General features: G+C 68.6%; 112 protein-coding genes, 2 tRNA genes and 2 pseudogenes (2 of these 116 running past the window's edge). 66 read left to right on the forward strand and 50 right to left on the reverse strand.

Annotated features, from left to right (window positions below):
- The 3 genes from H6900_15400 to glmU form a co-directional block, all read right to left on the reverse strand.
- On the reverse strand, positions 1-99 hold the 5' portion of the coding sequence (locus H6900_15400) for a DNA alkylation repair protein (GenBank protein ID MCC0074668.1). 585 nt of this gene lie to the left of the window's left edge; the window shows 99 of its 684 coding nt (coding positions 1-99); the start codon lies at positions 97-99; its stop codon lies off the left edge, out of view.
- Positions 100-204: 105 nt separating this feature from the next.
- The gene (gene glmS, locus H6900_15405) at positions 205-2022 is read right to left on the reverse strand and encodes a glutamine--fructose-6-phosphate transaminase (isomerizing) (GenBank protein MCC0074669.1); all 1818 of its coding nucleotides are present in this window, start codon (positions 2020-2022) and stop codon (positions 205-207) included.
- A 3-nt stretch (positions 2023-2025) separates the two neighbouring features.
- A complete protein-coding gene (gene glmU / locus H6900_15410) occupies positions 2026-3375 on the reverse strand; it encodes a bifunctional UDP-N-acetylglucosamine diphosphorylase/glucosamine-1-phosphate N-acetyltransferase GlmU (protein MCC0074670.1) in 1350 nt (449 codons plus the stop codon).
- 166 nt (positions 3376-3541) lie between these two features.
- Here glmU and speB point away from each other — a divergent pair, with 166 nt between their 5' ends.
- Positions 3542-4507 carry an agmatinase gene (speB, locus tag H6900_15415; GenBank protein MCC0074671.1) on the forward strand — a complete coding sequence of 322 codons (966 nt, stop codon included), beginning with the start codon at positions 3542-3544 and terminating at the stop codon, positions 4505-4507.
- A gap of 42 nt (positions 4508-4549) precedes the next feature.
- Complete coding sequence (locus H6900_15420; GenBank protein MCC0074672.1) at positions 4550-4978, forward strand: DUF1499 domain-containing protein; 429 nt, start codon at positions 4550-4552, stop codon at positions 4976-4978.
- Between the two features lie 19 nt (positions 4979-4997).
- Here the strand turns inward: H6900_15420 and H6900_15425 are convergent, their stop codons facing one another.
- The 4 genes and pseudogenes from H6900_15425 to H6900_15440 all read right to left on the reverse strand — a co-directional run bounded on the left by H6900_15425 (position 4998) and on the right by H6900_15440 (position 7645).
- Complete coding sequence (locus H6900_15425; protein MCC0074673.1) at positions 4998-5840, reverse strand: ATP-binding protein; 843 nt, start codon at positions 5838-5840, stop codon at positions 4998-5000.
- The gene (gene tatC / locus H6900_15430) at positions 5837-6721 is read right to left on the reverse strand and encodes a twin-arginine translocase subunit TatC (protein MCC0074674.1); all 885 of its coding nucleotides are present in this window, start codon (positions 6719-6721) and stop codon (positions 5837-5839) included. Before tatC ends, H6900_15425 begins: the two co-directional genes overlap by 4 nt.
- A gap of 432 nt (positions 6722-7153) precedes the next feature.
- Positions 7154-7378 (reverse strand): annotated as a pseudogene (gene tatB / locus H6900_15435) (twin-arginine translocase subunit TatB).
- A gap of 36 nt (positions 7379-7414) precedes the next feature.
- The gene (locus H6900_15440) at positions 7415-7645 is read right to left on the reverse strand and encodes a twin-arginine translocase TatA/TatE family subunit (protein ID MCC0074675.1); all 231 of its coding nucleotides are present in this window, start codon (positions 7643-7645) and stop codon (positions 7415-7417) included.
- 163 nt (positions 7646-7808) lie between these two features.
- On the opposite strand from H6900_15440, the gene H6900_15445 reads away from it, so the two are divergent.
- Together H6900_15445 and H6900_15450 are read left to right on the forward strand one after the other, a co-directional pair.
- A complete protein-coding gene (locus tag H6900_15445; GenBank protein ID MCC0074676.1) occupies positions 7809-8162 on the forward strand; it encodes an HTH domain-containing protein in 354 nt (117 codons plus the stop codon).
- A 77-nt stretch (positions 8163-8239) separates the two neighbouring features.
- The gene (locus tag H6900_15450; protein ID MCC0074677.1) at positions 8240-8608 is read left to right on the forward strand and encodes a hypothetical protein; all 369 of its coding nucleotides are present in this window, start codon (positions 8240-8242) and stop codon (positions 8606-8608) included.
- A gap of 78 nt (positions 8609-8686) precedes the next feature.
- On the opposite strand, the gene H6900_15455 is transcribed toward H6900_15450, so the two are convergent.
- Positions 8687-10276 (reverse strand): acyl-CoA dehydrogenase family protein, encoded by a 1590-nt coding sequence (locus H6900_15455; protein ID MCC0074678.1) that lies wholly within the window; start codon positions 10274-10276, stop codon positions 8687-8689.
- Between the two features lie 146 nt (positions 10277-10422).
- Here H6900_15455 and H6900_15460 point away from each other — a divergent pair, with 146 nt between their 5' ends.
- The 5 genes from H6900_15460 (at position 10423) to H6900_15480 (ending at position 14913) form a co-directional block, all read left to right on the forward strand.
- Positions 10423-10719, forward strand: coding sequence for a septum formation initiator family protein (locus tag H6900_15460; protein MCC0074679.1), 297 nt, complete (start codon positions 10423-10425; stop codon positions 10717-10719).
- Positions 10720-10869: 150 nt separating this feature from the next.
- Positions 10870-11859 carry a pyruvate dehydrogenase (acetyl-transferring) E1 component subunit alpha gene (gene pdhA, locus H6900_15465; protein ID MCC0074680.1) on the forward strand — a complete coding sequence of 330 codons (990 nt, stop codon included), beginning with the start codon at positions 10870-10872 and terminating at the stop codon, positions 11857-11859.
- Between the two features lie 12 nt (positions 11860-11871).
- On the forward strand, positions 11872-13236 hold the full coding sequence (locus H6900_15470; protein MCC0074681.1) for a pyruvate dehydrogenase complex E1 component subunit beta: 1365 nt from the start codon (positions 11872-11874) through the stop codon (positions 13234-13236).
- 10 nt (positions 13237-13246) lie between these two features.
- Complete coding sequence (locus H6900_15475; GenBank protein ID MCC0074682.1) at positions 13247-14575, forward strand: pyruvate dehydrogenase complex dihydrolipoamide acetyltransferase; 1329 nt, start codon at positions 13247-13249, stop codon at positions 14573-14575.
- A gap of 86 nt (positions 14576-14661) precedes the next feature.
- Positions 14662-14913, forward strand: coding sequence for a hypothetical protein (locus H6900_15480; protein MCC0074683.1), 252 nt, complete (start codon positions 14662-14664; stop codon positions 14911-14913).
- On the opposite strand, the gene H6900_15485 is transcribed toward H6900_15480, so the two are convergent.
- From H6900_15485 to H6900_15515, 7 genes are all read right to left on the reverse strand, one after another.
- Positions 14901-15152, reverse strand: a complete 252-nt coding sequence (locus tag H6900_15485) for a DUF167 domain-containing protein (protein MCC0074684.1) — start codon at positions 15150-15152, stop codon at positions 14901-14903. The two genes, H6900_15480 and H6900_15485, sit on opposite strands and share 13 nt — an antisense overlap.
- Positions 15149-16099, reverse strand: a complete 951-nt coding sequence (locus tag H6900_15490; protein MCC0074685.1) for a threonine/serine dehydratase — start codon at positions 16097-16099, stop codon at positions 15149-15151. Before H6900_15490 ends, H6900_15485 begins: the two co-directional genes overlap by 4 nt.
- Positions 16096-16914, reverse strand: coding sequence for an alpha/beta hydrolase (locus H6900_15495; GenBank protein MCC0074686.1), 819 nt, complete (start codon positions 16912-16914; stop codon positions 16096-16098). The genes H6900_15490 and H6900_15495 overlap by 4 nt, the downstream gene beginning before the upstream one ends.
- Before the next feature lie 56 nt (positions 16915-16970).
- Complete coding sequence (locus tag H6900_15500; GenBank protein ID MCC0074687.1) at positions 16971-17570, reverse strand: HAD family phosphatase; 600 nt, start codon at positions 17568-17570, stop codon at positions 16971-16973.
- A gap of 54 nt (positions 17571-17624) precedes the next feature.
- Positions 17625-18923: a DUF3422 domain-containing protein gene (locus H6900_15505; protein MCC0074688.1), complete on the reverse strand. Its 1299-nt coding sequence runs from the start codon at positions 18921-18923 to the stop codon at positions 17625-17627.
- Between the two features lie 129 nt (positions 18924-19052).
- Positions 19053-20006, reverse strand: coding sequence for a DUF697 domain-containing protein (locus H6900_15510; protein MCC0074689.1), 954 nt, complete (start codon positions 20004-20006; stop codon positions 19053-19055).
- A 22-nt stretch (positions 20007-20028) separates the two neighbouring features.
- Positions 20029-21444, reverse strand: a complete 1416-nt coding sequence (locus H6900_15515; GenBank protein ID MCC0074690.1) for a YcjX family protein — start codon at positions 21442-21444, stop codon at positions 20029-20031.
- A gap of 119 nt (positions 21445-21563) precedes the next feature.
- Between H6900_15515 and H6900_15520 the strand changes: the two genes are divergently transcribed.
- On the forward strand, positions 21564-22388 hold the full coding sequence (locus H6900_15520; GenBank protein MCC0074691.1) for an SDR family NAD(P)-dependent oxidoreductase: 825 nt from the start codon (positions 21564-21566) through the stop codon (positions 22386-22388).
- 40 nt (positions 22389-22428) lie between these two features.
- Entirely contained in the window at positions 22429-23199 is a 771-nt protein-coding gene (truA, locus tag H6900_15525; protein ID MCC0074692.1) for a tRNA pseudouridine(38-40) synthase TruA, read from the forward strand.
- Between the two features lie 72 nt (positions 23200-23271).
- On the opposite strand, the gene H6900_15530 is transcribed toward truA, so the two are convergent.
- Complete coding sequence (locus H6900_15530) at positions 23272-23982, reverse strand: glutathione S-transferase family protein (protein MCC0074693.1); 711 nt, start codon at positions 23980-23982, stop codon at positions 23272-23274.
- A gap of 242 nt (positions 23983-24224) precedes the next feature.
- Here H6900_15530 and rpiA point away from each other — a divergent pair, with 242 nt between their 5' ends.
- The 3 genes from rpiA (at position 24225) to H6900_15545 (ending at position 26153) form a co-directional block, all read left to right on the forward strand.
- Complete coding sequence (gene rpiA, locus H6900_15535) at positions 24225-25007, forward strand: ribose-5-phosphate isomerase RpiA (GenBank protein ID MCC0074694.1); 783 nt, start codon at positions 24225-24227, stop codon at positions 25005-25007.
- Between the two features lie 107 nt (positions 25008-25114).
- Complete coding sequence (locus H6900_15540) at positions 25115-25420, forward strand: hypothetical protein (protein ID MCC0074695.1); 306 nt, start codon at positions 25115-25117, stop codon at positions 25418-25420.
- A 295-nt stretch (positions 25421-25715) separates the two neighbouring features.
- Positions 25716-26153 (forward strand): MmcB family DNA repair protein, encoded by a 438-nt coding sequence (locus H6900_15545; GenBank protein MCC0074696.1) that lies wholly within the window; start codon positions 25716-25718, stop codon positions 26151-26153.
- 1 nt (position 26154) lies between these two features.
- On the opposite strand, the gene H6900_15550 is transcribed toward H6900_15545, so the two are convergent.
- Entirely contained in the window at positions 26155-26829 is a 675-nt protein-coding gene (locus H6900_15550) for a GntR family transcriptional regulator (protein ID MCC0074697.1), read from the reverse strand.
- Positions 26830-26979: 150 nt separating this feature from the next.
- On the opposite strand from H6900_15550, the gene H6900_15555 reads away from it, so the two are divergent.
- Entirely contained in the window at positions 26980-28431 is a 1452-nt protein-coding gene (locus H6900_15555) for an NCS1 family nucleobase:cation symporter-1 (protein ID MCC0074698.1), read from the forward strand.
- Between the two features lie 179 nt (positions 28432-28610).
- Here H6900_15555 and H6900_15560 read toward each other — a convergent pair whose 3' ends face one another.
- Together H6900_15560 and H6900_15565 are read right to left on the reverse strand one after the other, a co-directional pair.
- Positions 28611-29033: a cytochrome C gene (locus H6900_15560; GenBank protein MCC0074699.1), complete on the reverse strand. Its 423-nt coding sequence runs from the start codon at positions 29031-29033 to the stop codon at positions 28611-28613.
- A gap of 117 nt (positions 29034-29150) precedes the next feature.
- Entirely contained in the window at positions 29151-29936 is a 786-nt protein-coding gene (locus tag H6900_15565; protein ID MCC0074700.1) for an ABC transporter permease, read from the reverse strand.
- 226 nt (positions 29937-30162) lie between these two features.
- Here H6900_15565 and H6900_15570 point away from each other — a divergent pair.
- Positions 30163-30784 (forward strand): annotated as a pseudogene (locus H6900_15570) (GcrA cell cycle regulator).
- A gap of 138 nt (positions 30785-30922) precedes the next feature.
- Here the strand turns inward: H6900_15570 and H6900_15575 are convergent.
- The 4 genes from H6900_15575 to H6900_15590 form a co-directional block, all read right to left on the reverse strand.
- Entirely contained in the window at positions 30923-31867 is a 945-nt protein-coding gene (locus H6900_15575) for a D-glycerate dehydrogenase (GenBank protein MCC0074701.1), read from the reverse strand.
- Positions 31867-32199 (reverse strand): tRNA-binding protein, encoded by a 333-nt coding sequence (locus H6900_15580; protein MCC0074702.1) that lies wholly within the window; start codon positions 32197-32199, stop codon positions 31867-31869. The genes H6900_15575 and H6900_15580 overlap by 1 nt, the downstream gene beginning before the upstream one ends.
- Positions 32196-33008 carry a pyrroline-5-carboxylate reductase gene (locus tag H6900_15585; GenBank protein ID MCC0074703.1) on the reverse strand — a complete coding sequence of 271 codons (813 nt, stop codon included), beginning with the start codon at positions 33006-33008 and terminating at the stop codon, positions 32196-32198. The genes H6900_15580 and H6900_15585 overlap by 4 nt, the downstream gene beginning before the upstream one ends.
- A gap of 132 nt (positions 33009-33140) precedes the next feature.
- A complete protein-coding gene (locus H6900_15590; GenBank protein MCC0074704.1) occupies positions 33141-33644 on the reverse strand; it encodes a YbjN domain-containing protein in 504 nt (167 codons plus the stop codon).
- 345 nt (positions 33645-33989) lie between these two features.
- Here H6900_15590 and H6900_15595 point away from each other — a divergent pair, with 345 nt between their 5' ends.
- Together H6900_15595 and cadA are read left to right on the forward strand one after the other, a co-directional pair.
- Entirely contained in the window at positions 33990-34328 is a 339-nt protein-coding gene (locus H6900_15595) for a hypothetical protein (protein ID MCC0074705.1), read from the forward strand.
- 56 nt (positions 34329-34384) lie between these two features.
- Positions 34385-36280 carry a cadmium-translocating P-type ATPase gene (cadA, locus tag H6900_15600; protein ID MCC0074706.1) on the forward strand — a complete coding sequence of 632 codons (1896 nt, stop codon included), beginning with the start codon at positions 34385-34387 and terminating at the stop codon, positions 36278-36280.
- On the opposite strand, the gene H6900_15605 is transcribed toward cadA, so the two are convergent.
- Positions 36258-36974, reverse strand: a complete 717-nt coding sequence (locus tag H6900_15605) for a hypothetical protein (protein MCC0074707.1) — start codon at positions 36972-36974, stop codon at positions 36258-36260. The genes cadA and H6900_15605 overlap by 23 nt on opposite strands.
- A 194-nt stretch (positions 36975-37168) precedes the next feature.
- Between H6900_15605 and ribB the strand changes: the two genes are divergently transcribed.
- The 3 genes from ribB to nusB are packed head-to-tail and all read left to right on the forward strand — an operon-like array spanning position 37169 to position 39298.
- On the forward strand, positions 37169-38287 hold the full coding sequence (ribB, locus tag H6900_15610) for a 3,4-dihydroxy-2-butanone-4-phosphate synthase (protein MCC0074708.1): 1119 nt from the start codon (positions 37169-37171) through the stop codon (positions 38285-38287).
- A gap of 4 nt (positions 38288-38291) precedes the next feature.
- Positions 38292-38834: a 6,7-dimethyl-8-ribityllumazine synthase gene (locus tag H6900_15615; GenBank protein MCC0074709.1), complete on the forward strand. Its 543-nt coding sequence runs from the start codon at positions 38292-38294 to the stop codon at positions 38832-38834.
- Complete coding sequence (nusB, locus tag H6900_15620; GenBank protein MCC0074710.1) at positions 38831-39298, forward strand: transcription antitermination factor NusB; 468 nt, start codon at positions 38831-38833, stop codon at positions 39296-39298. Before H6900_15615 ends, nusB begins: the two co-directional genes overlap by 4 nt.
- A 134-nt stretch (positions 39299-39432) precedes the next feature.
- On the opposite strand, the gene H6900_15625 is transcribed toward nusB, so the two are convergent.
- The 3 genes from H6900_15625 to H6900_15635 all read right to left on the reverse strand — a co-directional run bounded on the left by H6900_15625 (position 39433) and on the right by H6900_15635 (position 43694).
- Positions 39433-41883, reverse strand: a complete 2451-nt coding sequence (locus H6900_15625; GenBank protein ID MCC0074711.1) for a peptidoglycan -binding protein — start codon at positions 41881-41883, stop codon at positions 39433-39435.
- A complete protein-coding gene (locus tag H6900_15630; protein ID MCC0074712.1) occupies positions 41883-43094 on the reverse strand; it encodes a biopolymer transporter ExbB in 1212 nt (403 codons plus the stop codon). The genes H6900_15625 and H6900_15630 overlap by 1 nt, the downstream gene beginning before the upstream one ends.
- Before the next feature lie 63 nt (positions 43095-43157).
- Positions 43158-43694: a gamma-glutamylcyclotransferase gene (locus tag H6900_15635; GenBank protein MCC0074713.1), complete on the reverse strand. Its 537-nt coding sequence runs from the start codon at positions 43692-43694 to the stop codon at positions 43158-43160.
- A gap of 92 nt (positions 43695-43786) precedes the next feature.
- On the opposite strand from H6900_15635, the gene H6900_15640 reads away from it, so the two are divergent.
- From H6900_15640 to H6900_15675, 8 genes are all read left to right on the forward strand, one after another.
- The gene (locus H6900_15640) at positions 43787-44761 is read left to right on the forward strand and encodes a DUF2125 domain-containing protein (GenBank protein MCC0074714.1); all 975 of its coding nucleotides are present in this window, start codon (positions 43787-43789) and stop codon (positions 44759-44761) included.
- A gap of 99 nt (positions 44762-44860) precedes the next feature.
- On the forward strand, positions 44861-47146 hold the full coding sequence (locus tag H6900_15645; protein ID MCC0074715.1) for a bifunctional salicylyl-CoA 5-hydroxylase/oxidoreductase: 2286 nt from the start codon (positions 44861-44863) through the stop codon (positions 47144-47146).
- Entirely contained in the window at positions 47143-47886 is a 744-nt protein-coding gene (locus H6900_15650; GenBank protein MCC0074716.1) for an SDR family oxidoreductase, read from the forward strand. The genes H6900_15645 and H6900_15650 overlap by 4 nt, the downstream gene beginning before the upstream one ends.
- Before the next feature lie 2 nt (positions 47887-47888).
- Positions 47889-48383, forward strand: a complete 495-nt coding sequence (locus H6900_15655; GenBank protein ID MCC0074717.1) for a MarR family transcriptional regulator — start codon at positions 47889-47891, stop codon at positions 48381-48383.
- A gap of 11 nt (positions 48384-48394) precedes the next feature.
- Positions 48395-49207 carry an enoyl-CoA hydratase family protein gene (locus H6900_15660; protein ID MCC0074718.1) on the forward strand — a complete coding sequence of 271 codons (813 nt, stop codon included), beginning with the start codon at positions 48395-48397 and terminating at the stop codon, positions 49205-49207.
- A 95-nt stretch (positions 49208-49302) separates the two neighbouring features.
- On the forward strand, positions 49303-50448 hold the full coding sequence (locus H6900_15665; protein ID MCC0074719.1) for an acyl-CoA dehydrogenase family protein: 1146 nt from the start codon (positions 49303-49305) through the stop codon (positions 50446-50448).
- Positions 50445-50846: a RidA family protein gene (locus tag H6900_15670; protein ID MCC0074720.1), complete on the forward strand. Its 402-nt coding sequence runs from the start codon at positions 50445-50447 to the stop codon at positions 50844-50846. Before H6900_15665 ends, H6900_15670 begins: the two co-directional genes overlap by 4 nt.
- A 62-nt stretch (positions 50847-50908) precedes the next feature.
- The gene (locus H6900_15675; GenBank protein ID MCC0074721.1) at positions 50909-52525 is read left to right on the forward strand and encodes a benzoate-CoA ligase family protein; all 1617 of its coding nucleotides are present in this window, start codon (positions 50909-50911) and stop codon (positions 52523-52525) included.
- A 27-nt stretch (positions 52526-52552) separates the two neighbouring features.
- On the opposite strand, the gene H6900_15680 is transcribed toward H6900_15675, so the two are convergent.
- Complete coding sequence (locus tag H6900_15680) at positions 52553-53248, reverse strand: VanZ family protein (protein MCC0074722.1); 696 nt, start codon at positions 53246-53248, stop codon at positions 52553-52555.
- 101 nt (positions 53249-53349) lie between these two features.
- A complete protein-coding gene (locus H6900_15685; GenBank protein ID MCC0074723.1) occupies positions 53350-54201 on the reverse strand; it encodes an RNA polymerase factor sigma-32 in 852 nt (283 codons plus the stop codon).
- 116 nt (positions 54202-54317) lie between these two features.
- Here H6900_15685 and H6900_15690 point away from each other — a divergent pair, with 116 nt between their 5' ends.
- Together H6900_15690 and H6900_15695 are read left to right on the forward strand one after the other, a co-directional pair.
- Positions 54318-54956 (forward strand): winged helix DNA-binding protein, encoded by a 639-nt coding sequence (locus tag H6900_15690; GenBank protein ID MCC0074724.1) that lies wholly within the window; start codon positions 54318-54320, stop codon positions 54954-54956.
- 242 nt (positions 54957-55198) lie between these two features.
- Positions 55199-56122: an ornithine cyclodeaminase gene (locus H6900_15695; GenBank protein ID MCC0074725.1), complete on the forward strand. Its 924-nt coding sequence runs from the start codon at positions 55199-55201 to the stop codon at positions 56120-56122.
- Here H6900_15695 and H6900_15700 read toward each other — a convergent pair.
- Both H6900_15700 and H6900_15705 read right to left on the reverse strand, forming a co-directional pair.
- The gene (locus H6900_15700; protein MCC0074726.1) at positions 56119-57018 is read right to left on the reverse strand and encodes an NAD(P)-dependent oxidoreductase; all 900 of its coding nucleotides are present in this window, start codon (positions 57016-57018) and stop codon (positions 56119-56121) included. The two genes, H6900_15695 and H6900_15700, sit on opposite strands and share 4 nt — an antisense overlap.
- Positions 57019-57120: 102 nt before the next feature.
- The gene (locus tag H6900_15705; protein MCC0074727.1) at positions 57121-57540 is read right to left on the reverse strand and encodes a hypothetical protein; all 420 of its coding nucleotides are present in this window, start codon (positions 57538-57540) and stop codon (positions 57121-57123) included.
- Between the two features lie 248 nt (positions 57541-57788).
- Between H6900_15705 and surE the strand changes: the two genes are divergently transcribed.
- The 10 genes from surE (at position 57789) to H6900_15755 (ending at position 69748) form a co-directional block, all read left to right on the forward strand.
- The gene (gene surE / locus H6900_15710) at positions 57789-58574 is read left to right on the forward strand and encodes a 5'/3'-nucleotidase SurE (protein ID MCC0074728.1); all 786 of its coding nucleotides are present in this window, start codon (positions 57789-57791) and stop codon (positions 58572-58574) included.
- A complete protein-coding gene (locus H6900_15715; GenBank protein MCC0074729.1) occupies positions 58571-59218 on the forward strand; it encodes a protein-L-isoaspartate(D-aspartate) O-methyltransferase in 648 nt (215 codons plus the stop codon). Before surE ends, H6900_15715 begins: the two co-directional genes overlap by 4 nt.
- Positions 59219-59435: 217 nt before the next feature.
- Positions 59436-60581 carry a peptidoglycan DD-metalloendopeptidase family protein gene (locus H6900_15720; protein ID MCC0074730.1) on the forward strand — a complete coding sequence of 382 codons (1146 nt, stop codon included), beginning with the start codon at positions 59436-59438 and terminating at the stop codon, positions 60579-60581.
- A gap of 203 nt (positions 60582-60784) precedes the next feature.
- A complete protein-coding gene (gene prfA / locus H6900_15725; GenBank protein ID MCC0074731.1) occupies positions 60785-61840 on the forward strand; it encodes a peptide chain release factor 1 in 1056 nt (351 codons plus the stop codon).
- Positions 61837-62661, forward strand: a complete 825-nt coding sequence (gene prmC / locus H6900_15730) for a peptide chain release factor N(5)-glutamine methyltransferase (GenBank protein MCC0074732.1) — start codon at positions 61837-61839, stop codon at positions 62659-62661. The genes prfA and prmC overlap by 4 nt, the downstream gene beginning before the upstream one ends.
- A gap of 229 nt (positions 62662-62890) precedes the next feature.
- Positions 62891-63634 (forward strand): DUF4167 domain-containing protein, encoded by a 744-nt coding sequence (locus H6900_15735; GenBank protein MCC0074733.1) that lies wholly within the window; start codon positions 62891-62893, stop codon positions 63632-63634.
- Positions 63635-63789: 155 nt separating this feature from the next.
- Positions 63790-65736 (forward strand): DNA primase, encoded by a 1947-nt coding sequence (locus H6900_15740; protein ID MCC0074734.1) that lies wholly within the window; start codon positions 63790-63792, stop codon positions 65734-65736.
- Between the two features lie 174 nt (positions 65737-65910).
- The gene (gene rpoD, locus H6900_15745) at positions 65911-67902 is read left to right on the forward strand and encodes an RNA polymerase sigma factor RpoD (GenBank protein ID MCC0074735.1); all 1992 of its coding nucleotides are present in this window, start codon (positions 65911-65913) and stop codon (positions 67900-67902) included.
- Between the two features lie 62 nt (positions 67903-67964).
- A complete protein-coding gene (locus H6900_15750) occupies positions 67965-68642 on the forward strand; it encodes a hypothetical protein (protein ID MCC0074736.1) in 678 nt (225 codons plus the stop codon).
- 239 nt (positions 68643-68881) lie between these two features.
- Complete coding sequence (locus H6900_15755) at positions 68882-69748, forward strand: DNA-3-methyladenine glycosylase (protein MCC0074737.1); 867 nt, start codon at positions 68882-68884, stop codon at positions 69746-69748.
- Here the strand turns inward: H6900_15755 and H6900_15760 are convergent.
- From H6900_15760 to H6900_15780, 5 genes are read right to left on the reverse strand one after another with little or no spacing between them, the layout of a single operon-like run.
- A complete protein-coding gene (locus tag H6900_15760; GenBank protein MCC0074738.1) occupies positions 69745-70932 on the reverse strand; it encodes an acyl-CoA dehydrogenase family protein in 1188 nt (395 codons plus the stop codon). The two genes, H6900_15755 and H6900_15760, sit on opposite strands and share 4 nt — an antisense overlap.
- Before the next feature lies 1 nt (position 70933).
- Positions 70934-71563, reverse strand: coding sequence for a glutathione S-transferase family protein (locus H6900_15765; protein ID MCC0074739.1), 630 nt, complete (start codon positions 71561-71563; stop codon positions 70934-70936).
- Positions 71560-73422 carry a biotin/lipoyl-binding protein gene (locus H6900_15770; GenBank protein ID MCC0074740.1) on the reverse strand — a complete coding sequence of 621 codons (1863 nt, stop codon included), beginning with the start codon at positions 73420-73422 and terminating at the stop codon, positions 71560-71562. The genes H6900_15765 and H6900_15770 overlap by 4 nt, the downstream gene beginning before the upstream one ends.
- The gene (locus H6900_15775) at positions 73419-75023 is read right to left on the reverse strand and encodes an acyl-CoA carboxylase subunit beta (GenBank protein MCC0074741.1); all 1605 of its coding nucleotides are present in this window, start codon (positions 75021-75023) and stop codon (positions 73419-73421) included. Before H6900_15775 ends, H6900_15770 begins: the two co-directional genes overlap by 4 nt.
- A 34-nt stretch (positions 75024-75057) precedes the next feature.
- A complete protein-coding gene (locus H6900_15780; protein MCC0074742.1) occupies positions 75058-75915 on the reverse strand; it encodes a 3-keto-5-aminohexanoate cleavage protein in 858 nt (285 codons plus the stop codon).
- Between the two features lie 93 nt (positions 75916-76008).
- Between H6900_15780 and H6900_15785 the strand changes: the two genes are divergently transcribed.
- Both H6900_15785 and H6900_15790 read left to right on the forward strand, forming a co-directional pair.
- A complete protein-coding gene (locus H6900_15785; protein ID MCC0074743.1) occupies positions 76009-76629 on the forward strand; it encodes a TetR/AcrR family transcriptional regulator in 621 nt (206 codons plus the stop codon).
- A gap of 62 nt (positions 76630-76691) precedes the next feature.
- Positions 76692-77513, forward strand: a complete 822-nt coding sequence (locus tag H6900_15790; protein ID MCC0074744.1) for a CPBP family intramembrane metalloprotease — start codon at positions 76692-76694, stop codon at positions 77511-77513.
- 23 nt (positions 77514-77536) lie between these two features.
- Here the strand turns inward: H6900_15790 and H6900_15795 are convergent.
- Both H6900_15795 and H6900_15800 read right to left on the reverse strand, forming a co-directional pair.
- Positions 77537-77622 (reverse strand) — tRNA-Leu (locus H6900_15795).
- Between the two features lie 32 nt (positions 77623-77654).
- The gene (locus H6900_15800; protein MCC0074745.1) at positions 77655-79601 is read right to left on the reverse strand and encodes an acetoacetate--CoA ligase; all 1947 of its coding nucleotides are present in this window, start codon (positions 79599-79601) and stop codon (positions 77655-77657) included.
- A gap of 167 nt (positions 79602-79768) precedes the next feature.
- Between H6900_15800 and H6900_15805 the strand changes: the two genes are divergently transcribed.
- Positions 79769-81412 carry a fatty-acid--CoA ligase gene (locus H6900_15805; protein MCC0074746.1) on the forward strand — a complete coding sequence of 548 codons (1644 nt, stop codon included), beginning with the start codon at positions 79769-79771 and terminating at the stop codon, positions 81410-81412.
- A 277-nt stretch (positions 81413-81689) separates the two neighbouring features.
- On the opposite strand, the gene H6900_15810 is transcribed toward H6900_15805, so the two are convergent.
- The 3 genes from H6900_15810 to H6900_15820 all read right to left on the reverse strand — a co-directional run bounded on the left by H6900_15810 (position 81690) and on the right by H6900_15820 (position 85744).
- Positions 81690-83219 carry a Hint domain-containing protein gene (locus tag H6900_15810; protein ID MCC0074747.1) on the reverse strand — a complete coding sequence of 510 codons (1530 nt, stop codon included), beginning with the start codon at positions 83217-83219 and terminating at the stop codon, positions 81690-81692.
- A 612-nt stretch (positions 83220-83831) separates the two neighbouring features.
- Positions 83832-84341, reverse strand: a complete 510-nt coding sequence (locus H6900_15815) for a DUF4405 domain-containing protein (GenBank protein ID MCC0074748.1) — start codon at positions 84339-84341, stop codon at positions 83832-83834.
- An 83-nt stretch (positions 84342-84424) separates the two neighbouring features.
- A complete protein-coding gene (locus tag H6900_15820; protein MCC0074749.1) occupies positions 84425-85744 on the reverse strand; it encodes an aminomethyl transferase family protein in 1320 nt (439 codons plus the stop codon).
- Positions 85745-85895: 151 nt separating this feature from the next.
- On the opposite strand from H6900_15820, the gene H6900_15825 reads away from it, so the two are divergent.
- Positions 85896-87077, forward strand: a complete 1182-nt coding sequence (locus tag H6900_15825; GenBank protein MCC0074750.1) for a LysR family transcriptional regulator — start codon at positions 85896-85898, stop codon at positions 87075-87077.
- Here H6900_15825 and dinB read toward each other — a convergent pair.
- Together dinB and H6900_15835 are read right to left on the reverse strand one after the other, a co-directional pair.
- A complete protein-coding gene (gene dinB / locus H6900_15830; GenBank protein ID MCC0074751.1) occupies positions 87063-88169 on the reverse strand; it encodes a DNA polymerase IV in 1107 nt (368 codons plus the stop codon). The genes H6900_15825 and dinB overlap by 15 nt on opposite strands.
- A gap of 88 nt (positions 88170-88257) precedes the next feature.
- Positions 88258-88343, reverse strand: a tRNA-Leu gene (locus H6900_15835).
- A gap of 106 nt (positions 88344-88449) precedes the next feature.
- On the opposite strand from H6900_15835, the gene H6900_15840 reads away from it, so the two are divergent.
- Together H6900_15840 and H6900_15845 are read left to right on the forward strand one after the other, a co-directional pair.
- Positions 88450-89028: a DedA family protein gene (locus H6900_15840; protein MCC0074752.1), complete on the forward strand. Its 579-nt coding sequence runs from the start codon at positions 88450-88452 to the stop codon at positions 89026-89028.
- Complete coding sequence (locus tag H6900_15845) at positions 89025-89489, forward strand: disulfide bond formation protein B (GenBank protein MCC0074753.1); 465 nt, start codon at positions 89025-89027, stop codon at positions 89487-89489. The genes H6900_15840 and H6900_15845 overlap by 4 nt, the downstream gene beginning before the upstream one ends.
- On the opposite strand, the gene H6900_15850 is transcribed toward H6900_15845, so the two are convergent.
- From H6900_15850 to H6900_15860, 3 genes are all read right to left on the reverse strand, one after another.
- Complete coding sequence (locus H6900_15850; GenBank protein MCC0074754.1) at positions 89477-90127, reverse strand: GNAT family N-acetyltransferase; 651 nt, start codon at positions 90125-90127, stop codon at positions 89477-89479. The genes H6900_15845 and H6900_15850 overlap by 13 nt on opposite strands.
- Before the next feature lie 207 nt (positions 90128-90334).
- Positions 90335-92116 carry an aspartate--tRNA ligase gene (gene aspS / locus H6900_15855; protein MCC0074755.1) on the reverse strand — a complete coding sequence of 594 codons (1782 nt, stop codon included), beginning with the start codon at positions 92114-92116 and terminating at the stop codon, positions 90335-90337.
- Positions 92117-92196: 80 nt separating this feature from the next.
- A complete protein-coding gene (locus tag H6900_15860; protein ID MCC0074756.1) occupies positions 92197-93045 on the reverse strand; it encodes an AAA family ATPase in 849 nt (282 codons plus the stop codon).
- A gap of 479 nt (positions 93046-93524) precedes the next feature.
- On the opposite strand from H6900_15860, the gene H6900_15865 reads away from it, so the two are divergent.
- From H6900_15865 to H6900_15945, 17 genes are all read left to right on the forward strand, one after another.
- Positions 93525-94277 (forward strand): sugar transferase, encoded by a 753-nt coding sequence (locus H6900_15865; protein MCC0074757.1) that lies wholly within the window; start codon positions 93525-93527, stop codon positions 94275-94277.
- 56 nt (positions 94278-94333) lie between these two features.
- Positions 94334-95002, forward strand: coding sequence for a rhomboid family intramembrane serine protease (locus H6900_15870; GenBank protein MCC0074758.1), 669 nt, complete (start codon positions 94334-94336; stop codon positions 95000-95002).
- Positions 95003-95122: 120 nt separating this feature from the next.
- Positions 95123-95887, forward strand: a complete 765-nt coding sequence (locus H6900_15875) for an ATP-binding cassette domain-containing protein (GenBank protein ID MCC0074759.1) — start codon at positions 95123-95125, stop codon at positions 95885-95887.
- A gap of 39 nt (positions 95888-95926) precedes the next feature.
- A complete protein-coding gene (locus H6900_15880) occupies positions 95927-96661 on the forward strand; it encodes a transporter substrate-binding domain-containing protein (GenBank protein ID MCC0074760.1) in 735 nt (244 codons plus the stop codon).
- A 59-nt stretch (positions 96662-96720) separates the two neighbouring features.
- Positions 96721-97602 (forward strand): ABC transporter permease subunit, encoded by an 882-nt coding sequence (locus tag H6900_15885; GenBank protein ID MCC0074761.1) that lies wholly within the window; start codon positions 96721-96723, stop codon positions 97600-97602.
- Positions 97599-98438 (forward strand): amino acid ABC transporter permease, encoded by an 840-nt coding sequence (locus H6900_15890; protein MCC0074762.1) that lies wholly within the window; start codon positions 97599-97601, stop codon positions 98436-98438. The genes H6900_15885 and H6900_15890 overlap by 4 nt, the downstream gene beginning before the upstream one ends.
- A 3-nt stretch (positions 98439-98441) precedes the next feature.
- The gene (locus H6900_15895; GenBank protein MCC0074763.1) at positions 98442-99776 is read left to right on the forward strand and encodes a glutamine synthetase; all 1335 of its coding nucleotides are present in this window, start codon (positions 98442-98444) and stop codon (positions 99774-99776) included.
- Positions 99777-99783: 7 nt separating this feature from the next.
- Positions 99784-100488, forward strand: a complete 705-nt coding sequence (locus tag H6900_15900; GenBank protein ID MCC0074764.1) for a type 1 glutamine amidotransferase — start codon at positions 99784-99786, stop codon at positions 100486-100488.
- Positions 100489-100495: 7 nt separating this feature from the next.
- A complete protein-coding gene (locus H6900_15905) occupies positions 100496-101857 on the forward strand; it encodes a glutamine synthetase (GenBank protein ID MCC0074765.1) in 1362 nt (453 codons plus the stop codon).
- A gap of 162 nt (positions 101858-102019) precedes the next feature.
- Positions 102020-102640 carry a heme ABC exporter ATP-binding protein CcmA gene (ccmA, locus tag H6900_15910; GenBank protein ID MCC0074766.1) on the forward strand — a complete coding sequence of 207 codons (621 nt, stop codon included), beginning with the start codon at positions 102020-102022 and terminating at the stop codon, positions 102638-102640.
- Positions 102637-103293 (forward strand): heme exporter protein CcmB, encoded by a 657-nt coding sequence (gene ccmB / locus H6900_15915; GenBank protein MCC0074767.1) that lies wholly within the window; start codon positions 102637-102639, stop codon positions 103291-103293. The genes ccmA and ccmB overlap by 4 nt, the downstream gene beginning before the upstream one ends.
- Positions 103294-103345: 52 nt before the next feature.
- Positions 103346-104080, forward strand: coding sequence for a heme ABC transporter permease (locus H6900_15920; GenBank protein ID MCC0074768.1), 735 nt, complete (start codon positions 103346-103348; stop codon positions 104078-104080).
- Positions 104077-104235, forward strand: a complete 159-nt coding sequence (gene ccmD / locus H6900_15925) for a heme exporter protein CcmD (protein MCC0074769.1) — start codon at positions 104077-104079, stop codon at positions 104233-104235. Before H6900_15920 ends, ccmD begins: the two co-directional genes overlap by 4 nt.
- Positions 104235-104780: a DsbE family thiol:disulfide interchange protein gene (locus tag H6900_15930; GenBank protein ID MCC0074770.1), complete on the forward strand. Its 546-nt coding sequence runs from the start codon at positions 104235-104237 to the stop codon at positions 104778-104780. Before ccmD ends, H6900_15930 begins: the two co-directional genes overlap by 1 nt.
- On the forward strand, positions 104777-105460 hold the full coding sequence (locus tag H6900_15935) for a DUF1638 domain-containing protein (GenBank protein MCC0074771.1): 684 nt from the start codon (positions 104777-104779) through the stop codon (positions 105458-105460). Before H6900_15930 ends, H6900_15935 begins: the two co-directional genes overlap by 4 nt.
- A gap of 73 nt (positions 105461-105533) precedes the next feature.
- Positions 105534-106718 carry an AI-2E family transporter gene (locus tag H6900_15940; protein MCC0074772.1) on the forward strand — a complete coding sequence of 395 codons (1185 nt, stop codon included), beginning with the start codon at positions 105534-105536 and terminating at the stop codon, positions 106716-106718.
- A 47-nt stretch (positions 106719-106765) separates the two neighbouring features.
- Positions 106766-107242 carry a transposase gene (locus tag H6900_15945; GenBank protein MCC0074773.1) on the forward strand — a complete coding sequence of 159 codons (477 nt, stop codon included), beginning with the start codon at positions 106766-106768 and terminating at the stop codon, positions 107240-107242.
- Positions 107243-107302: 60 nt separating this feature from the next.
- Here the strand turns inward: H6900_15945 and lepA are convergent, their stop codons facing one another.
- From lepA to H6900_15960, 3 genes are all read right to left on the reverse strand, one after another.
- Positions 107303-109102, reverse strand: coding sequence for an elongation factor 4 (gene lepA / locus H6900_15950; protein MCC0074774.1), 1800 nt, complete (start codon positions 109100-109102; stop codon positions 107303-107305).
- A gap of 149 nt (positions 109103-109251) precedes the next feature.
- Positions 109252-110409: a mandelate racemase/muconate lactonizing enzyme family protein gene (locus H6900_15955; GenBank protein MCC0074775.1), complete on the reverse strand. Its 1158-nt coding sequence runs from the start codon at positions 110407-110409 to the stop codon at positions 109252-109254.
- 80 nt (positions 110410-110489) lie between these two features.
- Positions 110490-110807, reverse strand: coding sequence for a GIY-YIG nuclease family protein (locus tag H6900_15960; GenBank protein MCC0074776.1), 318 nt, complete (start codon positions 110805-110807; stop codon positions 110490-110492).
- A 105-nt stretch (positions 110808-110912) separates the two neighbouring features.
- Here H6900_15960 and H6900_15965 point away from each other — a divergent pair, with 105 nt between their 5' ends.
- Both H6900_15965 and H6900_15970 read left to right on the forward strand, forming a co-directional pair.
- Positions 110913-111431, forward strand: coding sequence for a DUF2239 family protein (locus H6900_15965; protein ID MCC0074777.1), 519 nt, complete (start codon positions 110913-110915; stop codon positions 111429-111431).
- Positions 111431-111859, forward strand: a complete 429-nt coding sequence (locus tag H6900_15970; GenBank protein MCC0074778.1) for a DUF1330 domain-containing protein — start codon at positions 111431-111433, stop codon at positions 111857-111859. Before H6900_15965 ends, H6900_15970 begins: the two co-directional genes overlap by 1 nt.
- Here H6900_15970 and H6900_15975 read toward each other — a convergent pair.
- Positions 111832-112251, reverse strand: partial view of a TerB family tellurite resistance protein gene (locus H6900_15975; GenBank protein MCC0074779.1) — the 3' portion only. 18 nt of this gene lie beyond the right edge of the window; 420 of the gene's 438 nt are visible here — the last part of the coding sequence; its start codon lies beyond the right edge, outside the window — the gene reads right to left on this strand; it ends in the stop codon at positions 111832-111834. The genes H6900_15970 and H6900_15975 overlap by 28 nt on opposite strands.

Consider the following 112251-nt stretch of genomic DNA (forward strand, 5'->3'; position numbering starts at 1 on the left):
CAGATAGGGGCGGTCGATCTTGTGATAGGCGCGCATGTCCAGCGCACGGGCGGGATCGGCCAGCGCGGTCAGGGCGGCCATGGCCTGTTCCAGGGTCACGTCAGTCATCGGCCATCGGCCCCGCGTGTGGCGACATGGACCCGCGACGGATCGGCAAAGCGCGTCCGGTGGTGCCCCGCGATGCCCGCGAACGACCCGGCCAGATCATTCGACCGTCACCGATTTCGCCAGGTTGCGCGGCTGGTCCACATCGGTGCCGCGCGCCAAGGCCGTGTGATAGGCCAGAAGCTGCGCGGGCACGGCATAGACGATCGGTGCCAGCAAGTCGGGCACGCTGGGCATCTGCAACTGCGCCCAGACCGGGCCGGCCTCGTCGAGACCGGCACGATCCGACACCAGGATGACGCGGCCCTGACGCGCCATGACCTCTTGCATGTTCGAGACGGTCTTGTCGTAAAGCGCGTCGCGCGGCGCCAGCACGATCACCGGCATCACCTTGTCGATCAGCGCGATCGGGCCGTGCTTCAATTCGCCCGAGGCATAGCCCTCGGCGTGGATATAGCTGATTTCCTTGAGTTTCAGCGCCGCCTCCAGCGCCAGCGGGAACATCGTGCCGCGCCCCAGGAACAGCGCGTCGCGGGTCTCGGCCAGCTTCAGGGACAGGGTTTCGATCTCGGATTCGCGGTCGAGGGCGCGCGCGACCAGCCCCGGCAGGGTCCTGAGCGTGGCCAGGTGCCCGGCGACCTGCTCAGGGGTCAGCCGGCCGCGGTCCTGCCCCGCTTTCAGCGCCAACAGCAGCAGCACCAGCAACTGCGCGGTGAACCCCTTGGTCGAGGCGACGCTGATCTCGGGCCCCGCCAGGATCGGCAGCGCGACATCCGTTTCGCGCGCGATGGACGAGGTCGGCACGTTCACCACCCCGATGGTGCGCGCGACCCGGCCCGCGACGTGGCGCAGCGCGGCCAGCGTGTCGGCCGTTTCGCCCGACTGGCTGACAAAAATCGCCACGCCACGGTCGCTGAGCACGGGTTGGCGGTAGCGGAATTCGGACGCGATGTCGATTTCGACCGGGATGCCGGCCAGTTGTTCGAACCAGTATTTGGCAACCTGGGTCGCGTAGTGCCCGGTGCCGCAGGCGACCAGCGTGACGCGGTCGGCGGCGGCGAAATCGACCTCGGGCGGCAGGGCCAGTCCGGTGCCTTCGGGCGTCAGGTGGAACGCCGTCACCGCGCCCAGGACCGAGGGCTGCTCGGCGATTTCCTTGGCCATGAAATGCCGGTGCCCGGCCTTGTCCACGCGGGTCTGGTCCAGGCGGATACGCGCCACGGGGCGGTTCACGCGCAGGCCGTTGAGATCGTGAAAGGTCGCGCCGTCGCGGGTGATGACGACCCAGTCGCCTTCCTCGAGATAGGTGATGCGGTCGGTCATCGGCGCCAGCGCGATCGCGTCCGAGCCGAGGAACATCTCGCCCTCGCCCCAGCCGACGGCCAGGGGCGAACCCTTGCGCGCGCCGATCATCAGATCCTCTTCGCCGTCGAACAGGAAGGCCAGCGCAAACGCCCCCTCGAGCCGCGCGAGCGTGGCCGCCACGGCCTCGGAGGGGGACAGGCCGCGCTCCAGATGGTGGCGGGTCAGCAGGGCGATGGTTTCGGTGTCGGTGTCGGTTTCGTGGGCGATGCCCGCCGCCGCCAGCGACTCGCGCAGGGCGCGGAAATTCTCGATGATGCCGTTGTGCACCACCGCGACCGGGCCCGAGCGGTGCGGGTGGGCGTTCTTGATCGTCGGTTCGCCATGCGTCGCCCAGCGCGTGTGGCCGATCCCGGCCTTGCCCGGCAACGGCTGGTGCACCAGCAGATCCGAAAGGTTCACCAGCTTGCCGACCGCGCGGCGCCGGTCCAGCACACCGGCGTTCACCGTGGCGATCCCGGCGCTGTCATAGCCGCGATATTCCAGTCGTTTCAGCGATTCCAGGATCAGCGGCGCGACCTCGTGGCGCCCCAGAACTCCGACGATACCGCACATGCCTCAGACCCCGTTCTTCCTGGCTTTGAGCGCCTTGAGCCGATCCATAAGGCGGATCGCCAGCCCCGGTTTGGTTTCCTGTTTCGAACGTTCCAGCGCCAGCGCGCCGGCCGGCACATCCTGCGTGATGACCGAGCCCGAGCCCGTCATCGCGTCATCCCCCACCGTCACCGGCGCCACCAGCATCGTGTCCGACCCGATGAAGGCGCGCTTGCCGATCACCGTGCGATGCTTGAACACGCCGTCATAATTGCAGGTGATGGTGCCCGCCCCGATGTTGGTCTTCTCGCCCACGTCGGCGTCGCCGATATAGGACAGATGGTTGACCTTGGCACCCTCGTCCAGGATCGCGTTCTTGATCTCGACGAAATTGCCGACATGCACGTCCTCGGCCAGTTCGGCGCCCGGGCGCAGGCGGGCAAAGGGGCCGACCTGCGCCCCGCGGCTGACATGGCAGCCCTCGAGGTGGCAGAAGGCGCGGATCGTGGCCTCGGATTCCACGGTGACGCCGGGACCGAAAACCACGTTGGGGCCGACCACCGCGTCGCGGCCGATGACTGTGTCCAGGGCGAAATGGATCGTCTCGGGCGCGATCAGCGTGACGCCGTTGTCCAGCGCCTCGGCCCGCATCCGGCGCTGAAACGCCTCCTCGGCGGTGGCCAGTTCGGCGCGGGTGTTGATGCCCAGCGTCTCGGCCTCGTCGCAGCGCACCACGCCGACGCTGTGGCCCTTTTGTCTGGCAATGGCGACAATGTCGGTCAAGTAGAATTCCCCTGCCGCATTCTCGCTGCCGACCGCGTCGATAAGTTCGAAAAGTGTAAGTCTGTCGGCGCAGATGACGCCCGAATTACACAGCGTGATGGCGCGTTCCGACGCGGTCGCATCCTTGAATTCGACGATCCGTTCCAGGCTGTCGCCCTGCATCACCAGCCGCCCGTAGCGCCCGGGGTCGGCTGCCTCGAACCCCAGCACGACGACCGCGTGGCGCGCGCGGGCCTCGAGCATCGCCTCCAGCGTCTCGGGGCGGACAAAGGGGGTGTCGCCGTATAGCACCACCACGTCGCCGCGAAACCCGTCGAGCGCCGCGCGGGCCTGCGCGACGGCATGGGCCGTGCCCTTCTGTTCCGCCTGATGCGCGATCTGCACGTCGGGCTCGTGCGCGCGGGCAACCTGCGCCACCGCCTCGGCACCGTGGCCGGTGACCACCACCACGCGGTCGGGTGCCAGCATCGTGCCGGCGCGCAGCGCGTGGGCCAGCAGCGGCGCACCGCCCAACGGGTGCAGGACCTTGGGCCGCTCGGAGTTCATGCGGCTGCCAAGGCCGGCGGCGAGAAGGACAAGCGAAACGGGCATCAAGGCTTCCTGTGACAATTCCGGCCCGTTTTACTCCAAGCGCGACTCATTGCAAGGAAGGGCCGGATCACAGTGCGTGACACTCTGAAACACGGGCGGAAAAGCGCGCTTGTCCGGCGTGGCGCATCTGAGCATAGTGCCCCGAAACCGGGTTGGGAGGCACAGCATGGCCCTGGAAGACGCAAAGACCGAGGTGGACGGCGCCTTTACCCGCCAGGACCGGCGCGGCTTGTCCTTTGAGAACGCGTTCGGCGGCGCGGTCAGCTTTCTGCGCCGACAATACACCAAGGACCTGACCGGCGCCGATCTGGCCGTGACGGGCGTGCCCTTTGACCAGGCGGTGACCCATCGGACCGGCACGCGCTTTGGCCCGCGGGCGATCCGCGAGGCCTCGACCCTGCAACCCTATGACCCGCCCTATGGCTGGGGCTTCGATCCGCTTGGCGCGATCAGCGTGGTCGATTACGGCGACCTCGCCTTTGACTATGCCAAGACCGCCGAATTCCCGGCCCGGCTGAAGGCCCATGTCGGCGGCATCCTGGATGCGGGCGCGGGCAGCCTGGTGCTGGGGGGCGATCATTCGATCACGCTGCCCATCCTCGAAGCCCACGCCGAGCGGTTCGGCCCGCTCAGGGTCATCACCTTCGACGCCCATTCCGACCTGTGGCAGGACGACGATTTCGACCGCATCGACCACGGCACCTTTTACTACAAGGCCGTGAAGAAAGGTCTGGTGGACGTCGCGCATTCGGTGCAGATCGGCATCCGCACGGAATGCGCGGATTACCTGGGCGTCAACGTCATCGACGCGCCCGCGGTCCACCGCCTGGGGCCCGAGGCGGTGGCGGCGCGCGTGCGCGAGATCGTCGGCGACGGCCCGTGCTACCTGACCTTTGACATCGATGCGCTGGACCCGGCGTTCGCCCCCGGAACCGGCACGCCGGTCTGGGGCGGTTTGGCCAGCTGGCAGGCGGCGGCGATCCTCAGGGGGCTGGCCGGGATCCGGCTGACCGGGGGCGACGTGGTCGAGGTCTCGCCGCCCTATGACACCACCGGCGCGACCGCCATCGCCGGGGCGCATGTGGCGATGGAGCTGCTGTGTCTCTACGCCTGGACCCGTCGCGCCGGGTGACGGCGCGCCGCCGCTGCGTCCCGCAAAGCCATGAGGACCCCCATGACCCTGTTGAAAGTGGCGCTGCTGGCGCTGATCGTGCTGTTCGCGGGCTTTGCGCTGTGGGTGCGGATCGCACCCTCGGACCCGGCGCGCTGGCACGTTGACCCACGGACCGCGCCCGATCCGACGACGCCGAATTTCGCCCGCGTGGACCGGGTGGTCGCCCTGCCACCCGCCACTGTCGCCGAACGCATCGCGGCGCGGGCCCGCGCCGAGGGCGCCGAACGCCTGGCGGGCGACGACGTCTTTGCGACCTGGATCGCCCGCTCCCGGCTGATGCGCTATCCCGACTATGTCAGCATCCGCCTGATCCCCGAAAGCACGCCCGACGGAACCGCCACGCGCATCGTCGCGCTGTCGCGGGCGCGGTTCGGCTATGGCGACGGGGGGGTAAACGCGGCCCGGTTGCGGCGCTGGTTGCCGCAGTGACCCGCCGGCGCGCGCGGCGCTAGATCGTGCGGCCCATCCGCCCCGCCAGATCGCAGAAGAATTGCCAGGCCACCCGGCCCGACCGGCCGCCGCGCGTCGCCTGCCATTCGATGGCCTCGGCGCGCAGGGTCTCAGGGTCCACGGCCAGCCCGTATTCGGCGACATACCCGTCGATCATCGCCAGATAATCGTCCTGCGTGCACGGGTGAAAGCCAAGCCACAGCCCGAAACGGTCGCTGAGCGAGACCTTTTCCTCGACCGCCTCGGAGGGCGAGATGGCCGAGGATCGCTCGTTCTCGATCATGTCGCGCGGCATCAGGTGGCGCCGGTTCGACGTGGCGTAGAGGATCACGTTCGACGGGCGCCCCTCGATCCCGCCGTCCAGCACCGCCTTCAGCGATTTGTAATGCGTGTCGTCATGCGAAAAGCTGAGATCGTCGCAGAACAGCACGAAACGGTGCCCGGGCGCTGCGCGCAGGTGGTTCAGCAGCCGCCCGACCGAGGGCAGATCCTCGCGCTGGATCTCGACCAGGGTGCAGGGCAGGCCCCGGGCCAGAACCTCGGCGTGGACGGCCTTGACCAACGAGGATTTCCCCATCCCGCGCGATCCCCACAGCAGGGCGTTGTTCGCCCCGTAGCCGCGCGCGAATTGCACCGTGTTCTCCAGCAGGATGTCGCGCACCCGGCCGATCCCCTTGAGCAACGCCAGCGGCACGCGGCTGACGCGCACAACGGGCTCCAGCCGATCAGGGTCGGTGTGCCAGACAAAGGCATCGGCGGCGGCGAAATCGGGCGCGGGCGCGGGTGGCGGGCTCAGGCGTTCCAGCGCCTCGGCGATACGGGTCAGCAAGGGGTCGGTCATGCGTCGGTTTCGTCGTCTTCGTCCCACAGCCCCTCGGCCTTGAGGTCGGCGATGCGTTTCTTTTCGACCCGGGCCACAAGGAAGATGGAGATCTCGTAAAGTCCATAGACCACGCTGAACAGCGTGACCTGGCTGATGACATCGGGCGGCGTGACCAGCGCAGCCAGCGTCAGGATCCCGACGATGGCCCATTTGCGCCCGCCGCGCAGCGCCTCGGCGGTGATCAGGCCGGCCTTGCCCATCAGCGTCAGCAGCACCGGCAACTGGAAGCACAGGCCAAAGGCGACGATCATCTTGAGGGTGATGTCGAGGGTCTCGTTGACCTTGCCGTTGAAGACGATGTCGATGCCGCTGCGGGTCACGGCGGGTTCGGGCACAGGCCCCTGCGTGGTAAACAGTGCCGCAACCATCGAAGGCACGTCGGCAAAGCCCAGGAAAAAGGCCATCGCCATCGGCACGACGACATATTGCGCAAAGGCCGCCCCGGCCAGGAACAGCGCCGGCGAGGCGACCAGGAAGGGCAGGAAGGCGTTCTTTTCGCTGCGATACAGCCCCGGTGCGACGAACCGCCAAAGCTGGTAGCCGATCACCGGAAAGGACAGCATCAGCCCGCCCACCATCGAGATCTGCACCAGCGTGAAGAAGTATTCCTGCGGCGCGGTATACTGCATCACCGGGTTCGGGTTGCCCAGCGAGCGCATCGTGGATTCGATCGGTTTCAGCAGGAAGTCCAGGATCTGGCTGCCAAAGGCGAAACAGACCATCATCGCCACGACAAAGGCCAGCACCGACCAGATCAGCCGGGTGCGCAGCTCGGCCAGATGCTCGATCAGCGGGGCCGAGGTGTCGTCGATCGCGTCTTCGGCGGGTTTGGCGGCCATGGATCAGGACTCGGCTTCGGGCTGCTTGGGCGCGGTTTTCGGGGCCGGAGACCAGGCCTGGGGCGCATCGCTGACATCGCGGGCGGCCTCCTCGGCGGCGGCTTCGGCCGCGTCAGCCTCCTTGCGGGCGCGGATCGCGGCGGCTTTCAGCCGGGCGGCCTCGGCCTTCTGGTGCTTTTTCAGGCGCTCGGCCTCGGTCGCGGACAGGGCGGCGTTGCGCGCGGCGACATCGGCGTCATGCGCCTGCACCGCAGCCTCGTCGCCGTCCTCGTGTGGATCGGCGCCCTTTTCCGTGCCCTTGCCAGCGGCGTTTTCTGCGGCTCCCACCACGGGCGGTTTCGCCGATGCCCGCGTTTGCGCCCCGGCCTTTCCAGGGCCCTGACGCAGGTCCTTGAACTGCTTCTCGATCTCGTCGAAGCCCGATGCCTCTTTCAGCGCCTGGCCCGAGGTCGTCCGCTTCAGGTCCTTGACCACGTCATTCACGCCGGATTCCCGGGCGGCGGCGTCCATGGCGCGCTGGAATTCGCGCGCCATGCCGCGCGCCTTGCCGGTGAATTCGCCCAGCGTGTGGAACATCCTTGGCAGGTCCTTGGGCCCTACCACGATCAGCGCCACCACGCCGACGACCATCATTTCCGACCAGCCGATGTCGAACATGCGCCGCTCCTGCTCCGCCTTGCGCCGAGGCCTGCCTCAGGCGCGGTCGCGGTCGGTTTCGCTTTCCGGCGTCACGTCGCGGGCGGCATCCGCCGCCTGCTGGCGCTGGTTTTCCAGCTCCTGCCCGCCGTCCGACACACCGCGCTTGAAGGCGGTGATGCCCTTGCCGACCTCGCCCATCAGGCCCGCCACCTTGCCGCGCCCGAACAGCACCAGCACGACGACGACGATCAGGATCAGGCCCATGGGGCCGATATTGTTGAACATGGGAACCTCCTTGCAGCCGGCGCCCGCGACCGGGGGCGCCCCTTGAGCCTGTATCTACCCCCTGCGCCGGGGGGTTCAAAGGGTGAATCCGGGTTCGCCGGGGGTGGCGCGGGCGCTCTGCTGACAGTATTTTGTCAGTTGCACGCCAGCAAACGAGGTCCCCATGAACCGCGATCAAAGGCTCTACGACCTGGTGCAGATCCTGCGCGACGGACGGTTGCACACGGCGGGCGAACTGGCGCAGGCGATGGGCGTTTCGACCCGCACGATCTGGCGTGACATGGCCATGATGGCGGCGACCGGAATCCCCGTCGAGGGCGAGCGCGGCCTGGGCTACATCCTGCGCGCGCCGCTGGTGCTGCCGCCGACCACGCTGACCCCCGACGAGGCGGCGGTGCTGGGCGAGGCGCTGCGCCAGGTCGCGGACGATGCCGCGCACCCACGCACCCGCGCCGCCCGGACGCTGCTCTACAAGATCGCGACCCTGCTGCCACAGGCGGGGATCGCGCCGGAATAAGCCCTTGATCCGGCCCCCACCCGCCGCCTATGTCGAAGGGACGCGCGGACGGTTCCGCGACTGTCGGAGGGTTTCGGATGCGTAACGCGGCGCTGGTGTTGGGAATCACGGGGGGGCTGATCGCCATGCTGATCGGGTTCTTCAGCTATGGCTACACGGTGGTCGCCGAAAACCACGCCGAGGTGAACCAGCTGTTCGGGCCGGTGAGCAACGTGCAACTGATCCGCCTGGCCAGCTTCGCCGCACCCGTCCTGGCGATCGCCGGCGGCGCGATGGCGCGGGTGCGCGCGCTGTGGGGCGGTGTCCTGCTGCTGATCGCGGCGGCGCTGATCTACGTCGCCTTCGGCTTTGGCGTCTTCACGATGTTCCCGTTGGGCTTTTGCGTGCTGGGCGGCGTTCTGGCGATCGCCGCCGGCAAACCGGACGAGCCCAAGGCCCATTTCTGACGACCCGCGCGCCGACGAGCCCCGCGGGTTCGCGTACCGTAAGGTGCGTGCTAGCACGCACCCTACCATGCACCCTGATCAGACCGCGTCCAGCACGCGGCTGGCATCAAAGGCCCCCAGCGCGCCCGTCACCGTGCCCCGCGCCGCGCCCAGCCGGGTCGCCAGCCATTCGCCCGCCAGGGGGCTGTCGGCCAGCATCACCGCGCCCGTCAGCAACGTCGCCAGGGATTCCGCGAACCAGCGCGCCTCGGCCTCGAGCGGCAGCCCCGGCCAACGGTCCCGGTGCGCCGCCAGTGCCGCGTCAAACCGCGCATCGAGGCCGCGCGCCGCGTCGAGACGCGCGGCCACCTGTGCCGCCGCCTCGGGGTCCTTGACCATCGTGCGCAGGATATCCAGGCAGATCACGTTCCCCGACCCTTCCCAGATCGAGTTGAGCGGCGCCTCGCGGTAGAGCATCGGCATCGGCGTGTCCTCGACATAGCCCATGCCGCCCAGGCACTCCATGCACTCGTAAATCATGCCCGGCGCGCGCTTGTTCGACAGGAATTTGGCCAGCGCGACCGAGAGCCGCGCATAGGGTCGGCGCGCGGGGTCGTCAAAGGCCCGCGCCACATCCAGGGCCAGCAAGAGCGCCGCCTCGGCTTCCAGCGCCAGGTCGGCCAGCACCGCGCGCATCAGCGGTTGGTCGATCAGCCGCTTCTGGAACGCCGAGCGGCCGCGCGCCCAGGTCACGGCCTCGGACAGCGCGGCGCGCATCAGCCCGGCCGGCGCCATCGCCGTGTCCAGCCGCGTGTGATGCACCATCTCGATGATCGTCTGCACCCCGCGCCCGGGCGCGCCCAGCCGGTGGGCATAGGTGCCCTCGTATTCGATCTCGGACGAGGCGTTGGCCTTGTTGCCCAGCTTGTCCTTCAGCCTGAGGATGGTGAAGGGGTTGCGCGTGTCGTCGGGCAACCAGCGCGGCACCAGAAAACAGGTCAGCCCCTCGGGCAGTTGCGCCAGCGTCAGGAAACCGTCGCACATCGGCGCCGAACAGAACCACTTGTGTCCATGCAGGCGGTAGCCCTCGCCGTCCGGAACGGCGACCGTGCCGTTCGCCCGCACGTCGGACCCACCCTGCTTTTCCGTCATCGCCATGCCCAGCGTCGCCGCGCCCTTGCGATCGACCGAGACGCGCGCGGGGTCATAGGCGGGCGCGGTCAGCCGGGGCGTCCACAGCGCGGCCAGCACCGGGTCTGCCTGCAACGCGGGCACTCCCGCATAGGTCATCGTCATGGGGCAGCACACCCCCGGCTCGACCTGGCTCATCATGTAATTGATCGCCGCGTGCCGCAGGTGGCTGCCGCTGCCGTCCCAGGCGGTCGCGGCATAGCCGGCCTCGAGCCCCAGCGCCATCAACCGGTGATAGCCGGGATGGAAATGCACCTCGTCGATGCGTCGCCCCGAGCGGTCAAAGGTCCTGAGTTCGGGCAGCCGGGTCTGCGCGTCGCGCGCCGCCTCGCGGATCCCGGCCGACCCCAGCGCCCGGCCCAGCGCCGCCAGCCCCGCGTCCTCGCCCAGCGCCCGGCGCAAGCTGGCGTCCCCGGCCCAGGGATCGCGCGCCGGCATGGCGGGCTGGTTGAACACCTCGTGCGTTCCAAGGTCGCTGCGCGGCGCCGCGTCGGTCATGGCTTCCTCCATTTTGACCCAGCCTGTCCCCCCGACCCCGAGTCGGGCAAGCGTGACCCCGCGTCGCGGTCTTTCCTTGTCCGCCGCTCTGTGGCAGGATGCGTCCAGGGCCCGACAGAGGCCGCCCCAAGGTGACGAGCAGTCCCATGCAACGCAAACGCCCTCGCTTCGGGCCGGTTCTTTATTATGCGATCGCCGGAACCTTCGGCGCGTATCTCACCTTTTCCGCCGTTCAGGGCGAATACGGGCTCTTGCACCGCATCCAGATCGAGGCCGACGCCGCCCAGTTGCGCGCCGAGCGCGACCGCCTGGCCGGCGAACTGTCGGTGCTGGAAAACGACACCCACCGCCTGTCCGACCAATACCTCGACCTCGATCTGCTGGATCAGCAGGCGCGCGAGGTCCTGGGCTATGTCCGCGCCGACGAGATCGTCCTGCGCTGAGCCCGCCCCCAAAGGCCCCTCCGACCCGGCCCCGCCCTTGCGACGGCGGGCGCCCCGGCGCGCCAGATTCTGTCTCGCAATTTCGGCGGTCTTGGTGTAGAGAATGGTTTAGCCTTAAACTATTCTTCACGCGACCAGGGAGGAGCCCCGATGGCTGCACGGAAACCGGCGGAGAAATCAAACGTATCCGCAGAGGAATTGCTGAAATACTACCGCGAGATGCTGTTGATCCGCCGATTCGAGGAAAAGGCCGGCCAGCTTTACGGCATGGGGCTGATCGGGGGCTTCTGCCACCTGTATATCGGCCAGGAAGCGGTCGTCGTCGGTCTGGAAGCCGCCGCCAAGGATGGCGACAAGCGCATCACCTCGTATCGTGACCACGGCCACATGCTGGTCGCCGGCATGGACCCCAAGGGCGTCATGGCCGAGCTGACCGGCCGCATCGGCGGCTATTCCAGGGGCAAGGGCGGCTCGATGCACATGTTCAGCCGCGAGAAGCATTTCTACGGCGGCCACGGCATCGTCGGCGCGCAGGTGCCGCTGGGCACGGGGCTGGCCTTTTCGGACAAGTATCGCGGCAACGACAACGTCACCTTTGTCTATTTCGGCGACGGCGCGGCCAACCAGGGCCAGGTCTACGAAAGCTACAACATGGCCGAGCTGTGGAACCTGCCGGTCGTCTATGTGATCGAGAACAACCAATACGCCATGGGCACCTCGACCAAGCGGGCGACGAAATCGCCGAACCTGTGGGAACGCGGCGCCGCCTATGGCATCAAGGGCGAGATGGTGGATGGCATGGACGTGCTGGCGGTGAAAGCGGCCGCCGAAAAGGCCGTCGCCGTGTGCCGCGCGGGCGACGGGCCGTATATCCTGGAAATGATGACTTATCGCTACCGTGGGCATTCGATGTCCGATCCGGCCAAGTATCGCACCCGCGAGGAAGTGCAGAAGATGCGCGAGGAACGCGACGCCATCGAGCGGGTGCGCGAGCTGCTGCTGTCCAGCGGCCAGGCCACGGACGAGGCGCTGAAGGCCATCGACAAGGAAATCAAGGCTGTCGTCAACGAGGCCGCCGATTTCTCCAAGGAAAGCCCCGAGCCGGATACCGCCGAGCTCTGGACCGATATCTACGCCTGAGGGAGGACCAAGATGGCAACGCAGATCCTGATGCCCGCCCTCTCGCCGACGATGGAAGAGGGCACGCTGGCGAAATGGCTGGTCAAAGAGGGCGACACCGTCACCTCGGGCATGATCATCGCCGAGATCGAGACCGACAAGGCGACGATGGAATTCGAGGCCGTGGATGAAGGCACGGTCGGCAAGATCCTGATCGCCGAGGGCACCGAGGGGGTCAAGGTCAACACCCCCATCGCCGTGCTGGTCGAAGAGGGCGAAAGCGCCGACGCCGTGGCGGCCCCCGCCCCCGTCGAAGCGCCCAGGTCCGCCCCCTCGGTCGCCACCGCCGCCGCCGCACCCACCGCGCCGGCACCCGTCGCCGCGCCCGTCGAACCCGACTGGCCCGCCGGCACCGCGATGAAGTCGATGACCGTGCGCGAGGCCCTGCGCGAAGCCATGGCCGAGGAAATGCGCGGTAACGAGGCCGTTTTCCTCATGGGCGAGGAAGTCGGCGAATACCAGGGGGCCTACAAGATCAGCCAGGGCCTGCTGGACGAATTCGGCGCGCGCCGCGTGATCGACACCCCGATCACCGAGGCCGGGTTCGCCGGCCTCGCCGTGGGCGCCGCCTGGGGCGGTCTGAACCCGATCGTCGAGTTCATGACCTTCAACTTTGCCATGCAGGCCATCGACCACATCATCAACTCGGCCGCAAAGACCAACTACATGTCGGGCGGGCAACTGCCCTGCCCCATCGTGTTCCGGGGGCCGAACGGGGCCGCCGCCCGCGTGGGCGCGCAGCACAGCCAGGATTACGCCGCCTGGTATTCGCACGTTCCGGGGCTGAAGGTGGTGATGCCCTACACCGCCGCCGACGCCAAGGGCCTGCTGAAATCCGCGATCCGCGATCCGAACCCGGTGATCGTGCTGGAGAACGAGATCCTCTATGGTCGCAGCTTCGAAGTGCCGGATCTGCCCGATTTCACCGTGCCGATCGGCAAGGCCCGGATCGCGCGCGCGGGCAAGGACGTGACCATCGTCAGCTTCGGCATCGGCATGACCTATGCGCTCGAGGCGGCCGAACGACTGGCGGCCGATGGCATCGACGCCGAGGTGATCGACCTGCGCACGATCCGGCCCATGGACACGGCGACGATCCTCGCCTCGGTGCGCAAGACGAACCGGCTGGTCACGGTCGAGGAAGGCTTCCCGCAATCCTCGGTCGGGAATTACATTTCCGCCGTGGTCATGCAGCAAGCCTTTGACTGGCTGGATGCGCCGGTTCTCAACCTGTGCGGCAAGGACGTGCCCATGCCCTATGCCGCGAACCTCGAAAAGCTGGCGCTGGTGACGACCGACGAGGTCGTGGCCGCCGTCAAGCAAGTCACCTATCGCTGAGGAGGCGTCGATGCCCGTGGAAATCCTGATGCCCGCGCTCTCGCCCACGATGGAGGAGGGGACGCTGGCGAAATGGCTGGTCAAGGAGGGCGACAGCGTCACCTCGGGCCAGGTCATCGCCGAGATCGAGACCGACAAGGCGACGATGGAATTCGAGGCCGTGGATGAAGGCACGGTCGGCAAGATCGTGATCGCCGAGGGCACCGAGGGGGTCAAGGTCAACACCCTGATCGCCGTGCTGCTGGAAGAGGGCGAAAGCGCCGCCGACATCGGCACCGCCAAGCCCGCCGCAACCCCGGCCAGGACCGAGGCCGCCACCGCCGAGGCCCCCTTGGCGGCGGCCCGGGCCACGCCGGCGCCGGCCGCCGCCGCCCCGGGCGGCACGCGGGTTTTCGCGACGCCCCTCGCCCGCCGGATCGCCGCGGAAAAGGGCCTGGACCTGAGCACCATCGCCGGTTCGGGGCCGCATGGCCGCATCGTCAAGGCCGATCTCGAGGGCGCGACCACCGCGCCCCGGTCGGCCGCCCCCGCCACGACCGCCTCGGCTGGGTCGGCGCCCATGGCCCCCGCGCCCACAGCCGCAGCGCCCAAGGCAGCGCTCGCCACGGGCGCCGACGCGAACACCGTGATGAAGATGTTCGAGGGCCGCGCCTTTGACGAGGTCAAGCTGGACGGGATGCGCAAGACCGTCGCCGCCCGCCTGACCGAGGCCAAGCAGACGATCCCGCATTTCTACCTGCGCCGCTCGGTGCAGCTGGATGCGCTCATGGCGTTCCGCGCGCAACTGAACGGCCAGCTCGAAAGCCGGGGCGTGAAGCTGTCGGTGAACGACTTCATCATCAAGGCCTGCGCCATGGCCCTGCAAAAGGTGCCGGACGCGAATGCCGTATGGGCCGCGGACCGCATCCTGCGGCTGAAGCCCTCGGATGTGGCCGTCGCTGTGGCGATCGACGGCGGGCTGTTCACGCCGGTGCTGAAGGACGCGCACCACAAGTCGCTCTCGGCCCTGTCGGCCGAGATGAAGGACCTCGCCGCCCGCGCCCGCGCGCGAAAGCTGGCACCGCATGAATACCTCGGCGGCAGCTTCGCGATCTCGAACCTGGGGATGTATGGGATCGAGAATTTCGATGCCGTCATCAACCCGCCGCACGGCTCGATCCTGGCGGTCGGCGCAGGGATCAAGCAGCCGGTGGTCAAGCCGGACGGCACGATCGGCGTGGCGACGGTGATGTCGATGACCCTGTCTGTCGATCACCGCGTGATCGACGGCGCGCTGGGGGCGGATTTCCTGGCCGCGATCATCGAGAACCTGGAAAACCCCATGGCCATGCTGGCCTGACGACCCGGTCCCGGCCCCTGTCAGCGGGGGCCGGGGCGCGCATCGATTCCGGTTGCGCCTGTCCGCCGCTGCGTTAGGCTGGGCGCATGTTCACCATCGAACACGAATTCGACGCCACCGTCATCACCCTCATCGACGAGGGCGAGGCGCCGCTGCACGAAGACGTCGTGATCGAAAGCCACGATGGCGGTGCGACCATCAGCCAGATGGACCCCGACACCGAGGAAGTGCTCTACATTCAACTGTCGATGCACCAGTTGAAAGAGCTGAGCGCGGCGCTGAACCTGCCCGAGGGCGTCTATCGCATCCGCCCGACCGGCAAGGATCAGTCCAGCTGAAACAGCTTGTCGCGCGCGGTCTGGCCGCGTTTCAGCGTCAGACGGGTCGGCGCGACGCCCAGCGCCTTGGCCAGAAGCTTTCGCACCGCCTCGTTCGCGCGGCCCTGATCGGCTGGCGCCGTGACCCAGATGCGCAGCGGGTCGCCGTCTTCGATCGCGTCGCGTTTCGCGCGGGGCGTGGCCCGGACCGCCAGCATCGCGCCCGGCCGGGCACGACCGGACAGGTCCGGCAGGCTCATCCCGCCAACGCCCGCGCCATCATCGCCCGGTCCACGTTCCCGCCCGAGGCCACGGCGATCACCGGCCCGTCGCCCGGTCGGAACAGCGCCGCCGCCAGCGCCACCGCGCCGCCCGGTTCCAGCACGATCTTCAGCCGGTCATGCGCCAGCGCCATGGCGGCCAGGGCCTCGGCCTCGGTCACGACATGGCCGGGGCCGCACAGGCGCTTCAGGATCGGCCAGGTCAGATCGCCCGTTTCCGGCGTGATGATCGCGTCGCAGATCGACCCCGCAAGACGGGCGTTGCGCAACCGTTCGCCCGCGATGAGCGAACGCGCCACATCGTCGAAGCCTTCGGGCTCGACCGGCCGCACGCGCAGGCCCGGCGCGCGCGCCTCGAGCGCCAGCGCGATGCCCGAGGTCAGCCCCCCGCCGCCGCAGGGCACAAGCACCTCGGCCCCGGTTACCCCGACCTCGGCCGCCTGATCGGCGATCTCCAGCCCGACGGTGCCCTGCCCGGCAATGACCTCTGCCATGTCGAACGGCTTGACGAGGGTCAGCCCGCGCTCGGCCGCGATCCGGGCGCCCAGCGCATCGCGGTCGGTGGTCGCGCCGCGGTCATAGGTCACCACCTCGGCCCCCAGCGCGCGGGTGTTGGCAATCTTGATGGCGGGGGCGTCGGCGGGCATCACGATCACCGCCGGAATGCCATGGCGCTGCGCCGCCAGCGCCACCCCCTGCGCGTGATTGCCCGACGAATAGGCCAGCACGCCCGCCGGTTTCAGCGCCGAAACCGCGTTCCAGCCACCCCGGAACTTGAACGACCCGGTGTGTTGCAGGCACTCGGCCTTGACGAACACGGGACGCCCCGCGATCTCGTCCAGAAAGGGCGAGGACAGCAGCGGCGTGCGCCGCGCATACCCGTCGAGCCGCCGGGCGGCGGCCTCGATCATTGCGATGTCGCTCATATCAGCAGACCCAGGAAACGGTGGATGGCGCGCAGCGCCTCGGGTTCGTCCAGAAAGGGGATGTGGCCGCGGTCGGGCACGACCTCGTAGATCATGTCGGGCGCGCGTTCGGCCATTTCGTCGGCGGTGGCCTGTGTCAGCAGGTCCGAATTCGCGCCCCGGATCAGCGCCAGCGGTTTGCCCTTGCAGGCCTCGAACAGGGGCCACAGGTCCACCTCGGGCGCCTTCATCGCGGCCAGAAAGGCGGTGCGCAGCGCGGGGTCGTAGTTGATATCCAGGCCCTGGTCGGTCTCGACATAATGCTTGCGCGCCTCCTCCATCCAGCGGCTGGGGGGCACGTCGAACCCCTCCATCCGGTGCTCCATCGCGACGGCGGCGGCGGCATGGCTGCGCGCCTCGGGGCGGCGGCCCAGATAGTCCTGGATGCGCGACAGGCCCAGCTTGTCCACCACCGGGCCGACATCGTTCAGGATCAGCCCGCGCACCCGGTCGGGCGCGGTGGCCGCCAGCACCATGCCGATCAACCCCCCGCGCGAGGTGCCAAGAATGGCGACGCTTTCCAGCCCGAGGTGATCCAGCAGAGCGATCACATCCGCCGATTCCTGGGGAATTGTATAGGTTTCGGCCCCGGTCCAGTCGGATTTGCCGCGCCCACGCGAATCCAGACGGATCATCCGCAGCGGCGGCAGATGCGGCGCGAGATAGTCGAAGTCGCTGCCGTTTCGGGTCAGACCGGGCAGGCACAACAGGGGGATTCCGTGCCCCTCGTCGGTATAGAACAGGCTGGCACCATCGGCGGCGGTGAACTTGGGCATGGGGGTCTCTCGCTGTCTTCGCGCACTAGACCACGGGCGCGCGGGCGGGGCAAGGATCACAAAAGACCGCGTTGCGCCAGTGCCTCGGCCAGGCCCCGGGACGTGGTGAAATGATGCGCGGCCATCCCCACGGCGCGGGCGCCCGCGACATTGGCCGGGCTGTCGTCGATGAACAGGCAATCCCCCGGATCGAGCGCGTTGCGCTCCAGCAGCAGCCGGTAGATCGCGGGGTCCGGTTTCAGCACCTGCGCGTGCCCCGAGACGACCGTATCCTCGAAACAGGTGCCGAGGCGCGGGTGCAATTCCAGCGCCACGGGCCAGGTGTAGGCCGCGAAATTGGTGATCGCGAACAGTCGGTGCCCGGTCGCGGACAGCCGGTCGATCAGCGCCCAGGTGCCGGCGATCGGCTCGCGGATCGTATCGGCGAAGCGGGCCGGGTAATCGGCCAGAGGGGCGGTTTGCCCGGGATGCGCGGCCTCGAGCGCCGCCAACCCCTCGGCAAAGCCGCGGCCGCCGTCCTGGCGATAGTTCCAGTCGTAAAACCCGACGGCGTCGAGATAGGCCAGCGCCTGCGCCGGATCGGGGAAATGCGCCGCTACGGCACGCTCTGGGCGCCAGCGGATCAATACATTTCCAACATCAAAAACCAGATTCATGGGGGAATCGACCCGCTGGATGTCACATTTCCAATAGTCTGACCATTGAGCGGCCTAATGCAACCGCGACCGGATCCGGCGCAAGGCCAACCAGACCCCGCCCACGACCAGCGGGGTCAGCAGTGCCATCAGACCGGGTTTCTCCAGGCCCAGCGGCTCGGCCAGCGGCAGGGCGACATTGGCCAGCAGCCCCACGGCATAATAGCTGATCGCCACCACCGACAACCCCTCGACCGTGTGTTGCAGCCTGAGTTGCAGATCGGCTCGCCGGTCCATGCTGGCCAGCAAGGTCTGGTTCTGCGCCGAGCGCGCGACCTCGACCTGGGTGCTCAGCAGCCGGCCGGCGCGCATGGCGCGTTCGGACAGCACCGCCAGGCGGGCCTCGGCGGCGCGCACGGTCCGCATCGCCGGGTCCCAGCGGCGGCGCATGAACTCGTCCAGCGTCTGCCGGCCGCCAAAGCGCGTCTCGCGCAGCACGGCGATCCGGTCCAGCACGATCGCCGCATAGGCCCGTGTCGCGCTGAACCGGAACGAGGCCGACATTTCGAGCTGCTCGAGCTCGGCCGACACCGCCATCAGGTCGTCCAGCACCGACTCGGCCTGGCTGCCGGCCTGCGCCATGCCGGTCACCAGATCGGCCAACCGGCGATCCAGCGCGCCCATCTCGCCCGAGACGAGGCGCGCCCGCGCCAGCCCCAACATCGAGAGCGCGCGATACATCTCGATCTCGCACAGGCGCTGGACGATGCGGCCGACCCGCCGCGCGCCCTGGTCGGGATGGACGAAGACCGCCATGCGCACATGCCCCGCCGGGTCGATGCGGAAATCCGAGGCCAACACCGCGGCGCCGTCCAGCACCCGGGCCACGGCCAGGCTTTCGCCCACGAACCAGTCGTCCAGCTTGCGGCCCAGCGCGGCCTCGTCGCAGGCCCCGTCCGCCAGGGGCATGGGTTCGATGCGGAACAGGATCGAGGTGACGCGCACCCCCGGCGCCGCCGCCAGCCAGTCGGCGGGAAACAGGTCGAACCCGGCCGGGTCAAAGGGCCGGTCGCTCAGCCCTTCGGCAAAGGCGACCCAGGTCGTGGCCTCGGTGTGGTTTTCCCATTTGACGCCGTGGCGACCCAGCATTCCGGCGTGGTGATTGGCGTCGGGGGCGGGATGCGGCGCGCCGTGACGGTCCAGCAGGGCCAGGAGATGCGCGCGGTCCAGCGCCCGGTCGCGCGCCGCCGCGTCCTGCGCGGGCTTCAGCGCCAGAAACACCGCGGTCGCCGGCACCGGGATCAGCGGCGCGGGGCGGGCGTGCAGTTCGTTCGTCAGCGCGTAGCGCAGCGGGTGGTCCTGGATGGGCGGCATGGTGGGGTCGCGCGTTGAGGGGTTTTCGACACATAAGCGCAGGATGGGCGCACAAAAAACCGCCGAAGTGTCGCAAGCCCGGTCGCGGGACGGTGTGCAAAGGTATCCTTGTATTTGCGCAACAGGCGCTCACCCCCGGTCGAACAGCCCCTTGAGCGCCGCCCCGGTCACCGCGCTGACCCCCGGCCGGCGCCCCATGCGGAACGGCAGCGGCCGGCACAGGTCCATGGCCGCCAGCCCGACGCGCGCCGTCAAGGCGCCGTTCACCACGCCCTCGCCGAAGCGGCGCGAGAGTTTGGACAGCAGCCCCCCGCCGGCGAGCGAGCCGATCAGGTCGTCGCCCACCGCCACCAGGCCGGTCGCCATCAGATGCACCGCCACCGCCCGCGCCAGCCGCCAGTTGCCAAAGGCCCCGGGCCGTCCGCCATAGAGTTCGGCGACCCGGCGGATCATGCGCAGGTTGGCGGTCAGGGCGGCGGCGACATCGGCAAAGGCCAGCGGGATCAGCGCCGTCGCCATCGCGACCTGGCGCGCGGCGGCTTCGATTTCCCGTTGCACCCGGGCATCGAGGCCGATCAGAAGCGTCGCCTCGAGGGTTTCCAGCACGGCCTCGGGGTCCAGAGCGTCCAGGCTGGGGTCCTGCGCGCCATAAAGCCCGCTGACCGCCTGCGCGACCGCGCGGGCCTCGGTCAGGTCGCCCCGGGCCAGCGCGCCCTCTGCCCGCGCGCGGATCGCGCCCAGGCGGCGGACGCGCGCATACCCCAGCGCCTCGCGCCCCGCCCAGAGGATCAGCGCCAGCACCAGCACCCCCGCCAGAACCGCCGCCAGCCAGCCCAGCACCGGCACGCGCGCGATGAGCCGGGCGGCGAAATCCCAGGCCGCGACGCCCAGCACCAGCGACACCAGCCCCGAGCCCGCCCAGAGCACCCAGCGCCCCGGCCCGCCGCCCGACGGCGCGCGCGCCAGCCCCGCCACGGCGCGCTGCATCGCCTGCCCTTCGGGCCTGTCGATCTCGGGCGCGGCGGCGACGTCGGGCGCGGGTTCGTCGTCGATCTCGATCACCAAGGGCCCGTGGTTCGTCATGCCGACCTCATATCAGCCACACTCAGACCAGCTTGTCGCCGATCAGGAATTCCGCCGCCGCGTCCAGACGGATATGCGGCAGGCCCTGCCCCGGGATGCGGTTCAGCACCGGGGGCGCGAAATGCATCACGCCGTAATCGCCTTGCAACCAGCGCCCGGCCCCGTCGCGGGCGGGGGCCAGCAGACGCGCCGGGTCCTCGGGCAGTTCGCCCGCATTGACCGCGGCTTGCCGGCCGTCCATCAGCCGCCCGCGCACCACATCGACCGCACGGCCGCTGTAGTCGCGGGTTTCCTCGACCGTGGCGCGCAGCGCGGCCAGCGACAACGCGGCGGTCTCGGCGCCCGAAAAGCGGGCGCGGTCGCGCGCCTCGCGCAGCATCGCCTCGACCAGGGCGGTCAGGCGGGGGTGTTGGGTGTGGTGCAGGTGGTCGGCCTTGGTCGCGGCGAACAGGATCTTCTCGACCCGCCGCCCCCTCAGTAGCGACGAGAAGAACCCGTTCGCCCCGGGGCGAAAGGCCTGCAACACCTCGGCCATGGCGCGGCGCTGATCTTCCAGCGCGGCCGGGCCCTGATGCACCGCCTCGAGCACGTCGATCAGCACGACCTGCCGGTCGATGCGGGCAAAATGGGCCTCGAAGAAGGGGCGGACGACCTGCGCCTTGTAGCCGTCAAAGCGGCGCGCCATCTCGCGCCACAGGCTGCCGCGCCGGCCCTCGGCACCGGGCAGGGGCGCAAAGGTCAGGACGGGCGATCCGGCCAGGTCGCCCGGCAGCAGGAACCGCCCGGGCGAGCAATCGGACCAGCCGGCGGCGCGGGCCTCGGTCAGGTAGGCGGTGAAGCTTCGCGCCAGGTCCTGCGCCACGCTTTCGTCATGCGCGCGCTGCGGGTCGGTGCCGTCGAGCAGCGCCAGGAAAGGCCCGGCCTGGTCGCGGCTGGGCAGGCGGGCCAGCAGCTCGGCCGACCAGTCGGCATAGCTCTTGCCCATCAGGCCCAGGTCCAGCAGCCATTCGCCGGGATAATCCACGATGTCGAGGTGCAGCTTGCGCGGTCCCCCCAGCCCGGTGAGGCCCGCAAGCAGGCCCGTCGGCGCCAGCCGGAAGCTGAGTCTGAGCTCGCTGACCGCGCGGGTGCCGTCAGGCCAGCGTGGCGCGTCGCCCGTCAGCGCCGCCAGATGCGATTCATAGTCGAACCGCGGCAGTGTCATGTCGGGCTGCGGCTGCAACCAGACGCCATGGATGTGCCCGGCCTGAACGGCGCGCATCCGCTGCATGCGCCCCGGCTCCATCAGGTTCTGCACCAGCGCGGTAATGAACACCGTCTTGCCCGCACGGCTGAGCCCGGTCACCCCCAGCCGCACCACCGGCTCGAAGAACGCCTCGGACACCGTGTCGCCCACGGCTTCGATCGACTGCACGAGGCGTCCGGTCAGTGAGGGCATGACGGTGGGCGGGCTCCGTTCGGTTGCGCCGGGGGTTCGCCAAGACAATAGGCATCGCCGGGCGCAATTTGAAGGGCAAGGGCTTGCCCAATCCCCCCGCGCGGCCTTAGGTGCGGGGCATGACGGATGTTCTGCTTTCCATCGGCCACGGCTATGCCGGCCGCGCGACCGAGACCGCGTTGCCGGACGGCTGGCGGGTGCTGGGCACCTCGCGCCAGCCCGGCGCGGCGGTGCGCTGGCCCCAGGATGCCGCCCGCGCCATGGCCGAGGCCACGCATCTGCTGTCCTGGGTGCCGCCAGGGCCCGACGGCGACCCGGTGCTGCCGGTGATCGCCGACCTGCCCGCACCGCACTTGCGCTGGATCGGCTATGCCTCGGCCTCGAGCCTCTATGGCGACACCGCCGGTGCCTGGATCGACGAAACCGCCCCCGACGCGCCGACGACCGAGAGGGGCCGCGCGCGCCATGCCGCCGAACGGGCCTGGGAGGGCTTTGCCCGAACGCGCGGCCTGCCGCTGGCGCGGCTGCGCATCGCCGGTATCTACGGGCCCGGCCGCTCGGCGCTGGATGCGATCAAGGCCGGACGCGCCCAGCGGGTGACGCGGCCCGGGCAGGTCTTCAACCGCATCCATGTGGACGATCTGGGCCGGATCGCCGCCGCCGCCGCCCGGGTCCGGTTCGACGGCCCGCTGATCGTGTCGGATCACGAACCCGCCCCGCCCGCCGATGTCACGACCTATGCCGCGCGCCTGCTGGGCCTGCCCCCACCCCCCGAAATCCCCTATGCCGAGGCCCGCCTGTCACCGACCGCGCAAAGCTTCTGGGCGGAGAACAAGCGCCTCAGGTCGCGCCATCTCGACGCGCTGGGCGTCCGGCTGGACTATCCCACCTACCGCGAGGGGTTGAGCGCGCTCGCCTCGCGCGACCCACACGCCGGGGGGTGAAGGGGCAAGGCCCCCGGACCCCGCCACCACAGGACCCGCCATGCCCCGCTTCGCCTTTCGCGTCGAATACCTGGGAACGCCGTTCAACGGCTGGCAACGCCAGGACAGCCAACCCTCGGTCCAGCAGGCCATCGAAGAGGCGCTTGCGCGGGTCGAGCCGGCCGAGCCCCGCATCGCCGCCGCCGGGCGCACCGATACCGGCGTCCATGCCACGGGCCAGGTCGCCCATGCCGATCTGACCCGCGACTGGGCGCCCGAGCGGCTGATGGAGGCGGTGAACCACCATCTGAAGCCCCTGCCCGTCGCGCTGACCGCCTGCGCCCGCGTGACCGAGGATTTCCACGCGCGCTTTTCCGCCATCGAGCGGCGCTATACCTTCCGGCTGGTGGCCCGGCGCGCCCCGGTGGTGCAGGACGCAGGCCAGGTCTGGCAAGTGCGCCATCCGCTCGATGTGGCGGCGATGCGCGCGGGCGCCCGGGCGCTGATCGGCACGCATGATTTCACGACGTTCCGCGCCAGCCTGTGCCAGGCCAGATCGCCGGTGAAGTCGCTGGACGAGATCACCCTGGACGCGGTGCCCTATCCCGCCGGGGTCGAAATCCGGTTCCACCTGCGCGCGCGCAGCTTCCTGCACAACCAGGTGCGTTCGATCGTCGGCACGCTGGAACGGGTCGGCGCCGGCGCCTGGCCTCCCGGCCGCGTGGCCGAGGCGCTGGCCGCCCGCGACCGCGCCGCCTGCGGGCCGGTCTGCCCGCCGCAGGGGTTGTGCCTGACAGGCGTGGGATACCCCGAGGACCCGTTCGCGGGTTGAGAGGCTGGGGGGCCAGCCCCCCAGACCCCCCGGGATATTTGGGGCACAAAGAAGGGGGCGGTTCCGGGCCGTTCAGAGCGCGGTGCCCTCGGGCGGCTGGCAGGGTTTGGGCGCGCTGAAAGGGGTGGCGCCCAGCCCCTCGGCCCGGATCGCGGCCTGGACCGAGGGACGGGTTTCCAGCCTTTGCACCAGGGCCTTGAGCCCCGGGTAGTCAGCGGCCGTGAACCAGGCGCCCATGGGGGCATAGAGCGCCGCCCAGCGCATCGTCACGGCGGCATAGAGGTCCAGGATTGTCGGATCCGCGCCGCCGAACCAGGGTTGGCCCACGAGAGCTTCGAGCAGGGTGTAATGCCCCGCGAGGCGCCGCGTCACGCCCGCGTGCAGGGCCTCCATCGCGTCGATGTCCGGGCCGACGTATTGCTGCGGATAAAAGACGATCCGCAGATCGGCGTGCAGGGAATTCGACAGCCAGAACAGCCATTTCAGGACCGGCCCGCGCGCGGGATCGCCGGGCGGGGGCGCCAGCGGTCGGCCCGAGGGCGGCGCGCCATGGGTTTCCGTCAGCCACAGCAGGATCGCGGCGGTTTCCGACAGCGGGCCCTGCGGCGTTTCCAGCACCGGGATCAGCCCCGCGGGGTTCAGCCTGAGAAAGGCCGCGCTTTTCTGCTGGCGGATGCTGCGGTCCACCAGTTCCGTGCGATAGGTCAGGCCCAGTTCCTCGAGCGCGAGGCGCACGACGAGCGAGGCGTTGTCGGGGGCGTAGTGCAGGGTATACAAAGTCAGCCCTCCTCGCGACGGAGGATGCCGGTGACGGCGGCGGCGGACATCGCCATTTCGGGCGGGCTGGGGGCGGCGAATTCGGCGAGGGCGCGGGGCATCACGATCCTGGGGCGTCGGGGTGCCGCCACCCTCGCGGAGGGGAGGTATCGCTGTCAATTCCCGTTTCGGGCGAAAATCCGCGCCAGCCCCTATGAGAGACGCGCGGACCTGCTATAACCGGGGCATCCCCAGCCGGAGCGCCTGAAATGGTCCTGCAACTCACCCCCATCGACCGCGCGAAATTTGCCGCCGCCCGCCGGGCCGTCGATCTGGTCGAGGACGGCATGAAGCTGGGCCTCGGCACCGGATCGACCGCCGCCTGGATGGTGCGCGCGCTGGCCGAGCGGGTGCGCGAGGAGAACCTGCGGCTGACCTGCGCCGCGACCTCGCGGCGGACGGCGGAACTGGGGCAGGAGCTGGGCCTCAAGGTGCTGCCGCTGGACGAGGCCGGTTGGCTGGACCTGACCATCGACGGCACCGACGAATTCGACGCCGACCTCACGCTCATCAAGGGCGGCGGCGGGGCGCTGCTGCGCGAAAAGATCGTCGCGACGGCCTCGGACCGGATGGTGGTCATCACCGACGCCTCGAAGGAGGTGAAGACGCTGGGCCATTTCCCGCTGCCGGTCGAGGTGATCCCCTTTGGCTGGCAGGCCAGCCGGATGCTGATCGAGGAATTGCTGAACGCGATGGACGTCATGGGCACCAACGCCACGCTCAGAATGAACGGCGAACGGCCCTTTGTCACCGACGAGGGCAATGTCATCCTGGACCTGGGCCTGGGCCGGATCGGCAACCCCCGGCAATTGTCGCTGGCGCTGAATCAGGTGCCCGGCGTGATCGAGAACGGCCTGTTCATCGACATCTGCGACGCGGTGGTGATCGGCTACGCCGACGGCCGGGTCGAATTTCGGGACCTGACCGAGGGCACCGTCGAGAACGAGCGCATCATCTTCGAGGAAACCGACAACATTTTTCGCGATCTCTGACCTGCGACAGCTTGCCGGTGGAAATCGCGCGCCGATGGCCTATTCTGGGTCCAACACCGGAGGTTCCCATGTCTGCCACGCTGCCCGACCCCGACCAGGACCCGCGCCTGCCCCGGCTGGTGCGGCTGTATATGCGGCAGGTTGCCATCGGCTTTGGCCTGTCGGGGGTGTTCGTCGGGTTGCTTCTGGGGTTCGACGTGGCCCATCTGCGCAGCCTGATGATGGCGACGCAGGGCGGGTTCATTGCCGCCTTCATGCTGTTCTTCTTCAACGGGTTGGTGTTCGCCGGCGTGCAATTCGCCATCACCATCATGCGCATGGCCGACCCCGACGACAAGGGGCCGAAGGGCGGGCACCGCGCGCCGGTGGCCACGCGCCAGCCCGCGCGGGTGCGCGTCTCTGCCGGGCGTTGAAAGCCGGGCGGTGAAACCGGGCCTGGGGTCCCGGCGTCGGGGGATTGGGTGGCGGGCCCGCAGCGACCGTTTCGGGCTGATTTTCCCGAGAGCCTGACGAATCAGGTGGGCGCCAGATACCAGGGCCAGGACCCTGACAGAGCCAGCTCCCTCGGAAATGCTTATCGGCCACTGGAAAAGTGCCGTCCACGTGAAGAGCAGAACCCGCCGCCTCATACTCTAGGCTTCGGAAGGCCGCGCTTCAAGGGGGCGCAGGCACTGGACCAAAGCGGGAACATCCGTTAACCTCGGCGCCATGCCCGACGATCTGCTTCTGCCCGGTCAACGGCTGACGCGCGGCGTTGCCCGCCTGCTGCGCAGCCACGATTTCGCCACCCTCGACGAGGTGGCGCCGCGCCCTGGACTCAGGGCCGATGTGATGGCTCTGGGTCCAGGCGGCGAAATCTGGATCGTCGAATGCAAATCCTCGCGCGCGGATTTTCAGTCGGACCGCAAATGGCAAGGCTATCTGGAATGGTGCGACCGCTATTTCTGGGCGGTGCCGGCGGATTTCCCGGTCGATATCCTGCCGCGCGACGTGGCCGGGCTGATCCGCGCCGACGACTGGTTCGGCGAGATCGTCGCCATGGCCCCCGACCGGCCGCTGGCCGCCGCACGGCGCAAGGCCCTGACGCTGCGCTTTGCACGGATGGCCGCGCTCAGGCATCACGCGATGCGCGACCCGCGCCCCTAGGTCAGTCGCTGACGCCCCACCAGCGCAGGGTCTGGCGGAAATGGTGGTCGATACCGGCCACGGCCGCCACGGCATCGCCCGAATCCAGCGCATCCAGGATGACCAGGTGTTCCTGCATGGCCGAGGCGATCCGGTCGGCCAGGAAGGGGCGCGTGCGCTGGATGATCGCCACCCGGGTCCGGTTGGCCTCGTAGCTGTCTTGCAGCAGCGGATTGTCCAATGCCTCGGCCAGGAGGTCGTGCAGGCTGAGATCCACCGCGATGGCGCGCGCGGACAAGGGTTGATCCGGCCCCGCTCCGGTGCCGTTGGCGACGCAGGCCAGCAACGCCTCGTGGTCGCGGCGCAGCGCCGCCAACGCCGGCCCGCCCCCCCGCGCGATCAGGCGGCGCGCGCCCTCGCTGTCCAGCACCGCGCGCAGGTCCAGACAGGCGCGCGTCCGGTCGCTGCCCGCATCCATCACCCGCACACCCCGCTTTGGCAGAATCTCGACGAAACCCAGCGCCTCGGCCCGTTTGACGGCCTCGCGCACCGAGGCGAGCGGAAAGCCCAGGATCGCGATCAGGTCCGACATGGAAAAGAAGGAACTCGACGGCAGGCGCCCGGTGCGCAGCGCGGCGACAAAGCGCGCGTGGGCCTGATCCGCCGCCAGGGCCTGCAAAGGCTCGATCCGGTTCATGCACCCTCCTGCGGGTCGATTATCAGGAAACCCAGACAAATGTTTCCTGAAATTCCTGAATAAACATCACCTGGCATTCTATGTAACATGTCAGATATCCGCGCTCAAGATCACAAAGCGGACACAGACCAACACGGGAGATCCCTTCGCATGGCCCACGAGGACCTGACTGTCGCGGCGCACGATCGCGCGCTCTACAACGAAGACCTTGCCCCCATACCGCACGACCGGCGCAAATGGGGCAGTTTCGAGATCTTCAACGTCTGGAACAACGACATCCAGAGCCTGTTCGGCTACACGCTGGCGGCCTCGTTGTTCATATCCTACGGCCTGAACGGCTGGTGGACGCTGGCGGCGATCGTGCTGTCGGGCGTGTTCGTGATGATCCTGGTGAACCTGACCGGGCGCCCTTCGGTGCGCTACGGGGTCCCCTATGCGGTCATGGCGCGGGCGTCGATGGGGGTAACGGGCGCACGGTTTCCGGCCACGATCCGGGGCATCGTCGCGATCTTCTGGTATGGCGCGCAGACCTATTTCGCCTCGACCGCGGTGTCGCTGATGCTGTCGTCGCTGCTGGGGCTTTCGGGCGATGGCGCGACCGTTCTGGGCATGACGGGAATCGACTGGATCTCGTATGTGCTGGTGGCGCTGTTCCAGATCGGCCTGTTCATGATGGGCATCGAATGGGTCGGCAAGTTCCTGAACTGGGCCGGGCCCTTCGTCTACGCGGTGATGATCGCGCTGGCGCTGATGATCTGGTGGAAAGCGGGCAACGGCCTGTTCACCGAGATCGGCAACATCTTTCAAGCCAACGAAGCGGAAGCGACGCGCGGCCCGGTCATGGCCTTCATCGCCATCGTCGGCACGATGATCGCCTATTTCGCGGCGGTGGTCATCAACTTCGGCGACTTCGCCCGCTTCGTGCAGACCGAGGGTCAGATGCGGCGCGGCAACTTCTGGGGGCTGCCGGTGTCGATGGCCTTCTTCTCGTTCATTGCGCTGTTCATCACGGCCGGCACGGTGGTGCTGTTCGGGGAAAAGCTGACCAACCCGGCCGACATCGTCGCTCGGGTGGACAATCTGGGCCTGACGGTGATCGCCGCGCTGACCTTCTTTGCCGCGACCGTCGGCATCAACCTGGTCGCCAACTTCATCCCGGCGGCCTATGACATGGCGAACCTTGCGCCGTCGCGGATCAGCGCGCGCAGCGGCGGCATCATCGCGGCGGTCATCGCCTTTGTCATCGGCGCCCTGTGGGTTTCGGTCATCTCGCAGATCGGCATCGCCAAGTTCGTCGATACGCTGGGCGCGACGCTGGCACCGCTCTATGGCATCCTGGTGGCGGACTACTACCTGGTGCGCCGCGGAAAGCTGAACGTGCAGGACCTGTTCTCGGCCAGCCCCGAGGGGGCCTATCACTATGCCAACGGCTGGAACAAGGCGGCGATCGGCGCCTTTGCGCTGGCGGCGATCTTCTCGCTGGCGACGGTGTGGGTTCCGGCGCTTGGGGCCCTGTCGGGCTTTGGCTGGGTGATCGGCGCGGTGCTGGGCGGCCTGCTGCACGTCATCTTCATGCGCCGCGCGGCGCAGCCCCAGGGCTGAGCGATCCGGGGGGGCCGCGCCTTTCCCTGGCCCCCTGGCCTGGCCCCCGCGTCCGACGTGGGGGCCTTTTTGCATCGCCCGCGTGGCGCGCGTGGCGAGGTGGCCGGGACCCGAAACGCAAGACGCCCCACCGGGTCGGGTGGGGCGTCGGGGGCGTCAGGGGCGCAGGGGCGCCGCGATCAGTTCGAGACGCTTTCCAGATAGGCCCACATGTCCTCGGCCCCCGAGGCGAGGCGGAAGTTCATCCCCGCGCGCCCGCTGTCGATACCGAGTTGCGCGTGCAGGAACGCGTTGGGATCGGCGACATACTGGGTGAACAGGTCTTCGGTCCAGACCGCGCCGGTGGCGGCGTAATCCTGCATCAGCTGGCTGTAGCGGAACCCGTCCTGCGAGCCGACGGCGCGTCCCGACAGGCCGTAGAGGTTGGGCCCGGTGCGGCCGCCGCGCTGGATCACGGTCCCGTCGGGGGCGGTGATGGAATGGCAGCTCCGGCAGTTGCGCCACAGGGCCTCCCCGGCCGCGGCATCGCCGGCGAAGGCGGTGGTGGCCGAAGCCCCCAGCGAAACGGCCGCAACGGCGGACAGGGCAACGATTTTCATCATGACGATACTCACTCCGGCTGCGCGGGGCAGCGATGCCTCGCAGGACTCTGTGCCCGCCCTATATAGGCCATGGCCCCCGGGCAGGTCTAGGGAATGCAACGATTTGTCACACGGATGTCACGGCTTGAGCCGGAATCCGCTTTTGATCCACGCCCAGCACAGAACCGACAAGGCCAACGCGACACCCGCAGTCACCGCCAGCCCCAGGGCGGGCGCCGCGTCGGATTGACCCAGATAGGCAAAGCGCGCGCCGTCGATCAGGTAGAAGATCGGGTTCAGATGGCTGAGCGTCGCCATGACGGGCGGCATCGCGGCGGTGGAATAGAACGTCCCCGACAGGAACGACAGCGGCGTGACGATGAAATTGGTGACGGCAGCGATCTGGTCGAACTTGGCCGCCAGGATGCCGGCGGCGATCCCCAGCGCGCCCAGCATCGCGCCGCCGATCACCGTGATCGCCAGCAACCACAGCGGATGGGCCGGCCACAGCCCCAGCGCCAGGCCGACCGCCAGCACGATCACCGCCGCGACAAGCAACCCGCGCGCGATGCCGCCGGCCAGGTAGCCCGTAACGATCTCGGCCGGGGACAGCGGCGGCATCAGCGTGTCCACGATGTTGCCCATGACCTTTGCCCCGACCAGCGACGACGAGGTGTTGGCAAAAGCGTTCTGGATCACCGACATCATCAGGATACCGGGCGCCAGAAAGGCGACAAAGGGCACCCCCATGACCGGCGCGCGGTTGCCCCCCATCGCCAGCGAGAAGATGCCGATGAACAGCCCCGCGGTGACCAGCGGCGCGGCGACGGTCTGCTGCCAGACGGCAAGGAACCGTTTCACTTCGCGCCGCGCGAGCGTCGCCATGCCGACCCAGTTCATCCGGCCGAAACGGCGTGCGCCCATGGCGCGCAGCTCGGTCAGGGATGCGGCCGGGACGGGGGAACGGGTCATGGCGGGTTTCCTTGGTCAGGGGCGCGGACGGGGCGCGGACGGATCGGGCGGGGTTCAGGGCATTGCGTTCGACGCGGGCTGCTTGTATCTCACCCACTCCCCGATAGAATAGGGGCGATCGACGCCAAGGCCCGTATCGACGGGCCGTTTTCATGCAGTTTCTCGCGGAGCGCAACCGATGTCCTGGACCGATGAACGGGTCGAATTGCTCAAGAAGATGTGGGCCGAGGGCAAATCCGCCTCGCAGATCGCCAAGGAACTGGGCTCGGTCACCCGCAACGCGGTGATCGGCAAGGTCCACCGGCTGGGCCTGTCGAGCCGCACCAGCGACAGCGCCTCGGACCCCGAACCCGCCGCCAGCGCCCCGGCGCCGGACGCGGCACCCGCGTCCACCCTGGAACCGGCCGCGCGCGCGCCCGCGCCGCAACCCGAGCCCGCGCCGGCCGCCGAACCTGCCGCCCCGTCGAGCCGCCCGCGCGCGCCGCGCCCCGGCCACCGCCCCCGCCCCGGTGCCCGGCCGCCGCCCGATCGTGCCCGCCGGACAGCCGCTGCCGCCGCAACCTTCGGCCAACGAGATCTCGCCCGAAACCCTGGCCACGGTGCGCGAGGTCGAGAAGACCGCGCGCAAGCTGACGCTGATGGAACTGACCGAGCGGACCTGCAAATGGCCGATCGGCGACCCCGCGACCGAGGAATTCTGGTTCTGCGGACTGCCCTCGGCGCCCGGAAAACCCTATTGCGAGGCGCATGTGTCGGTGGCGTTCCAGCCGATGCAAGCGCGCCGCGACCGCCGGCGCTAGGCGCGGCGCGGGACGCGGAACCGCAGGCGCCGGGGGGCTGCTCGCCCCCCGGACCCCCTCGCCAAAGGGGGTTTTCCACCCCCTTTGGATACCCCCGAGGATATTTCCGGCACAAAGAGGGGGTCTGTCAGGCGCCGGTCAGACCGGGTTCGGCAGCGGCTCGCCGCGTTGGAAGGCGCGCGCGTTGGCCACCGCCATGAGGCCCATCTGCGTGCGGACCTCGAGCGCCGCCGTGCCGAGGTGGGGCAGAAGCGTGACATTGTCGAGTTGGCGCAGGGCCTCGGGGACACGGGGTTCGAATTCGTAGACGTCGAGCCCGGCTCCGGCGATGCGCCGTTCCCGAAGCGCGGCGATCAGCGCCGCTTCGTCCACGATATCGCCGCGCGCGATGTTGACCAGATGCGCGTGAGGCCGCATTGCCGCCAGTTCCCGCGCGCCGATCAGATGGTGGGTCGAGGGTGCGGCGGGCACCGCGACCACCACCACGTCCGACTGGTCCATCAGCGCCAGCAGGCTGTCCACGGGCTGCGCGCCAGGCACCGCGCGCGGGCTGCGGGTGTGGTAGAGCACGCGCATGTCGAAGCCGAAATGCGCCCTCCTGGCGATCGCCTGCCCGATCCGCCCCATGCCGACGATCCCCAGCGTCTTGCCCGTCAGGTGCAGGCCCAGCATCTGGGTGGGGTGCCAGCCCTCCCACCGGCCCGAGCGCACGAGGCGCTCGCCCTCGGCCGCGCGGCGGGCGCTCATCAGCATCAGCGCAAGGGCGATGTCGGCGGTCGCGTCGGTCACCGCGCCCGGGGTGTTCGTGACCTGAAGCCCCGCCGCCCGCGCTGCCGCCACGTCGATGTGGTTGTAGCCTACGCCGAAATTGGCCAGCAGGCGCGCCCGGGGCGTGCAGGCGGCAAAGATCGGGGCCTGGAACCGGTCGCCCAGCGTCGGCAGCACCACATCGTAGCCGGTCAGCGCGGCGATCATTTCGGCATCGCTCATCGGTGCGTTCGAAGGGCGCACCGTGACGTCGAAGGCCGCGCGGGCGGCGTCGAGCACGGCATCGGGCAGAGGGCGCGCGATGAAGAGCCGCATCAGCACATCCGCGCGCCGTTCGGCACCGCGCGCTCGGGCCCGATCACCACCACCGCGTCGGCGGCATCGTGCAGGCCCAGCACCAGAACTTCGGACAGGAAAGGGCCGATCTGGCGCGGCGGAAAGTTGACCACGGCCAGCACCTGACGGCCCAGAAGATCGTCCTTGCCGTAATGCGCGGTGATCTGCGCGGACGAGCGTTTGACGCCGACTTCGGGGCCGAAATCGACGGTCAGCTTCCAGGCGGGTTTGCGCGCCTGGGGGAAGTCGTCGACCGCGATCACGGTGCCGGCGCGGATATCGACCTTGAGGAAATCGTCGAAGGAAATCATTGCCCCAGCTCCCGCGAGCGGTCGGCGGCGGCCTGCACCGCCCGGGCCAGCAGGGGCGCGAACCCGTCGGTTTCGTTCATCAGCACGCCCAGCGCAGCCGCGGTGGTGCCGCCCGGCGAGGTGACGTTGATCCTGAGCTGGGCGGCGCTTTCCGGCGATTGGTGCGCCAGTTCGCCGGCCCCGCAGACCGTCGCCCTCGCCAGCCGCGTGGCCATCTCCTCGGGCAGGCCCTGCGCGACGCCGGCGGCGGCCAGGGCCTCGATCAGGTGGAACACATAGGCGGGACCCGAGCCCGACACCGCGGTCACCGCATCCATCTGCGATTCGGAGTCCAGCAGCACGGTCTCGCCCACGGCGGCCATCAATTGCTGCGCCAGCGCCAGCGCGTCCGGGCTGACCCGCGCATTGCCGATCAGCGCCGAGATCCCGCGCCCGACGGCGGCTGGCGTATTGGGCATGACCCGCACCACGGGCGTGCCCACGCCAAGCGCGTCTTCGATGGCTTGCAAGGACGTGCCCGCGGCGATCGACACAAAGACCGTGCCCCCGCCCCCCAGCGCCTGTAGCCTGGGCAATGCCGCGCCCATCATCTGCGGCTTCACCGCCAACAGCGCCATGGCCGGCGTCGCCGGCAGCGGGCCGTTCAGATGCACGCCGGTCGCTTTCAACCAGTCCGACGGCGCAGGTTCGAGAACATGCACCGACGCCACCGGAAGCCCCGTTTTCAGCCAGCCCTCGAGCAGGGCCGAGCCCATCTTGCCGCAGCCCAGCAGCACAATCCCCCGCTGGGCGATGTCGCGCATGTCCATTCCGCAATCCCTTTCCGTTTGGTCAGAGCCTAGCGGCGGGTCGCGGCAAGCGAAAGGGCCCCTTGCCGCGGATTTTGGGGGTCCGGATTTTTGGACTCGGGTGGCTGCCGCGCGGCGCGGGCGCCAAGGAGGTCAGGCGCGCCCGTAGGCCTGCGCGATGGCCAGCTTCAGGGCCTCGTCCGGGGCCCGGTCGGCCCAGGCGACCAGTTGAAAGGCCGGGTAGAAGCGTTCGCACGCGGCGACGGCGGCTTGAATCATCTGGTCGATCTGTTCGGGCGCGGCGATCTGCGCACCGCTCAACAACAGGCCGTAGCGCCAGACCATCAGGTTCTGCTGCGCCCAGTAGGTGAAGCCGCCCGACCAGACCAGATCGTTGGCCAGGTTGAGGATTTCGTAAACCTCGGCCATGCGGTCGGTCGGGGGTTCCATGTCGTAGGTGCAGATCAGGCGCAGGGTCTCGTCCGCGCCGGACCAGGCGAGCGTCAGCGAATAGCTTCGCCACTGCCCTTCGACCGACATGGCGATCTGGTCGTCCGCGACACGGTCGAAATCCCAGGCGCGAAATTCGGCCAGGGTCTCGACGATGTCGATCGGATGGATCTCGGCGGTCAGCAGGTGGTCCTCGACGAGGGGCATATCCCGGCTTTCTCTGTTCGAGCCTCAACGGGGCCGCCCCACTATCACTGTGGGTTACGGCGAAGAGAGCGTCAATATCTGGCCTCTCTTACTAGATATGGTGGACGATGCGCGAAACCCTGTAAAGGTCTTTTTCTTGTGGAAAACTTGGCAATTCTTGCCCTGCGCGCGCCCTCGACCGGAAATCCGCCGACCGGAAATCCGCCGACTGGGGGTGCCCGGCGCCGGGTCCGGCCGGGGCGGCCTTGAACCCGGGTCTCGGCAGGGCGCGCGTGCGACGTTTCCACAGGGCGGCGCGGGGTGTAGACTGGAACCCGTCCCCGCCGCACCACCGGAGCCTGCGACATGCGCCCTGCCCCCGTCTTTGCCCTGATCCTTGCCCTTGCGCCGGCCGCTGCCGGCGCCGCCAGTTTCGACTGCACCCTGCCCACGCTGACGCCCAACGAACTGGCGATCTGCAACAACCGCGATCTCAACGATGCCGATGTGCAGATGGTCACCACGTTGCACCTGCTGAGCGGATTGTTCGGCATGGGTCGGCGCGGCGCGATGATGGACGACCAGCGCGCCTGGCTGCAAGGGCGCATGGCCTGTGGCGCTGATGTCGCCTGCATCCGCGAGTCCTATGCCCGTCGCCTGCAAGAGTTGCAGGCCGTCTATGACAGCATCGACCGGCCACTCTGACCTGTTCCCCGGCGCGATCCGCGTCTAGTCTGACGACGGGATCGCCGGAGGTCGGAATGCGATTTGATCCAGGGCTTGCGCTAACCGCGGCGACCGTGGCGGGGCTGGGTCTGGCGGCGCTGGGCCGCTGGGCGCTGGACAGCGCGATGATCGAGGGGCCGGGCCTGGCGCTGGCCTATCTGGCGGGTGGGGTCCCGGCGGCGCTGACGGCGCTGCGCGAATTGCGCACGCGCCGCATTCTGGACATCGACCTGTTGATGGTCACCGCCGCGCTGGCCGCGCTGGCGGTCGGCGCGGCGCTGGAGGGGGCGGTGCTGCTGGCGCTGTTCTCGATCTCGAACACGCTGGAAGACCGCGCCATGGGCCGGGCCCGCCGCGCGGTCGAGGCGCTGATGGCGCTGCGCCCCGAGACCGCCTTTCTGGTCACCGCCGACGGCGTCGTCGAGGTTCCCGTCGCGACCTTGAGCGCGGGCGACACGGTGGTGCTGCGCCCCGGGGCGCGGGTGCCGGTGGACGGGGTGATCGCCTCGGGCGACGGGTCGCTCGACGAAAGCACGATCACCGGCGAATCGATGCCCGTGCACAAGGCCGCCGGCGCGCCGGTGTTCGAGGCGACGGTGAACCTGAACGGCGTGTTGCAGGTCACCGTGACGCGCGCGATGGCCGATTCGACCGTCGCCCGGATGATCGCCCTGGTGACCGAGGCCCAGGCCGCCAAGGCCCCGTCCGAGCGTTTCAGCGATTGGTTCGGCCAACGCTACACGCTGCTGGTGCTGATCGGCGCGGGGCTGGCACTGGCCGGGTTTCTGGCGCTGGGCTGGGGCTGGAACGACGCGCTTTACAGGGCGGCGACGCTGCTGGTCGCGGCCAGCCCCTGCGCGGTGGTGATCTCGGTTCCGGCGGCGATCCTGTCGGCCCTGGGCGCGGCGGCCCGCGGCGGCGTGCTGTTCAAGGGGGGCGCGGCGCTGGAAACCCTGGCCGAGGTGCGGGCCTTTGCCTTTGACAAGACCGGCACGCTGACCACCGGCAAGGCCGAGGTGACGGGCCTGTGGGCGGCCGAGGGCGACCCCGACGCGGTGCTGCGTCTGCTGGCCGGGATCGAGGCCCAGTCCGAGCACCCGATCGGGCTGGCCGTCCGCGCCGAGGCCCTGCGACGCGCGCTGACCCCGATTGAGGTGACCGAGGTCCACACGACCCCCAGCGAAGGGATCGAGGGGCGTGACCCCGAGGGTGCGCTGTGGGCCGGAAACGCGCGGATGGCGACGCGTCAGGGCGCCGGACTTGCCCACCCGCCGGCCCTGGCCGAGGGGGCCCAGACGCTGGTGTTGCTGGGGCGCGGATCACGGCTGCTGGGGGCGGTGACGGTCGCCGACCGCCCGCGCGACAGCGCCCGGGCCGGGCTGGCGGCGCTGCGATCCTCGGGCGTGGCCCGGCGGGCGATGATGACGGGCGACCGGCGCGCGGTGGCGCTGCGAATCGGCGCCGAACTGGGCCTGACCGAGGACGAGATCCACGCCGACCTGCTGCCCGGCGACAAGGTCCGTCTGGTGGCCGACCTGGCCCGCGACGGCAAGGTCGCCTTTGTCGGTGACGGCGTGAACGACGCGGCCGCGTTGGCGCGCGCCGATGTCGGCATCGCGATGGGCGCGGCCGGGTCCGAGGTGGCGCTTCAGGCAGCCGACGTCGCGCTTCTGTCCGACGACATGACCCGCCTCGCCGCGGCGCATCGGCTGGCCCGCCGCACCGCCCGCGTGATCCGCCAGAACCTGGCCTTCGCGCTGGGGGCGATGGCGATTCTGGTCACCGCCGGGCTGATCTGGGAACTGCCCCTGCCGCTGGCCGTGCTCGGCCACGAGGGGGGCACGCTTCTGGTGGTGATGAACGGGCTCAGGTTGCTTGCGGACCCGATCCGCGCCGACCGGGGCGCCGCTAGAACCGCGTCCAGGGATTGATCCCCTGCCGCCTCAGGGCGCGGTAGATCAGCACCATGTAGAGAACGTCACAGACGAACACGGTGACGATGAAACTGGCGACAAAGGCGCCCTCGGTGCCCCGTGTGAGCAGGTAGACCACGCCGCCGGTGACCGATGTGCCGATCCACTTTGCCCAGGCGATGGTGAAGCTTTGCCCGTCGGTGGTGCCGCGCGCGAAGAACATCGCCAGGAACGAGATCGACATGATCGCGTTCTGCCCGAAGGCGATCAGCTTGGCGGCCTCGATCTGGTCGCGGTGGAAATAGACGTCGAACTGTCGAAAGAACTGCCCGCCGGTATACATCACGCAGCCCGAGAAGATCAGCAACCCCGCCGTGAACGCCAGCCACTGCCCCCGGCTCAACCCGTATATTCGCGCGAATTCTTTGTATCCAAAGCGGAAATAGGTATACAGGATGATCGCGTCCAGCACCGCCCAGATCAGGAAGATGACCTGCGCCTTGAGCCCGCCATGGGGGATCAGCGTGGCGTCCGCGCTGCCATAGGGCGGGATCGCCAGGGCAAAGACCAGCTCCCACGCCAGGTTCAGCGCCAGCGCGACGATGGGCATCCCATAGGTTTGATCCTTGAAACCGCGATAGATGATCGCCGCATAGGCCAGCGCCCAGGCATAGGTGCACAGATGATAGGCGGCGATGGTCCAGGTCTGCATGAAAGGCGTTGCGTCTCAAGGGCATGACGGGTTTTTCGCGCCGTGTGTGGCACGCTGGCCCGGTTCTGTCCAGCCGCCCCGCCGGGGCCGCCGGCAACGTTCCGCCTGTGGGCCGCGCGGGAATGGCGCCCCCCTCCCCCTTTCACAGGCGCGAGCCATGCGCTATCTGCTCCCCACAGGAACAGGAGTCCGCCATGGATTACGAAAAGCCCGGCCCGGTCGAAGAGAACTGGCGCGACGCAATCTCGACGATCGAGGAGATCATCGACGAGGCCCGCAACGGACGCATGTTCGTGCTGGTGGACCACGAGGACCGCGAGAACGAGGGCGATCTGGTGATCCCCGCGCAGATGGCCACGCCCGAGGCGATCAACTTCATGGCGACCCACGGTCGCGGGCTGATCTGCCTGTCGCTGCCCGGGCACCGGATCGACGCGCTGGGCCTGCCGCTGATGTCCACCAACAACGCCTCGCGTCACGAGACCGCCTTTACCGTTTCGATCGAGGCGCGCGAGGGCGTGACCACCGGCATTTCCGCCTATGACCGCGCCCGCACCGTCGCCGTCGCCATCGACCCGTCCAAGACCGGCGCCGACATCGCCACGCCCGGGCACATCTTCCCGCTGCGCGCGCGCGAGGGCGGCGTGCTGGTGCGCGCCGGCCATACCGAGGCCGCGGTGGACATCGCGCGGCTGGCCGGGCTCAACGCCTCGGGTGTGATCTGCGAGATCATGAAGGACGACGGCGAGATGGCGCGCCTGCCCGACCTGGTGGCCTTTGCGCAAAAGCACAATCTCAAGATCGGCACGATCAGCGACCTGATCGCCTATCGCCGCCGCCACGACAACCTGGTGCGCGAAAGTGCCCAGCGTGCGGTGACGTCGGTGCATGGCGGCGACTGGTCGCTGCGGGTCTTCACCGACCAGACCCAGGGCGCGGAACACATCGTCCTGGCGATGGGCGACCTGACCACGGACGCGCCGGTGCTGGTGCGGATGCACGCGATGAACCCGCTCGAGGACGTTCTGGGCATCGGCGCGGGCCACGCGGGGGACCTCAAGGGCGCGATGAAGCTGATCGCGGCCGAGGGGCGCGGCGTCGTGGTGCTCTTGCGCGACACGCAGATGAAGCTCGATCTCGATGAACACGGCGCGCCCCGCATCCTGCGCCAATACGGCCTGGGCGCGCAGATCCTGGCGGCGCTGGGCTTGCACCGCATCACGCTGGTGACGAACTCGCCCACCCCGCGCGTCGTGGGCCTGGACGCCTACGGGCTGGCCATCGCCGGCACCCGCCCCATCCCCAAGGAGTGATCCCATGGCCGGAGCCAGCCACTATTCCCTGCCCCTTCCCGCCTTTGACAAACTCGTCAAGGTCCTGATCGTCGTCGCCCCTTATTATCGCGACATCGCCGACAACCTGATCGCCGGGGCCAAGGCCACGCTCGAACAGGCCGGCGCGACCTGGGAGCTGATCGAGGTTCCCGGCGCGCTCGAGGTTCCCGCCGCCATCGGCCAGGCCTGGCGCATGGCCAATTTCGACGGGTTCGTGGCGCTGGGTTGCGTGATCCGCGGCGAGACCACTCATTACGACACGGTCTGCAACGACAGCTCGCGCGGCCTGACGCTGCTGGGGCTGCAAGGCGCGTGCCTGGGCAACGGCATCCTGACGGTGGAAACCTACGACCAGGCCGCGGTCCGCGCCGATCCCGCCGATCAGAACAAGGGCGGCGGCGCGGCGGCGGCGGCGCTGCACCTGATCGCGCTGCAACGGCGCTGGGGCGGCGCGCGGGGCAACGTGGGCTTCCGCCCGGCCGGCGACCAGACCATCCAGCTTGCACAAGGGGGCGACCGGGCATGAGCGGCAGCACCGACGCCAAACGCGCGCTGCGCTCGGCCGCACGCTTCTACGCGGTGCAGGCGCTGTTCCAGATGGAAAGCTCGGGCCAGACCGTGGACAAGGTCCGCGCCGAGTTCGAAACCTATCGGATCGGCGCCGAGGGCGACGAGGAAACCTGGGTCGAGGCCGATCTGGCGCTGTTCCGCACGCTCTTGGACAAGGCCGTCGATCAGCAGGCGACGATCGACCAGATGACCGACCGCGCGCTGGTCGCGAAATGGCCGATCGCGCGAATCGACCCGACGCTGCGCGCGCTGTTCCGCGCGGCCGGGGCGGAACTGGTGGAAACCGCCACGCCGCCGCGGGTCGTCATCACCGAATACGTGCAACTCGCGCAGGCCTTTTTCCCTGAGGGGCGCGAATCGAAATTCGTGAACGCGGTCCTCGACCACATGGCGCGCGAGGCCCGGCCCGAGGCGTTCTGAAACCCGCCAGATCGCGCACAGCTTGACTCGAGGGGTGCGCGCCACCCGCGGGCCGGCCGCCCCTTCTTTGTGCCGCAAATATCCTGGGGGGTGAGGCCGTCAGGCCGAGGGGGGCAACGCCCCCCTTTTTTTCCTCAGCGTTCGGTCAGCTTCAGCTCGATCCGGCGGTTCTGCGCGCGCGCCGCGGGCGAGGATCCCGGCACCACCGGCCGATATTCCCCGAACCCGGTGGCCGCCAGCCGTTCCGGCGGAAAGCCCAGGTCGTTGATGAGGAACAGCACCACCGACAGCGCCCGCGCCTGGCTCAGTTCCCAGTTCGAGGCGTAGCGCCCGCCGGGCCGGATCGGCGCGTCGTCGGTGTGCCCGTCCACGCGCAGGATCCAGTCGATCGCCGGCGGGATTTCCCGCGCAATTTCCAGCAGCGCCGCGCCGATGCTGCGGATCTGCGCCTGGCCTGCGGCCGACAGATCGGCCGAGCCCGGCTCGAACAGCACCTCCGACGAAAAGACGAAGCGGTCCCCCACAACCTGCACCCCGTCGCGGCCCGACAGGATCTCGCGCATCTGGCCGAAGAATTCGGAGCGGTAGCGCGCCAGTTGTTCGGTCTCGGCCTCCAGCCGGCGGCGCTCGGCCTCTTCCAGTTCGGCGCGGCGGCGTTCCTCGGCCGCGACCCGCGCAAGGGCCGCGTTCAGATCGGACCCCAGCGATTCGATCTGGGTGTTCGCCTCGGCCTCGCGGGTGCGCGATTCGCCCAGCAGGTCCTGCAACCCGGCGACCTGCCGCTGCAACTGCGCGACCTGTTCGTTCAGCAGGGCCAGCCGCCGCTGTTCTTCGGTCGAGGCCTCCTGCGCGTCGGCCAGTTGCTGTTGCGCCAGTTGCAGCAGGGCGCGGCGCGTTTCCGATTCGGTGGCCTGGCGATCCGCCTGCCCCTGGGCGTCGTCGCGCGCCGCCTGCGCGGCGGCCAGCAGCGTCAGCGTTTCCTCGGCGCGGGCGCGCTGCGCCTCCAGCGCCAGCGTCATCGCGGTCAGTTCGGCGTCGGAATTCTGCAACCGCTCGCGCAGGGCCTGCGCGGCGGCGGCCTGCGCCAGGCGCTCGCGTTCGGCGGCATCGAGCGCGGTCTGCATCCCCGCCAGGCGCTGGCGCAGGGCCTCGGCCGCGGCGGCTTCGGCCAGACGCTGGCGTTCCGCTTCCGACAATGCTCCATCGAACGTGCTGGCCCGCGCCAACAGCGCCTGCCGCGCCGCCTGTTCATCGCTGAGCTGCCCCTCCAGTTCCGCGATTCGCGCCCGTGTCGTGTCATCCAGCGCGGCCAGCTGCGCCAGGGCCTGTTGCCGCGCCAATTGTTCGTCGTTCAGCCGGGATTCAAGGTCCGCCAGCCGCGCGCGCGTTTCGGCATCCAGCGACGCAAGCTGCGCCAGGGCCTGCTGGCGCGCGGCCTGTTCGTCGGTCAGTCGGGCCTGCAATTCGGCGATCCGGGCGCGGGTCTGATCGTCCAGCGACGCCAGATCCGCCAGCGCCTGCTGGCGGGCCACCTGCGCATCGCTGAGCTGCGTCGCCAGGTCCGCGATCCGCGCGCGCGTGGTGGCGTCCAGTTGGGCCAGATCCGCCAGCGCCTGCTGGCGCGCGACCTCGGCCGCCGACAGCGATTGCTCAAGTTCGGCGATGCGCGCGCGGGTTTCATCGTCCAGCGCCGCGAGCCGGGCCAGCGCCTGCTGCCGGGCCAGTTCACTGTCCGAGAGTTGCGCGCTCAAGGCCGCGATGCGTGCCTGCTGGGCCGCGGTTTGCGTCGCCAGTTCGGCCAGCGCGGCCGCGCGCGCGGCCTCGGTCTCGGCCAGACGCTGGCGGGTGGTCTGGGCCTCGGCGCGCGCCAGATCCAGCGCCTGCCGGGTCTGCGTCACCGCCGCCAGCGCCGCGTCGCGCGCCTGCGTCGTCTCGGTCAGCCGCGCCAGCATGTCGGTCAACGAGGCCTCGGCGGTCTGCGCGCGCCCGCGCATCTCGGCCAGCGCGGCCTCGACAGCCTCGCGCTGGGCGGCGGCCAGCCGCGCGGCCTCGGCCTGGGCGTCGATTTCGTCGCGCGCCCGGGCCAGCGCCGCGTTCAGCGCCTCGGATTCGCTGAGCAGCGCGTCGCGGCGGGATTCGGTCTCGGCCAGACGCGCGCCCAGATCCGAGCGTTCGGCGATCAGCGCGGCGACCTGAGCCTCGAACGCCGTGATCCGGGTGCGCGCGTCCTGAAGATCGGCGTTGCGCGCCGCCAGGTCGCGGCCCAGCGCGGCCAGCGCGGCCTCTTGCTGGCGCGTCGTGGCGCGCAGGCTGTCGAGGTCGGCGTTCAGCCCCGTCACCTGCCCTTCGAGCGTGGCGACACGGCCGCGCGACAGGCCCAGCGCATCGGTCAGGCTGGCGACCTGCTGCGTCAACCCTTCCAGTTCGTGGTCTTGCGTGGTGATCTGTTCGCGCAGCACCGACTGCACGATCATGAAAATCGACAGCACGAACATCAGCACCAGCAGCAGCGCCGACATGGCATCGACGAATCCCGGCCAGATCGATGCCGAAAATCGGTTGCCGCCGCGCCGCGAGAGCCCCATCAGTAGCCGTCCTCGGCGCTGACCTGGGGCGGTGGCTGCCGGTTCAGGTGTCGCACCGCCTGCGTCAGAACCGCCAGATCGCTGCGCAGATCGGCCATGGATTCCTGCCGCCCGGCGGACAATTCCTCAAGGATGCGAACCAGTTGCACATCCATGGAGCGCAGGCGAAGTCGGGTTTCGGCCTCGACATGGGGTTCCGCGTCGGGGCCGGACAGCAAGGCGATCAGCCGCTCCTGCCCCTCGGCCAGCCGTGCCAGCGCGGCCTCGGCGCCGGCGGCGCTGTGGGTCTGCTGGGCCAACCGCTCGACCGCATTGGCAAGGCTGCCCAGGGCCGCGTCACGCTCACCGCGACCGGCCTCGGCGCGGGCCTGAAGGTCCTGCAAGGCGAGCATCTGGTCGGCCAGGGTATCCAGCACCTCGACCATGGCCGCCATCTGGCCGCCGCCCTCGCCGTCGCCCAGCGCCGAGCCGAGGCGGGTGATCGAGGACAGCCATTCCTCGAGCTCGCGGTAGAACCGGTTCTGCGCCTGGGTCGCAAAGAGTTCGAGCAATCCGACCACCAGCGACCCGGCCAGACCCAGCAGGGACGAACTGAACGCCGTGCCCATGCCGCCCATCTGGGCCTCGAGCCCGGTCATCAGGCGGCCGAACCCCGACAGCGCGGTTTCGCCCTCTTGCGGTGCCAGCGAGCGGATCGTTTCCACCACCGCCGGAACCGAGGTCGCGAGTCCGTAGAACGTGCCCAGAAGCCCCAGCAGGATCAGCAGGTTGACCAGATAGCGCGTGATATCGCGCTCTTCCTCGATGCGGGTGCCGACCGATTCCAGAATCGACCGGGTCGAACTGGCCGAGATATGGCTGGAGGTGCCGTGCGCCCTGAGCAGCGATGCCAGCGGCGCCAGCAAGCGCGGCGCAATGGTGATCTGGTGGCCCGGCGTCTGCGCGACGAATCCGCCGACCCAGCGCACCGAACTGAACAACTGCCCGATCTGCCAGAAGGTCGCCAGCACGCCGATCACGAAGATCAGCGCGATGAACCCGTTGAGCGAGATATTGGCCAGGAAGATGCCCGAAATGCGGGGATAGGCCAGCGCGACGCCCGCACCGACCAGCGCCAGGGACAGCAGCATCAAGGTCAACTGGCGCAACGGCGGTGTGAACTGGACACGACCGATCGGCCCCAGCGTGCCTGCTCTCAACTGCTTCGCCATCCGTGCACCCGGTTCTTGCTGACACAAAATCTAGGGGTATTGCCCCTGTTTGCCAACAAGGAACTACACGCCCTTCAACACCTTCACGCGATCCGACAGCCATTCCAGCTCAGGGTCGGGCAGGCCCAGCGCCGCCAGATGCGCGGCGGTCTGATGCAAGTACTCGCAATTCGGCCCGCGCCCGCCGACCGCGCGGGCGATGCGCTGCGCCTGATCCTCCAGCGCCATGCCGCCGCAATACTGGTCATGGGCGCGGTCGATCACATAGACCACCGCCAGAACCTCGCGCCCGTCGTCCAACCGCAGGGGGCGCACCTGTTCCAGATAGGCGGCCGAGATCAGCTCGCGCGCGCGCAGGTATTCCAGCGTCTCGTCGGCGATCTCGGCGGCGATTTCAAAGGCCACGCCGTGGCATTCGGCACCTTCGGCGGCATCGAGCGCCAGCACCAGGCCCGGCTGGGCCTCGGTCCCGCGATGGTGGATGGACAACATGCAGAACGACCGGCGGAACCCGTCCAGCCGGGCCAGCCGTCGCGAGGTCCAGGCGAACCCCGGGTTCCACACCAGCGATCCATAGCCAAAGACCCACAGCGGTTGCATGACAGTTCTCCGAACCCGGCCGCGCGGCGGGACTGGCCCCGCGCCGCAGGGGCATGTAAACAGCCCGGGGAACAAAGACAACGGAGTCGGGCATGCGCGCTCTCAGGGCTCTGACGGTGCTGGCGGTTCTGGCAACCCTGGCATGGTGCGGGTATTGGGTGATCGGACAGCAGGCGCTGGACCGCGCGATCCGCGCCGGGCTGGCGCATGTGCCCGAGGTCAGCGCCGGTTCGCACAGCATTGGCGGGTTTCCGAACCGCTTTGACGTGACCTTCAACGAGCCCCGAGTGGCGGTGGACGGGGTAACCTGGACGGCGCCCTTTGTGCAGATCATGGCGCTGTCCTATCAGCCCAACCGGCTGATTGCCGTCTTTGCGCACGATCAGGCGCTGCGCGTCAACGGAACCGAGGCCAGCCTGCACAGCGAGGACTTGCGCGCCTCGATGGCGATGGACGCGACGCTGGACCTGCCGCTCGATCGGGTGACGCTGGTCGGTCAGGGACTGGACCTGCTGGTGGGCGCGGCGAACAACCGGTTCGACAGCCTGCGCCTGGCCAGCCGGCGAATCGGACCCGCGATCCACGAGATCGCCGCGCTGGCCGAAACGGTCTATCCTGACACCGCGATGATGGACCGGATGGACCCGCAGGGCCTGTGGCCGCGCCGCTTCGACGTGCTGCGGCTGGACGCCGAGGTCGCGTTCGACCGCCCGCTGGACCGCCACCTGTTCGACGGCGCCGAGCCGCGCCTGTCCCGCCTGACGCTGACCGGCGCCCGGGTCGCCTGGGACGGGGTTGACATCGTCGCCGCCGGGCGCCTGACGCCCGATGCCGAGGGTCGGCTTTCGGGCGACGTGACGCTGACCGTCACCGGCTGGCGCAGGCTCCTGGACCTGGCGCGCGCGCAGGGCCTGCTGACCCCCGAGAACCAGACCACCCTGGCCGGGATGCTGGGCGCGATGGCCACTGGCGAGGGCGGCGCGACAATCGCGGTGCCGCTGGCCGTGGTAGACGGCGATCTGAGGATGGGGCCGGTCGTTCTGGGCACCCTGCCGCCGCTGCGCTGATCGGGCCGCCAAAGATGCACGCGGAATGGGACAATAATTTTAAGCTTGAAATTTGAAATTCGAAATGCCACGCTGCCCGGGACACGAGGAGTGCCCAACATGAAAATTCTGTGCCTCGGCGGCGGCCCCGCTGGTCTTTATTTCGCAATCTCGATGAAACTGCGCGACCCCGCGCACGAGGTGACGGTGCTGGAACGCAACCGCGCCAACGACACCTTTGGCTGGGGGGTGGTGCTGTCCGACGACGCGCTGTCGCGGATGCAGAAGAACGACCCCAAATCGACCGACGCGATCCGCGATCATTTTGCCTATTGGGACGACATCGCGACGATCCACAAGGGCCAGCGCATCGTCTCGGGCGGGCACGGGTTCGCCGGGATCGGCCGCAAGCAGATGTTGATCCTGTTGCAGGCGCGGGCGCGCGAGCTGGGCGTCGATCTGCGGTTCGAAACCGAATTCAAGGCCGCCGAGGACTATCGCAAGGATTATGACCTGGTGGTCGGCGCCGACGGCATCAACTCGTTGGTGCGCAAGGAATACGAGAGCGATTTCAAGCCCGACATCGACGTGCGCAAGTGCAAGTTCATCTGGTTGGGCACCCATCAGAAGTTCGACGACGCCTTCACCTTCATCTTCGAAAAGACGGAACACGGCTGGATCTGGGCGCATGTCTACCAGTTCGACGCCGATACCGCGACCTTCATCGTCGAATGCCTGCCCGACACCTGGGATCGCCTGGGATTCGAGGCGATGACGAAGGAAGAGATCGTCGAAACCTGCCGCAAGATCTTTGAAAAGCACCTGGGCGGCAACGACCTGATGTCGAACGCGGCGCACCTGCGCGGTTCGGCGGTTTGGATGCAGTTCCCGCGCGTCATCTGCGAGAAGTGGTATCACGAGAACGTCGTGCTGATCGGCGATTCGGCGGCGACGGGGCATTTCTCGATCGGTTCGGGCAGCCGCCTGGCCTTTGACAGCGCGATCGCGCTGGCCGATTACCTGCATTCGGAACCGACGATGGAGCAGGCCTTCCGCCGCTACCAGGAGGAACGCCGGCTTGAGGTGTTGCGGCTGCAATCGGCGGCACGCAACTCGCTGGAATGGTTCGAGGAAGTCGAGCGTTACCTCGACATGGACCCGACCCGCTTTGCCTATTCGCTGCTGACCCGCTCGCAGCGCATCAGCCACGAGAACCTGCGCCTGCGCGATCCCGAATGGCTGGAGGGCGCCGAAGCCTGGTTCGCGCGCCAGGCCGGCGGCACCGAGGGGCGCCGCCCCATGTTCCAGCCCTATACGCTGCGCGACATGACGCTGAAGAACCGCATCGTCATGTCCCCGATGGCGCAATACAAGGCGGTCGATGGCACGCCCACCGACTGGCATTTCACCCATTACGCCGAACGCGCAAAGGGCGGCGCGGGGCTGATCTACACCGAAATGACCTGCGTGTCGGCGGATGGCCGGATCACCCCCGGGTGCCCGGGTCTCTATGCCCCCGAACACGAGGCAGCCTGGAAGCGGCTTGCCGACTTCATCCATGCCGAGACCTCGGCCAAGCTGTGCATCCAGATCGGCCATGCCGGGCGCAAGGGTTCGACCTGCGTGCCCTGGGGCGGCGGCATCGACGCGCCCCTGCCCGCGGGCAACTGGGATCTGATCGCGGCCTCGGCCATCCCGTATCGCAAGGACAGCCAGACCCCGCGCGCGATGACCCGCGCCGACATGGACCGGGTCAAGGCCGACTTCGTCGCGGCCGCCCAGATGGCCGACCGCGCGGGCGCCGACATGATCGAGATGCACGGCGCGCACGGCTATTTGCTGGCGACCTTCATTTCGCCCGTGACCAACCGGCGCGAGGACACGTATGGCGGCAGTCTGGAAAACCGGATGCGCTATCCGCTCGAGGTGTTCACCGCGATGCGCGCGGCCTGGCCGACGTCGAAACCGATGGCGGTGCGGATTTCGGCCCATGACTGGATCGACGGCGGCGTGACGCCCGAGGAAGCGGTCGAGATCGCCCGCGCCTTCCACGCGGCCGGCGCCGACATCATCGACGTGTCCTCGGGTCAGACCGACCCGGCCGAGGCGCCGATCTATGGCCGGATGTTCCAGACGCCGTTCAGCGACCGCATCCGCAACGAGGCCGGCATCCCCACGATGACGGTCGGCAACATCAGCGACTGGGACCAGGTGAACGGCATCCTCATGGCGGGCCGGGCCGATCTGGTCTGCCTGGCACGCGCGCATCTGGCCGATCCCTACTGGACGCTGCACGCCGCCGTTGCCCAGGGCGACACCGCGACCGAGTGGCCTGCGCCCTACAAGGGCGGGCGCGACCTGTTGTTCCGTCTGGCCGAGCGGCAGGCCGAGGCCATTCGCGTATGACCACGCTGTCCGGCAAGCGCGTGCTGATTACCGGCGGCGGCACGGGTGTCGGCGCCGACCTGGCGCGCGGCTTCCATGCCGCCGGGGCCGACGTGGTGATCGCGGGGCGCCGTCTGGCGCCCCTTGAGGCCGTGGCCGACACCCTGCCCGGGGCGCGCGCGCTGACCTGCGACGTCACCGACGAGGCCCAGGTGGCCGCGCTGTTTGCCCAGGCCGGCGCGGTGGACGTGGTGATCGCCAACGCCGGGGCCTCGACCTCGGCGCCGATGGCCAGGACCTCGCTGGCGGACTGGAACGCGATGCTGGCGGTCAACCTGACCGGCACCTTCCTGACCCTGCGCGAGGGGTTGAGGCAATTCAGCGGCTGGGGCCGACTGATCGCCGTGGCCTCGACCGCGGGGCTGAAGGGCTATGGCTATGTCGCGCCCTACGCGGCGGCCAAGCACGGCGTCGTCGGCATGATTCGCAGCCTGGCGCTGGAAGTAGCGCGCGGCCAGGTCACGGCGAACGCGCTGTGCCCGGGGTTCCTGGACACCGAGATGACCGACCGTTCGGTCGCGAACATCATGGAAAAGACAGGGAAAACCGAGGCCGAGGCCCGCGCCGCCCTGGCCGCGACCAACCCGCAGAAGCGGCTGATCCAGCCGCGCGAGGTCACGGCCGCCGCGTTGTGGTTGTGCGCCGAGGGCGCGGAAGGCATCAATGGTCAAGCCATCGCCATCGCCGGAGGAGAGGTCTGACCATGCCCGCCGCCCATCTGCCCGCCGCATCCGCGGCCCCGACCACCCCCTCGGACACGCGCCCGCTGTCGAAACGCCGGCTGAAAACCTGGATTCGGCTGCTCAGGCTGACCCGCAGCGTGGAAAGCGACCTGCGCGATTTCCTGCGCACCGAACACGACACGACCCTGCCCCGCTTCGACGTGATGGCCGCGCTGTATCGACGCCGCGAGGATGTCACCATGTCCGAGCTGTCGCGGATGCTGCTGGTGTCGAACGGCAACGCGACCGCCGTCGTGGACCGGCTGGAAAAGGACGGGCTGGCGACCCGCACCCCGGCCCCCGGCGACCGACGCACGATCCACGTGGCCCTGACCGAAGGCGGCATCGCCGCGTTCGAGGCGATGGCCAAGGGCCACGAGGCGAAACTCGACACGCTTCTCGGCGGGTTGACCGCCGAAGATCTGGACCAGTTGCGCGGCATCCTGATGCGCGCGCTTCCCGATACCGACCGATGACAGGACCCGCGATGACCCAACTTGCCGATCTCAAACCCCAGCATTTCGCGTGGCAGGTCACCGACCGCATCGCCACGATCCGGCTGAACCGGCCCGAGCGCAAGAACCCGCTGACGTTCGACAGCTATGCCGAACTGCGCGACACGTTCCGCGCGCTGGTCTACGCGACGGATGTCGATGTGGTGGTTCTGGCGTCGAACGGCGGGAACTTCTGCTCGGGCGGTGATGTGCACGAGATCATCGGCCCGCTGGTGGCGATGGAAATGCCCGAGCTGCTGGCCTTTACCCGCATGACCGGCGACCTGGTCAAGGCCATGATCGCCTGCGGCAAGCCGGTGATCGCCGCCGTCGATGGTGTCTGCGCGGGCGCGGGCGCGATCCTGGCGATGGCCTCGGACCTCAGGCTGGCGACGCCCCAGGCGAAATGCGCCTTCCTGTTCACGCGCGTCGGGCTGGCCGGCGCCGACATGGGCGCCTGCGCAATCCTGCCGCGGATCATCGGCCAGGGTCGGGCGGCCGAGCTGCTCTATACCGGGCGGTCGATGGGCGCGCAGGAGGGCCACGCCTGGGGATTCTGGAACGCGCTGCACGCGGCCGACGCGCTGGAAGCCGCCGCCATGGACCTGGCCCGCAAGATCGCCGCGGGGCCCAATTTCGCGCATATGATGACCAAGACGCAGCTGAGCCACGAATGGTCGATGGGTCTGGAGCAGGCGATCGAGGCCGAGGCGCAGGCGCAGGCGATCTGCATGAAGACACAGGACTTTGCGCGCGCCTATCATGCCTTTGTGGCGAAACAGACGCCGGTGTTCGAGGGGAATTGAGCGGGTGGCGGGGGGCCAGCCCCCCGCACCCCCCGCTCAGGGGGACGCACGCGCCCCCCTGAGAACCCCCCGGTGCGTATTGGGAGACAAGGTGAATGGCGGATCGGTCCTATCTGAACTGGCCCTTTTTCGAGGCGCGCCACCGCGACTGGGCGGCGGCGCTGGATGCGTGGTGCGCGCGCAATCTGCCCGTGGATCACACGGATGTGGACGGCGCCTGCAAGGCGCTGGTCGCGGACATGGGCCGCGCGGGCTGGTTGAAGCCCACCGGCACGGACGCGGGCGAGGCCTTCGATCTGCGGATGCTGTGCCTCAGCCGCGAGACCCTGGCCCGGCATGACGGGCTGGCGGATTTCGCCTTTGCCATGCAGGGGCTGGGCATGGGCACGATCAGCCTGTTCGGCACGCCGGCGCAACGCGCCTGGCTGGAGCGCACCCGCGCCGGGGCGGCCGTTTCGGCCTTTGCGCTGACCGAGCCCGGGTCGGGCTCGGACGTGGCGGCGACGACGATGACCGCCGAAAAGGTCGCAGGCGGCTGGCGGCTCAACGGCGAGAAGACCTATATCTCGAACGGGGGGATCGCCGATCTCTATGTGGTCTTTGCCCGCACCGGCGAGGCCCCCGGCGCAAAGGGCCTGTCGGCCTTTCTGTTGCCCGCCGACACACCCGGCTTCGAGATCGTGGACCGCATCGAGGTGATCGCGCCGCACCCGCTGGCGCATTTCCGGCTGACCGACGCGGTTCTGCCCGAGGACGCGCTGATCGGCACCGCCGGGCGCGGGTTCGCGCAGGCGATGGCCGTGCTCGACGTGTTCCGCCCCTCGGTCGGGGCGGCCGCGCTGGGATTTGCCCGCCGCGCGCTGGACGAGGCGCTGGCGCGGGTCCAGGCGCGCAAGGTGCAGGGCGCGCCCTTGTCCGAGTTGCAGATGGTGCAGGGCCATATCGCCGACATGGCCTTGGGGGTCGATGCCTCGGCCCTGTTGATCTACCGCGCGGCCTGGACCCGCGACACCGGCGCGCCGCGCATCACCCGCGAGGCGGCGATGGCCAAGCTGCACGCGACCGAGACCGCCCAGAAGGTCATCGATTCCGCCGTGCAACTGTTTGGCGGCGACGGCGTGCGCAAGGGTTTCATGGTCGAGAGCCTCTATCGCGAGATCCGCGCCTTGCGGATCTATGAAGGGGCAAGCGACGTTCAGCGCGTGGTCATCGCGCGTCAAGTATTGGGAGCAGCGACATGAGTGCACACGAGATCCTTCATCCGAAGACCTGGAAAGCCACGCCGGGCTACGCGAACGGCGTCGCCGCGCGGGGGCGGATGGTCTTCCTGGGGGGGCTGATCGGCTGGAACGCCGCGCAGGAGTTCGAAACCGACGATTTCCTGGGCCAGGTCGATCAGACGCTGGCCAATATCGTCGCGGTTCTGGCCGAGGCCGGCGCCGGGCCCGAGCATCTGACCCGGATGACGTGGTATGTCACCGACAAGCGCGCCTATCTGGACAGTCTCAAGGATCTGGGGCGGGTCTATCGCAAACACCTGGGCCGGAATTTCCCGGCGATGGCGCTGGTGCAGGTGGTCGCCCTGGTCGAGGACCGCGCCAAGGTCGAGATCGAGGCAACGGCGGTGATCCCGGACTGACCGGCGACACCGAAGGAACATGAAAACGACGGCGAAAAGACCGTGACTTCAGGGAGATGACGATGCTGGGACCCAGCGCACACACCGACAGTTTCACCCGCGACAACCTGCCTCCGGCCGCGCTGTGGCCCGAGATCCGGTTGGGCGGATTTGAGTATCCCGAACGACTGAACTGCGCCGTCGAACTGACGGACCGTCTGGTCGAGCAGGGCTTTGGCGACCATACCGCGCTGATCGGCAACGGCCGGGCGCGCACTTACAAGGAACTCGCCGACTGGTCGAACCGCATCGCCCACGCGCTGGTCGAGGACTATGGCGTCAAGCCCGGCAACCGCGTGTTGATCCGTTCGGCCAACAACCCGGCGATGGTGGCCTGCTGGCTGGCCGCGACCAAGGCGGGGGCGGTGGTGGTGAACACCATGCCGATGCTGCGCGCGGGCGAACTGGCGGCGATCGTGGACAAGGCCGAGATCAGCCACGCGCTGTGCGACACCCGCCTGATGGAGGAACTGGTCGCCTGCGCCAAGGAGTCGCGGTTCCTGAAAACCGTGGTCGGCTTTGACGGAACGGCGAACCACGACGCCGAGCTGGACCGGGTGGCGCTGTCGAAGCCGGTGCGCTTCAACGCGGTTGCGACGGGCCGCGACGACGTGGCGCTGTTGGGCTTCACCAGCGGCACCACGGGCGCGCCCAAGGCGACGATGCATTTTCACCGCGACATCCTGATCATCGCCGACGGCTATGCGCGCGAGGTTCTGGGGGTCACCCCCGACGACGTCTTCGTCGGCTCGCCGCCGCTGGCTTTCACCTTTGGCCTGGGCGGGCTGGCGGTCTTTCCGTTGCGCTTTGGCGCGACGGCGGTGCTGCTGGAGAACGCCTCGCCGCCCAACATGATCGACATCATCCAGAAGCATCGCGCGACGGTCTGCTTCACCGCGCCGACGGCTTACCGCGTCATGCTGAAAGCCATGGACGAGGGCGCCGACCTGACCTCGTTGCGGGCAGCGGTCAGCGCGGGGGAAACCCTGCCCGGGCCGGTCTACGAGGAGTGGATGCAAAAGACCGGCAAACCCATGCTGGACGGCATCGGCGCGACCGAGATGCTGCACATCTTCCTGACCAACCGCTTCGGCGACAGTTTCCCGGCCTGCACCGGCCGGCCCGTCACCGGCTACGAGGCGCGGATCGTCGGCGAGGACATGCAAGACCTGGCCGACGGCGAGGTCGGCCGACTGGCCGTGCGCGGCCCGACGGGGTGCCGCTACATGGCCGATCCCGAACGCCAGCAGATCTATGTGCGCGACGGCTGGAACCTGACGGGCGACAGTTTCTGGCGTGACGACAAGGGCTATTTCCACTTTGCCGCGCGGTCGGACGACATGATCATCTCGGCCGGCTACAACATCGCCGGCCCCGAGGTCGAGGCCGCGCTGCTCAAGCATCCCGCGGTTCTGGAATGCGCGGTGATCGGCACGGCCGATCCCGAACGGGGCCAGATCGTCGAGGCCCATGTCGTGCTGGTCGAGGGTCACAGCGGCGACGAGGCCCTGGTCAAGCAATTGCAAGACCACGTCAAATCGACGATCGCGCCCTACAAATACCCGCGCAGGGTGGTGTTTACCGAGGCCTTGCCAAAGACCCAGACCGGCAAGATCCAGCGGTTCCGGCTGCGCGACTGAGGGCCGATCCGAGCGCCGATCCGGGGGTCAGTGCCGCACCACCGGCGGCGCGTCGGGGCGCAGGTTGGCGCCGGGATCGGGCGCGGGCTCGTCCCGGCTGTCCGGGACAGGGTGCTGCGCCGTCGCCGCGTCGATGCGGGTGATCGACGACAGTTCCTCGCGCAGGGCCTGGCGCAGGTCGTCCATCATCTCGGCGCGCATCGCCTCCAGGCGCTGGGCTTCGTCCTCGGCGCTGTCGCTTGCGTCGCGGCTATCGGCAAAGAACCGGTCGCGCAGGCGGTCATGCAGCAGTTCGGCCAGCGCGGCGCCCATCAGAACACCTGTGACATCGGCGCCCCAGTCCAGCCATTCGGCGTGGCGCCCGATCGTCGGCTGGATCAACTCGATCACGCCGCCATAGGCCACCGCCAGCGGCACCACCCATTTCCAACGCCGCGCATCGGTCAGGATCAGCGGAAACACCAGCGCGGCAAAGGCGAGCGCCTGATAGATCTTGTCGAGTCCACCGACCATGTAGCGGTCGGTCGGGATTGGCGACAGCGAGGTCGCGGCGATCAGCAGGGTGATCATCACCCCCAGCATCAAGCCGATCTTGCGCCACAGCCAGAGCTTGCTCACCACCAGGTCGCGCACAGGGCGGCGCTCGGCGTTCGGCTCCACCTGGGGCCCGCCGGCGTCGCGCAGCACCGCCAGGCGCGCGTCGATTCTGTCCACATCGCTCATCGGCAGAGACACCCTCTCCCATCACTCGCAAAGGCCCTGAATCACCGGGAATTGCGGCGGGACTATGGCAGGGGCGCGACCGGCGCGTGGCAGCGCCCGGATCACACCGTCCCCGCCGGTGCCGCGGCGCGGACGATGGCGGTCAGTCGGGCCAGCGCGCGTTCTTCGAGCTGCCGCACGCGTTCCTTCGAGATGCCCATCGCCTCGCCCAGATCGCTCAGCGTGACGGGCTCGTCGGTCAGGTGGCGGGCGGTCACGATGCGCTGTTCGCGTTCCGGCAGTTGCTTCACCGCGGAATAGAGAACCGACCGGCGGCGCGCGCCATCCAGCTTTTCGGCCACGTCGGTTTCGGTCGCGGCATCCTCGTCCTCGATGGTTTCGACCCACGAGCGCCCCTCGTCATCCGCGGATTGCGGCGCGTCAAGCGACAGGTCGGGCCCGGCCATGCGGCCCATCATCGCCTCGACCTGATCGACCGACACCGACAGTTCGCGCGCGACGCGCAGGGACAGCGGTTCGTCGCTGTCGTCGTCCCGGGCGTGTTTCTGCATCGCCCGGCGCAGGTGGAAGAACAGCTTCTTCTGCGTGGCATTGGTGCCGGTGCGCACCAGCGACCAGTTGCGCATCACGAAATCCTGCATCGAGGCCCGGATCCACCACGCGGCATAGGTCGAAAACCGCGAGCCGTTGGTCGGATCGAATTTCTCGGCCGCGCGCATCAGCCCCAGGTTGCCTTGCTGGATCAGGTCCTCATAGGGGACGTCATACCGCTTGAACCGGCCGGCAAAGGACACCGCCAGGCGCGCATAGGCCTGGATCAGCCGGTGCAGCGCGGCTTCGTCGCGTTGGTCGCGCCAGGCCAGGGCCAAGCGGGTCTCGGTCTCGGCGTCGAGGATTTCCTCGGCCATCGAGGCGCGGACGTAGCGGCGGATATGCGGATCCTGGAAACCCATGACGTTGACCCCTGTGTCGAGCGAACTGGTATCGCTTCGCTGTCATTTCGTTTCGATACGCTATCAATTTCACGCGCCCCTTGTCAACACCGGCAGCCCGGATTACCTCGATCCGCATGAGTGACCCCGCCGCGATCCCCCCCACGCCCACGCCGCCCCTGTCCCAGGCAGGCGCCGCGTCACGGGCCGGGGAACCGCCCTGCCACTCGGCCGAATTGCTGGTGCATCTTGCGCGCCTGGTGCATGGCGGCGAGACCGACACCAGCCTGACACCCGCGCAATGGACCGCGCTGCGCTACTTTGCCAGTGCGAACCGCTTTTCGCGCACACCGACCGCGTTTTCCGAATTCCACGCCACGACCAAGGGCACGGCCTCGCAGACCGTGAAATCGCTGATCGGGCTGGGCCTGCTGCAACGGCGCGCGCATGACAGCGACGGCCGATCCGCCTTGATCGAGGTGACCGAGGCCGGACAGGACAAGCTGCGGCGCGATCCCCTGGCCGATCTGACGCGCTGCATCCGCGCCCTGCCCGACGCCCGGCGGCGCGAGTTCCTGTCCACCCTGACCGAGCTGGGCGGCGCGCTGGCGCGCATGCGCACGGCGCCGACCTTTGGCAAATGCGGCGATTGCGGGCATTGCGATACGTCGGGCGGCGCGGGGGCCTATTGCCGCTGCACGCAGGAGATGCTCGACGGGACCGAGATGCAGTCGATCTGCGTCGACTTTGCCCAAGGGGCGCCGCGGCTGCGCTGACTGTCACATTCGCGATATTCGTGGGACTGACGGCCACTGGCCACGCCGGGAACACCCGCACAAGTTTCGCGAACCACGGCGCGCAAATGCTTGTCTTTCCGAAATGACTGACATCCCTTGCGGCAAAGCCGGTCATCGCTATCGCCTCGGAGCTGTGGAATCGAAAGGCACTTTTCGAACCTTCCTGGAATGCCTTGACAGCCCCGGGCACGCCGCCCAGCATGGCACAAACGGAGACGCCGATGATCCCTGTCCTGACCCAAGATACCCTGGAACCGCTGATGGACTGGTTGGCGCTGACCGACGCCATGGCGCAGGGGCACCGCCGGCCCCCGGCGCAGATCCGCGACGTATTGATGGCCCGGGGCGACGACCGCCTGCTGTCGCGCGCGGCCTGGATCGATGGGCTGGGGCTGGGCGTGAAATCGGTCACCATCAACCCGGGCAATGCCGCGCGCGGTCTGCCCAGCGTGCAAGGGGCGATGCTGGTTTTCGATGACGAGACCGGCAGCATCGAGGCGGTCATCGACAACGCCCCCATCACCAAATGGAAGACCGCCGGCGATTCGCTTCTGGGCGCGCGGCTGCTGAAACGCCCTGACGCGCATCGCTTGCTGATCGTCGGCGCGGGCGCCGTCGCCGCATCGTTGATCGAGGCCTATCGCGCCCTTATCCCCGGGGTCGAGGTCACGCTCTGGGCGCGCCGCCCCGCGGCCGCCGAGGCCCTGGCCGCGCAGTATCCCGGCACCCGCACCGCGACCGACCTGCCTGCCGCCGTGGCCCAGGCCGATATCGTCGCAACCTGCACCATGGCGAAGACGCCCGTGCTGCTGGGCGACTGGCTGCGCCCCGGCCAGCACATCGACCTGATCGGCGCGTTCACCCCTGAGATGCGCGAGGCCGACGATACCGTGCTCAGGCGCGGTCGGCTGTTCGTGGACAGCCGCGCGACCACCATCGCCCATATTGGCGAGTTGATGATCCCGATGGCGGCGGGCGTCATCACCGAGAGCGATGTCCAGGGCGATTTCCACGACCTGGTATCGGGCCGCGCCGGGCGCCGGTCCGAGGACGAGATCACCGTCTTCAAGAATGGCGGCGGCGCGCATCTCGACCTGATGACCGCGCGGTTCATGCTGGCGCGCTGGCGCGCGGCGACGGGCTAGGTCAGGCGCGCGGGGAACCCCTCGGCCCTGAGGTCGGTGCCCAGCACATCCTCGAGCAGCTTGACGATCTGCGTCGATTGCGCGCCCCCGCCATAGGCCGCGCGGCCCTTGAGGAAGGTCTGCTCGGTCATCGACGCCAGATCCAGCGGCACGCCGAATTCGCGGCCGAAGCGCATCGCAAAGCCCAGGTCCTTCAACGCCAGATCCATCGTGAAGGCGATGTCGTAGCTGCCGTTGAGGATGAGCTGCCCCTCGGTCTCGTGCACGAAACTGGTGCCCGAGGACGCGGTGATCGCCTCCCACGCGGTTTTCAGGTCCAGCCCGCCGCGTTTGGCCAGCATCAGCGCCTCGCCATCCGCGACCAGATGAATGAAGGCCAGCATATTGGTGATGACCTTGATGAGCGCCGCCGATCCGAGCGGGCCCATGTGGAACAGCCGCCCGCCCATCGCCTGCAACGCCGCGCTGTGGCGCTGGAACAGGGCCTCGTCGCCCCCCACCAGCACGGTGATCTGCCCCTGCGCGGCCAGATGCACGCCACCCGTGACCGGGCTTTCCAGCACGCCCATGCCCGCCGCCTGCGCCGTCGCGGCGAGGCGCAGGATCTCTTCGCGGCCCAGGGTCGAGGTCTCGATCCAGTCGGCGCCCGGGCGCATCGCCGGCAGGATCTGCGCCAGGACCACCTCGCTGACGGCGGGCGACGGCAGGCAGGTGATCACGGCATCGGCATCGCGCGCGGCCTCGGCGGCGCTGTCGGCCCAGGTCACACCCAGCGCGTCAAAGCGGGCGCGGTGCGCGTCATCGCGGTCATGGACCGTCAGCGCGAACCCCGCCCCGGCCAGCGACGCGGCCAGGTGCCCCCCCAGATTTCCCAGCCCGACAAAGGCGTAGCGCATGATCTCTCCCCCGCGTTTTCTGCCCGGAAGACTGCCACGCGGCACTGGTCCTGCGCGCCCGGAAACGACACGCGATGTCGCCTCTGGACAGGGTTCGGTCGGTTATTCGCCGCCGACCTGCGCGACACCCGCCAGCGGACGGTCGGGCGTGTCGAGGCAGGCGCCATAGACCCCGGCCCAGTCCGAGGGGAAGGCATCATGAACGAAGGTCAGGGTGAATGTGCCCCAGTAGGGGCTTTTGCCGCCCAGCGGATCGACCATTTCGGTCGCGCAGGGAACCTCGCCCCGGGCCGAGACCCAGACGCCGGTGTAACTGCCGCGACCGCCCATCATGTCGGCCGCCAGCCCCGGCACGATCAACCGCACCACGCGCCCGTCCGGCTGATCGAGCCGCAGAACCGCGTCGGCGCCCAGGTCGGATTCCCAGGCGACGGGGCCCAGCGGGGTTGTCCAGACCTCATCCGCAAGGGCGGGAGTCGCGGCCAGCGCAAGGGCGGCCAGGGGCATCAGAATCGGGCGCATCGAAACCTCCGGGCAAAAACGCAGTCTCGCATGGTTCGCGGGCAGCGTCCTGCACAAACCGGTGAGGCCGCCGGGCCGGGCCCCGCGATCGCGTGCGCGGGCCAGTGGGGGGGCCAGTGGGGGGGCCAGTGGGGGGGCCAGTGGGGGACCGGTGGGGGCGGGCGCGACTTGCCGCCCGCGCGCGGCTGCTCTAAGCAGGGTCCGACAGGTCCGCCGAACCGGGCCACGACGATCCGAAAGGCCCTTTCATGCGCATTCTCGTGACCAATGACGACGGTATCAACGCCCCGGGGTTGAAGGTCGCCGAAGCCATCGCCGCCGAGATCGCCGGCCCCCAGGGCGAGGTCTGGACCGTTGCGCCGGCGTTCGAACAATCGGGCGTCGCGCACAAGATCAGCTATACGCACCCGATGATGATCGCCAAACTGGGCCCGCGCCGCTACGCGGCCGAGGGCAGCCCGGCCGATTGCGTTCTGGCGGGCGTCTACGAGGTGCTGGACGGCGCGCGGCCCGATCTGATCCTGTCAGGGGTGAACCGGGGCAACAACTCGGCCGAGAACGTGCTCTATTCCGGCACGCTGGGCGCCGCGATGGAGGCCGCGTTGCAGGGTCTGCGCGCCATCGCCCTGTCGCAATACCTGGGCCCCCGGACCGAGGAGATGTCCGACATGTTCGAACCCGCCGTGGCGCACGGCACCGCCGCGGTGCGGGCCCTGTTGGAGCGGGGCCTCTGGGACGACAACGACTATCGGCTGTTTTACAACGTCAACTTTCCGCCGGTGCCCGCGGCCGATGTCAAGGGCCTCAAGGTTGCCGCGCAAGGGTTCCGCCGCCACACCGCCTTCGGGGTCGAGCCGCATGTCTCGCCCTCGGGACGCAAGTTCCTGTGGATCAAGGGCGGGCCGCAGCATTTGGCCACCCTGCCCGGCACCGACGCGGCAGCCAACCTGGACGGCTGGATCTCGGTCACGCCGATGCGCGCCGATCTGACCGCGCACGATGCGCTGGCGTCCTTGCGGGATCGTCTGGAATGACCGAGGCCGAGCGCGCCGAACAGATCATGCGCTTCATCTACGCGCTCAGGTCCAAGGGCGTGACCGACCTTGCCGTGCTGCGCGCGATGGAGCGGATCGACCGCGGCGTTTTCGTGCGCGGCATCTTTGCCGAACGGGCCTACGAGGACACGCCGCTGCCGATCGGCTGCGGCCAGACGATCAGCCAGCCGTCGGTCGTTGCGCTGATGACCGAGGCGCTCGAGGTCACACCGCGCGACAAGGTGCTCGAGGTCGGCACCGGCTCGGGCTATCAGGCGGCGATCCTCAGCCAGTTGGCGCGCCGGGTCTACACCGTCGAACGGCACCGCGCGCTGATCGCCACAGCGCGCGCGGCCTTTGCCGCGCTGGACCTGCACAACATCACCGCCATGGCCGCCGACGGCTCGTTCGGATTGCCCGAGCAGGCGCCGTTCGACCGCATCATCGTCACCGCGGCCGCCGAGGACCCGCCCGGTCCGCTGCTGGCGCAGTTGCGGCCGGGGGGTATCATGGTGGTGCCGGTGGGCCAATCGGATACCGTCCAGCACCTGATCAAGGTGCGCAAGCTCGAGAACGGTTACGATTACGAGGAACTGCGCCCGGTGCGCTTCGTGCCGCTGCTGGAAGGCATGGCCACCGACTGACGCCCCGCCGCCCCCGCGCGCAGCCCGCCGCGCTGTGGGCCGAGGGGGGAAATCCGGCGCGCAGTTTCCCGCTACACGTTGTGGTGATGGGGTGTATCGCCCCGGATTTTGCGCTATACATCGGCCCGATACGACCCGGCGCGGCGACCGCCCCGGGACCGAACGGCGCAGACAAGGCTGGGACAGGATGAGCAGGATCTTGACGACGGATCGCACCATGAGGCGCGGCGGGCTGACGGTCGCCCTGATGGCCGGAGCGTTGACGCTGTCGGGCTGTGCATCGATGTCGACCCTCGACTGGGACCTGCGGCCCTCGGCCGGGTTCTCGACCTCGGACGCGGCGCGCGCGGCCACGGCGGCGCGGCCCGCGCCCGACGCGCGCGGCGTGATCTCGTATCCGGGCTATCAGGTCGTGGTTGCCCAGCGAGGCGAACGTGTCGCCGATATTGCCAGCCGGCTGGGTCTGGACCCCGGCGCGCTGGCCCGCCACAACGCGATCGGCCCCGACGCGACGCTCAGGGGCGGCGAATTGCTGGTGCTGCCGTCGCGGGTCAGCGAACCCGAAGGCCTGTCGAGCGGCGCGATCACCACCACACCGCTGGGCCCCGGCGCGACCGCGCCCAGCGTGGCCGAACCCGTCCGCCACACCGTCGAACGCGGCGAAAGCGCCTTTACCATCGCCCGGCTCTACAATGTCACGCCGCGGGCGCTGGCCGACTGGAACGGCCTGCCCGCCGACATGAGCGTGCGCGAGGGCCAGATCCTGATGATCCCGGTGGCCACCCAGACGATCGCCCAGGCGGCGGCCGGGGCGCCGCTGAACGCGGCCGGGGTGACGGCGGCGGAAACCGCGCCCGCGACCACCTCGCAGCCGGGGCAAGGCTCGCCCACGCCGGTGCCGCCCTCGGCCGCGACGCCGCTGCCCGCGAGCAATCCCGCGCGCTCGGGGGAAACCGCCGGCACCACCGCCGCGACGCCGCCGGTGGCCGACATGGGCGCCCAGCGCACCGAGGGGCCGCGCCTGGCGATGCCGGTGCAGGGCCGCATCATTCGCGCCTATGCGCAGGGCCGCAACGAGGGGATCGGCATCGGCGCGCCCGAGGGCACCGATGTGCACGCCGCCGCCGCCGGAACGGTCGCGGCGATCACCCAGGACACCGACCAGGTGCCGATCATGGTGATCCGCCACGAGAACAACCTGCTGACGGTCTACGCCAACATCGACAACATCCGTGTCGCGCGCGGCGACCGGGTGTCGCGCGGGCAGAGCATCGCCACGGTGCGCCACGGCGACCCCAGCTTCCTGCATTTCGAGGTGCGCGAAGGTTTCGACAGCGTCGATCCGATGCCCTATCTGCAATAGGCCCGGCGGGGGTTTCGCCCTCGGCCGGCAGCCTTGCAGGCCGCAGCCCTCGGGCGACCGGGCGCGGCGCTGACGCGCCGCGCGGTGGGGGGCGCTGCCCCCCTCTTGCCTGCGGCAATTCACCCCCCGGGATATTTCCGGCACAAAGACGGCGCGGTGCACGCCCTCTTGACGCGCCCGCGCCCGGGCGGCAAACCCGCCCCATGCTGCCCCGCGACACTCTCGATCAGATCCTGCGACGTTTCGAGTATCTCGAGGCGCAGATGAACGCTGGCGCCGAGCCGGCGAAGCTGGCGGATCTGGCGCGCGACTATCAGGGGTTGAAGCCGGTGGTGCAGGCGATCCATGACTGGCGCGGCGCACAGGCGCAGCGGGCCGAGGCCGAGGCGTTGCTTGCGGACCCCGAGATGCGGGCCCTGGCGCAGGACGAGATCGCCGCGCTGGATGCCGCCTTGCCCGTGCTGGAAGCGCAGCTCAAGCTGGCGCTGTTGCCCCGCGACATTGCCGACGAGCGCCCCGCCATTCTGGAGATCCGCCCCGGCACCGGCGGCGAGGAGGCGGCGCTGTTCGCGGCCGATCTGCTGCGCATGTATCAGCGCTATGCCGATGCCCGGGGCTGGCGTTGCGAGATGATTGCCGAGACCGCGACCGAGCTGGGTGGCCTGCGCGAAGCGGTGATGCGGATCGTCGGCGACGGGGTCTTTGCGCGACTCAAGTTCGAATCGGGGGTGCACCGGGTGCAGCGCGTGCCGGTGACGGAATCGGGTGGGCGGATCCACACCTCGGCCGCGACGGTCGCGGTTCTGCCCGAGGCCAGCGAGGTTGACATCGCCATTCCCGACGCCGACCTCAGGATCGACACGATGCGGGCCTCGGGCGCCGGCGGGCAGCATGTGAACACCACCGATTCCGCGGTGCGGATCACCCACCTGCCCAGCGGCATCGTCGTCACCTCGTCCGAGAAGTCGCAGCATCAGAACCGCCGTCTGGCGATGGAGGTCCTGCGCGCGCGGCTCTTCGATCTGGAGCGTCGCAAGCAGGCCGAGGCCCGCGCCGCCGACCGGCGCGCGCAGGTCGGCACCGGCGACCGATCGGAACGCATCCGCACCTACAACTTTCCGCAAGGCCGCCTGACGGATCACCGCATCAACCTGACGCTCTACGCTCTGGCGCAGATCGTCGCGGGCGATCTGGACCCCGTGATCGACCCGCTGATCGCCCAGAATCAGGCCGAACGACTGGCCGAGCTGGACGCATGAGCGCCGAGGACGCCTTGCGCGCGGGCCTGGTGCGGCTGCGCGCGGCGGGCGTGCCCGATCCCGCGCGCGATGCCCGGCTGCTGCTGGCCCATGCGCTGGGCATCGCCGCGGATCGGCTGGTGCTGCATCTGCGCGATCCCCTGCCCGAGGGCGCCATGGCCCGGTTCGCGGCGGCGCTGGACCAGCGCGTCGCGCGCCGTCCGGTCAGCCAGATCACCGGGCGGCGGGCGTTCTGGGGCCGAGAGTTTCGCGTCACGCCGGACGTTCTGGACCCCCGGCCCGAGACCGAGACCCTGATCGCCGAGGCGCTGGCGCAGCCCTTTCATCGGGTGCTGGACCTGGGCACCGGATCGGGCGCGATCGTGCTGACGTTGCTGGCCGAACGCCCGGGCGCGCGCGGCCTGGGCACCGACCTGTCGGCCGATGCGCTGGCTGTGGCGCGGCAGAACGCCGAGGCGCTGGGCGTGGAGCGCGTGGATTTCCAGCGCGCCGACTGGTTCGCCGGAATCGACGGGTGCTTTGACCTGATCGTCTCGAACCCGCCCTACATCGCCGAGGCCGAAATGGCCGATCTGTCGCCCGAGGTCCGCCACGAGCCGCGCATGGCCCTGACCCCCGGCGGCGACGGGTTGGCGGCCTATCGCGCCATCGTGTCCGGGGCGCGGGCGCATCTGGTTCCGGGCGGGCGGCTGATGGTGGAAATCGGCTGGACCCAGGCGGCCCCGGTCCGCGCCCTGATGGCCGAGGCCGGCTTGATCGCCCTGCGCACCAGCACCGATCTGGACGGCCGCGACCGGGTGATAGCGGCAACGGCCCCTTGACCTGCGCCCAATCCGACACATTTTCACGAAATGACACGGTTTTTTGCGGCTTCATTGCCGTTTTCATCTTGTCTGAACTTCGGCGGCGTGTTTAGTCGCTCACGTGCCGGGGGTGGTCGACCGCTTCTCTGACCGCGCCGCACGCCAATCCGAATTGACCTGACCCTGAACGCGCCCTCTTGGCGGACCATGGGTCAAACGTCCCGACTCAAGGCCGGAACCCGCCCTTATGAGACAATCGAACAAACGTTCGCGTTCAAAGAACAACCGTCCGCGCTCGCTCGGCAATATCGTCAACCGGGTTTTCGACAGCTCGGGCCCCGAGGGCAAGGTGCGCGGCACCCCCCAGCAGATCATCGACAAATACACTTTGCTGGCGCGCGATGCGCAGTTGTCGGGCGACCGGGTCGCGGCTGAGAACTTTCAGCAGCACGCCGAACATTACACCCGCATGTTGAACGAGGCGCAGGTCGAACTCGCGCGTGAGGCCGAGCAGCGCCGCGATCAACAGGGCGGCCAGAACAACGGCCAGAACAACGGCCAACAGGGCGGTCAGACCTACGCCCCGCAAAACGGCGGCCCGCAGGGCAACCGCCGCGACGATGGGGCCGAGGGCGGCGACGGCGAGGGTCCGTCGCAGGGCCGTCAGGACTGGAAGGATCGTCGCAACAAGCGCAACGACGACCGCCGCAACCGGCGCGAACAGGGCGACCCGCGCGACGAGGCCCCCGGCGACAGCCAGGCCGAGGGCGAGACGATGCTGGTGGAAACGCCCGAGACGCGCGGCGACAGCCAACCCGCCGCCCCCCGGGCACCGGCCGAGACGCCCGCCCCGGCACCGGCCCCCGCCGCATCCCCCGCGCCCGAGGCCACCGCCGAGGACGCCGCGAAGCCGCGCAAGCGCACCCGCAAACCCAAGGCCGAGGCCGGCGAGACGCCCGCCAAACCCGCCCCCTCGGACGCAGCCGAATAAGCGCGGGACCGATCCGCATCGCAGGGAACACCGGGGGCTTCGCGGCCCCCGTTGTCGTTTGACGTCCCGATCCGCACCGATCCGCAGCTTACATCCGGGGCTGTCCGTCCTATATAAAGGGACGACTCTCCCCGCGTTTCATCCCATCGAGGCCCATGTCGCTACCGCCCGGCTTTCTCGACGAATTGCGATCGCGCGTGTCCATCGCGCAGGTGGTCGGCCGCACGGTCACCTGGGACCTGCGCAAGTCGAACCAGGGCAAGGGGGATTTCTGGGCGCCCTGCCCGTTCCATCACGAAAAGACCGCCTCGTTTCATGTCGATGACCGCAAGGGGTTCTATTATTGCTTTGGCTGCCAGGCCAAGGGCGACGTGCTGACCTATCTGCGCGAGTCGCAAAACCTGTCTTTCATGGACGCGGTCGAGGCCCTGGCGCGCGAGGCCGGCATGGCGATGCCCGAACGCACCGAGGGCGACCGGCAGCGCGATGAACGGCGCGTCACGCTGGTCGAGGTGATGGAAAAGGCCGTCCGCTTCTACCGGATGCAACTGATGGGCGGCCAGGCGGCCGAGGCGCGCGCCTATCTGGACCGTCGCGGCCTGACCGAGGCCCAGCGCACGCACTGGGAAATCGGTTATGCGCCGGACCAGCGACAGGCGCTGTGGTCGCATCTCAGGCAGGCGGGCATCGACGCCGCCCTGATCGTCGAGGCCGGCCTGTGCGCCCAGCCCGACGACGGCGGCCAGCCTTTTGACCGGTTCCGGGGCCGCATCCTGTTCCCGATCCGTGACGCGCGCGGGCGCGCCATCGCCTTTGGCGGGCGCTCGATGGACCCGAACGCGCGGGCGAAATACCTGAACTCGCCCGAGACGCCGCTGTTCGACAAGGGGCGCACGCTTTACAACATCGGACCGGCGCGCACGGCCTCGGGCAAGGGGCAGCCCCTGGTCGTGGCCGAGGGCTACATGGATGTGATCGCCTTGGTGAACGCCGGATTCGAGGGCGCCGTGGCCCCCCTTGGCACCGCCGTGACCGAGGACCAGCTGCGCCTGTTGTGGCGGATGCACCCCGAACCGATCATCGCGCTCGATGGCGACGCGGCCGGGCTCAGGGCGGGGCTCAGGGTGGCGGATCTGGCCTTGCCGCTGATTACCGCGGGCCAGGGTCTGCGCTTTGCGCTGCTACCCGGCGGACAGGACCCCGACGACCTGATCAAGGCTCAGGGCACCACCGCCATGCGCGACGTGCTGGAGCGCGCCGTGCCGATGGCGCGCCTGCTATGGGACCGCGAGATCCAGGGGCATGTCTTTGACAGCCCCGAACGCCGCGCCGCGCTGGACCAGCGGCTGCGCGGCTTGCTGGGGCGGATCCAGGACCCCAGTCTGCGCGAGCATTACGCGCAGGAATTCCGCCAGCAGCGCCGCGTCCTGTTCTCGGACGGCAGCGCGGGCCCGTTCCGCCCGGGGCCCTACAAGTCGCGCCGCCAGGCTGCGCAGGCGCCGCTGCCCGGCACTCGTGGCTCGTTGCTGGCCGCCGGCGCCGAGGGCGCCGACGAGGACCTGCGCGAGGCGCTGATTCTGGCCGTGCTCTTTGCCCACCCCGCCCTGATCGAGGAATTCGACGACCGGCTGATGGCGATGGACCCGCGACGCGAGGATCACCGGCTGTTGCAATCCGTGCTGCTGACGGCCGCGCAGGCCCACCCGACCCCCACGGCCGAGGCCCTGACCGAACGCGGCGGCGCCGAATACCAGCGCCTGCGCGCCCTGCCGCATGTCGCCATCGCGCCCACGCTGCGCCCGCAGGCCGATATCGACTTTGTCCGCCGCTGCCTGGGCGAGGATTTCGAAGTTCTGCTGACGCGCCGCGCGATGCGTCGCGAACTGGCCGAACTGACGGCCGAGCTGGAATCGCTGCCCGGCGAGCGGCTGACCTATCGGCTGGGCGAAACCGCCCGGGCGATGGACCGCGCCGGCAAGGGCGCAACGCGCGAATCGACGACCGATCTGGGCGAGGATCGCGAAAGCCTGTCCAACCAGTTGCAAACGCTCATCGACTCGCAGGTCTGGGTGAAAAAGAAGCGCCGCCCCGGCCCGCCCTGACGGGCGCGGCGTCGCGAATCATCCTTTTTCCGACCCGCCCCGCTTTTTTCGCCGCCCCCCTGTGATTCGCCCCGTCCAATCGCTATCTCTGCTAGATACCGAATCACTCCGCGCCCGAATCGCGACGCATCATCACGACGCATCACCACGACGCATCCCCTGCCTGGAGGAATCATGGTCGCCAAAGACACCGACGACGCGAAGCCCGAAGACCAGGACAGCGAGTTCACGCTCGACATGAGCCAGGCCTCGGTTCGGCGCATGATTGCGGCCGCCAAGGAACGCGGCTTCATTACCTACGAACAGCTGAACCAGGTGATGCCCCCCGATCAGGTCTCGTCCGAGCAGATCGAGGACGTGATGTCCATGTTGTCCGAAATGGGCATCAACGTGGTCGAGGAAGAGGAAGCCGAGGACGGCGAGACCCCCGACGCCCCGGAGGCCGCGGCGGCGGGATCGACCGAACTGGTCGTCGCCTCGTCGGGCAGCGAGACGCTGGACCGCACCGACGACCCTGTGCGCATGTATCTGCGCGAGATGGGCTCGGTCGAGCTGTTGTCGCGCGAGGGCGAAATCGCCATCGCGAAACGCATCGAGGCCGGCCGCAACACGATGATCGCGGGCCTGTGCGAAAGCCCGCTGACCTTTCAGGCGATCATCATCTGGCGTGACGAACTGCTGACCGAGGACGTGCTTCTGCGCGAGGTGATCGACCTCGAGGCGACATTCGGCAACTCGCTGGACGAAGAGGGCGACGAACCGGTCGTGGATTCGGTCAACGCCGACGGCACCGTCCGCGCCGCCGGCGGCACCCGCCGCGCCGAACCCGAACTGGACGCCGATGGCAACCCGATCGCCAACGGCGACGACGAGGACGACGATTTCGACCAGTCGAACATGTCGCTGGCGGCGATGGAGGCCTCGCTCAAGCCGCGCGTGCTCGAGACGCTGGACCAGATCGCGCGCGATTACGAGCAACTCGAAGAGATGCAGCAGCAGCGAATGCAGGCCACGCTGCAGGAAGAGGCCCGCTTCTCGCCGGCCGCCGAAAGCGCCTATCAGAAGCTGCGCTCGGAAATCGTCGAACTGGTGAATTCGCTGCACCTGCACAACAACCGGATCGAAGCGCTGATCGACCAGCTCTACGGCATCAACAAGCGCATCATGACCATTGACGGCGCGATGGTGAAGCTGGCCGACAGCGCCCGCATCAACCGGCGCGAGTTCATCGACGAGTATCGCGGCTACGAGCTGGACCCGACCTGGTGCGACCGGATGGCCCGGTCCAAGGGCCGCGGCTGGCAGACGCTGTTCGAACGCTCGGGCGAAAAGGTGCTGGACCTGCGCGAGGAAATGGCCGAGGTCGGACGCTATGTCGGCGTGGACATCGCGGAATTCCGGCGCATCGTCGCGCAGGTGCAGAAGGGCGAAAAGGAAGCCCGTCAGGCCAAGAAGGAAATGGTCGAGGCGAACCTGCGACTGGTGATCTCGATCGCCAAGAAATACACCAACCGCGGGCTGCAATTCCTGGACCTGATCCAGGAAGGCAACATCGGCCTGATGAAGGCCGTGGACAAATTCGAATACCGCCGGGGTTACAAGTTCTCGACCTATGCGACGTGGTGGATCCGCCAGGCGATCACCCGCTCCATCGCGGATCAGGCACGCACCATCCGCATCCCGGTGCACATGATCGAGACGATGAACAAGCTGGTGCGCACCTCGCGCCAGATCCTGCACGAAATCGGCCGCGAGCCCTCGCCCGAGGAACTGGCCGAGAAGTTGCAGATGCCGCTCGACAAGGTTCGCAAGGTGCTGAAGATCGCCAAAGAGCCGATCTCTCTGGAAACGCCCATCGGCGACGAGGAAGACAGCCAGCTTGGCGATTTCATCGAGGACAAGAACGCCGTTCTGCCCCTCGACAGCGCCATTCAGGAAAACCTGCGCGAGACGACGACCCGGGTCCTGGCTTCGCTGACACCGCGCGAAGAGCGGGTGCTCAGGATGCGCTTTGGCATCGGCATGAACACCGACCACACGCTGGAAGAGGTCGGCCAGCAGTTCAGCGTCACCCGCGAACGCATCCGCCAGATCGAGGCCAAGGCGCTCAGGAAGCTGAAGCACCCGAGCCGGAGCCGGAAGTTGCGGAGTTTCCTGGACCAGTGATCGGGGCTTGTAGGGTGCGTGCTAGCACGCACCTTACGGCTGCCCGGGCAAGGATGCCGCCCGTGCGCATTCCCCAGGCTCCGGCCGCGAAGGGATCGCTGAAATGGATGCAGGCCGCCGCCAACCTGCGGCCTGACCTGCTGCAACCCCCCGATCTGCCCCCGCTGACCTGGGTTTCGCCCCTGATCGACGACGGGTATGCGGAATATCGCGACCGCGCCTTTCTCGACCGTCTCGGTCTGTCCCGCCATGCCGGGGCGCTCGCGGACTTCTGGCCGGCGCGGGGTCCGCAATGGGATGGTCTGGCCCGGTTCGATGGCGGCGTTCTCGTGGCCGAGGCCAAGGCCCATCTGCCGGAGCTTCCCGGCCCGGCCTGCGCCGCCAGGCCCCGGTCGAAAGCGAGGATCGCGGCCAGCATGGCCCGGGTGCAGGAAGGCCTGGGCCTGGGCGAACGGGACTGGCTCTCGTCGCACTATCAATACGCCAACCGGCTGGCGCATCTGTGGTGGCTGCGCGGCCTGGGGATTGACGCCCATCTTCTGCTCGTCGGTTTCCTGGGTGACACCGAGGTTCGCGGTCCCCGGGACCGGGCCGAATGGCTGGCCGCCTACCGCGTCGCAGATCGGGCCCTGGGCCTGCCCGACCGGCACGCCCTGTCCCCTTTCGTGCATCATGTTTTTCCCGATGTCGCCCGACTTTCGCGGGCGCCAGTCGTGGCGCGGGGTCCCGGCTCGCGGTGAGGTCGGCGCCTCCCTTCCCGCCCGCTCTTCCGCCCGTGCGTCCAAGCCGCTATGATAGCGCTGCCGAAACAACGGGAGCCCCGCGATCATCGCCCCTTCCCCCCCCCCCCACCTCGCCTTCCTGAACCCGTTCCGGTCACCGGCCGCCGCGCCGCCATTCCCCCGGCAGACATGCACACCACCCTCACCTTGCAGACCCAGGGCCCCGGCCTTTACGAGGTCACCCCCCAACTCGCCCAATGGGTCGAGCGGCAGGCGCCCGACGAGGCGCTGCTCACGCTGTTCATCCGCCACACCTCGGCGTCGCTGCTCATTCAGGAGAACGCCGATCCGGGCGTGCAGCGCGACCTCAAGACCTGGCTCAATCGCCTGGTGCCGCCCGCGAACGACCCGTCGATGCGCTGGATCACCCATACGATGGAGGGGCCGGACGATATGCCCGCGCATATCAAGGCCGCGCATCTGCCGGTGTCGCTGGCGATCCCGGTCATCGGTGGAGCGATGGCGCTGGGGTCCTGGCAAGGCGTCTATGTGGTCGAGCACCGGACCCGGCCCCAGAAGCGGCAGGTCACCGCGCTGTTGCGGTGAGCTTCGACCGCCCCGCCGCCGACCTGGCGCCCCGGTTGCTGGGCGCCACGCTCACCGTGCGCGGCTGCGCCGGCCGCGTCGTCGAGACCGAGGCCTATGCCCCCGACGACCCGGCCTCGCATTCCTTTGGCGGACCGACGCGGCGCAACGCGGCGATGTTCGGCCCGGCCGCGCACGCCTATGTCTATCGGATCTACGGGATGCACTGGTGCCTGAACGTCGTCGCCGCGCGCGGCCACGCGGTGCTGATCCGGGCCCTCGAGCCGCTCTCGGGGATCGAGGCGATGGCGGCGCGGCGCGGCCCCGGCCGCCCGCTGTGCAAGGGGCCGGGGATGCTGGCGCAGGCGCTGGGCATCGACGGCGACGACGACGGGCGCCCCTTTGGCACGCCGGACTTCCGGCTGGACCTGGCCCCGCCGGCCGACTGGCTGACCGGCCCGCGCATCGGCATCACCAGGGCCACCGACTGGCCGATGCGCTTCGGCCTGCCCGGCCCGTGGCTGTCGCGCCGCTTCTAGCGCAGGCTCAGGCCCCGCTCGCGGAATAGTTCCTCGGCGATGATGAGCTTGCGCACCTCGGTGGTGCCGCCGCCCAGCGAAGCAATGCGCGCGTTGCGGTAGTGGCGGTTGACCTCGGTGTCCCAGATGAAGCCCGAGCCGCCATGAATTTGCACCGCCAGATCGGTGACCCGGGCCAGCATCTCGGCCCCGAACATCACCGATTGGGCGCACAGGCGATGGATCGTGCCGCGCCCGCCGTCGCCGTGCTGCATGGTGTCGCAGGCCGCCAGCGCGCTGTAGGCGGTCACCCGCGCGGCCTCGATCAGGGTCGCCATTTCCGCCAGATGCGACTGAATCATCTGGAAGCTGCCGATCGGCTTGCCGAACTGGCGGCGCGTGGCGGCATAGTCGAGCGACAGGTCCAGGCAGCGTTGCGCGGCGCCGATCGACGGCAGGCACAGAAAGGCGCGCTCGATGTCGAGACCCGACATCACGACCGCGACGCCCGAATTCTCGGGGCCCAGCCGGTTCGCTGCCGGCACGCGCATGGCATCGAACACCAGTTCGCCCGTGGGGCAGCCGCGCCAGCCCATCTTGGTCAGCGTCTGCGCCACTTTGAACCCCGGCGTGTCGGTTTCCACCACAAAGGCCGAGATCCCCTTGGCCCCCAGATCCGGCGCGGTCTTGGCATAGAGCAAGATCACATCCGCGACCGGCCCGTTCGAGATGAACATCTTCTGCCCGGTGATGACATAGTCGTCGCCGTCGCGCACCGCGCGCGTCGCCATCGAGCCCAGCGCATCCGACCCGGCGCCCGGCTCGGTCAGGCCCAGCGCGCCGACCTTGCGACCCGAGATCAGCCCGGGGGCGAAGCGCGCGATCTGTTCGGGCGAGCCATTCCTGAGGATGTTGTTCAGGCACAGGTTCTCGTGTGGGCCCCAGATGAACGAGGCGTTGGTGTTCCAATAGGCAAAGGCTTCGCCCACCAGCCCCGCGCCCATCAGGTCCATGCCCGCGCCGCCCAGTTCCACCGGCGCGGTCAGGCCGCAATAGCCGTCGGCGCCCAGCTTGGCCATCAGGTGCTCGGGATACCAGTCCTCGTCGTCCATGCGGGCGAACAGCGGGTGCAGTTCGGCCTCGGCGTAGCGAAAGGCGGCGTCGCGGATCGCGCGGTGTTCATCGGTCAGGGAAAAGGGGGTCATGTCAGCCTCGGAACAGGGGGGTGCCGTGGGCATTCGCGCGCTGGAACCCGGGCCGGGCGGTCAGCCGGTCCAGATAGGCGCGCGTCTGCGGTTTGTAGTGTTGGCCGATGCCGATCAGATCGCCCAGATACAGCGCATAGCCCACCGCGATATCGGCGGCCGTGAACCGCCCGGCACAGAGGAATTCCTGCGTCTCGACGCGGGCGTTCACCAGCTTCAGCCGCGACAGATACCACTGGGTGTAATCCTCGGCCACCTGCGGCTGGCGCCGCTCGCGCGGCTCGAAACGGGCGTAGCGCAGGACCAATGTCTGGGGAAAGGTCAGCGTGGCGTCGGAATGATAGAGCCAGTTCAACCAGTCGCCATAGGCCGGGTCCCGGGGGGAAACGGCCAGCGTATCCTCGCCGTAGCGGCGCGCCAGGTAATGGGTGATACCGCTGGATTCCGTCATCGCGGTCTCGCCGTCGCGCAGGAAGGGCACGGTGCCCAGCGGATTCACCTCGAGAAACGATGGGTCCGACAGGCGCGGCGGGAATTGCAGCAGGTGCAGCCGATAGGCCACACCGAGTTCCTCGAGCGTCCAGAGCGCGCGCAGCGACCGCGCATCCTTGCAGTGCCACAGTTCGATCATGGGTCCTCCGGCGTGATCTCGATCAGGGGTTGGCGGGCGCGGACCTGCGCGCCCTGGGTGGTCAGGACGGCGCTGACGCGGCCGGCGACGGGCGCTTGCAGCGGGTGCTCCATTTTCATCGCTTCCAGCACGGCCAGCGTCTGGCCGCGCCGAACCCGGTCACCCTCGCGCACGGTCACCGCCGAGACCCTGCCCGCCATGGGTGCCAGCACCCGACCGTCGCCGCCCTCGTCGCGGGCTTCGACCGGGGCGAGGGTGATGTCGGTCAACCCGACGTCGCCCAGCCACAGCACCGCACCGTCCCGGGCGCACGCAATGCTGCGGGCGACGCCGTCGATCCGGGCCCGCACCTGCGTCGCGTCGCAGGCGTCGAGCGTGACGGTCCGCGTGCCCAGCGTGGCGGTTGTGCCGGCGAGGGTCAGCGTGACCTCGGCCGTGCCCGTGCAGGTGTCAAAGCGCCGATGCAGCACCGGCGCGGGGCCGGTGGTAAAGCCAAAGCGCGGCGCCGGGGCGCCCGCCTGGATCAGCACCGCCAGCGCCAGCAGCGCCGGGTCCGGCGCCTGCGCCGACAGCGAGGGGTCGCCTGCGAAATCGCGTTCCAGAAAGGCGGTGGTCGGCCCCTGGCGAAACCCCTCGTGCGCCAGCACACGCGCCAGGAACGCCTTGTTGGACCTGAGGCCCAGCAGCACCGTCCGCTGCAACCCGTCGATCAGCCGGGCGCGCGCCGTCTCGCGGTCGGGGCCGGTGGCGATCAGCTTGGCCAGCATCGGATCAAAATCGCCACCGACCGCCAAACCATCGGTCAGCGCATCGTCCGAGCGCAGCCCGGGCGCGGGCGCCCAACGCAGCACGCGTCCGGTTTGCGGCAGGAAACCGTTGGCCGGGTCCTCGGCATAAAGGCGCACCTCGATCGCGTGGCCTTTCAGCACGATCTTGTCCTGCGGCAGCGGCAGGGCTTCGCCCCGGGCGACGCGGATCTGCCATTCCACCAGATCGAGACCGGTCACCATCTCGGTCACGGGATGTTCCACCTGAAGGCGGGTGTTCATCTCGAGAAACCAGAATGCGCCGTCTTCAAGCAGGAATTCGACCGTGCCCGCGCCCTCATAGGCCGCCGCCCGGGCCAGCGCGACAGCCGCCGCCCCCATCCGCACGCGCAGGTCGGGGTCCACGGCGGGCGATGGCGCCTCTTCGACCACCTTTTGATGGCGGCGCTGAACGGAACAGTCGCGCTCACCCAGATGCACCACGTTTCCGTGCCGGTCGCCAAAGACCTGCACCTCGATATGGCGGGGGTTGAGCAGCGCCTTTTCGACGATCAGCGCGCCGTCGCCAAAGCTTTTCAGGGCCTCCGAGGCGGCGCGTTCCAGGGCCTCGGGCAGATCGGCCAGGTCGTGCACCAACCGCATCCCCTTGCCACCGCCGCCCATCGCCGCCTTGACCATCAGGGGCACGCCGATCCGCGCCGCGTCGTCGGGACCGCCCCCCGGCAGCACCGGCACGCCCGCCGCCTGGGCCGCGCGCTTGGCCGCGCCCTTGTCGCCCATGATCGCGATCGCCTGCGCCGACGGGCCGATGAACGTCAAGCCTGCCTCGGCGCAAGCCTTTGCGAAATCGGCGTTTTCCGAAAGGAACCCATAGCCCGGGTGGATCATCCCTGCGCCCGTCGCCTGCGCAGCCGCCAGAATCGCCGCGCCGTCCAGATAGCCGGGCACCGCCACCGCCAGATCGGCCGCGACGACATGCGGCGCGCCGGCCTCGTCCGGGGTATGAATGGCGACGCAGCCATAGCCCATGGCGCGCGCGGTGCGCATCACCCTGAGGGCGATCTCGCCCCGGTTTGCGATCAGGATCCTCATAGCCGCGCCACCCCGAATGTGTTGGGGCGCAAGGCCCGCGTTCCCTCGGCCGCGATCAGGTCCAGGACCAGCGCCAGAATGTCGCGCGTCTGGCGCGGATCGATGATGCCGTCATCCTCGAGCCGCGCCGACGAGGCCAGCGCCGTCGTCGCCTCGGCCAGCATCGCGGCCGTGCCCTGTTCCAGCGCGTCGAGTTTGGCCATGTCCACCGCACCCGCGCGGGTCATCGCCGCCTCGGTCACGATGCGCATCACCTGCCCCGCCTGGGCCGGCCCCATGACCGACGTCCGCGCGTTGGGCCACGCAAAGATGAAGCGCGGGTCGAAGCCGCGCCCGCACATCGCATAATTGCCCGCCCCATAGCTGCCGCCGACCACGACGGACAGCTTGGCCACCCGCGCGTTCGCCACCGCCTGGATCATCTTCGAGCCATGCTTGATGATCCCCGCGCGCTCGGGCTCGGTGCCCACCAGGAAGCCGGTGGTGTTGTGCAGGAACAGCAAGGGCGTGCCCGACTGGTCGCAAAGCTGGATGAACTGACCGGCCTTGGCGGCGCCCTGGGCGGTGATCGGGCCGTTGTTGCCAATGATCCCGATCGGGTGGCCGCCGATGCGGGCGTGGCCGCAGACCGTCGCCGCGTCATAGTCGGGCTTGAAGTCCAGAAACGCCGACCCGTCCGCCAGCCGCGCCACGATTTCGCGGCAATCATAGGGCTGGCGGGCGTCGGCCGGCACGATCCCCATCAGGTCCGAGGCCGGGAACAGCGGCGCCTCGACCACGGCCGGGGCCGCGTCGCGTGGCCAGGGCAAGGCGTCGATCACCGCGCGCGCCAGGCGGATGCCGTCGGCATCGGTTTCGGCCAGATAGTCGCCCACCCCCGAAACCTGCGTGTGCATCGCCGCGCCGCCCAGGTCCTCGTCGGTCGCGACCTCGCCGGTCGCGGCCTTCAGCAATGGCGGGCCCGCCAGATACATCGTCGCCTGACCGCGCACCATGATGACATAGTCGCTGAGGCCCGGCTGATAGGCGCCCCCCGCCGTCGCCGAGCCGTGCACCACCGTCACCTGGGGCAGGCCCAGCGCCGACAGCCGCGCCTGGTTGGCGAACCCGCGGCCGCCGGGGATGAACACCTCATGCGCATAGGCCAGATTGGCGCCGCCCGACTGGCTGAGACTGATGAGCGGCAGCCGGTTGTCCCGCGCAATGTCCTGAAGGCGCAGCTTTTTCGCCAGACCATCGGGCGTGACCGTGCCCCCCTTCACCGCGTAATTGTCCACCACGACAACGCAGGCGCGCCCGCAGACCCGCCCGATGCCGGCGATCGCACCGGCGCCAGCGCCCGTGCCGTCCTTGTCGCCATAGCGTTTCCAACCGGCGAAGGGCGCGATTTCCAGCCAGGGCGCGCCCGGGTCCAGCAACAGCGCAAGCCGCTCGCGCGGCAGCAATTGCCCGCGCTTCGCCGCCTTTGCCCGCGCCGCTTCTCCCGCCGCCTCGACGGCCGCGCGCACGGCAATCACGGGGGCCAAGGCGGCCTCCATCGCCGTTCTGTTGGCCGCGAACGCCGCGCCGCCCGCATCCAGGGTCGAGGTCAGAACCGTCATCCGCGAACCCTTTCGTCCTGTCCGGTCAGCGCCCTCATGCCAGCCCCCAGATCGCCCGCGCCTCATCGGCCGAGGCCACGCCGCGCCCCGCCTCGTGCGCGATGCGTGCCAGCGCCCCCACCAGAGCCCCGTTGCCGGGCGCGCGCGCGCCGTCCGGCATGTAGAACGTGTCCTCGACCCCGGTGCGCAAATGGCCGCCCAGTTCGGCGACCCGCGCGTGAACCGGCCAGATCTCGGTCCGGCCGATCAGCGTGGCCTGCCAGGTCGCGCCCGCGGGCAGGTAGCGCACCAGCACATCCAGCAGCGCGACGTCGGCCGGCATCCCCGACGCCACCCCCATCACCAGATTGACCTGCGGACGCGACACCATGCCGACCTCGGCGAACATGCCGACCGAGCGCACGATGCCGGTGTCGAAGCACTCGAACTCGGGTCGGGTGCCGACCTCGTTCATTGCCGCGACGATCTCGGCCACTTTCTCGACCGGGTTGTCGAACAGCATTGGCGGCCAGGCCCAGCCGCCGCCCGAGCGGGTCTTCAGGTAATTGAGCGAACCGGCGTTGCAAGCGGCGATTTCCGGCCGACCGGCACGGATGCAGGCGATGGGGCCCGACTGATCGCGTCCGACGGTGCCGGTGGTGAAGTTCAGGATCACGCCCGGACAGGCGCCGCGGATGGCCTCGGCGATCTCGACCGCCAGCGCGGGGTCCCAACTGGGCAAATGCCCGCGCCCCGCCCCCTGCTGGCGGAAATGCACGTGCATGCAGGCCGCGCCCGCGTCCCAGGCCTCGTGCGCCGAGGCCGCCAGTTCCTCGGGCGTCACCGGCACGGGGTGTTCGCGCGGGTCGGTCAGAACGCCGGTCAGCGCGCAGGTGATGATGGCTTTCGACATGCGGTCCTCCAGTTTGGGCAAAGCGTAGCGCCGGCCGGGAAACCAAGCAAGTGCTTGCTTGTTTTCCGCCGCGTCACCGCTTAGCGTGCCGCCATGAGCACGCCCCTGTTCGATCCCGACAACGCCCGCGACCGGCTGCTGGCCGGCGCCGCGCGGCTGTTTCACGTCAAGGGGTATGCCGCCACCACCGTGCGCGCGATCGGCGCCGAGGTCGGCATCCTCTCGGGCAGCCTGTTCCACCACGTCCGCAGCAAGGAAGACTTGCTCTTTCAGGTCATGGAACGGGTGATCGGCGCGATGCTGCGCGATCTGGGGCAAGCCCTGGCCACCGCCGCGGGCCCGCGTGACCGCCTGCGCGCGCTTGTGCATGTCGAACTGGCCTATCTCCACGGACCGGCGGCGGACGCAACGGCGGTTCTGTTCCACGAATGGCGCGCCCTGTCCGAGGACCGCCGCGCGGTGCTGCTGGCTGGGCGCGACGCCTATTTCGCCCGCTGGCACCAGGTCCTGACCGAGGCCCGCTCGCGGGGCCTGATCCACGCCGAACCGGCCGCGGCCCGCCAGCTTCTGCACGGCGCGCTGGCCTGGACCAGCTACTGGTTCCGCCCGGACGGCCCGATGGACCTGGACGGGCTGACGGATCAGGTGATGGCGATGATCGCGCCGCCGCCCGCCCTCGCCCCCGCCCGCGCGCCCAACCCGCCGGTTTCTTGACAGGCCGCACCGAGGCGGCGCAGGCTGTCCACCTGCGCCGGGGGGGGGAACACGCGACCGCCATGACCGATCCGCCGAAACCACCCGCGCCCTGGGCCGCCTCTGGCCGCCACGACGGCCGGCCGCCCCCTTTGGGCGCGACACTGGTGTTGCTGGTCTTGTGGATGACCCTGACCGCGCTGGGGGTCATGCCGGTGGACCTGGCCGCCCAAAGCCCGCTGGGGGCGCTGGGGCAACCGCCCATTCCCCAGGTGCTGGCGCTGGTGCTGATGCTAGGGGCGATCGGCGTTTTCGGCTGGCGCGGGATCGGGCTGGGGCGCGCCGTCCCGGGCACCGCCCGGCTGATGTGGCTGCCGTGGCTTTATCTGCCGCTGTTCGCGCTGGCGATGCTGGCGGCGGGCGGCGCGCCGCCGCTGGCCGTGCTGTTGCCGATGGCGCTGGTCATGCTGCTGGTCGCGCTGTCCGAGGAGCTGATGTTTCGCGGCCTGCTCTATCCCGCGTTGCGCCAGCGGCTTCGCGTCTGGCCCGCGATCTGGACGAGTTCCGCGTTGTTCGGCGCGGTGCATCTGCTGAACGCGCTGCGTCACGGCGACTGGGCGGCCTCGGGCACGCAGGCGGTGACGGCGACCGGCACCGGGCTGCTGCTGATAGCCCTGCGGCTGCGGCGCGGGTCGATCTGGCCGGCGGTTCTCTATCACATGCTGTGGAACATCGGCGTCTTCGGCATGGCCGCGAACACACCCGAGGGGCCCTTGACCGCGCCGCTTCCCCCGACCGAACCCGCGACGCTGATCTTGCCCGCGCTGCTGGTCGTGCCGAACGTCGTCTACGCGCTGTTCCTGCTCAGGCGGGCCCGAGACGGCGACCTGCCCGGCGACCGATAGGGCCCGCGCGATCCCTTCGGGGGTGGTAGCCGCTGTGGGACTCGAACCCACACGCCCCAAAGGGCAACGGATTTTAAGTCCGGTCTGTCTACCATTCCAGCAAGCGGCCCCCGAACCGTCATAGCAGCCCCGCGCGCGGGCTCAAGCCCGTTCCCGGGACCAGCGGACATACCAGTCGAAACAGCCCGGATTCGCCATGGAATCGCGGTTCACCACCGTCGCGGGATCGCCACCCAGAAGCAGCTTCTTCACCGGCACCTCCAGCTTCTTGCCGGACAGGGTGCGCGGGATCTCGGGGGCGGCAACGATCGCGTCGGGCATGAAGCGCGGCGAGACCTGGGTGCGGATCGCCTGCCGGATCGCATCGCGCAGCGCGTCGTCCAGCACGACCCCGGCGGCGGGCACCACGAACAGCGGCATGAAGCTGTCGCGCCCCAGATACTCGCAATCCACGACGAGCGAATCGGCGACGGCCTCCAACCCCTCGACCGCGCGATAGATCTCGGACGAGCCCAGCCTGAGACCGTGGCGGTTGATCGTCGCATCCGAACGCCCGTAGATCACCGCGCCCCCGCCCGAGGTGATCTCGATCCAGTCGCCATGGCGCCAGACCCCGGGGAAGGTGTCGAAATAGCTGTCGATGTAGCGGGCATTCCCGGGATCGTTCCAGAAACGAAGCGGCATCGCGGGCAGCGGCTCGGTGCAGACCAGCTCGCCCACGGTGTCGAAGACCTCGACCCCGGCTTCATCGTAGGCGCGCACCGCGTTGCCCAGGAACCGGCACTGCATCTCGCCGGCCCGCACCGGCAGCATCGGATTGCCGCCGACAAAGGCCCCGGCCAGATCGGTGCCGCCGGACAAGGGCGCAAGCCACAGGTCCGACTTGACCGAGGCATAGATCCAGTCATAGCCCTCGGGGCTGAGCGGCGAACCGGTGGAGCCCAGATGCCTGAGCGCGGACAGGTCCAGCGTGCGCGGCTCGATCCCGGCCTTCAGGCAGGTCTGAAAAAAGGCCGCCCCCGCGCCCAGATGCGTCAGGCGCTCGGTCGCGGCCATGCGCCACAGCGCCATCAGGTCGGGATACGCGGGCGCGCTGTCGAACAGCACCACAGCCGCGCCGTTCATCAGGGCGAAGAACTGCGTGTTCCACATGATCCAGCCCGACGAGGTGAGCCAGCAATAGCGCGACCGGGCGTCCAGATCCATGTGCAGGGCGCATTTCGCGCATTCCAGCAAGATGCCGCCCTGGCCATGCACGATCGGTTTCGGATTGCCCGTCGTGCCCGAGGAATAGACGATCCACAGAGGCTGATCGAAGGGCACGTCCACGGGGGCGACGCGCGCCGCGCCGCGCAGGCTGTCCCATGGGGCCCACCCCGGCGCCAGACCGTTCAGACCGGGCACCATGACGCGGTGCTGCAACCCGGGCAATGCGGCCGCGATGCCCTCGATCTGCGCGCGCTTGTCCACGGGCTTTCCCGCCAGCAGATAGCTGTCCTGCGCGATCAGCACCTTGGGGTCGATCTGCCGGAACCGGTCCAGAACCGCCGTATCGCCCATGTCGGGCGCCGCCAGCGACCAGATCGCGCCCAGGCTCACGGTCGCCAGGAACGCGATCATCGCCTCGGTCGTGTTGGGCAGGATGGCGACCACCCGGTCCCCCGGCCCCACCCCCAGCGCCCTGAGACCGGCCGCAACCTGCCCCACCCGGTCCGCCAGCGCCGCCCAGGTCAGGCTCTGGCGGCCAAAGGTCTCGGAGACCAGCACCAGCGCCTCGTCGTCGGGGCGCGTCGCGGCGTGGGACAGGACCTGCGCGGCCAGGTTCACGCGCGCCCCGGGAAACCAGTCCGCCCCCGGCATGGCACGCCGCCCCAGCACCACGTCCCGATCGTGCACCTGCAACCCGAAAAAGTCGATGATCGAGGTCCAGAACCCTTCGAGATCGGCCACCGACCACGCCCACAGCGCCTGGTAATCGGCGAACGCCAGGCCCCGCTCCTGTTCGAGCCAGCGCATGTAGGCGGCCATGCGGGTCGCGGCGGCGCGTTCGGGCGTCGGCGCCCAGAGGATGGGCCTGGGATCGGGCATGGTCGTGTCTCCTCCTCGCTCGGTCACGCAATTGGTCGCGCGGAACGCAACGTCATGCAAGCGCCCGCGGTCGTGACGCAGGGTCACGGACCCGGCACCAGCATGCCGGCGCGCTTGACCGCTCACGCCGTTGCGCTAGGCATAGACCCATCCAGAGGAGGACAGACATGCTTGGCCAGATGATGAACCAGCCGCTGCTGATCAGCAGCCTGCTGACCCACGCCGAACGCCATCACGGCAACCGCGAGATCGTCTCGCGCCGGGTCGAAGGGGACCTCCATCGCTACACCTATCGCGACCTTGCCCGGCGCGCGCGGCAGATGGCAAATGCGCTCGAAACGCTGGGGATCGCCGCGACCCAGCGGGTCGGCACGCTGGCGTGGAACGGCTACCGGCACATGGAACTCTATTACGCCGCGTCGGGTGCCGGCATGGTGTTGCACACGCTGAACCCGCGTCTGCACCCCGATCAACTGTTGTGGATCGCCGACAATGCGGGCGACCAGGCGATCTTTTTCGATGCCACCTTCCTGCCCCTGATCGAAGCCACGGCCGCGCGCTATGCCACGGTCAAGCACTTCGTGCTGATGGGTGACCGCAACCTGATGCCCGCCCAGACCGGCATCCCGAACCTGCTCTGCTACGAGGACCTGATCGACGCCGCGTCGGACCGCTACACCTGGCCCCAGCTCGACGAGAACCAGGCGTCGTCGCTGTGCTATACCTCGGGCACGACGGGCAACCCCAAGGGCGTGCTCTACGCGCACCGCTCGACCGTGCTGCACGCGTTTGCCTCGATCGCGCCGGATGCGCTGAACCTGAGTTCGCGCGACGCGATCCTGCCGGTGGTGCCGATGTTCCACGTCAACGCCTGGGGCCTGCCCTACGCCGCCTGCATGGTTGGCGCAAAGGTGGTCTTCCCGGGCCCGGCGATGGACGGCAAGTCGCTGCACGACCTGTTCGAAAACGAGGGCGTCACCGTCTCGGCCGGGGTTCCGACCGTCTGGCAGGGACTGCTGGCCCATACCGAGGCGAACGGCCTCACCTTCAGCACCATGAAGCGCACCGTGATCGGCGGTTCGGCCTGCCCGCCCGCGATGCTGAAGATGTTCGAGGACCGCCACAACGTGCAGGTGCTGCACGCCTGGGGCATGACGGAAATGTCGCCGCTTGGCACCGTGTGCACCCTCAAGGGCGGGCAAGAGGACCTGACCGCCGCCGAGAAATTCACCGTTCAGTCCAAACAGGGGCGGGCGATCTTCGGCGTCGACATGAAGATCGTCGACGCGGATGGCGTGGAACTGCCCTGGGATGGCAAGACCTCGGGCGAACTGCTGGTGCGCGGGCCCTGGATCCTGGACAGCTACTTCAATCGCCACGGCGAGGACACGCTGCGCTTCGACGCCGCCGGGCTGGGCTGGTTCCCCACGGGCGACGTATCGACCATCGACCCCGACGGCTTCATGCAGATCACCGATCGCACCAAGGACGTGATCAAGTCGGGCGGCGAATGGATCTCGTCGATCGACCTGGAAAACATCGCCATGGGCCACCCGGCGGTGGCGATGGCGGCCTGCATCGCGGCAAAACATCCCAAATGGGACGAACGCCCGCTGCTGATCGTGATGAAAAAGCCCGGCGCCGAAACCAGCAAAGAGGACATTCTGGCCTATTTCGACGGCAAGATCGCCAAATGGTGGCTGCCGGACGACGTCGTCTTCGTCGATGCGATTCCGCTGGGGGCGACCGGCAAGATGCAGAAAAACAAGCTGCGCGAGGACTTCAAGGATTATGTCCTTCCGACCGCGTGATCAGGCCGAGGGGGGGGGCGTCGCGCCCCCTCTTTTCCGCGCGGCTCCCCCGCCCGGAGCGATCGTTCCAGAACGAAGGGGGCCGTTAACGCGGCGTTAACCCTGCCCCCGCGCCGCGCCCCTTCTTTGTGCCGGAAATATCCTCGGGGGTTCCAAGGGGGTGGAAAACCCCCTTGGCCCGCAGCCGCCACGGGCGGGCGGTCCCGGAACCGCGCGGCGCCAACGCCAGGGGCCGCCCCTGACGGGACGGCCCCTCGTTGCGGCGACCGGGACGCGATCAGGCCGCGAACAGCACCTTCGCCTCGGCCCCCGACAGCACCGGGCGCGCCGCGGCAAAGCCCTGGCGGCCGGCCTCGGTGCCCAGCGCCGGGAACAGGCCCAGCAACTCCTCGCGGGTCGCCGTGTCCAGCGCGTTCAGCACCGCCTCGGCCGGCTGGAAGCTTTCGCTCCAGGCGCCCTCGGCGCGGATGATCTCGTGCGAGTCGCACATCACGTGGATGTAGCTGACCGGCCCGACCGCGTCCTGCTGCACGCCCGGCAGGCCCAGCAGATCGGCGGCCGCCACCAGCACCTCGCGCTCGCCGAACATCAGCTCGGCGCGGGCGCCGGTGATCAGCATCCGGTGGCGCGGCGAGACGACGAGGTCGCGCTCGGGCAGGCCGCGGCCCAGCGCCCCGGCGGCGATCCGCACCGGCGCCACCGCCGGGCAGCGGGCGACCTCGGCCGCGCTGAGATCGCGCCGTCCGGTCCAGGCCAGCGGCTGGTAGCCGTTGTCGCGGGTCAGCACCCGGTCACCCGGTTGCAGGTCCTCGACCGCCACGAGGCCGCGCATCGTGTCGATCCGCATTCCCGGCGTAAAGCACAGGATTTCCTCGAAATTCTCAAAATACATCCGGCTGCCGTCGGGGAAATCGACATAGCCCGACTTGGTCGTCGCACCCGGGAAACCGGTGCCGGTATAGGGCGTTTCCGAGGTCACCGTGACCACCGGCGCGGGATCGCCTGGCGCGCCCACCGGCAGGTCCAGCGTGTCGAACCCGTCCGAACCGTTCACCGTCCCCGTGGTCGAGGTCAGAACCTGCACCGTGTCGTCGCCCGAGCCGAGGTCGGTGCGCTCGATTTCCGCGAAGTTGATGGTCGCGGCCCCGTCCGAGATGGTGCCCATCTCGTCGCCGGTCAGAATCACGTTCAGATCCGAGGTGACATAGGACCCGTCGATCGTGTCACCGCCCACTTCGCCGGTCTCGCCGCCGACAATCTCGTGGTTGCCGAACGCGTCGTAGATCTCGAAGATGTCGTCGCCCGAGCCGCCCCAGGCGGTGTCGTTGCCCGAGCTGAGCATCAGCGTGTCGTTGCCGTAAGCGGCCTCGGGCTGGTCTTCGGGCGACAGGCCGCCGTGGTCGCCAGGGTTGTTGTCGCCGATGAGCAGGTCGTTGCCCGGCCCGCCGATCAGCAGGTCGTTGCCGCCGCCGCCGATCAGCTTGTCGTCGCCGTCGTTGCCGTAGAGCGTGTCCTCGCCCAGGTCGCCCCAGAGCGTGTCGTTGTCGGCGCCACCGCCCATCAGGTCGTTGCCGTCGCCGCCGAACAGCCAGTCGTCGCCGGCACCGCCGCCCACCGTATCGTCGCCGTAGCCGGCATAGACGGTATCGTTGCCACCGCCCGCGTCGATGGCCGAACCGTCGTTACCGACCGTGTCGCCGTCGGCATCGGTATCGCCCGAGCGGATCACTTCGCCGGCGGCTGTCCCGTCGAAGATGTTCGACAGAAGGGGGTCGGGGATTTGCGGATTGTCGTCTCTCGGCGGCATCGCGTTGTCTCCTTTTGGCCTGAAACCGGCCTTCTTGAACCATGCACCGGCCCTTGCCGGTCTTGACGGACTGACCGCCGTAGTGATGGAATGCTGAACACAAGTGGACGATCCAGGCGTTTGCCAAGATCTGGTCACAATCGGCGTTTCGCAAGAAACCCTTGGCAGCACCCCTTCCGGACCACCCCCATGGCCCGGCAGCCTTTTCAGGCCACAGATGATTATATCTGATCGGCGGCGAATCCCAAAGAAAATCAACGATCGGTTAACGAAAGCCGGGCTCAGGGCGGAATCTCGTGCGTGCCGGCGCTGATGCTGTTTCCTGTTCGGAAACCGTGCACGTCGCATTTTCGCCGCATTCTTGCCAACTCGACGCCCGGAAACGGCCATTTCGCCGCCCCGACAGGCAAACGACCGCGCCGGCCCCCGGGATTGTTCGACCGGCTTCACCAAAGGCTCGGGCGCCCCGGTCGCCCCGCCACCCGCGTCCGGTGTTTCCGGTTCCGTCCGGAATCCGGGGCAATCGCCGAATTGTCGAGAGATTGGAAACAGCGGTGATTCGCGGTCCCCGGCGCGCGATTCGCCGCGCCGGCCGGGGATGGGGTGCGCGGATCAGCGCCCGGCGGCCAGCACCGTCGCCATGACCTGACCCGTGCTGACACCGTTCTGCGTGGCGATCTGGGCCAGCGTAGTCTCGCCCGTGCCGGCATCCAGACCCGAGGCCGCGAGTTGCCCTTGCAGCGTCGCCAGCGGCAGGTTCAGGGCGGCGGCGGCGGCGTCCAGCCTGGTGCCCATCATCCGTTCGGCAAAGGCGAATTGCGGCGGGCGCCCGCCGGTCGCGCCGTCGCCCGACCCGACCGGCACGACAAACAGCGCGGCGGCGGCGGTCGAGGCGGCCAGCGCGATCCACAGCGGCGCACGCTTCAGATAGCACAGCATCGGGCGCCAGTTCTTCCACAGGTGCAGCACGAAGGGCACGATCAGCACCATGCTGAGCCATTCGTGCATCCCGTGGAACCAGCCGCTGCCCCAGTGCAGGAACAGCGCGACACCGGAGATGAGCGATACGAGGAACAGCCCCGTGACAAGCGGGGTGGCGTAGCGATTGATGAAGGTCTGCATGATCGGCTCCGGGACTGGGTTTGCGTCCTCCCGAAAGGTTGAACGTGACAGAAGCGGACCTCCGTCGCGTTGCACACCGAAAATCAGCCCTGTGCGCGGTAGCCCAACCGCGAGGCCTCGTGGATCGGCCAGGGGTGGACCTCGGCGCCGATCTCGATCTGGACGTGCCGCTCGACATGGGGTTTGCCGGACCCGCCGTTCGCCTCGCCCCACAGGATCGACAGTTTCGTCCCCTGGGCGGCCAGATCGGCCCGCACCATCGCCAGCGAAATCCAGGCACGTTCGTTGGCGGAATAGCTGGGATAGGTGGACAGGCCCACCATTTCGCCATTCAACAGCACCTGGTCATAGGGATGCGCGGTGTAGTTGCCGGTCGGCATCTCCATCACCTTGGGCGCGGGGAAGTCCTCCATCATGCCGGCAAAGATCTTCAGCACGTCAGCCTTGTCCCAGACCAGCGTCACCTTCACCCGGTGCGGCCCGTCCGCCATCCGTTCCAGTGCCTCGCGACCGATGAACGCGTGGTCGAAGCGGACCACGCGCTGATAATCCAGGTCCCAGGGCGTCAGGTAATAGGCGGCCACGTCCTCGGGTTCGAACGAACCGCCGACCGAGGTCGTGGCCTCGAAACTGGTCGCGGGCAACCAGTCGCGGTAAGCCTGCATCGCATCGCCCGAGTAGATCGCCGGCAGGGGCGAGGGAATCCAGCCCGATTCCATCGCCGCCGTGGCATAGGCGCGCGCGCCCGCACGCAGCATTCCGTAGTGCGCGCCGACCTCCATCAGGCGGTCATAGACCTGTTGCCCCTGCTCATAGGGTCCCCACAGTTCCAACCCCTGCGCGCCCCCCATGCCGTGCGACAGCGTGCGCGCCTTGCAGCCCGCGACCGTGATCTCGCCCATGTTGAAGAATTTGGTGGTCAGGGGGCCGCCCTCGTTCACCGCGTTCAGGATCTCCAGCGCGCGGGGGCCCTGCACCTCGTAGCGATAGAGCTTGCGCGGCTTGTCGGGGTTTTCCAGGCTGCGGATGTCGAATTCGGTCGTGACGTCCAGTCCCGAGATCTCGGCCTGATAGGCGACCCAGTTGCAGACCGGGGGCCGGCCGATCAGCAGCGCCTCGTCATCCTCGAGGCCGAAGCAGATCACGTCGCCGATGACGTATCCGTCGGGGTTGCAGCAAACCAGTTGCTTGGCCTTGTTGCGCCCCCAGGTGGCGAAGCTGTTGACACCGACCCGTTCGAGCAGCGCCTTGACCTGCGGGCCGCGCACATAAAGGTCGGTCATGTGATAGGACTGGTTCAGCAGCACCGCGCCGTGGCGCCAGGCGCGCGCTTCCTCGATCCAGTTCGTATAGGCGGCGGGAATGGGAAAGGCGTAGGCGCCACTGGCGGCATTTTGCAACATCCGGGCGGCGGTGCCGTGGGCGCGGATGCGGTCGGACAGGGATTGGGCGGTCATGATCTCTCCTCCAGGCTTGGGGACAGGCTGGCAGAGCCGATCGCGCCTGTCATATGCCAAGATTGAATAGCACCGTGCGTTTTGCTTATATTGCGCCATGCCGCTGACCGCCCGCGAAACCCGCGCCATCCGCGCCCTGGCCGACCATCGCCGCCTGTCCGCCGCCGCCGAGGCGCTGGGCGTCAGCCCGTCGGCCTTGTCGCGCGCCCTGTCCGAGAGCGAGGCGCGCCTGGGCGCGACGCTGTTCCAGCGCGGCTGGACCGGCGCCGAGCCGACCGCGCAGGGGGACATCGTCGTCGGCCAGTGCCAGCGCATTCTCACCGACATCGAGCGGGTCGAGCGCGAGGACCTGGGCGCGCGCCACCCGCGCCTGACCGCCTATGTCCGCTGGCGCCACCTGCGGGTGCTGACGGCGGTGGTCACATGCGGCAGCGCCACGGCGGCGGCGCGTTCGCTGGGGATGCGCCAGCCCGCGGTCAGCCAGGCGCTGCGCGATCTGGCGGGCTTTGTTCCGGTGCCGCTGTTCGTCCGGCGCAGCGCCGGGCTGGACGCCTTGCCCGCGGCGCTGGCGCTGGCCGCACTGTGGGCCCGGATCGAGGCCGAACTGCGCGCCCTGCCCGCCCTTCTGGCGGACGCCGCGCGCGGGTTGTCTGGCCGGGTCGCGGTCGGCATGATGCCGTTTTCGGCACAACCGGCGGTGATGGCGGCCTTTGGCACGCTCACCCGCGCGCACCCGAATCTGCGCCTTCTGGGCGTCCCGGGCAATTACACCGCCCTGACCGAGGCCCTGCGCCGTCGCGAGATCGACCTGATCCTGGGCCTGCTGCGCCAACCGGCGCCGGTCCCCGGCTTTGTCGAGACCCGCCTGGGAACCGAACGCTACACCTTGATCGCCCGGCGTGACCACCCGATCCACGCCGCCCCCGTGACGATCGAGACGCTGGCCCGGCAACGTTGGGTCGTGGCGCCGCACGGCACGCCGTTGCGGCGCTACTTTGACACGGTGTTTCGCCGGATGGGCGCGGTTCCCCCGGCGCAAAGCTATGAAATCTGGTCCTTTTCCGATGCCGAACAGATGATTGTGGACAGCGATTCGCTGGCGCTGCTGTCCTATTCGCGCGATCGTCTGGATCGGTTGCGCCCCGATCTGCGCGCGGTCGCGTTCGATCTGCCGGATGCCGCCGTCGCCATGGGCGCGACCCGCCTTGGCGATGCCCCGCCGTCGCCCGCCGTCGCGGCCTTTCTGGCCGCGCTCGCGGATCGGCTACCACAGGGATAGCTGGCGCGCGCCAGTCGGGGGCTCGCCCTCGTCGCCGGACAGGCTGGACAGGGTCACCCCCAGCAGGCGGATCCCCTGCGGCGTGGGAAACAACGGATCGAGCAGCGCCTGCGCCAGCGTCTGGAATTCGGCCTCGGCGCCCAATGGCACGGAGAGGGTGCGGCTGCGGGTGATCTGCCGGAAATCCGCATATTTCACCTTCAGCACCACGGTGCGCGCGCGCAGCGTCTTGCGCGCGGCCAGGGCCCAGACCTTGGTCACCAGCGTCGAAACCTCGGCGCGGGCGCGCGCAAGGTCGTGGATATCTTCCAGAAACGTATCCTCGGATCCCAGCGACTTGCGCTCGCGGTGCGGCTGCACGGGGCGGGTGTCGATGCCGCGTGCGATGCGGTGATACCAGCCCCCTGCCTTGCCGAAATGCGCGGTCAGGAACGCGGGGGTCTGGGCGCGCAGATCGGCCCCTGTGCGCAGGCCCAGACGCTCCATCCGGGCGGCGGTCGCGGGGCCGACACCGTGAAACCGCGCGACCGGCAGCGCGGCGATGAAATCGGCCCCCTGTCGCGGGGTGATGACCGCCTGGCCATTCGGCTTGTTCAGGTCCGACGCCAGCTTGGCCAGAAATTTGCAATAGCTCACCCCGGCCGAGGCGTTGAGCCCCGTCACCGCCTTGATTCGCGCGCGGATCACCTGCGCCAGTTCGGTCGCCGAGGCCACGCCCTGCTTGTTCTCGGTCACGTCGAGATAGGCCTCGTCCAGCGACAGCGGCTCGATCAGATCGGTGTGTTCGGCAAAGATGTCGTGGATCTGCCGCGAGACCGCGCGATAGACCTCGAACCGGGGCGGCACGAAGACCAGGTCGGCACATTTGCGCCGCGCCGTGACCGACGGCATGGCCGAGCGCACGCCAAAGGCCCGAGCCTCGTAGCTGGCGGCGGCGACGACGCCCCTGGGCCCGGCGCCCCCCACCGCGACAGGCCGCCCGCGCAACGCCGGATCGTCGCGCTGTTCGACCGAGGCATAGAAGGCATCCATATCGACATGGATGATCTTGCGTCGAAACGTGTCGCGGTCGGCGGTGTCGGTGCTGTCCATGCCCAAGGCCCCGGGTCGATGCCGGCACGATAGCGGCCCGCGGCGGGCATGGAAAGAACAAAGGGGGAATTCGCCCCGGAAAGCGACGTGGTGCCCGAGGCGAGATTCGAACTCGCACACCCGTTAGGGCGGAGGATTTTGAATCCCCTGCGTCTACCGTTCCGCCACTCGGGCCACCTGAGGCCGGATTATCCTGCCCGACGCGCGCGGTCAACGGGGGATGGCCTTGACGCGCCATCGCGGCTGGGGCAATCCGGCCCGACACGCCGATGGAGCCGCCATGCTGCGCAGACTCTATGACTGGACCCTCTCGCTGGCCGCCCACCCAAGGGCGCTCTGGGCGCTGGCCGTGGTCGCCTTCATCGAGGCGTCGGTCTTTCCGATTCCGCCCGATGTGCTGATGATCCCGATGATCATCGCCGCGCCGAAACGCGCCTTCCGCATCGCCACCGTGGCCACGGCCGCCTCGGTGCTGGGCGGGCTTGTGGGCTATGCGATCGGCTGGGGGCTGTTCGAAAGCGTCGGCCGCCCGGTGCTCGAGTTCTACGGCAAGGGCGACTATTTCGACGCCTTCGCGCAGCGCTACAACGCCTGGGGCGCCTGGATGGTGCTGATCGCGGGGCTGACCCCCTTCCCCTTCAAGGTCATCACCATCCTGTCGGGTGCGACGCAACTGTCGCTGCCGGTCTTTGTCGTCGCCAGCGTGCTGGCGCGGGCGGGGCGGTTCTTCCTGGTGGCGGGGCTGCTCTACGCCTTTGGCGCACCCATTCGTGATTTCATCGAACGGTATCTGGGGTTGCTGACGGCGCTGTTCATCGCTCTATTGCTGGGCGGTTTCCTGGCGGTGAGGTTCCTGTGAGAGATTGGTCCCTGGCATCCCTGGCGGGACTTGGTTCGGCGGCGATGCTGGCCGGGGCGCTGTTCTTTCAGTATGTGGTCGGCCTGGCGCCCTGCGAGCTGTGCATCCTGCAACGCTGGCCGCATCTCGCGGCCTTCGTGCTGGGGGTCGTCGTCTGGTTCTTCCCGGCCGTCTGGATCATGGCCCTGGGGGCGATCGCGGCGGCCACGGCCAGCGGCCTGGGCGTCTACCACACCGGGGTCGAGCGCGGCTGGTGGCAGGGTCCGACCACCTGTTCGGGCGCCGGCGACATCACCCAACTGACGCCGCAGCAACTGCTGGACCAGATCCTGGCCGCGCCTGTCGTGCGCTGCACCGACGTCGCCTGGGAGATGTTCGGCCTGTCCATGGCCAGCTGGAACGCGATCCTGTCGCTGGGGCTGGTCGGGCTCTGGCTGCTGGCGATGCGTCAGCGCGGCTGAAGCACGGGGTCGCGCGCCGCAAGCAGGCCGTCGGTCAGCGCCGCCAGGCTTTGCCGCTGCTGCCCCGCGCTGTCGAAATTCGCCGGGTCCAGCCAGGTCTCGAAAGCCGCTTGCAAGGCCGGCCACTCGCGGTCGATCGCGGCAAACCAGGCGGTGTCGCGATTGCGCCCCTTCACCACCCCCGCTTGCCGGAAAATGCCCTCATAGCTCAGCCCGAACCGCTGCGCGGCGCGGCGCGAGGGCATGTTGGCGGCGTCGCATTTCCATTCGAACCGCCGATAGCCGGCCTCGAAACTCCACGCCATCAGGCGATAGACAGCCTCGGTCGCCTCGCGGGTGCGCTGCAACCGCGGCGCAAAGGTCAGCCAACCGGTCTCGGCCGACCCCGCGCGCGGGTCGATTCGCATCAGGCTCAGGGTGCCGCCCAACCGCCCGTCCTGCATCCGCACCGCATAATGCAACGGGTCCCACCCCAGCCGCGCCGAATCGAGCCAGCCCAGATACTCCGACAGGGTCCGATGAGGCCCGGCCGGCAGCCAGCGCCACATCGCCCCCTCGCCGTCCTCCTCGAACGCCTCGAACAGGCCCGCCGCGTGTTCGCGCGACAAGGGCTCCAGCGTCACATAGCGACCGGCGATCGCCTGCCGCGACGGCAGTTGCGGCGCCACCCATTGGCTCAGATCAGACACGGTTCATCCCCTCGCTTTACGCCCGCAGCACACACGATCCCCGGACCCGAGGCAAGCCCCGCCTATCATCTTGTTCCAAATACGCAGGGGGATTTTCAAGGGGGGCCTGCCCCCCTTGAAGCGGGGGTGCGGGGGCGGCAGCCCCCGCCGCCTCGCTCACTTCTCGACCGGCAGAACCCTCAGACGCAGCTCGCGCAGCTGTTCGTTCGTGGGCTCGGAGGGCGCACCCATCATCAGGTCCTCGGCGCGCTGGTTCATGGGGAACATGATGACCTCGCGAATGTTCGCCGTGTCGGCCAGCAGCATCACGATCCGGTCGATCCCCGCCGCGCAGCCGCCATGCGGAGGCGCGCCATACTGGAAAGCCTTGACCATGCCGCCGAACCGCTTCTCGACCTCGCTGGCCGGGTAGCCCGCCAGCTCGAACGCCTTGAACATGATCTCGGGCTTGTGGTTGCGGATCGCGCCCGAGACCAGTTCATAGCCGTTGCACGCCAGGTCATACTGATAGCCCAGCACCGTCAGCGGATCGCCCTGCAGCGCCGCCATGCCGCCCTGCGGCATCGAGAACGGGTTGTGCGAAAAGTCGATCTTGCCGGTTTCCGGGTCCTTTTCATACATCGGGAAATCGACGATCCAGGCGAATTTGAACACGCCCTCGTCGGTCAGGCCCAGTTCGCGGCCGATCTCGTTGCGCGCGCGGCCCGCGACGGCCTCGAAGGCCTCGGGCTTGCCGCCCAGGAAAAACGCCGCGTCGCCCTCGCCCAGGCCCAGTTGCAGGCGGATCGCCTCGGTGCGTTCGGGGCCGATGTTCTTGGCCAGCGGACCGGCCGCTTCCATGCTGCCGTCGTCGCCCTTGCGCCAGAAGATATACCCCATCCCCGGCAGGCCCTGTTGCTGGGCAAAAGCGTTCATCCGGTCGCAGAACTTGCGGCTGCCGCCGGTCGGCGCGGGGATCGCGCGGATCTCGGTGCCTTCGTTTTCCAGCAGTTTCGCAAAGATCGCAAAGCCCGAGCCCGCGAAATGCTCGCTCACGACCTGCATCCTGATCGGGTTGCGCAGGTCGGGCTTGTCCGAGCCATACCACAGCATCGAATCGCGATAGGCGATCAGCGGCCAGTCCGGATCCACCCGGCGCCCGCCGCCGAATTCCTCGAACACGCCCTGGATCACCGGCTGCACGGCGGCAAAGACGTCCTGCTGCTCGACAAAGCTCATTTCCACGTCGAGCTGGTAGAAATCGGTGGGCGAGCGGTCGGCGCGCGGGTCCTCGTCACGGAAGCAGGGCGCGATCTGGAAATAGCGGTCGAAGCCCGCCACCATGATGAGCTGCTTGAACTGCTGGGGCGCCTGCGGCAGCGCGTAGAACTTGCCCGGATGCAGCCGCGAGGGCACCAGGAAGTCGCGCGCGCCTTCCGGGCTGGAGGCGGTGATGATCGGCGTCTGAAACTCGTTGAAACCTGCGTTCCACATGCGGTTGCGCAAGGACCGCACCACGTTCGAACGCAGCATCATGTTCTGATGCAGCGTGTCGCGGCGCAGATCGAGGAAACGATAGGTCAGGCGCGTTTCCTCGGGATAGTCGGGCTCGCCGAACACCGGCAGCGGCAATTCGCCCGCCTCGCCCAGAACGCGCAGGTCGCGCACATAGACCTCGATCGCGCCGGTCGGGATCTTGGGGTTGACCAGCGCCGCGTCGCGCGCCTTGACCGTGCCGTCGATCGACACGACCCATTCCGCGCGGACCTTCTCCAGCGCCTTGAACGCGGGGCTGTCGCTGTCGGCCAGCACCTGGGTGACGCCGTAATGGTCGCGCAGGTCGATGAACAGCACGCCGCCGTGGTCGCGCACCCGGTGGACCCAGCCCGCCAGGCGGACGGTCTGGCCGACATGCGCTGTGTTGAGATCGGCGCAGGTGTGGCTGCGATAGGCGTGCATCACGGGACTCCGGGGCATGGGCTTTGGACTGCCCGGATACACAGCGTTGCCGGGGCGAAGTCAAGCCCGGCGCCCCCTGCTCAGCCCTCGGGCGGGTCGGAAACGCCAAAGAACACGCCGTCGCGCAGCACGCAGGCCACGGTCTCGCGCTTGACCATGGTCGCGCCCTCGGCAAAGGCGTAGGTCAGCGCCAGGTCGCACAGCTGGTTGATCAGCCGCGGCACCCCGCCGGTCGCCTGGTGCACCAGGTCGGCGGCCTGCCGGCTGAAGATGTTGGGATTGCCCCCCGCCTGCCGGATGCGCGAGGCGATATAGCCCCCGGTCGCCGCCGCATCCAGTTTCGGCAGGTGATAGCTGGCCGCCACGCGCTGCGCGAACTGGATCAGGTCGGCGCGGCGCACCATCGCGCGCAGCTCGGGTTGGCCGACCAGCAGCAGTTGCAACACCTCGTCGCGCCCGGCGTTGATGTTGGTCAACATGCGCAGGTCTTCCAGCGCGTCGCGGTTGAGGTTCTGAGCCTCGTCGATGACCAGCAACACGCGGTTTCCCTTGCGGTGTTCGTCCAGAAGAAAGGTCTGGATCACCGCGAACAGATCGGCACTGTCGCCACCCGCGGGCACATCGAGGCCCAGCGCCGCGCAGACCCGGCGCAGCACGTCGTTGACGCCCGGCCTCGCGTTCGAGATCATGCCGATCGTCACCGCGTCGTCCATCGTGTCGATGAAATGGTGCAGCAAGGTGGTCTTGCCCGCGCCGATCTCGCCTGTCAGCAGGGTGATCGGCGCGCGCGTGCTCAGCCCGTAATCCAGCATCGCATAGGCACCCCGGTGTTCGGGCGACCAGAACAGGAACTCGGGATCGGGCGCCAGCGCGAAGGGTCGTTCGCGCAGCCCGAAATGGTCCAAGTAGTAATTCAGTGCCTGTGCCATGCCCGATCCGGTTGGTCGTGCGCCCCTCGCCCCCAGAAGGGGACCCGGAGGCGTTCTCTCGAGGGTGATATAGGGCAAGTTTGACCACAATACCAAATTCTCGCGGCGGTTTCTGGGCGGTTTTGCGCGGACGGCCCCGGATGGTGATTCGCAGGGCGCACCACCCAGGGGTGATTGATTGCCAATCTTTCCCTCTTGACGTGTTTTCCGTGGTTTGCGCGATCCGACCCGCATCGCGGCATCGTTCGCAGTCCGGGAACGAACCCGCGCTTTTTCCCCGTTGATTGCATCCCGCATTGCGATACGCACAAAGTGAGCGCGGTTCCATTTCGGAAACAGAATGTTTATGGCCAATTTGCGGCAATCTTGCCTCAATTTGGTTCTTCCAAGGCCGGAAAAAGGCTAAACCGTGTTCAAAGTCAGTCGGTTCGTCGCCTGGGGGGGCGTCTGCCGAAACCGGAAACCATGTGGGTGCTGCCATGACCCTGCATTACCGCGCGCTCCCCGATCCGACCGGGGTTGTTCTCGGCCCTTTGCCAGCGACCGCTACCGCCCCCATCGTGGTCCCGGTGCCGGTCTGGTCCGACCTGCGGCTCGCACCCGTGCCGCTGCCGGCGTTGCACGGCGGCTACGCGCGGCTGGGCAAACGCCTGCTGGACCTGGCGCTGGGCGGGCTGGCCGCGTTCCTGGCGGCGCCGGTGCTGCTGGTGCTGGCGCTGGCGTTGTGGATCGAAAGCGGCAACCCCTTTTACACGCAAGAGCGGCTGGGCCTGAACGGCCGCCGGTTCCGCATGTTCAAGCTGCGCACCATGGTGCATCACGCCGACTCCAAGCTGGCGGCGTGTCTGGAGGCCGACCCCGAGCTGCGCCGCGAATGGGACCTGACGCAAAAGCTGAAGCGCGACCCGCGCATCACGCCCTTGGGCAGGCTGCTGCGCAAGACATCGCTCGATGAACTGCCGCAGGTGCTGAACGTGCTGAAGGGCGACATGAGCCTGGTCGGCCCGCGCCCGATGCTGCCCGAACAATTGCCGCTGTATCAACACCCCGGCGCCTATCTGGGCCTGCGTCCGGGCATCACCGGCCTGTGGCAGGTGACGGCGCGCAACGAGACCAGCTTTGCGCTGCGCGCCGCGCTGGACCTGCGCTATGCGCAGCGGCTGACCTTCGGCTTTGACCTGCGGATCATCGTGGCCACGGTGGGTTCGGTCTGCCACGCGACCGGGTATTGACCGGCGACCGCGCGTCCCCCCTTGCATCCGCGGGGTGGCGCTGCCATCCCTGAGCCATGAACACCCGTCTTCGCCCCCTGCCCCTGTCCGGTCGTCCTGCGCCCGTGGTCCTGGCCATCGCCGGACTCTGCGCCGGGCTCGAAATCGTTTTCACCCTCGCCGATCTGGCCGGCTACAGCGACATCCGCCGCGCGGCGATCATCTACGGCGCATTCTGGCCGCAACTGTTGGGCGACTGGCAGCCGGTCTTTCCGGGGCAGCGTGTCAGCATGTTCCTGAGCTACGCGCTGCTGCACGGCAGCTTTCTGCACATGCTGTTCAACATGCTGATCCTGCTGCACCTGGGGCGCGAGACGGTGATGCGCCTGGGACAGGCGGGGTTCGTGCTGGTCTTTGCGCTGTGCGCAATCGGCGGCGGCGCCGGGTTCGCCCTGCTGAACGGCGGTTCGGCGCCGATGCTGGGGGCCTCGGGCGCGGTGTTCGGGTTGTTCGGCACGACGATCTTCTGGGACGTGCAGCGGCGCCGCGCGGTCGGCGCGTCGCTGAGCGATCCCGCCAGGATGGTCGGCGGACTGGTGCTGATGAACGTGGTGCTGTGGCTGATGGCGGGCGGAATGCTCGCCTGGGAGGCACATCTGGGCGGTTTTCTGACCGGTGCCCTTCTGGCGCGCATCGTCACGCCCACGCCGTTCCACCGGCACCGCAATCGGGCGCAGCGGCATTGACAGAATCGTGAATCCGCCGTTGCATTCGGTGTGAAAATACGTCCTAGTGGCGGAATATGATCAAATCATGACGGAGTCCCCGTGACCGCCGCCCCGCCTGCTCCTTACGCCGACCCGACCGTGCCTGTCATCGAGATCCGCGGCCTGCACAAGGCTTACGGCTCGCTCGAGGTGCTGAAAGGCGTCGATGTGCGTGCGCGGCCCGGGCAGGTCATCTCGTTGATCGGGTCCTCGGGGTCGGGCAAATCCACGCTTCTGCGGTGCTGCAACCTGCTCGAGGACAGCCAGCAGGGCGACATCCTGTTCGAGGGTGAAAGCGTGCGCTGGCGTGGCGAGGGTCTGGGCCGGCACCCCGCGGACCGCGCCCAGGTCGCGCGCATCCGCACCAACCTGTCGATGGTGTTCCAGAACTTCAACCTGTGGTCGCACATGACGGTCCTGCAAAACGTCATGGAAGCCCCGGTCACGGTGCTGCGCCAGGACCGCGCGCGGGTCGAAACCCGCGCCCGGGCGTTGCTGGACAAGGTTGGGATCGGCGACAAATGCGATGTCTACCCGGCGCAGATGTCGGGCGGACAGCAGCAGCGCGCGGCGATCGCCCGCGCGCTCTGCATGGAACCGCGCGCGCTGCTGTTCGACGAACCGACCTCGGCGCTGGACCCCGAGCTCGAGCAAGAGGTCGTGCGCGTCATCAAGGCCCTGGCCGATGAGGGGCGCACGATGCTGATCGTCACCCATGACATGCGGCTGGCGGCGGACGTGTCCGATCACGTCATCTTCCTGCACCAGGGCCTGATCGAGGAGGAGGGTCCTCCCGACACCCTGTTCGGCGCGCCGAAATCGGCGCGGCTGAAGCAATTCCTCAGCGCCACGCAACCGGCCTGAGGCAAAACCTGGACCCAGGTCCAACACGAGGTAAGACTGATGAAGAACCTTGCACTGACCGCCGCCGTTCTGGCGCTGACGGCCTCGGGCGCGCTGGCCCAACAGGTGATCCGCATGGGCACCGAGGGCGCCTACCCGCCCTACAACTATCTGAACGAAAGCAACGAACTGGTCGGGTTCGAAATCGACCTGGGCAATGCGCTCTGCGCGCGGGCGAACCTGACCTGCGAATGGGTCCAGAACGATTGGGATTCGATCATCCCCAACCTGGTCGCGGGCAACTATGACACGATCATGGCCGGCATGAACGCCACCCCTGCCCGGGCCGAGGTGATCGCGTTCAGCGAAGCCTACAAGCTGCCCGACCCGTCGGGCTACATGGCGCTGGCGGGCACCGATCCGGCGGTGATGGAATCGGGCGTGATCGCGGCCCAGTCGAACACCGTGCAGGCCAGCATGGTCGCGGAAACCTCGGCCACGCTGATCGAATTCCCGACCGCCGACGAAACCATCGCCGCGGTGCGCAACGGCACCGCCGACGCGGTGCTGGCCGACCACGACTTCCTGGTCACCTATGTGACGGAATCGAATGGCGAACTCGCGTTCCTGGCGACCGTGCCGACGGCGGGCGACGGCGTGTCGATCGGCCTGCGCCAGTCGGACGAGGCGTTGCGCGCGACCTTCAACGCCGCCATCGAATCGATGAAGGCGGACGGCTCGCTCAATGCCCTGCTGCGCCAGTGGTTCGGCGAGACCGTGCCGGTCTTCGAATGATATGATCGAGGCTGGTCCCGGCCCCGTTGGCGGGCGCCGGGACACGGCCGGTGCACACCATGTTCACGTTCTGCTCGGACCCTTCCACGCTGCCGGACTGGCAATGGATGGCCTGTTATCTGACCACGGGCTCGCACATGGCCCTGTATCGGTCGGTGCTGGTCGTGCTGTTGCTGCTGGCGCTGGCGGCGCCGCTGGCGCTGGGGATGGGGTTCCTGGGCGCGCTGGCGGTTCGGGCGCAAAGCCGGCTGGTGCGGCTGCCGGGCCTGGCCTATGTGTCGATGGTGCGCGGCGTGCCCGACATCATCTTTTTCCTGTTCGTGCCGCTGGCGATCGACCAGGGCGTCGAATATGCCCGCCACCGCCTGCTGTGCCCCGACTGGCCCGATCCGGTGCGCCAGGGCAACGACTTCATCGTCTGCCCGGCGGCCAAGATGCCGCTGGCCACGGACCCGGCCTGGGTGCACGACGTCTGGGGCTTTTCGCTGGCGCTGTTCGCCTTTGCACTGGTCTTTGGCGCCTTTGCCGCGAACACGTTGAACGGGGCGATGGCCGCCGTGCCGCGCGCGCAGCTGGAAACCGGCGAGGCCTATGGCATGACCCGCGCGCAGACCTTTCGCCGCATCCTGCTGCCGCAGATGTGGGTCTATGCCCTGCCCGGGCTGTCGAACCTGTGGATGATCCTGACCAAGGCGACGCCGCTGCTGTTCCTGCTGGGCATCCAGGACGTGGTTTTCTGGGCGCGTGAACTGGGCGGTCAGAAGACCGGGCACTACGCCTATGCGCACCCGGACTGGCGGGTCTGGTATTTCCTGGGCGTGCTGGTGTTCTACCTGGGCCTGACCTGGATCAGCCAGAAGGTGTTCGACCGCCTGATGGCGCGGCTCAACCATGGGCAGGCGACCGCGGGCGGCGAAGCCCTGCGAAAGGCCGCCGCATGAACACCTGCGCGGAAAGTTTCGAAACGCTGATCCTGCGCTCTCTGGGGCGCGAATACGGCGCGCGCCTGCTGCCGTCCGGGCTGGACATCACGGTTTGCGACCAGGTGGCGCTGATCGCCTCGGGGTTGATCTGGAACGTCTATTTCGCGGTGCTCGCGCTGAGTTTCGGCTTCGTGCTGGCCACCGTCGTGGCGCTGGGCAAGGCCAGCCCCAGCGCCTGGCTGAACCGCCCGGCGCGAGGCTTCATCTTCCTGTTCCGCGGCTCGCCGCTGTTCGTGCAGTTCTTCTTTGTCTACGAGGCGCTGGTGCTGCTGCCGCGCGCCGGCGTCACGCTGGGCGAGATCACGGTGCCCACGCAATGGATGACGCGCGCCTGGGCGGGGGCGCTGTTCGTGCTGTTTCTCAACACCTCGGCCTATACGGCCGAGATCTTCCATGGCGCCCTCGCGTCGATCCCCAAGGGCGACAGCGAGGCCGCCGATGCCTATGGCCTGACCGGCTGGCGCAAGTTTCGCCGCATCACCTGGCCGACCATGCTGCGACTGGCATGGCCCAGCTACACCAACGAGGCGATCTTTCTGCTGCACGCCACGACGCTGGTGTTCTTTTCGGCCTTTCCGGCCTGGCAGCAGATGGGCGATGCCCTGTATTACGCGCAATATTTTGCCGCGCAGACCTTCAACCCGTTCATCGCCTACCCGCTGGTCGGGCTCTATTTCGTGCTGATGACGCTGACGGTGATCGGTCTGTTCGGCATCGTCAACCGTCGGCTGAACCGGCATCTTCCCAGGGCGGCGCGGGCCCGGTTCCGGTTCAGACCGCAATACATAAGGTGACCCATGCGTGATTGGCTCCGCCATCACCCGAACGTCCGAACCATCCGTGTCGCCGCTGCCGATCTGAACGGCCAGGCCCGTGGAAAACGCATCCCCTCGCGCTTTGCCGACAAACTGGTGCGCGACGGCACGCGGTTTCCGTTTTCGGTGATGAACCTCGACATCTGGGGCGAGGACATCGAGGACAGCCCCCTGGTCTTTGAATCCGGCGACGCCGACGGCGTTCTGAAACCCACCGAGCGCGGCTTTCTGCCCATGCCCTGGCTCGAGGCGCCGACCGCGCTGCTGCCGATCTGGATGTTCCACGAGGACGGAACGCCCTATGCCGGCGACCCGCGTCACGCGCTGGCCGCCGTCGTCCGGCGTTTTCACGATCGCGGCATGCGCCCGGTCTGCGCGACCGAGCTGGAGTTCTACCTGATCGACGATTCCGGACGCGAATTGCGGGTGCCGCCCTCGCCCCGGTCGGGCAAGCGGCGCCCCGGCGCCGACACGCTGGCGCTGCGGGCGCTCGATGCCTTCGATCGGTTCTTCACCGATCTTTACGACGCCTGCGAGGCGATGGACATCGACGCCGACACGGCGATCTCCGAGGCCGGACCCGGCCAGTTCGAGGTGAACCTGCTGCATTCCGACGATGTGCTGAAGATCGCCGACGACACCTGGCTGTTCAAGATGCTGGTGCGGGGTCTGGCGCGCAAGCACGGTTTCGCCGCCAGTTTCATGGCCAAACCCTACGAGGACTGGCCGGGAAACGGGATGCACATGCATTTCTCGATCACCGACCCCGAGGGGATCAACCTGTTCGACGACGGCTCGCAGATGGGTTCGCCGCTGCTGCATCAGGCGGTCGCCGGATGCCTCAGGGCGATGGCGGGCGCAACGCTGCTGCTGGCGCCCCACGCCAACAGTTATGACCGGCTTGTGCCCGACGCACACGCCCCGACCGGCATCGCCTGGGCCTATGAGAACCGCACCGCCGCGGTGCGCATCCCCTCGGGAAATCGGCGCGCGCGGCGCATCGAACACCGCGTCGCGGGCGGCGACATCAACCCCTATCTGATGATGGCCGGCGTGCTGGGCGCGGCTCTGACCGGGATCGAGGATAGCCTGACCCCGCCGGCGCCGATCACCGGCAACGCCTATGAACTGGACCTTCCGCAAATGCCGACGACGTGGCAAGATGCCGTCGACGCCTTCGAGTCCAGCCCCGAAATGGCCCGCATCTTTGACCCGCAACTGATCGAGAACCTCTTGCGCACCAAGCGGCAAGAGATCCGCTACATGGCCGAGATGACGCCGGACGAAGTGTTGCATCTGTATCTCGATACCGTGTGAGGACCGCATGAAAATCGGCATTCTGCAAACCGGCGAAGCGCACGAGAGCCTGCGCGACCGGCACGGCGACTATCCCGACATGTTCGAAACCCTGCTGGCCGGGCACGGGTTCACCTTTGCCCGTTGGCGGGTGATGGACATGGCGTTTCCCGATTCGGTTCGGGACTGCGACGGGTGGCTCATCACCGGGTCGAAATTCGGCGTCTACGAGGGGCATCCGTTCATCGCCCCGCTGGAACGCTTCATCCGCGACGCCTTTGCCGCCGGCGTGCCGGTCGCGGGGGTCTGTTTCGGTCACCAGATCATGGCCCAGGCCCTGGGTGGCAAGGTCGAGAAATTCTCGGGCGGTTGGTCCACCGGGCCGACCGAATACGATTTCGGCGGCCAGACCCTCAGGCTGAACGCCTGGCATCAGGACCAGGTGACGGCCTTGCCCCCCGGTGCCGAACCCATCGCCACCTCTCCTTTCTGCCGCTACGCGGGGCTGGCCTATGGCGTCAACGGCCTGTCGGTGCAGCCGCATCCCGAATTCGACGACGCCTTTACCGCCGGATTGATCGAAAAGCGCGGCCGCGGTGTCGTGCCCGACGCCCTGCTGGCCGAGGCCGCGGCCCGTCTGGGTCAGCGCCCCCCCGACAGCGGCCCGGTGGCCGACCGGATCGCCCGTTTCTTCCTGGCCGCAAACCAAGCCGCGGCCCAACCCGTGAAATGATACCGCCATGAGCACCTGGACCACCAAGATCCCCGAAGCGGCGCGCGACTTCCTGGCCGGCCGCCGGCTGGACGAGATCGAATGCATCCTGCCCGACATCGCCGGCGTGGCGCGCGGCAAGGCGATGCCGGCCTTCAAGTTCGACAAGCAGACGCATTTCTATCTGCCGACCTCGATCTTCCTGCAAACGATCACGGGCGAATGGGCCGACGCGCCGGGGGGCGCCGATGAATACAAGGAACCGGACATGACCCTGGTTCCCGATTTCTCGACCGCGACCGCCGCGCCCTGGACCGCCGACATCACGTTGCAGATCATCCATGACGCCATGACCCAAACGGGCGAGCCGGTGCCGTCGGCGCCCCGCAACGTGTTGCGCCGGGTGCTGGACCTCTATGCGGCCGAAGGGTGGAAGCCGGTCGTCGCGCCCGAGATGGAGTTCTATTTCGTCGAGCGCAACGTGGACCCCAACCTGCCGATCGTGCCGCCGATGGGCCGCTCGGGACGCAAGGCGGCGGCGAAACAGGCCTATTCGATGTCCGCCGTGGACGAATACGGCAAGGTGATCGACGACATCTACGACTTTGCCGAGGCGATGGGGCTGGAAATCGACGGCATCCTGCAAGAGGGCGGCGCGGGCCAGGTCGAGATCAACCTGGCGCATGGCGACCCGATCGACCTGGCCGATCACATCTTTTTCTTCAAGCGCATGATCCGCGAGGCGGCGCTGCGCCACGATTGTTTCGCCACCTTCATGGCCAAACCGATCGAGGGCGAACCGGGTTCGGCGATGCATATCCACCACTCGGTGGTGGACCTGAAGACCGGCAAGAACATCTTTTCCGCCGCCGATGGCACGGAAACGCCCGCGTTCCTGCATTTCATCGCCGGGATGCAGAACCACTTGCCCGCCGCGGTCGCGCTGCTGGCGCCCTATGTGAACAGCTACCGCCGCTATGTCCCGGACTTCGCCGCGCCGATCAATCTGGAATGGGGGCGCGACAACCGCACGACGGGACTGAGGGTGCCGATCTCGGGGCCCGAGGCACGGCGCGTCGAGAACCGGCTGGCCGGCATGGATTGCAACCCCTACCTGGGCATCGCCGCATCCCTGGCCTGTGGCTATCTGGGCCTCAAGGAAAAGCGCGAGCCCCGCGCGGAATGCCGCATCAACGCCTATATGGGCGAGGACGAACTGCCCCTGACGCTGGGCGACGCGATCGACCTCCTGGTTGCGGATCAGGCGATGCGCGAGGTTCTGGGGCCGGATTTCGTGGCGCTCTATGCCTCGGTCAAGCGGCATGAATACAAGGAGTTCCAGCAGGTCATCAGCCCCTGGGAACGCGAGCACCTGCTGATGAACGTGTGAGCGAGGCGGCGGGGGCTGCCGCCCCCGCACCCCCGCCTCAGGGGGAAGCACGGCTCCCCCCTGAGAACCCCCCGTGCCCGCCCCCGGCGCACCTTGGGGCAAGATGAAGCACGGCGTGGCTTTTCTTTGCAGGGGACGGGGAAACCGGCTAGGACGGGCGCCATGGAATTGCGTGTCACCGACCTGACCTGTGCCCGCGGGGGCGTGCCCCTGATCGCGGGTTTGAGTTTCGCCGTGCAGAGCGGCGAGGCGCTGGTTCTGCGTGGCCCGAACGGGTCCGGAAAAACGACGCTTCTGCGCACCCTGGCGGGGTTGCAACCGGCGCTGGCGGGTGCCGTTTCGTGCCCGCCCGAGCAGATGGCCTATGCCGCGCATGCGGACGGGTTGAAATCCACGCTGACCGTGGCCGAGAACCTGCGCTTCTGGGCCGCGATCCATGGCACGCGCGGCGTGGACGCAGCGATGGCGGCGATGAACCTGACCGACCTGGCGGACCGCCAGTCACAGAACCTGTCCGCGGGCCAGAAGCGCCGTCTGGGCCTGGCACGGCTGCTGGTCACGGGCCGCTGGCTTTGGGTTCTGGACGAACCGACGGTGTCGCTGGACACGGCGTCGGTCGCGCTGTTCGGCGCCGTGGTGCGGGCCCATCTGGCCAAAGGCGGCGCGGCGGTTCTGGCGACTCATATCGACCTGGGCCTGCCCGAAGCGCGGATTCTGGACCTGGCGCCCTACAAGGCCGCGCTGCCGGCGATTCCGTCCGGTTTCGACGAGGCCTTCCTGTGATCGCGCTGTTGGTGCGGGATTTGCGCCTGTCGATGCGCGCGGGCGGCGGCTTTGGCCTGGGGCTGGGGTTCTTCCTGATCCTGGTGGTGCTGGTGCCGCTGGGCGTGGGCCCGGACCCGGCGGTGCTGGGCCTGATCGCCCCCGGCATCCTGTGGGTGGGCGCACTGTTGGCCAGCCTGCTGTCGCTGGACCGGCTTTTTGCGCTGGATCACGAGGACGGCTCGCTGGACCTGCTGGCGACTTCGCCCATTCCGCTTGAGGCGGTGGTCGCGATCAAGGCGCTGGCGCACTGGATCACCACCGGAGTGCCCCTGGCGCTGGCCGCGCCGGTGCTGGCGATCCTGCTCAATCTGGGGGGGCCGGCCTATGGCACGCTGGTGTTGTCGCTGGCGCTGGGCACGCCCGCGCTCAGCATGATCGGGGCGTTCGGCGCGGCGCTGACCGTGGGGTTGAAGCGCGGCGGACTGTTGCTGTCGCTGCTGGTGCTGCCGCTCTATGTGCCGAGCCTGGTGTTCGGGGCGCAGGCTGTCACGCGCGCCGCGCAGGACCTGGACCCCGCGACGCCGCTTCTGCTGCTGGCGGGGATCACCGCGGGCTCGATCGGCCTGCTACCCTTCGCCGCAGCCTTCGCCTTGCGCATCAATCTGCGCTAGGTTCACGCCGCTGTGTTTTGAGACCCAACCGAGGACAGAATAGGACCGCTGCATGGCATCGCTCTGGGAATACGCCAATCCGGTGAAATTCATGAAGCTCTCGGGCTGGCTCTTGCCCGTGAGCGCGCTGTTGGCCGCCGGGTTGATCGTCACCGGGCTGGTCTGGGGCTTTTTCCTGACGCCGGATGATTACCGCCAGGGCGCGACGGTGAAGATCATCTTCCTGCATGTCCCGTCGGCGCTGATGGCGATCAACGCCTGGGTCATGATGCTGATCGCCTCGCTGATCTGGCTGATCCGGCGCCACCACGTCAGCGCGCTGGCAGCCAAGGCCGCCGGGCCGATCGGCGCGACGATGACGCTGATTGCGCTGATTACCGGCGCGCTCTGGGGTCAGCCGATGTGGGGCACCTGGTGGGCCTGGGACCCGCGGCTTACCTCGTTCCTGATCCTGTTCCTGTTCTACATCGGCTATATCGCGCTGTGGTCGGCGATCGAGGATGCCGACACCGCCGCCGACCTGACCGCCGTGCTGTGCCTGGTGGGCAGCGTGTTCGCCGTTCTGTCGCGCTATGCGGCGCTGTTCTGGAACCAGGGCTTGCACCAGGGGGCGTCGCTGTCGGTCGCGCCGGGCACCCGCATGGACTGGAGCTACAAGGCCCCCCTTTATCTGAGCATGACGGGCTTTGGCCTGTTGTTTCTGGCGCTGGTGCTGGCCGGCACGCGGACGGAAATCCGCGCGCGGCGGGCCAGGGCGCTGATCTCGCGTGAAAGAGCCGCCGCATGATGCCCGACCTTGGCGCCTATGCCACCGAAGTGTTGCTGGCCTATGCCGTGTCGCTGGGCCTGCTGATTGCCCTGATCCTGTGGGTCTGGGCCCGCGCCCGCCGCGTGCGCAAGGATCTGGCGGCGCTGGAAACCCGAATGAACCGGAAAGCCTGATGCCAAAGATCAATCCCCTGCTGGTCCTTCCGCCCGTGCTGCTGGCCGGGTTCGTCGCCTTTGTCGCCGTCGGAAATTTCCGCGAGGACCCGACGGCCATGCCCTCGGCCCGCGCCGGTCACCAGGCCCCCGTGGTCGCGCTGGAACCGATGGGCGAGCGGACGCTGTTCACCGATGCCATGCTGCGCACGGGCGAGGTCACGCTGGTGAACTTCTGGGCCTCGTGGTGCCCGCCCTGCCGGGCCGAGCATCCGCTGGTCACCGAACTGGCGGAAAGCGGCGTGACGATCCTGGGCGTGAATTATCGCGACACGCCCGAACGCGCCGACGCCTATCTCGAGGACCTGGGCAACCCCTATGCCGCGATCGGCGCGGACCCCCGCGCGCGGATGGGCCTGGATTGGGGCGTGGTCGGCCTGCCCGAGACCTTTGTGGTGGACGGTGCGGGCAACATCGTGATGCGCTTTGCCGGGCCGCTGACCGAGGCCGTGATCGCCAACCAGATCCGCCCGGCCATCGAACGCGCGCAAGGCGGCGGGTCATGAGCAACCCCTCGGATGCACGGCTGACGACCCAGGGGATGGAGGCGCGCGGCACCGGCAAGGTTCTGGCGCTGGCCTGCGGCGCGCTGGCGCACGAGATCCTGGCCCTGAAGGCCGCGAATGGCTGGACGCATCTGGACCTTCACTGCCTGCCCGCCAACCTGCACCTGTGGCCCGACCGCATCCCCGACGCCGTGGAACAGGCGGTGGACCGGTTCCGCGACGCCTACGAAAGCATCTTTGTCGTCTATGCCGATTGCGGCACCGGCGGGCTGCTGCAAGCGCGCTGTGCGGCGCTGGGTGTCGAAATGATCGAAGGCCCGCATTGCTACGCCTTCTTTTCCGGCAACGCCGAATTCGCAGCCCGCGCCGAGGACGAGATCACCGCTTTCTACCTGACCGACTTTCTGGTGCGCCAGTTCGATGCCTTTGTCTGGAAGCCCATGGGCTTCGACCGCCACCCCGAGTTGATCCAGATGATGTTCGGCAACTACGAGACGCTGATCTATCTGGCGCAACTGGACGACCCCGCGCTGGACGCCAAGGCCCGCCACCACGCGCAACGACTGGGCCTGACCTATGAGCGGCGGCTCACGGGTTACGGGGATCTCGCGCAAGCGTTGGCGCAGGCCGTGACGCCCAGCGTGAGGGGCGGGGGGACGGGCGGGGTGACGGGCGCGTGATGGCGCCGGATGGGCGGTTGTCTCGGCGCCGGGCAGCGCCTAGTCTGAGATCACCCCTTGCCCGATGGCGCCCATGACCCCGCACGAACTCGACCACGCCGCCCCTGCCGACGCCCTCGCAGACAGCCCCGCAGACGCCCACGCGCAGCGCCAGTCCCTGGTCGAACGCTACCGGCTGCAAACCTGGTTTCTGGGCATCATCGCCTTTTCGATGATCCTGTTCCTGCTGGTCCAGGCGCGGTTCATCCTGATCTCGCTGGTGATCGCAATCATCCTGTTTTCCCTGACGGCGGACGCGATCAGCGCGTTTTCCCGGCTCAGGATCGGGTCGTGGAAGATCACCAACTGGCTGGCCTCGGTCGCGGCCTTCACCGCCATCGCCGTGTCGCTGCTGGCACTGTCGGCGCTGGTCATCAGCCAGGTCAACACCGTGGTGACCACGACGGTCGCCTATACCGACCAGGCGATCACCGCCATCGCCCGCCTCGCCGCCTGGTTCTCGCCCGAGGCCGAGGCCATGGTCGCAACCTCGATCCGCTCGATCGAGGTTTCGACCTATATCAGCACGCTCGCGGGACAGGCCTCGAATCTGCTCAGCGCAACGACGCTGGTGATCCTGTTCGTCGGCTTTCTCTTCGCCGAGCGGCTGTGGTTCGACACCAAGCTGGAAAACCTGTTGCATGACAAAGCCAAGGCGGCGCGAGTCGGCCGGATCATCCATTCCATCGTGCGGCGGGTGAATCACTACCTGCTGGTCAAGACCGGAATCAGCGCGGCGACGGCGGTCGCGGTCTACGTGCTGATGGAATCCTTCAGCCTGGATTTCGCCGGGCCGATGGCGGTGTTGACCTTCGTGCTGAACTACATCCCGTCGGTCGGGTCGATCATCGCGACGATCCTGCTGGGCCTGGTCGCGCTGATCCAGGTGAACGAACCGGCGACGGCGCTTGTGGTTTTCGTCATCGCGGGGATGATCCAGTTCGTGCTGGGCTCGGTCCTGGACCCGATGCTGATGGGCAAGGCGCTGCGGGTCTCGTCCTTCGGCATCATCGTCTCGCTCAGCTTCTGGGGGGCGGTCTGGGGCATCCCGGGGATGTTCCTGGCCGTGCCGATCATGGTCGCGACGATGATCGTCTGCTCGCATATCCCGGCGGCGCGGCCGGTGGCGGTGCTGCTCTCGCGCGAGGGCCTGCCCGAGATCGAAGAGGCCGGAACCCCGCCCGAGGTCCAGACCGCCCGCACCGCGGCGGCCGAGTAGCGGGTATCGTTTACCCAGCCTTAACCCTTTCCTGCTGGGATCGGGGGATGTCGACCTATCATCGCCCCCGACGGCCTGGTGCCACCGTGTTCTTCACCCTCGCTCTCGACCAGCGCGGCAGCCGGCTGCTGCTGGAAGAAATCGAACGGCTCCGATGGGCCGTCGCCCTCACGCTGCGCGACCGGCCGGTGCGCATCGACGCCATGGTGGTGCTGCCCGACCACCTGCACGCGCTCTGGACCCTGCCCGACGGCGACAGCGATTACGCAACCCGCTGGCGCCTGATCAAAAGCCGGTTCTCGCGCGGCTTGCCAAAGGGGGCTATGCGCGACAGCCACCGGCGGCGCCAGGAGCGCGGCCTCTGGCAGCGCCGTTTCTGGGAGCATCATATCCGGTCGGACGCGGATTTTCAGGCGCGCCGGGCCTTTTGCTGGACCGCGCCGGTGGTGCTGGGACTGGCCGAACGTCCCGAGGACTGGCCCTTCTCGTCAATCCACCGGGACCGCGCCAGCCGTGCCGCGTAGGGTGCGTGCTGGCACGCACCCCGGGGCGCGAACGGTGCGTGCCAGCACGCACCCTACGCCTTACGAATCCATCTTCAACGCCGAGATGAAGGCCGTCTGCGGGATCTCGACCTTGCCGAACTGGCGCATCTTCTTCTTGCCCGCCTTCTGCTTTTCCAGCAGCTTCTTCTTGCGCGTCACGTCGCCGCCGTAGCATTTCGCCGTCACGTCCTTGCGCAGCGCCGACAGGGTCTCGCGTGCGATCACCTTGCCGCCGATGGCTGCCTGGATCGGGATCATGAACATGTGCCGCGGGATCAATTCCTTCAGCTTCTCGCACATGCCGCGCCCGCGGGCTTCGGCCCGGTCGCGATGCACCATCATCGACAGCGCGTCCACCGGTTCCCCATTCACCAGGATCGTCATCTTCACCAGATTGTCCTCGCGGTATCCGGTGATCTGGTAGTCGAAACTGGCATAGCCTTTCGTGACCGATTTGAGCCGATCGTAAAAATCGAACACCACTTCGTTCAGGGGCAGATCGTATTCCACCATCGCCCGGTTTCCCGCATAGGTCAGGTTCAGCTGGATGCCGCGCCGATCCTGGCACAGCTTCAGGACATCGCCCAGATACTCGTCCGGAACCATGATCGTGGCCTTGATGCGCGGCTCCTCCAGGTGATCGACATGCGTCAGGTCGGGCATGTCGGCCGGGTTGTGCAACTCGGTCATGGTGCCGTCGCGCATATAGATCTTGTAGACCACCGACGGCGCCGTGGTGATCAGATCGAGATCGTATTCGCGTTCCAACCGGTCGCGCACCACCTCGAGGTGCAGCAGCCCCAGGAACCCGCAGCGAAAGCCGAAACCCAGCGCCGCCGAGGTTTCCATCTCGTAGCTGAAACTCGCATCGTTCAGCGCCAGCTTCTCGATCGCGTCGCGCAGGGCCTCGAAATCATTGGCATCGACCGGAAACAGACCGCAGAACACCACCGGTTGCGCCGGCTTGAACCCCGGCAGGGGCTTGTCCGTGCCCTTCTTCTCATGCGTGATCGTGTCGCCCACGCGGGTATCGCGCACCTGCTTGATCGAGGCCGTCAGCACCCCGATCTCTCCCGGCCCCAGCTCGGCGATATCGACCATGCGCGGCTTCAGCACCGCCAGCTTGTCGATGCCGTAGATCGCGCCGGTCTGCATCATCTTGATCCGCTCGCCCTTGCGGATCACCCCGTCCATCACGCGGATCATGACCACGACGCCCAGATAGGGGTCATACCAGCTGTCCACCAGCATCGCCTTCAGCGGCGCGTTGCGGTCGCCCTTGGGCGCGGGCAGGCGCGTGACGATGGCTTCCAGAACTTCGGGGATACCCAGCCCCGACTTGGCCGAGATCAGAACCGCGTCGTGGGCGTCCAGACCGATCACGTCCTCGATCTGCTCCTTCACGCGCTCGGGCTCGGCGGCGGGCAGGTCGATCTTGTTCAGCACCGGCACGATCTCGTGCCCGGCGTCGATCGCCTGATAGACGTTGGCCAGCGTCTGCGCCTCGACACCCTGCGAGGCATCGACCACCAGCAGCGACCCCTCGACCGCGCGCATCGAGCGGCTGACCTCATAGGCGAAATCGACGTGCCCGGGCGTGTCGATCAGGTTCAGGATATAGGTCTTGCCGTCCTTGGCCGGATACTCGATCCGCACGGTGTTGGCCTTGATCGTGATGCCGCGCTCGCGCTCGATATCCATCGAGTCGAGGATCTGCTCCTTCATGTCGCGTTGCGCCACGGTGCCGGTCAGCTGGATGAGCCGGTCGGCAAGTGTGGATTTGCCGTGGTCGATATGCGCCACGATCGAGAAGTTGCGGATTCTGTCGAGCTCGGTCATGGCCGGCATATGAGCAGGTTTCGGCCAACCGTCAATGCCCCTTCACGGCCTGCGCCACGGCGGTGAAGGGGGATTTTCAAGGGGGGCCTGCCCCCCTTGAAGCGGGGGGTCCGGGGGGCAGCCGCCCCCCGGGCTCCGCGGCCCGGGCCCTAAAGCCCGGCCTCGATCACCCCGTGATAGAGCCGTGCATAGGCGCCCCCATCCACCGCGCCCGCCTCGCTGACCCGGTGCTCGGCCCGCGCCAGCCAGTCGGGCGCGATCTCGATCCCCCAGCCGGGCGCCTCGCCGACGCACAACGTGCCGTCCTGAACGCGGAACGGGTCTCCCAGGAACAAGCCCTGCTGCCAGGGATAGTAATCCGCGCCCTCGATCGAGAACTCCAGATAGGGGCCGGCGTTCGGCAGCGCGCGCAACAGATGCATCGTCACCAGCGTCACCAGCCCCAGGTTCGCGGCGTGCGGCGTGACCGGCACCCCCTCGGCCGCCGCCATGCGCGCAACCCGCAGCGTCTTGGACAGGCCGCCCAGATACATCACGTCGGGCTGGACGACATCGACCACACGCGTTTCGATCATGCGCTTGAAGACCCCCAGGTCCACGTCCTGCTCGCCGCCGGTCACGTCGATCTCCAGCGCCTCGGTCACCGCGCGCGTCGCGTCGAGATCCCACCAGGGAACCGGCTCTTCGTAATGGCGGACACCATGGTCCTCCAGCATCCGACCCACGGCGATGGCGCGCGCAACCGAAAAGCCCGAGTTGGCGTCCACCAGCGTGGTGATTCCCGGCAGGGCTGCGGTTACGGCGGGGATGATCGCCTCGGTCCGCCCCTCCCACTGGTCGCGGTCCTCGCCCATCTCGGCGCCGATGCGGAACTTGGCGGCGCGAAACCCGGCCTCGCCGCAGATCCGCTTCAGGCGCTCGGCCTCGGCCTCGGGCGTCAGGTCGCGCCGCATGGAGCTGGCATAGGCCGCCACCGGCCCCGCGCTGCCGCCGATCAGCGCCGTCACCGGCTGGCCCGCGCGGCGTCCCGCCATGTCCCACAGCGCGGTGTCCAGCCCCGCCAACGCGCGATTGCGGTAGCTGCCCGGAAACTTGTGTTCGGCCCGCTCGATCCGCGCCACCAGCGTATCGATGTCGCGCGCGTCCTGGCCCAGCGCCCAGGGGGCGATCTGGCGATGGAACACCGCCGCGGTGATGTCCGCGTTATAGGTCGAACACTGGCCCCAGCCGATCGCGCCGTCCTGGGCCGTGGCCTTCACGAAACAGACGAATTCGTTGTGAAAGGTATCGAGACGGGTCAGACGCATGGCGGGCTCCCTGGGGGCGGTCGCGTGACCGCGCGCGGTGGACGTCCGACCCTTGCGTGAACCGCCGCCCGGCGCAAGCCTCAGAGCGGCCGCGCCCCGGTTTCGGCCAGCCAATGCGCCAGGCGTTCCTTCAGCACCCGGTCGCGCGACAGCGCCGGCGTCTCGGGGTCGAGCGTCTCCAGCACCGCAAAGTCGAACCCGGGCCCCGCCGCGGCCTGCAAGCCCGGGTTCGGATGCCCACCCTGCGCCAGGGTAAAGCGCAGGCGATTCTCGATCTTGTCCAGCGTGGGCGAGGCGCCAATCCAGCGGTCGTCGCCGGCGCGAACCTCGTAGATGCCCGCTTGCGGCTTGCGCTCGCGGTAGGCGGAAAGGGCGGCCTTGCGGTCAGCATGTTTCATCGGGGGTCCCTCGGTTTCTGCGGGCTGCATAGCACCGCTCACGGGACGGCGCAATATTACCCGGGTAATATTGACTCGGGCCGCGAATCGGTGTTCATGCCCGTCATGGAACACGACACCCCCTGCACCGCCTTCACCCGGACCACGCGCCTTGCGCAGGGGCCCCTGTGGCAAGTCGCGCCCCTTGCGTTGGCTACCGCCGGGGCGCTGGTCTTCGACGACGCCACCGGACGGGTTATCGACCTGGACCCCCGCGACTGGGACGGCAGCCCCCCGGCGCCGAAACGCGGGCGGCCCCGGCTGGGCGTGACCGCGCGCGAGGTCACGCTGCTGCCGCGCCACTGGGACTGGCTGGCGCAACAGACGGGCGGAACCTCGGCCGCGCTCAGACGGCTGATCGACGAGGCGCGCCGCGCCGATGGCGGGCGCACCGCGCGCCGCCAGGCGCACGAGGCCGCCTATCGCGTCATGACGGCGCTGGGCGGCGATCTGCCCGGCTACGAAGACGCGACCCGCGCGCTGTTCGCCGGTGACCTGTCCCTGCTGGCCGAGCGGCTGTCTGCCTGGCCCGAGGACCTGCGCACGCATGTCTGTGCCCTGGCCACCCCCCGAGAGGACCCGTGATGCCCCATCTCATGCCCACCCAGGCCGCCGGCGCGGCGCTATACCGCCGCGACCCGCAGGGGCCGGTGGTGATGCTCAACCTGCTGAAATTCCGGGACGTGGCCGATTACGCGCGGGCGCCGCAGCTTGCGCCCGAACGCCCCATTTCGGGGGCCGAGGCCTTTGACCGCTACATCGCGCATACCCTGCCCTTCCTGACCGGGTCGGGCGGCGAGTTGCTGTTCCTGGGCCAGGGCGGTCCCTGGCTGATCGGCCCCGAGGCCGAGCGTTGGGATTGCGCGATGCTGGTGCGACAGGCGAGCCTGCACAGCTTCATGGCCTTTGAAAGCCATGGTCCCTACCTGGCCGGGATCGGTCATCGCACCGCCGCGATCGCGGACAGCCGCCTGCTGCCGCTTACTCAGTCCATGCGCGCCAGCACCCGCTGACGGGCGGCGGCGCTGTCGTGATCGTCCACGGCAATGAGCGGGGCCAGCTTGCGCAGCAGCGCGTCCTCGTCAGGCGCGCGCTCGTGATCGACCAGCACGACAGACCACAGGGCCTCGATCAACTGGCGGCGGCCGTCCTCGTCCAGCGCGAATTTCACCACCCGGGTGAAGCGCACGACATCGGCCGCCTCGGCCTGCGCGGCCTCGCCCCGGGCGCGAAGGGCCATTGCCGCGTCGCGGTCCAGATGGAACATCGCCATGAGCAATTGCGCGACCGCCGCGCGTTCCTCGGGGGCATAGACGTCGTCGGCGCGGGCGGCCTCGACAAGAAGCGCGGCGACGGCAACGTCCGCGGGCACCTCGGACCGGGGCGCATCGGGGCGGAACAGCGA

This window comes from Rhodobacter sp., assembly GCA_020637515.1.
Lineage (GTDB): Bacteria > Pseudomonadota > Alphaproteobacteria > Rhodobacterales > Rhodobacteraceae > Pararhodobacter.

Coding starts and splice junctions, on each gene's coding strand:
- glmS (MCC0074669.1), bottom strand. CDS start 2,022: ATGTGCGGTATCGTCGGAGTTCTGGGGCGCCACGAGGTCGCGCCGCTG.
- glmU (MCC0074670.1), bottom strand. CDS start 3,375: ATGCCCGTTTCGCTTGTCCTTCTCGCCGCCGGCCTTGGCAGCCGCATG.
- speB (MCC0074671.1), top strand. CDS start 3,542: ATGGCCCTGGAAGACGCAAAGACCGAGGTGGACGGCGCCTTTACCCGC.
- H6900_15420 (MCC0074672.1), top strand. CDS start 4,550: ATGACCCTGTTGAAAGTGGCGCTGCTGGCGCTGATCGTGCTGTTCGCG.
- H6900_15425 (MCC0074673.1), bottom strand. CDS start 5,840: ATGACCGACCCCTTGCTGACCCGTATCGCCGAGGCGCTGGAACGCCTG.
- tatC (MCC0074674.1), bottom strand. CDS start 6,721: ATGGCCGCCAAACCCGCCGAAGACGCGATCGACGACACCTCGGCCCCG.
- H6900_15440 (MCC0074675.1), bottom strand. CDS start 7,645: ATGTTCAACAATATCGGCCCCATGGGCCTGATCCTGATCGTCGTCGTC.
- H6900_15445 (MCC0074676.1), top strand. CDS start 7,809: ATGAACCGCGATCAAAGGCTCTACGACCTGGTGCAGATCCTGCGCGAC.
- H6900_15450 (MCC0074677.1), top strand. CDS start 8,240: ATGCGTAACGCGGCGCTGGTGTTGGGAATCACGGGGGGGCTGATCGCC.
- H6900_15455 (MCC0074678.1), bottom strand. CDS start 10,276: ATGACCGACGCGGCGCCGCGCAGCGACCTTGGAACGCACGAGGTGTTC.
- H6900_15460 (MCC0074679.1), top strand. CDS start 10,423: ATGCAACGCAAACGCCCTCGCTTCGGGCCGGTTCTTTATTATGCGATC.
- pdhA (MCC0074680.1), top strand. CDS start 10,870: ATGGCTGCACGGAAACCGGCGGAGAAATCAAACGTATCCGCAGAGGAA.
- H6900_15470 (MCC0074681.1), top strand. CDS start 11,872: ATGGCAACGCAGATCCTGATGCCCGCCCTCTCGCCGACGATGGAAGAG.
- H6900_15475 (MCC0074682.1), top strand. CDS start 13,247: ATGCCCGTGGAAATCCTGATGCCCGCGCTCTCGCCCACGATGGAGGAG.
- H6900_15480 (MCC0074683.1), top strand. CDS start 14,662: ATGTTCACCATCGAACACGAATTCGACGCCACCGTCATCACCCTCATC.
- H6900_15485 (MCC0074684.1), bottom strand. CDS start 15,152: ATGAGCCTGCCGGACCTGTCCGGTCGTGCCCGGCCGGGCGCGATGCTG.
- H6900_15490 (MCC0074685.1), bottom strand. CDS start 16,099: ATGAGCGACATCGCAATGATCGAGGCCGCCGCCCGGCGGCTCGACGGG.
- H6900_15495 (MCC0074686.1), bottom strand. CDS start 16,914: ATGCCCAAGTTCACCGCCGCCGATGGTGCCAGCCTGTTCTATACCGAC.
- H6900_15500 (MCC0074687.1), bottom strand. CDS start 17,570: ATGAATCTGGTTTTTGATGTTGGAAATGTATTGATCCGCTGGCGCCCA.
- H6900_15505 (MCC0074688.1), bottom strand. CDS start 18,923: ATGCCGCCCATCCAGGACCACCCGCTGCGCTACGCGCTGACGAACGAA.
- H6900_15510 (MCC0074689.1), bottom strand. CDS start 20,006: ATGACGAACCACGGGCCCTTGGTGATCGAGATCGACGACGAACCCGCG.
- H6900_15515 (MCC0074690.1), bottom strand. CDS start 21,444: ATGCCCTCACTGACCGGACGCCTCGTGCAGTCGATCGAAGCCGTGGGC.
- H6900_15520 (MCC0074691.1), top strand. CDS start 21,564: ATGACGGATGTTCTGCTTTCCATCGGCCACGGCTATGCCGGCCGCGCG.
- truA (MCC0074692.1), top strand. CDS start 22,429: ATGCCCCGCTTCGCCTTTCGCGTCGAATACCTGGGAACGCCGTTCAAC.
- rpiA (MCC0074694.1), top strand. CDS start 24,225: ATGGTCCTGCAACTCACCCCCATCGACCGCGCGAAATTTGCCGCCGCC.
- H6900_15545 (MCC0074696.1), top strand. CDS start 25,716: ATGCCCGACGATCTGCTTCTGCCCGGTCAACGGCTGACGCGCGGCGTT.
- H6900_15550 (MCC0074697.1), bottom strand. CDS start 26,829: ATGAACCGGATCGAGCCTTTGCAGGCCCTGGCGGCGGATCAGGCCCAC.
- H6900_15555 (MCC0074698.1), top strand. CDS start 26,980: ATGGCCCACGAGGACCTGACTGTCGCGGCGCACGATCGCGCGCTCTAC.
- H6900_15560 (MCC0074699.1), bottom strand. CDS start 29,033: ATGATGAAAATCGTTGCCCTGTCCGCCGTTGCGGCCGTTTCGCTGGGG.
- H6900_15565 (MCC0074700.1), bottom strand. CDS start 29,936: ATGGGCGCACGCCGTTTCGGCCGGATGAACTGGGTCGGCATGGCGACG.
- H6900_15575 (MCC0074701.1), bottom strand. CDS start 31,867: ATGCGGCTCTTCATCGCGCGCCCTCTGCCCGATGCCGTGCTCGACGCC.
- H6900_15580 (MCC0074702.1), bottom strand. CDS start 32,199: ATGATTTCCTTCGACGATTTCCTCAAGGTCGATATCCGCGCCGGCACC.
- H6900_15585 (MCC0074703.1), bottom strand. CDS start 33,008: ATGGACATGCGCGACATCGCCCAGCGGGGGATTGTGCTGCTGGGCTGC.
- H6900_15590 (MCC0074704.1), bottom strand. CDS start 33,644: ATGCCCCTCGTCGAGGACCACCTGCTGACCGCCGAGATCCATCCGATC.
- H6900_15595 (MCC0074705.1), top strand. CDS start 33,990: ATGCGCCCTGCCCCCGTCTTTGCCCTGATCCTTGCCCTTGCGCCGGCC.
- cadA (MCC0074706.1), top strand. CDS start 34,385: ATGCGATTTGATCCAGGGCTTGCGCTAACCGCGGCGACCGTGGCGGGG.
- H6900_15605 (MCC0074707.1), bottom strand. CDS start 36,974: ATGCAGACCTGGACCATCGCCGCCTATCATCTGTGCACCTATGCCTGG.
- ribB (MCC0074708.1), top strand. CDS start 37,169: ATGGATTACGAAAAGCCCGGCCCGGTCGAAGAGAACTGGCGCGACGCA.
- H6900_15615 (MCC0074709.1), top strand. CDS start 38,292: ATGGCCGGAGCCAGCCACTATTCCCTGCCCCTTCCCGCCTTTGACAAA.
- nusB (MCC0074710.1), top strand. CDS start 38,831: ATGAGCGGCAGCACCGACGCCAAACGCGCGCTGCGCTCGGCCGCACGC.
- H6900_15625 (MCC0074711.1), bottom strand. CDS start 41,883: ATGGGGCTCTCGCGGCGCGGCGGCAACCGATTTTCGGCATCGATCTGG.
- H6900_15630 (MCC0074712.1), bottom strand. CDS start 43,094: ATGGCGAAGCAGTTGAGAGCAGGCACGCTGGGGCCGATCGGTCGTGTC.
- H6900_15635 (MCC0074713.1), bottom strand. CDS start 43,694: ATGCAACCGCTGTGGGTCTTTGGCTATGGATCGCTGGTGTGGAACCCG.
- H6900_15640 (MCC0074714.1), top strand. CDS start 43,787: ATGCGCGCTCTCAGGGCTCTGACGGTGCTGGCGGTTCTGGCAACCCTG.
- H6900_15645 (MCC0074715.1), top strand. CDS start 44,861: ATGAAAATTCTGTGCCTCGGCGGCGGCCCCGCTGGTCTTTATTTCGCA.
- H6900_15650 (MCC0074716.1), top strand. CDS start 47,143: ATGACCACGCTGTCCGGCAAGCGCGTGCTGATTACCGGCGGCGGCACG.
- H6900_15655 (MCC0074717.1), top strand. CDS start 47,889: ATGCCCGCCGCCCATCTGCCCGCCGCATCCGCGGCCCCGACCACCCCC.
- H6900_15660 (MCC0074718.1), top strand. CDS start 48,395: ATGACCCAACTTGCCGATCTCAAACCCCAGCATTTCGCGTGGCAGGTC.
- H6900_15665 (MCC0074719.1), top strand. CDS start 49,303: ATGGCGGATCGGTCCTATCTGAACTGGCCCTTTTTCGAGGCGCGCCAC.
- H6900_15670 (MCC0074720.1), top strand. CDS start 50,445: ATGAGTGCACACGAGATCCTTCATCCGAAGACCTGGAAAGCCACGCCG.
- H6900_15675 (MCC0074721.1), top strand. CDS start 50,909: ATGCTGGGACCCAGCGCACACACCGACAGTTTCACCCGCGACAACCTG.
- H6900_15680 (MCC0074722.1), bottom strand. CDS start 53,248: ATGAGCGATGTGGACAGAATCGACGCGCGCCTGGCGGTGCTGCGCGAC.
- H6900_15685 (MCC0074723.1), bottom strand. CDS start 54,201: ATGGGTTTCCAGGATCCGCATATCCGCCGCTACGTCCGCGCCTCGATG.
- H6900_15690 (MCC0074724.1), top strand. CDS start 54,318: ATGAGTGACCCCGCCGCGATCCCCCCCACGCCCACGCCGCCCCTGTCC.
- H6900_15695 (MCC0074725.1), top strand. CDS start 55,199: ATGATCCCTGTCCTGACCCAAGATACCCTGGAACCGCTGATGGACTGG.
- H6900_15700 (MCC0074726.1), bottom strand. CDS start 57,018: ATGCGCTACGCCTTTGTCGGGCTGGGAAATCTGGGGGGGCACCTGGCC.
- H6900_15705 (MCC0074727.1), bottom strand. CDS start 57,540: ATGCGCCCGATTCTGATGCCCCTGGCCGCCCTTGCGCTGGCCGCGACT.
- surE (MCC0074728.1), top strand. CDS start 57,789: ATGCGCATTCTCGTGACCAATGACGACGGTATCAACGCCCCGGGGTTG.
- H6900_15715 (MCC0074729.1), top strand. CDS start 58,571: ATGACCGAGGCCGAGCGCGCCGAACAGATCATGCGCTTCATCTACGCG.
- H6900_15720 (MCC0074730.1), top strand. CDS start 59,436: ATGAGGCGCGGCGGGCTGACGGTCGCCCTGATGGCCGGAGCGTTGACG.
- prfA (MCC0074731.1), top strand. CDS start 60,785: ATGCTGCCCCGCGACACTCTCGATCAGATCCTGCGACGTTTCGAGTAT.
- prmC (MCC0074732.1), top strand. CDS start 61,837: ATGAGCGCCGAGGACGCCTTGCGCGCGGGCCTGGTGCGGCTGCGCGCG.
- H6900_15735 (MCC0074733.1), top strand. CDS start 62,891: ATGAGACAATCGAACAAACGTTCGCGTTCAAAGAACAACCGTCCGCGC.
- H6900_15740 (MCC0074734.1), top strand. CDS start 63,790: ATGTCGCTACCGCCCGGCTTTCTCGACGAATTGCGATCGCGCGTGTCC.
- rpoD (MCC0074735.1), top strand. CDS start 65,911: ATGGTCGCCAAAGACACCGACGACGCGAAGCCCGAAGACCAGGACAGC.
- H6900_15755 (MCC0074737.1), top strand. CDS start 68,882: ATGGGTCGAGCGGCAGGCGCCCGACGAGGCGCTGCTCACGCTGTTCAT.
- H6900_15760 (MCC0074738.1), bottom strand. CDS start 70,932: ATGACCCCCTTTTCCCTGACCGATGAACACCGCGCGATCCGCGACGCC.
- H6900_15765 (MCC0074739.1), bottom strand. CDS start 71,563: ATGATCGAACTGTGGCACTGCAAGGATGCGCGGTCGCTGCGCGCGCTC.
- H6900_15770 (MCC0074740.1), bottom strand. CDS start 73,422: ATGAGGATCCTGATCGCAAACCGGGGCGAGATCGCCCTCAGGGTGATG.
- H6900_15775 (MCC0074741.1), bottom strand. CDS start 75,023: ATGACGGTTCTGACCTCGACCCTGGATGCGGGCGGCGCGGCGTTCGCG.
- H6900_15780 (MCC0074742.1), bottom strand. CDS start 75,915: ATGTCGAAAGCCATCATCACCTGCGCGCTGACCGGCGTTCTGACCGAC.
- H6900_15785 (MCC0074743.1), top strand. CDS start 76,009: ATGAGCACGCCCCTGTTCGATCCCGACAACGCCCGCGACCGGCTGCTG.
- H6900_15790 (MCC0074744.1), top strand. CDS start 76,692: ATGACCGATCCGCCGAAACCACCCGCGCCCTGGGCCGCCTCTGGCCGC.
- H6900_15800 (MCC0074745.1), bottom strand. CDS start 79,601: ATGCCCGATCCCAGGCCCATCCTCTGGGCGCCGACGCCCGAACGCGCC.
- H6900_15805 (MCC0074746.1), top strand. CDS start 79,769: ATGCTTGGCCAGATGATGAACCAGCCGCTGCTGATCAGCAGCCTGCTG.
- H6900_15810 (MCC0074747.1), bottom strand. CDS start 83,219: ATGCCGCCGAGAGACGACAATCCGCAAATCCCCGACCCCCTTCTGTCG.
- H6900_15815 (MCC0074748.1), bottom strand. CDS start 84,341: ATGCAGACCTTCATCAATCGCTACGCCACCCCGCTTGTCACGGGGCTG.
- H6900_15820 (MCC0074749.1), bottom strand. CDS start 85,744: ATGTTGCAAAATGCCGCCAGTGGCGCCTACGCCTTTCCCATTCCCGCC.
- H6900_15825 (MCC0074750.1), top strand. CDS start 85,896: ATGCCGCTGACCGCCCGCGAAACCCGCGCCATCCGCGCCCTGGCCGAC.
- dinB (MCC0074751.1), bottom strand. CDS start 88,169: ATGGACAGCACCGACACCGCCGACCGCGACACGTTTCGACGCAAGATC.
- H6900_15840 (MCC0074752.1), top strand. CDS start 88,450: ATGCTGCGCAGACTCTATGACTGGACCCTCTCGCTGGCCGCCCACCCA.
- aspS (MCC0074755.1), bottom strand. CDS start 92,116: ATGCACGCCTATCGCAGCCACACCTGCGCCGATCTCAACACAGCGCAT.
- H6900_15860 (MCC0074756.1), bottom strand. CDS start 93,045: ATGGCACAGGCACTGAATTACTACTTGGACCATTTCGGGCTGCGCGAA.
- H6900_15865 (MCC0074757.1), top strand. CDS start 93,525: ATGACCCTGCATTACCGCGCGCTCCCCGATCCGACCGGGGTTGTTCTC.
- H6900_15870 (MCC0074758.1), top strand. CDS start 94,334: ATGAACACCCGTCTTCGCCCCCTGCCCCTGTCCGGTCGTCCTGCGCCC.
- H6900_15880 (MCC0074760.1), top strand. CDS start 95,927: ATGAAGAACCTTGCACTGACCGCCGCCGTTCTGGCGCTGACGGCCTCG.
- H6900_15885 (MCC0074761.1), top strand. CDS start 96,721: ATGTTCACGTTCTGCTCGGACCCTTCCACGCTGCCGGACTGGCAATGG.
- H6900_15890 (MCC0074762.1), top strand. CDS start 97,599: ATGAACACCTGCGCGGAAAGTTTCGAAACGCTGATCCTGCGCTCTCTG.
- H6900_15895 (MCC0074763.1), top strand. CDS start 98,442: ATGCGTGATTGGCTCCGCCATCACCCGAACGTCCGAACCATCCGTGTC.
- H6900_15900 (MCC0074764.1), top strand. CDS start 99,784: ATGAAAATCGGCATTCTGCAAACCGGCGAAGCGCACGAGAGCCTGCGC.
- H6900_15905 (MCC0074765.1), top strand. CDS start 100,496: ATGAGCACCTGGACCACCAAGATCCCCGAAGCGGCGCGCGACTTCCTG.
- ccmA (MCC0074766.1), top strand. CDS start 102,020: ATGGAATTGCGTGTCACCGACCTGACCTGTGCCCGCGGGGGCGTGCCC.
- H6900_15920 (MCC0074768.1), top strand. CDS start 103,346: ATGGCATCGCTCTGGGAATACGCCAATCCGGTGAAATTCATGAAGCTC.
- ccmD (MCC0074769.1), top strand. CDS start 104,077: ATGATGCCCGACCTTGGCGCCTATGCCACCGAAGTGTTGCTGGCCTAT.
- H6900_15930 (MCC0074770.1), top strand. CDS start 104,235: ATGCCAAAGATCAATCCCCTGCTGGTCCTTCCGCCCGTGCTGCTGGCC.
- H6900_15935 (MCC0074771.1), top strand. CDS start 104,777: ATGAGCAACCCCTCGGATGCACGGCTGACGACCCAGGGGATGGAGGCG.
- H6900_15940 (MCC0074772.1), top strand. CDS start 105,534: ATGACCCCGCACGAACTCGACCACGCCGCCCCTGCCGACGCCCTCGCA.
- H6900_15945 (MCC0074773.1), top strand. CDS start 106,766: ATGTCGACCTATCATCGCCCCCGACGGCCTGGTGCCACCGTGTTCTTC.
- lepA (MCC0074774.1), bottom strand. CDS start 109,102: ATGACCGAGCTCGACAGAATCCGCAACTTCTCGATCGTGGCGCATATC.
- H6900_15955 (MCC0074775.1), bottom strand. CDS start 110,409: ATGCGTCTGACCCGTCTCGATACCTTTCACAACGAATTCGTCTGTTTC.
- H6900_15960 (MCC0074776.1), bottom strand. CDS start 110,807: ATGAAACATGCTGACCGCAAGGCCGCCCTTTCCGCCTACCGCGAGCGC.
- H6900_15965 (MCC0074777.1), top strand. CDS start 110,913: ATGGAACACGACACCCCCTGCACCGCCTTCACCCGGACCACGCGCCTT.
- H6900_15970 (MCC0074778.1), top strand. CDS start 111,431: ATGCCCCATCTCATGCCCACCCAGGCCGCCGGCGCGGCGCTATACCGC.